Here is a 115,343-nt window from a genome sequence, read left to right on the forward strand (position 1 = left end):
CTCTATTCTCGCCATGTTTGTAAAAATGCCAGTGTCATATTTTTCAAGCGTTCTAGAGAGAGATGATGCGGGAAAGGCCTGTGGTGAGCCGTTAATTGGTTGGCAAATTAATAGGGAAGCCTGTTGCGCGAAGCGCTTTGTTGTGGTCTTTGATGAAGCTCAAAAGTAGCCGTCGGGGCGGGATGGATTGATCCCGGGCGCCCGCACGGCAAAAAGCTGTTTGTATCAGGCTGCCGGGATCGTATATCCAGCGGCAATGTGGTTAAGGCAAAGGATGAGGCTTGGAAGCCTCACCAGTAACGGGAGCATCGGACGAACGATGGGAAGCGCGTTTTTTCGTTTGCGGTCGCTCGCGACCCTGATTCGTGGGGTCAGCGCTTTGGCGCGCAGGGCGTCTATGCTCGTGTTGGCGTTGGCCGCATATGCGCTTTTGGGCTCTCTGGGCGCACAGGCTGCGCCAGGCCAGCCTGTGCCATGGCAGATGGATCTGCAAACCCCGGTGACTGAAGTTGCGCACAGCATGCATGATTTCCACACCATGCTGTTGTGGATTATTGGCGTGATTGTCGCTTTCGTGGCCGTGCTGCTGCTGATCGTGATCGTGCGTTTTAATGAGAAGACAAATCCAAAGCCTTCGCGCTTCTCGCATAACTCGATTCTCGAGGTTGCATGGACGGTGGTGCCCGTTCTGATTCTTGTTGTAATCTCAGTGCCTTCCTTCAAACTGCTGCGCACGCAGCTGGTGATCCCGCCTAGCGATATCACCGTGAAGGTTACAGCGCACCAGTGGTACTGGACCTATGATTATCCAGCAGATCAGGGTGGCTTTGGCTTTGATTCCAATATGATACCGGAAGATGAGCTTAAAGAAGGTCAGCCACGGCTGCTCGCTGTTGATAATGAGATGGTGCTGCCGGTTAACAAAACCATTCGCGTGCAGGTAACGGCTGCTGACGTAATTCATGCTTTTGCAATGCCGTCATTCGGGCTTAAGATTGATGCAATCCCTGGCCGTTTGAACGAAACATGGTTCAAGGCTGAGAGAGAAGGCATCTATTATGGCCAGTGTTCGCTGATCTGCGGCCAGAACCATGCGTATATGCCGATTGCCATCCGTATCGTCAGCGAAGAGCGCTACGCCGAATGGCTGGCTGAGGCAAAGACGAAATTTGCTGCAGTTGAAGATGGTCGCTCGATTGCAAGCGCCAATCAATTGGCTGCACGATAAACTTGAACTGTTCAGTACGCCGCGGGCGGGAATTTTAAAGGGGGAGCTTGATCATGGCTTCTACAGTAACGGCGCATGACGCCCACGAACACGCTCATCCGACTGGCTGGCGGCGTTGGGTGCTCTCGACCAACCATAAAGATATTGGCACGCTTTACCTGATCTTTGCGCTTTGCGCAGGGCTTGTCGGTGGTGCGCTGTCTATTCTGATGCGCATCGAGTTGCAGTCACCTGGTCTGCAGATCTTTGCAAATGGCCAGCTCTTTAATGTTATCGTAACCGGCCATGGTCTGATCATGGTGTTCTTTGTTGTCATGCCAGCGCTGATTGGCGGGTTTGGCAATTGGTTCATCCCGATCATGATTGGCGCGCCTGATATGGCGTTTCCACGTCTTAACAACATATCATTCTGGTTGCTTGTGGCGGCATTCTGCTTGCTGCTAATCTCGATGTTCGTGCCTGGCGCACCGGGAAGCCTTGGCTTCGGTGGTGGCTGGACTGCATATCCGCCTTTGTCTGTTTCGGGGCATCCGGGGCCGTCTTTCGACTTCGGTATCCTGGCGCTGCATCTTGCAGGTGCATCGTCGATTCTGGGCGCGATCAACTTTATCACAACCATTCTGAACATGCGTGCACCGGGCATGACTCTGCACAAGATGCCGCTGTTCGCCTGGGGGATGCTTGTTACGGCATTCTTGCTGTTGATCTCGCTGCCAGTATTGGCTGGCGCAATTACAATGCTGCTGACGGACCGCAACTTTGGCACGACCTTCTTTGATCCGTCGGGGGGTGGCGATCCTGTCCTGTATCAGCACCTGTTCTGGTTCTTTGGTCACCCTGAAGTGTACATCATGATTCTGCCGGCTTTCGGCATAGTCTCGCATATCGTCTCGACCTTCGCGCGTAAGCCGATCTTTGGTTATCTCGGTATGGCGTATGCGATGGTTGCGATTGGCGTCGTCGGCTTTATCGTATGGGCTCACCATATGTATACGGTTGGCCTGTCGCTTGACACTCAGCGCTATTTTGTGTTCGCCACAATGGTGATTGCGGTGCCAACTGGTATCAAGATTTTCTCGTGGATCGCGACGATGTGGGGTGGATCTATCCGCTTCACGACGCCGATGTACTGGGCAATCGGCTTCATCTTCCTGTTCACTGTTGGTGGTGTGACAGGTGTGGTTCTGGCGAACGCGGGTATCGATCGTGAGTTGCATAACACCTACTACGTAATCGCTCACTTCCACTACGTACTATCACTTGGCGCCGTGTTCGGTATCTTTGCTGCGTGGTACTATTGGTTCCCGAAAATGTTCGGCTATATCGTGCCTGAATGGATCGGGAAGCTGCATTTCTGGTTGGCCTTTATTGGTGCAAACGTATTGTTCTTCCCGATGCACTTCTTGGGCCTGGCTGGTATGCCGCGTCATTATGTCGACTATCCAGATGCGTTTGCTGGCTGGCATTATGTCGCATCGATTGGCTCATATATCTTTGCGTTCAGTCTTGTGGTGTTTTTCTTTGGCGTGTGGTCTGCCTATCACCGGAAAGAGCGCGCAGCCAATAATCCATGGGGCGAGGGTGCCACAACGCTTGAGTGGACATTGTCATCGCCACCTCCATACCATCAGTTCGAGACGCTGCCGCGTATTTCGGATAGTGGTCACTGATAGGATATCTGGAAGAGCGCTATGACAGTCGTAACGGATGCATGGGCGGAACGTGAGCAGCCGGCGGTAACGCCGTCGGGTGAGCGTCCGCTTGTCTCCACCGGTGAAGTGCGGGATTTTGTCTCGTTACTTAAGCCGCGGGTTATGTCGCTCGTGGTCTTTACGGCCCTGGTCGGCATGATGGTGGCTCCTGGCACGATCAACCCAGTGGTGGGCGCGATTGCGCTGCTCGCCATTGCTGTGGGTGCGGGGGCTTCCGGCTGTTTGAATATGTGGTGGGATGCGGACATTGATGCTGTGATGTTGCGCACCCGCAACCGTCCGATTCCTGCGGGCCGTATCACGTCCGATGAAGCTTTGACATTCGGTATCACTTTGTCCTGCGGGGCAGTGTTTGTGTTGGGCATTGCCACAAACTGGTTTGCGGCAGCTTTTCTTGCTTTTACGATTTTTTTCTATGCGGTCGTTTATTCCGTATGGCTTAAACGCTCTACACCGCAAAATATCGTGATTGGTGGTGCGGCTGGTGCATTTCCACCTATGATTGGCGAGGCCGTGGTAACGGGATCAGTGAGCCTCGATGGCTTTGTACTGTTTCTCATAATCTTTCTTTGGACGCCCCCGCACTTTTGGGCTTTAGCCTTGGTCAAGTCGGAAGACTATGCGCGTGCTGGCGTGCCGATGATGCCGAATGTCGTCGGTCAGGCATCAACGCGGCTTCAGATACTGCTTTACACCTTGGTGTTGGTGCCGGTTGCTACGCTGCCAGTTTGGCTACATACAGGCGGCTTGATTTATGCGCTCATTGCCGGTGTGGGTGGTGCAATAATGCTTTGGCTGGCGTTTCGGCTCTGGCATCGAGGTGGCGATCAGAAGACACTCAGCGCTGTTGGTGTAAAAACAGCGTGGCAGTTATTCGGGTTTTCGATTCTGTATCTGTTTTTGATGTTTGCGGCGCTGTTGGTAGAGCATGCGCTTGGTTTGAGTGTGTATGGGCTTGGTTTGCCTGGGGGGCTGCTGCTGTGAATGGCAAACATATTGTGCATGAACATGGTATTGGGGATGATGTGGTTGACGGTGTAAAATTAACGCCGGAAGAACGTCGTCGGCAACGTGGGCGCAATATAGCGATTGGTGTCGTGCTAGGCGCATTGTTTGTGCTGTTTTATGTTCTCACCATCGCCCGTCTTGGGGCCAACGTCTTTAGCCGACCTTTCTGAGGGCGCAAATTGCCATGAGCGATGACGTGCAATCCAAACATGATGAAGCACACGCAACGCCTGAGGAGAAGGCGCGGCGTGCACGCAATACTGCGCTAATTTGTGTTGGCGTTGTAGCAGGCATGCTTGGATTGGCCTTTGCATCCGTACCGCTCTATCGCTTGTTTTGTCAGGTGACTGGCTTTGCTGGTACGCCGATTGCAGGTGTGAAATCGAGCGGTGAAATATCGGATCGTCGTCTTGTTGTGCGCTTCGATGCCAACGTATCGCCTTCTATCCCATGGCGTATTGTGCCTGAAACGCCCTCTGTCGAAGTGCGGCTGGGGGAAACGCAGACAATCTTCTTCGAACTGACAAATAAGAGCGATAAGCCTGTAACCGGCATTGCCATGTATAATGTGCAGCCGGATCAGGTTGGGCCTTATTTCGTTAAGCTCGATTGTTTTTGTTTTGAAGAACAAACTTTGGGGCCGGGTGAGACGATCATCGCTCCTGTGGTGTTCTTTATTGATGCGGATCTTGATGATGAGCGTGATCTGAAGAATCTTGATTCAGTAACGCTGTCCTACACCATGTTCCAGGTTAAGGATGGGGCGCTTTCATCATCAGCTTCTTTTATTAATCCAGTAGAGCGGAAAAGGCTGTGATGCCGTCAGGCGGCAGCGAACTATTCGGGGACCGGAAAATCATGGCTCAGGCTCACGCGAAACATCACGATTACCACCTTGTCGATCCAAGCCCATGGCCACTCATCGGTTCGGTCAGCGCTTTCGTCATGGCAGTTGGCGGCATCTTGACGATGAAGGATCTGCCACTCGGTGGATTGCATATAGGCCCTTACATATTTGGTGCTGGCATCATTGGCGTGCTCTACACGATGATCGCCTGGTGGACGGACGTAATCTCAGAAGCTCAGCGCGGCGACCATACGCGCGTGGTGCAGATTCATCATCGCTACGGCATGATGTTGTTCATTGTTTCTGAGGTAATGTTCTTTGTAGCGTGGTTCTGGGCGTATTTCGATGCAAGCCTTTTTCCTGGTGAGTTGATCCAGTATCAACGCGCAGAGTTTACTGGCGGCCATTGGCCTCCTCAGGGCATTGAAACGCTTGATCCTTGGCATCTGCCGCTTCTTAATACCCTCATTCTGTTGACCTCGGGAACGACGGTGACATGGGCGCATCATGCATTGCTGCATAACGACCGTGCCGGTCTTAAGCAGGCGCTTTGGGTCACGATTTTGCTTGCCGTTCTATTTACGACTGTACAGGCGTACGAGTATGGCCATGCAACGTTTGATTTCTCAGGCAATATCTATGGTGCCACGTTCTTTATGGCGACGGGTTTCCACGGCGCGCATGTGATTATTGGTACGATCTTCCTCGCAGTCTGTTTGCTGCGTGCTTATCTTGGACATTTCACACCTAAGCAACATCTCGGCTTTGAGTTTGCTGCATGGTATTGGCACTTTGTTGACGTGGTATGGCTGTTTCTCTTTATTGCTATCTATGTATGGGGTTATGGCGGCGGCGGTCATTAAGATGCGCCGACCTGCAATCAAGGGTGGCACATGCCGCCCTTTTTTGTGTTTGAGTGGAAATCTACCATGAGCGAAGCAATGGATAAAACGTATATTTCGCGTTGGCACACGCTTGTTTTACCAGGGATTTTTACGCTCATTGTGTTGATTATTCTGGTTACCTTAGGCGTATGGCAACTTCAGCGTCTTGCATGGAAAGAGGCGTTAATAGCACGTATTGATGCGCGAACGCATGCTAATCCTGTCGCTATCGCGCCCGAAATATTATGGCCCAAATTGCAATGGAATGAAGAAGAATATCGTCCGGTGCAAGTAACGGGAAAATATCTTTATCAGGATCAGGTCTTCGTTCACGCTAATGCTGTAGTGGGGATGGGGAGTGCTCGGATGGGTTACTTTGTACTCACCCCGCTGCAGCAGGAAAATGGTAGCATCATTATCATTAATCGCGGTTTTATCCCGTTAGAGCTTAAGCAAGATACTGATGCCTTTGCAGAATGGCAGCTGAAAGATCAAAGTATGGGGCCGGTAACTGTGACTGGTCTGTTGCGCTCTCCGCAGGAGCGCGGCTGGTTTGTACCAGAAGATGTGCCGGCGGCCGGTGAATGGTTTACCCGCGATCCGATTGCGATAGGTCAGGCAAAGGGATTGACACGTATCGCTCCATTTATGATCGATGCCGCTTCCGGTAGTGTGACCGAGAGGTGGCCAATGGGAGGGCTGACAGTTGTGAGTTTTCCCAATAACCATCTGGACTATGCGTTTACATGGTTTGGTCTTGCCGTGGTGCTGTTGGTGATTTTCATTATGTATGCGCGGAAAAGCCTGCGCGTCTTGCCATGAACCCGGATGTTTGACGTGGTATTGAGAGTGGGCGGTTTATTGGCGCGAAAGCCATTCCGGCGTTTATGTTTCTCACAACCGGTGATTAATTTGAGTGCAGAGTCTAAAGCAGGGCATTGTTAGCGCGCAGGCGTGGGAGTGCTGGATTGAGCGAAGAGGCTGTGGAAAGTTAAATTCTTGCTTGACCTCCTACACAGGAGCGGTAAAAGCACTTCTAAGAAACGATGATGGTCGCGACGCAGGTTGATGGCTAAGTAGATTCATCGTTGGCCGCTTTAGCTCAGTTGGTAGAGCACATCATTCGTAATGATGGGGTCAGGTGTTCGAGTCACCTAAGCGGCACCACTTCTCGCGCTTCCAGATTGTTAGTTTATCGGGCTGTGATGCTCTGAAATGATTCGCTAGTTTTGTGTTATTGATTGTGCTTTTCGGTGATCTGATTGCTCTTGTTATTCGCTCGCTAAGGATATACGCGGCGCGGGCATGACATAAGCGACGCAATACTCGGAAAGAAATATACTCTGTGGCGACGTAACGTTGCTTTTCCGTGCAAAAATTAAGGCAATTTCGTCATTTTTTTGCGCAAGGCTTGCCAAACGCGATAAGCAAACTTACCTTGTGGTCATCGACTTTGGCCAGAAGACTGGGCCGTTGCCTGTGCATTGCAGGGCGGGCGTTCAGAAACCTCCAAGATTCGACCCATCTGGGCAGGGGCAACAAAAGCTCCACCCGTTAGAATACGCTTTGTTATCACGAGGATAAGCATAATGGCTACCGGCACCGTCAAATGGTATAATGAACAAAAGGGCTATGGCTTTATTCAGCCCGACGCCGGCGGCAAGGACGTTTTCGTTCACGTCACGGCTGTGCAGCGCGCAGGCCTGAACGGTTTGAACGATGGCCAGAAGGTCACCTACGAGCTCGAGACGGATCGTCGTACGGGTCGTGAGTCTGCAGTAAACCTGCAGGTTCAGTAATCCTGCCTCCTTCAGGTAGATTTTCTGTCTGATAAAGCTTTTTCAGGCGAGGCATTGTTGCCTCGCCTGAAATGTTTTATACCAACGGCCATGAAGATGTGTTCCTGTTAAATAGGGGCGCTGCCCGTGACGGTTGTCGATTGTTTATCTCTCACGATGCCGGTTGTCGCAGCGTTTGGTCTTATGGCTGGATTGCTTCACGGTTGCCATTGTGCCCCCTAAAAGGGCGTAAGCGGACATTAATTGCGGGCGTGCGTCATCGTCCGCTCGTTTGTTATGGTGCGCCCAGTCAGGCGTGGTCCAGCTTCGGAACACGGCCTCTGTCGGCGTTGGAAAAGGTATCTTTATGGCTAAAGAAGAAGTAATGGAATTCGAAGGTCTTGTGACCGAAATCCTGCCAGATGCGCGTTACCGCGTGCAGCTGGATACAGGGCATACGATTGTGGCTTACACCGCCGGTAAAATGAAAAAGCATCGCATCAAGACGCTTGCTGGCGACCGCGTAACCGTTGAGATGTCGCCATATGATCTCGAAAAGGGACGGCTGATTTTCCGGCATCGCGAACAGGGTGCTGGTCCTCGTCCAGGTGGTCCTGCAGCACGTCCACAATTCCGTCGACGTTAAAGCAAGTGCGATCTTACTGATCGCTATTTGCCTATAGAATGTGATGCGGCATCAAATGCAATCAATATATTTTATTGGTTATGAGGTTTGATGCCATCATACTACCATCTTGTTTTGCACTTTTAGATTGATAGACGTTTCAAAATATTTGAAATGTTTTAGAATTTAGAGTGAAAACTAGTGTATCGACAGTCACGCTAGAGCCGGCAGGTGGCATATGGCCTCTCCCATGGGCTTGTTTAGTTTGCTTGATAATGCAGTCAGGCATTTTTTACCGACACGATTGTCTCCTGGTGCTACGTCTCCGGGGATTTTGGCTTTGGCGGCCGTTCTGATCCATATTGCACGAGCGGATGGTGTGATCGTCAAGCCTGAGCACGATTATTTGATCGCGCTACTTGTCGACCATTTTGGGTTATTGCCAGGCCAGGCGCGTTTGCTTCTCGAAGAAGCGGAGGCCGCTGATCGTGATGCAATTGGCCTTGTTTCATTATTGCGCCCACTACGGCGTGAACTGGATCGTGATGAGCGTAAGCGGCTTATTCGTGCTGCATGGGGCGTAGCACGCGCAGATGGTGTTGTTCACTCATTTGAAGAAGATATGATATGGCGCTCCGCGCGCCTGCTTGATCTAAGTGAGAACGAGATCGCGTCTTTGCGTGAAGAAGAACTATTCGTTCTCGAGAGAAGTTCTGTGCCTGCCAATTAATATATAGCTTTCAGGCTTTTTGCTTGGGAAGTTCCATGCGTTTATTGCATGCGTGCGCGTTTAGCAGCGCTTATTCTGCCCTTGGCATAATGCTGCAATGCAGCATATATTGGAAAATATAATAATGCCTGATGAGCTCTGGATTGGGCTTTTAAGCTGGCTCTCTAATAATTGCTAAATAATGCCAGTTCTTGGCGATGGGATGAAGCGCTCCGGCGGCATAACCGGTTTGAAAGCGCAGCATGATTGATTTTCAGCAAGCCCGTTTATGGCGGGAATTTCATATACGTAAACTCTTCATTACGGATCTGCCCGAGTATCAGGCGCATTTGCTGCGTCTTGGACAGAGATGCCGTTACAGCCGTTTTGGCGCATTTATGAGCGACCCAATTCTGGAAAAATATGCATGTGAGAGCTTCCAGGGGAACGCGCTTGTGCTTGCTTATATGGAAAATGGCATTGTGCGGGGTGCGGCTGAGTTCAAACCTTATGATAGCGAGACAGGCCGCCACGCTGAGATTGCCTTTAGTGTTGAGGAACCTTGGCGTCGCCGTGGAATTGGCAGTGCTTTGTTTGCGAAGTTAATCATTACTGCAGCTAATCGTAATGTTAGTCGCCTGGTTATGCAGTGTCTTCCAGAAAATCAGGCAATGCAGAACTTGGCCTTGCAGTTTAAAGCCAAGCTTCACTTTGATTTTGAGGAACGCATCGGTACGATTGTCAATCTTAATCCTACGGTTTTCAGTCTGGCGCAGGAGACGACAGATGATTGGCGCGCTTTTATGGGCGCGATGACGGGTATCCAGAAACGCATCTGGGGGGCTGTCGTTCAGAATGCATGATCGCACAAAGCTGTTTGCTTGAGCGCTGAATGCCATACATGACACTTTTGTCGATTGGCTCTTGCGATAGCAGTCGGATCAGGACACGATAACAATATGTTATTGATGAGACGTCGCTGGAGGGGCTCATGAGCGTGTTGCTAGCCATTTCCCAAATGTCTCCCGATGTCTGGCAAGAGCGCCTGCGTACGCTTCTTCCGGGGGTTGAGGTCGTGACGCTGGGCGAGCCGTTTGATCGGCGCAGTGTCCATTATGCTATTGCGTGGCGGCATCCTCCCCGCAGTTTGACGGGCCTGCCAAATCTTGCGGCAATTTTTTCTCCGGGGGCGGGCGTTGATCATCTTCTGCGCGATTCGGACCTGCCCGAAGTGCCAATTTATCGCGTTGTCGATGCCGATCTTGCTGGACGCATGAGCGAGTATGTTGTTTTGCATTGCTTGTTGCATCTGCGGGGATTGATGCGTGAGCTCGGCCATCAGCGCCTGCATCGTTGGATGCCCGATCCCCTCCAGCCCGCTGCACATGATGTAAGAGTAGGGATTCTTGGCTTCGGCGTTTTAGGACAAGATGCGGCACATAAGCTTGCTCATATTGGTTTTGATGTTGCGGGTTGGAGCCGGCGAGAAAAACGTGTTGAGAGCTTTGAGGTTTATGCAGGCAATGCTCAATTATCCGATTTTCTGGCGCGTACAGATATTGTGGTTTCTCTCTTGCCTTTGACCAGTGAAACGCGCGGTATTTTAAATAAGAAATTATTTGCAGGCCTGGCACGTGATGGACGGCTTGGGCGCCCGGTTTTGATTAATGCGGGCAGAGGCGGTTTGCAAAACGAAGCAGATATTCTTGAGGCATTAGGAGATGGCACCTTGGGGGCTGCATCGCTTGACGTTTTTGAAACCGAGCCGCTACCAGCTGAATCGCCACTTTGGAGCCATCCATCTGTAATTGTGACGCCTCATAATGCGGCCATGAGCGATCCAGACGCCATTGCGCTCTGTATTGCAAGCCAGATTCGTGCTGTGGAAGCGGGGGAAATTCCGCCGGGGCTGGTTAATCCCACATTGGGGTATTGATGGTGATTGATTCTTGTGCTGCGGATTGATTCGAGGGTGAATACAGCTGAGGCTGGCCGATTTATGTGGTGGCCTGTGGAATAAATTGCGTTTATATATCAATATGTTATATTAAATTTGCAGATGGTCTTATTCTATTTTTCCACAGCGTGAAAAATGGGACTTGCACTGAAAAGCGTTTCAAGCAATAACCCACACATCGGCGGCGGCATTGACCGTCACAGACATGGATGCGGGCGTAGCTCAGGGGTAGAGCACAACCTTGCCAAGGTTGGGGTCGTGGGTTCGAATCCCATCGCCCGCTCCAGTTTCTCCGATAAAATCAGTAAGTTGCAAGAGCGTCCTTCGGGGCGCTTTTTGCATTTCTGGGCTGCGCTAAGTATGTGCTACGACGCCAGCTTGGTTCGTTCACTGCAGGATCGCGGTGCTGGTGAGCTCTCTGTCTTTGTCACTGACAATCATCCTGGGTTTGCCACGCTCCTCGATGATCCGGTCGAGTTCACGGGCAGCCCGCAGAGATGTATCGGCGACGAGAGCAGTATAGGGTATTGTGGTTAGCGCCGTGCTGCGGAACAGAGGGGCAAGCGCTGGCACATAGTGCGAGAAGGTGTCGACGACAGCAGGTCATGATAGTATCTGATAAGCTCTATCGCCGCCATATAACCCAAGCAGAAATCGCGCTTCCGCGAGAGTGGGGCGCAACGTTGACTCCTTCGCAGCCAAAGGACGATCGAAGTAGGCAGCAGCAAGTCGGCGGTCGGCGTTGTGCGAGCCGATTATCGGCATGCCGTTCCGGCACCTCATGGGTTGCGTTGATATTAGATTCCCCGCGCCTCTCAGGGGCCGCCAAGCACCGGGGTCTGGAAGGGGGCGCCAATGCCTAGATGGGCATGCTTGAGGCCGATGGCGCCCTCCGTGAAGAGCCAGTTTCTTCAGCTTTCTCACCTCGCCTGAAGCGATCAGATCATGGCTGCTGCCTGGCGTCATATTATTGAAGTCCCTGCCCATGAGCGGCAAAGGAAGTTGTTACGATAATTCGATGGTGGAAACAGTATTCAAAACGATCAAGTCGCAATTGATCTGTCAGACTGTGTTCCACACATACAATGATGCGATCGTAGCCACTGTCGAATATATCGATGGCTTCTATAATCCTGTGTGCAGACATTCCGCGCTTGGATATAAATCGCCAATCGCATTCGAAGCGATAACACGAAAATCAAACGCAGAAGCTCTCCAATTTTCCGGCAGCCTTCCCAAGTGTGCTGGCCAGTTGGGAAGTCGTGCTTCTACCTCTACAAAATTAATTGCTGAGAAGCGGGTCGGGATTGAAGCTGTGTAATGGTACATCCGCCACGCCCCATGTTCGGTTCACGACGTGGAAATGGACATCACGGCCACTATTGCGCTTCAATATCTCAATGATTTTGGCATCATTACTGCTCTCTGGTGCATGCACCCACAGAAGAAGTCCGCCATTCATGATCTGCGTTTGAATATGCTCGGCATGTTTGCGGCCAAAGGCTCTTGCCATAATGAGCCCTAGTGATCCACCCGCAATTGTGCTGCCAACTGTTACGCAAAGGGTTGGAATAAGCGCTGCACCGCCTGTTCCGATGATTGCTGCCGCGCCGAGGCCAGCCATGACAGCAGGACCGCCCACCAATGCAGCGAGGCCTTCGGTGCGGGAATCCGGACTCACATAAGCAGCATGCGGAACGTTATCAGCATCTTCCAGCTTGTCCGTTGATATGCCGCTTGGCAACTTGTCGGTGCTGGCCAGCAAGCTCATGTCTTCCTGTCGCAGGCCCAGTTGCATAAGCTCATCAACCGCAGCATTTAGTGATGCTTCATCACTAAAAACAGCTACAGCCTCGCGTTCCTGATAGTTAATTTCGTCGGCCATATTATTTTCTTTTTGCGATGACATTTTCATTGTCCTTGGAGTGTTTCACAAAAATTGTGGGTTTCAGACGATTTGTTTTTGAGGATTAATCACTGTGAAAACGGAAATTGGCCGTAAAAACTAAAGATGACGAGGTTCACTTAACCTTCTGTGCCTCAGCGGCTGCGACCGAGGCTACCCAATCCTCTGGTGAAATGCCGGCAGCGCGCGCCTTGGCGGTGATAGCTTCGATGATAGACGGCGCAAGGGGCACTTCGAGAACGATTTCTGTGGCGCTATCGAGTGAATAAACCAAAGCTGTAATCCTGCCAGCGAAGCGACCAACTTTTGCGGTTTTCTGCTTATCATCAAGCGTGTTATTGGCCGCGACTACCGGACAGTAGTTGCGGATCAGTGAGTTAACAACGACTGAGGAACTTACGCCGCTTTGGCGTAGCGCATAAACAGCCTCATTCAACTTTGTAATGTCATCATAGGCATCGCCCGTAGGCAGCAGCTTGCTAATCTCGCTCGAGTGGGCTCCGTTCTCCAGATGGGGCCATGGACACTCAAAATCCTTTGCCGAAGCATGCGATGCGCTAACCAATGAGAGGGAAGCGATAACGAAAGCGAAAAGGGTTTTATTTGTTAGCCTGCTGTTCACGTACATACTCCATGCGTAATGCGTCGATGTTGGTATTGGCGCACGCTCGTCGAAACAGATAAGGGGAAGCAGCAAAAGGTGCCCCTTCTGCGCCAGTTTGCGGCTTTCTTCTCCAGCTGATAGTGAAACGAAAGCTTTAGATCCCTCATTCTACTTATCCTTTTGCCGTGGAATGATGGAGTATTTCAGCCTACGAAATGGATACGCTTCCGCTGAAGAGTATTGCTAACTAAATAGCTTAGATTGTCAACGCGCTACTCCGCCCAAAAGAGATACTTGAGCGTGCAAGAATGATGTGGCTGTATTTTCGAATGAATTTTTGTTGAGCCTGGCTTCTGATGGCATAGGATGAAAGCTGATGAAAATATAGGATAGGGCGTTATTCTCACCATGTCCTAAAATAAATGACAAAAACCGTGTAGTAGAAGCTTGAGAAAACAAAGCTTTATGCTTCGATACAGAGCGCACATCTAGGCGCGCAATTGCGCTAATCGGCCAGGGGCATGCGCTTGCTCCCGGCCGCATCTGGACGGCGTGCGTCAAGATGGGCCTTGGGCGGTAAATACGGATAAGGTCAGGGCAAAAGAGTAGAGAGACGGTATTGTTGACAGCTAACATGAGTTATTAGCCGATAAGTTTATTTCGTCCAGGGCTGGCCGAATGGCACTTCGAATTTTACCTCCAGCCGCATATGCGAGATGAGCCATTGGCCATCAACGCGGCGATAGCGATCGTGGGTATAACCCATCAGGTGGACTGGTTCGGCCGTTCCTTCTTTGCTTAGAAGCAGCCAATGCAACCAACGTCCGGTGGCCGTGTCACCTTCAACCTCTATGATGGGGTTTGTATAGGCATGGAGCGTGAACCAGAAAGGCTTGCCGGCAAAACTCTCGGCAAGTGCTTTGCGGCCTTTGATGATGCCAAACTTGCCCGCATCCCATTCTACGTCTTCAGTAAAACAGGCCGTTTGTGCGTTGACGATACGCTCTAGTTCGCTGCCGGTCTTCTTACGGTGTTCGCTGGTGTATTTAGCGTCTGCGAACTCGGCATAACGTGCTTTGAGTGAGCGAATTGCCTCAATAGCCTCAAGCTTGGCGATGCGTGCTTCGATATCCGTCATCTTGATATTCTCCTATGCTCTCAACTTGCAAATGTGCCGATGGTGCCTGTTTCCTTGGGCCAGTAGGGTGCTGCCATGTTGTCGTAGGAGAGGTTTCTGGTGTTCGGATTGGTGCCGCCCGGTCCGGCGACGTAAAGCACTTCGCTGGCAATTGGGCCGAACCCGGCATAGAAATGCTGCGTGGATTTCACGACAATGATCTTGCGCGTTGTCGGATCAAGACCAAGCTGGGTCATCATGTCCGGATTGCCAGTCTGGAACCGCTTGCTATTGATGATGATGTCGATACCAGAGCCTTGCACCCACACGGCATCACCAATGCTGACCCGAATGCCATTGAAGGTCTGCGTTGCATCTTCCTTGATGCCCATCACCTTTACGGTCAGATCTACCGGCGCGCCGGATTCCGCGCCGCTCTTGCCGCCAATGCGTAGGCGCAATGTTGCACCCACACCAGCTTCCATGGCGAAACGGACGGCAATCGGGTCCCAATAGTTGGCCGCAACGATGTCCGTTACGCCTCGCTCAAGCAGACGCTGCAGAATGAAGGTGCTGTCATTAGGCGCGCCGCAGCCTGCATTGTCCGATGTGTCTGCCATAACCACCGGACCAGTGGGGAAAGCCAATGCTGCATCGATGCCCGCTTCAATAGAGAGATAATTGGGAAGCAGCTGATGCCGGGCCGTCCACAGAGCCTGGGCAAATTTGGTCGCCGTGTTCTGAGCAAGCTCGGGATTGCCATCAGTGATAACGATAACCTTCGCACCTACTTCCGGTACATCGCCATGGGGAAAACCATGTGCGAGGGAAACGGACAGGATGCCCGGCTTTTTCTCCTCAGCGATCATGCTGTCAACAAACTCCCGCATGGCGCCAGAAGTGGTCGGCAGATAAGCATTGATCGGGCATGCCACGATTGAGGTCTGGGGCTGTGCGGTTCCTTCAGCCGTTTTGATCGCTATGTCGAACAGCTCATAGGCGCGATCGGCGATGTCAGTATGCGGGTATTCCTTGTAGGTAACGACAATGTTGGCTGGTTCGGTCTTTTTACGTGTCAGATGGACATGCAGATCGTACTCGACACCAATGATCACGTCTGGTCCTACAATGTCTCGGATTGCGGCGACCAGCTCACCTTCCGGGTCGAGATAACCTTCAGCAATCATCGCGCCATGGAGGGATAGCAGAACCATGTTGACCGGGAGCGCGGCCTTTAGATCGGTCAGTATTTCATCGCGTAGCTCTTCATAGACCTTGCGTGATGTATTGCCGGCTGGTTCGGCGAAGGCGGACAGACTTTCAGATACCCGAATGCCCCGTGCTTCAGCGAGTTTACGCCACACTCTTAGCGGCTCCACGATGGGATGGCGGCCGTTTGCGGTGCCATCTCCGTGACAGAGCATTGTTTCACGAAAGCCCTGCATGCCTGTTGGCAGGGAGGAAAAGCTATTGGTTTCCGTGCCCATGCAGGCGATGAACAAATGCATTTTAGCAAGTCCTTCTCGACAAATGGAGTGAAGCCTGCCCGACCTAAGAAGCGAGCAGATTTGCGTCCTGTGGGCGCCAAATGAGGGAAACAGGCTGGTTGTGATCATAGGAGGGCATGCCCGCGCGGCGTTGCACCTGCACGCGGATCGCTTCGCCTCCGATGACGCCAACTGTGTATTCCATCATCGGTCCCAGCTGGATTGAGCCAAGCACGCGGCCTTCCACCAAGCCTTCACCTGGCGGTCTGATATCGATGCGTTCCGGGCGGATGGCGAGGGCGTTGGCTGTTGCGTCAAGGGGTACATTTTCCAGTAAGGGTAACGAAATCCCGTTCTGAGCCTGGAAAACTGCTGAGCCGTTACTGCCTTCAACTCTACCATCGAAGAAATTCGCCGAGCCGATGAAGTTTGCGACAAAACGGGTTTTGGGGTGGTCGTAGATGTCACTGGGCGTGCCTACCTGTTCGATCCGGCCTTTCGACATCACAACGATGCGATCTGCCATCGTCATGGCCTCTTCCTGATCGTGTGTCACGAAAAGAGCAGTCACCCCGATGCGGCGTTGCAATTGGCGGATTTCGGAGCGCATTTGCACCCGCAAGAAGGCGTCGAGGTTGGATAGCGGCTCATCGAACAAAAGCAGCGAGGGCTTGATGGCCATGATGCGCGCCAAGGCCACCCGTTGTTGTTGTCCGCCAGAGAGCTGTTTGGGAAAGCGGTCACCATATTCGGCGAGTCCTACGAGGCGCAGGACTTCCTCAATTCGCTCGGGGCGCTGCTGTGCCGGGATGTTATGGCAGGAGAGGCCAAATTCGACGTTTTTGCGCACAGTCATATGCGGAAAGAGCGCGTAGCTCTGGAACACCATGCCCATATTGCGCTTTTCTGGCGCGAGGCGGGTGACATCATTTCCGCCCACAATGATGCGCCCATCTGTAGGCTCAACAAACCCGGCAACCATTCTCAACGTTGTCGTCTTGCCGCAGCCTGAGGGGCCGAGAAGGGCGATGAACTCGCCTTTCTCAACTTCAAGATTGATGTCGGAAACAGCAATTGCGCCGTTATAGTTTTTTGTGAGATTTTGAAGACTGACGTCAGACATGTGCACCTCAATGACGAACAGTGAGGAAGCGCATATAGATGGGCGCTCCGATGAGTGTCGAAAGGACGATCAGGCACGTCGAGATTGCCGATATTGTCGGATCGTTGGAGTACTGGATGTATGAGAAAATCCGGATCGGAAGAGTCTCAAGCCCAGGACCTGCCAGGAAAAGCGTGATCACCAGTTCATCAAAGGACATGACGAAGCCAAACAGCGCACCGGCTATCAGGCCGGGGCGGATGATGGGTAAGGTAATCTGAAAGAAGGTCTTCAGAGGGCCTGCGCCAAGATTCCGGGCGGCCTCCTCAATCGAGATGTCAAAGTCCGCAAGGCTTGCTGACACAAGCCTGATAACAAAGGGTGTGATCAGGACAACATGCGCTGCGACGAGACCTGTAAAGGTATGGGCCAGCCCCATGCGGTGAAAGGCTATGAGCAGCGCAAGACCAAGCACAATCGTGGGAAACAGGATAGGAGACAGCAGCGATGCTGTGACCATCGGCTTTCCGCGGAAGTTGTAACGGGTTAGCGCAAGCGCACTCAGGCAACCGATAATGCTGGCAATCAGCGTTGAGCAGAAACTAAGAGCCAGGCTTAATCGGACCGACGACATCAGCTCTTGCGAGTTGAAGAAGCGGACAAACCATTTGAATGTTAGATCAGACGGAGGGAATTGCGGATAGGGAGCCCCTCCGAAAGCCGTTGCCATCACCACGAAGATCGGCACCAGGAGAAATGCAAGGACGAAAGCATTGATAACACGTAATATCATGCCTTTTTCCTCCGTTCAGCAAAGTGCAACGACGGGATCATCAGAAACAGGATCACGAAGAGCATGATGAAAGCAATCGCCGATCCAAATGGCCAGTCGAGCAGTGTCATGGCTTGCTGATAGATCATCGTAGGCATGATCTTCACTTGCGCACCGCCAACAAGGCTTGGTGTGATGAACGCGCTGATGGTGAGCGAGAAAACCAGCACAGAGCCGGATATGATGCCGGGCAACGATAGCGGCAGCAGTATTCTGAAGAAAACCTTTGCCGGTCTTGCGCCAAGATTTCGTGCAGCTTCAATAACCGATTTATCTATGTTCAGCAGGGCAGCATCCAGCGCCAGCACCATGAATGGCAACATGATCTGCGCCAAAGCGATAACCACGCCGGTCATGTTGTAGAGAAACTTGATCGGCATTTCAGTAATGCCGAACGACATCAGCGTGCGGTTTATAAATCCGTTGTTCGAGAGCAGGATGGTCCATCCGTAAGTGCGAACCACCGCGCTGGTTAATAACGGAAGAATAATCCCGAAATACAGCAGCCCCCGAAGGCCCCCGCGCAGCGACGAGAGCGCATACGCGAGGGGAAATCCGAGTATCAGACATACAAGCGTTACCATAGCTCCCATCTTCAGGGTCGTGAGCAGCACGCCAAGATAGAAGGGGTCGCCAATAAAACGCGTGTAGTTGTCCAAATTCCAGACGTCATAGAGGATGCCGCGACCCGGCTCGTACCCATGGAGGCTCAAGGCGCCTAGAAGCATGACTGGTCCTGCAAGGAAAACCACCAGCCAGAAGAGATTAGGCGTCAGGAGCATCCATGGCGCGAGCCGTTTCTTCAGCGTTGAGGGCGTATTTACTGAAGGTGTCGCGGCCATTGTTGTTTCCGTCACTGAGTGATCTCACGGTTCCAGCGCTCAAGCCATTTTGGGCTGTTCGCGTTGATCTTCTGCCAGTCAGGACGGCGAACCGTCTTCATGACTTCAGGGCCATTAGGAACGATCTTGGCGGTTTCTTCGTCAAGAACGGCCTTCGAGTTAACCGGAGAGATGAAGGTATATTTGGCATTCGCAGCCTGGCCTTCCGGGCTCAGCACGTAGTTGATGTATTTGAACGCTGCGTCTTTATGCTTGGTGCCCTTGGCCACAACAATCACTGCTTCATTCACGATGCCGCCATCTGAGGGAATGGCAAGTCGTAATGATGAGCCAGCTTTTTGTTGGCTGATGACGCGATCAGAAACCCACGGCGCCATAACGACGTCGCCATTGGTGAGCAGCTGTGCAAGTTGCGCGTGTTGGGTGGGGAAGGTAACGATGCTTGGCTTCAGCTTCTTCATCGCTTCAAAGCCCGGTTCCACATTATCGAGAGTGCCACCGTAGATTTCGTTGATGGTTACAAAGAAGATCAAGCCAACAGTTGAATCTAGATTATTGACTGCAATCTTTCCTTTGAATTCAGGCTTCCAGAAATCTTTATAACTGGCTGGTGGTTCTTTAAGTGTGTTGCTGTCGTATGCCACTACTGCAGAAGCAAACATGAACTTTGCGAATGGATCATCTTTAACGCGGAAAGTTGGATAAAGATCAGCAAGGTTCGGGATCTGGCTTACATCCAGCGGTTCTACAAGACCTTCTGCGAGTGCCTGATTGGCCGCAACTTCGTCCATGAGCAGGACGTCGACCTTCACATTATCCTTCTGGGCACGCATGGTCGCCAGATTCTGGAATGTCAGGCCCTGGGTTGTCTGGATTTTGATGTTTGGATTAGCGGCCTGGAAGGGCTCGATAATTGCCTTCTTCCAACCCTCTTCAAAAGTGCCGCCATAGACGGCCATTGTCAGCGTTTCAGCCTCCTGAGCTTGCGCATGGGAAAATGACGAGAACACTGTTGCTGCAGCGAGCGCTATAGCAGCTGTCTTACCTGTAAAATTACGAGAAAACATGGTTCCATCCTCTGTTTGGTGGTTATCATTTATTTTCTTGTTGTTTTTCAAAAGGTAAAGGGGGCATTGCGGTTGACGGACCAGGGAACGTCATGGCGCGTCATGAACTTCGTGGTCTGTCGCATTTTGGACAGCCTCCAGCCTTCATCTGTGCGTCGGTATTCATCTTCAGTAACTGCTGACAGAATGATTGGGGTATTTTCCCGGGTCAGGGTTCCCACCTGCCATAAAACCCAACGACCAGTGGCTTTATTGCCGTCAACTTCGATCAATGGACTGACATAATAATGCGCGCCAAAGCTCCACGGTCCGGTACGCAGATTGTCGTAAATAGCCTGTCGACCTTCCAGCACACCAAATGCGCCACCATCCCAAATGGCATCATCTGTGAAAACGCCGCTTTGCAGCCAGGCCAGTCTATCGATTTCTTCCTGAGGTTTGCGTTGATGGTCCGCGGTATATTTCTCATCCGCATACTTACCGTAGTAAGCCTTGAGGTACTTGATCGACTCGATGTCGATAAGTGACTGCTGATCGGGCAATTTAAGCATTATATGATCACATCCTCCTGTTATTGGGAAAACGTTTACCCTATGATATGAGCAAGAGTTATTGCGTCTGTCAATCCCAATCAGGTAGGAGAACGCATGTTAAAAAATAAATCTGACAAGGCAGCTGCGCACAGGATGACAACGCATGATACCGCGCTTCAAACATCGAAGGTAACGCGGGCCGCGATCTCGATTCAGACTATCGCTGAGCAGGCTGGGGTCTCGATTGCGACTGTCTCAAGAGTTCTGAACGGCAACACGAGCAAGGTCTCGGAAGCGACGGCAAAGCGCGTGATGTCTGTAGTGGATACGTTTGGATATCGACCTTCCCGGGTGGGGAGCGCTCTGCGCAGCGGTCGCAGCCGTCTGGTGGCGTTGATGGTTCCTGATCCGGCCAATGCCTATCATGTGGCTATTGCGAGCTCGGTGGAGCGGCAATTGCGTGCGCGCAATAAAATTCTTCTGTTTTGCAACACCCAGGAGAATGCTTCGGTGCAAGATGAGTTGCTACGCGAAATGCGCGCCCAACTCGTCTCAGGCATCATCATGCTGGGTGCGGTGGAAAGTGATGAGCTATCAGCGCAGTTGGCTGCGGAAGAGCCGATTATCTTTGTCAATCGTCGCATCGAAGGGCTGCCTCCAGGAAGGTTTGTCGGCATTGACAACTTTAAAGCCGGACAGGTCGTTGCCGAAAATTTCAACGCTTTGGGCTATAAGAAGGCCTGGCTCATGCATGGCCCCTTAACGTCTACCGCCACTGCTGCGCGCGTGGATGGGTTCATCTCGGCATTTGGTTCTGGTGAGGACACGCGCATCCATAATTTGGCAATGAGCCGTATGGAGATAGCCTATTCAGTTGCATGCGAACATTTGACCGCTGAGGATAGGCCGGATGCAATATTCTGCACAACTGACGAAATCGCATACGGTGTCTACAAAAGATGCCGCGAACTCAATCTATCAGTTCCCGGAGATATCCGTTTGTTTGGGTTCGACGGGAACCCCCTCAACGGATATCTCGCGCCGTGGCTCAGCACCATACGGGTGCCTTATGAAGACTATGGTAGTGCGGTTGTATCCATGCTCGACTCCTACTGGACAAAATCTTGCTACCCAGAGGAAGATGCAATCATTCCATTTGAGACGATTGTTACCTGATCCATTAAAGCAGATCGGCCTTTGCCAGATCCCGCAGGAGATGGCTTGTGCCGTAGGTCCATGGCGGGCATTCAGTTGATAATTGAACGCGATTGCGCAGGGTGCCGAGCAAGGGCGTTGAAATCTCAACCACGTCGCCAAGCTTGTGCGTGAAGCCTTGCCCAATGCCATCCCTATCCTTGGTGGGCGCGAACATAGTGCCGAGCATCAGGATGATGCCATCAGGATATTGATGATGTGTGCCAATGGTCGCAGCAACGAGAGACTCAGGCGAGCGGGAGATTTGCGCCATGTTCGATGCGCCATCAAGAGTGAAACCGTCTTCGCCTTCGATACGTAGTGTGAGCTCTGCACTCTTCACATCATCAAGCGTGAATGACTGATCGAAGAGGCGTATAAAGGGCCCAACAGCAGCTGAGGCGTTGTTGTCTTTCGCCTTGCCTAGAAGCAGCGCCGAGCGTCCTTCAACGTCGCGCAGGTTGACGTCGTTTGCCAGGGTCGCACCAAGTATCTGGCCTTTGCTGGAAACCAGCAAGGCAATCTCTGGCTCGGGGTTATTCCAGCGCGAGATAGGATGGAGGCCCACATCAGCCCCGTGGCCAACGCTCGACATGGGCTGTGATTTAGTAAAGATCTCCGCATCAGGGCCAATGCCAACCTCGAGATACTGGCTCCAGATGCCCTTGCTGATAAGGGTTTGTTTAAGCGCCATTGCCTGCTCAGAGCCAGGCACGATCTTGCTGAGGTCTGTGCCAATCAGCGCGATGACTTCCTCACGGAGGGCATCTGCACGCGATTTATCGCCAAGCGCCTGTTCTTCAATCACGCGCTCAAGGAGTGACGCGACAAATGTCACCCCGGACGCCTTGATCGCCTGCAGGTCAATCGGGGACAGCAGGGTAACGGCGTCTGGCGAATTGCCCGGATTTGCAAGCGCTGTTTCCAGGTCACCAACACGTATCCCCTTTGCCGCGCGGATATATCCTGCTGGATCTGCGGATTCCGCGATGTCGCGTACGGTTGCCATGGATTTGGCGGTGATGTCATATAGTCCGCCATCCCGAACCGTAATGATGCGAGGATAGGAATATCCAGGTATGTGCGCACGGCCAATAAGTGTTGCATTGCCTGGAATGGTATCAGTCATGATTTACCTGCTATTCCATGTGAGACGTTGTTATGAGATCTCGCGTCTCCGGCCAAGCTGTTTCATGGCAAGGATGCCGCCAATTGGCTGCGGATCAGCTACGGCGAATACCGCGTCAATTTTCGGGAAGCGCGTCAGCTGATTCTGCATCATTGCCTATCCACCATCGCGAGAGCTCTTGCCATTCTGATCGTCGAAAAGAATTTTGATGACAGGCATTTGCTGAACACCATTTTGCAGCTCTGGACGCGATCAGTGATAGCTGAGTTTGGAGGCCGGTTTCGTATGATCACGTTACCCTTGCCACCGAGCTTGTCAACGATGTACTGGCACGCAATTTCACCGGCTTTGTCTTGCCCCGCAACTGCAAGAGGGGAGGCGCGGGCCGCTTTGAGGCGGCATGGAATGACCTCAAGCGCCAGGACGCTCAGCAACCAGTCCGGATTGCTCCTGAGAAAGGAACATGCGATTCCAGGTGGGACTAACCAGGATCTCATTCATGCAGATCCGGCTTGGAAGCTGACATATCATCAGAATAATGTCCGCCAGATCCTGTGGCTGCAGCATGCGGTCTTTTTCCTCCTGAGGGACGGGGACAGGGCGTTTTTCAAGCACAGGTGTTGCAACCTCGCCTGGGCATACAGCGCATGAGCGGATATTGTTTCCAAACTCTTCCATATTGATGGAATGGCTCATTGCCAGCACCGCTTGTTTGGCAGCGCTATAGCCTGCGCCGGCGAGCTTGTGATTATACCGCCCCAGCCATGAAGCTGTATGGATCATCAAGCCGCCCCCCTGACTGCGGAAAATCGGCAAGACGCTTGTAACGCAATAAAATGTAGCGGACAGGTTGGTCGAGATTAGTTCATCAACGCCTTCCGGGGTCAGGGCTGCAGTGCTGCGATCCCTGATGTTAACGCCGGCATTGTTGACGAGCACATCAAGACGGCCAAGCTTTGAAACGATCGATTGGGCAATCTTCTGAACATTTGTGGCGCTGGTCAAATCACCTGGTTCCACGATTGCCGTTCCACCCGCTGCGGCAATTCTATCTGCTACGGACTCCAGCATCTCACGACGGCGGCCTGTGAGAACAACGGTTGCGCCAGCTGCGGCGAGTGTAAGGGCGGCAGCTTCACCAATACCGCTGCCCGCGCCTGTGATCCAGATGACCTGTTTTGCCAAAGTGCCCATATGAGTGCGTTTCCATTTTTCCAGACGATCTTGATTTCACCTTTATGAGTTTCATATAAGAAACTTTGTGTCAATGCGGAAACGTGGGTAAAATTATTTTACTCGGAATGTGGAAGCGCGTAACAGTGCTAAAAGGTCTTTCAAATTTTGCAATTAGCAGCAAAGCTGTTTTTTCGGATTAATTATGATGGCGTCAGCAAATCCCTCTCATTCAATTGGTGAAGCTCTGCGTGAGCGGCGCAGTTATCATGGCTGGACCTTGGCTGACGTAGCGGCAAAAACCGGGATATCAAAATCGACACTTTCAAAGATTGAGAACAATCTTATCTCGCCATCTTACCAGTCTATTTTGCAGCTTTGCGCTGGTCTGGATATCGAGATTGGCGATCTTGTTTCCAGTTCGCCAAACAAGGGCGAGGGCATGCGCCGGCTAACAGGGCGTCGCAGCATTTCTTATGGCGCATCAGGCCTTACGATGAGCGATGAGAACTATACCTATACCTATTTGTGCACTGACATTGCTCACAAACGGATCATTCCGATGGTGATCGAGGTTCGGGCGCACTCTCTCACAGATGTTGGCGGACTCTGGAGCCATGTTGGCGAAGAGTATCTCTACGTTTTAGAGGGCAGCATCGAACTGCGAAGCGAGTTTTATGAGCCTACAATCCTGAAGGCGGGAGATTCAGCTTACTTCGATAGCACCATGGGGCATGCGTATCTTGCTGCAGGTGACAAGCCTTCAAAATTGCTCGTGATGTGCTCAAGCGCTACGCCAAACCTCGCGCAGACGCTTCGTGAGGTGCTTTCCAAGCGCTTGGAGAAAGGTCACCTGGATAGTGATGCGTAGATGACGCCGTTTCATTTAGGAAAATAAATTTCTTATTTTGAAATAATTGACAGCTTGCGTGTCGCACTATTCTGTCTCGACAGTGCCTATTTTGCACTAGTGCCGTCGTGAACAACGCAAATACGCTCCTCTCCCTTATCAAAGGCGCGGAAATTGTAGATCTGTCAGTTTTGACTGGTGAGAACCGGCCGTCATTCTCGCTCGAAGTCAGCGTTTTGGGCAGTTCATGATGAACCATTATACGCAGGTAATCCGCACGCGAAATGCTTTATTCTTTAGCTTTTTAATCCTCGTAAGGTCCCCCGTTTTGCGCCTTGATTGTTTGCCTGCTGGTAAGTCCGACTGCAAAAGCGCCGGTAATGACCGCAATTATCGGGCTGAGTATGTTGAAGAAGGCATATGGAGCATAGTTGAAGGTGGCAACGCCAAGGGTGGCGGCCATGTATGCGCCGCAGCTGTTCCAGGGGATCAAGGCTGAACTTGGTGTGGCTGCCGCCCCCAGAGAGCGCGATAGCACTTTTGGCGGTATATGCCGTGTCTGGAAAGCTTGCTTGAACATCCGCCCCGGCAAAACGATAGAGAGATACTGATCTGCTGTCGCTATGTTCGTTGCGATGATTGAGGCGACGAGTGAGGCGATGAGACGCCCAGTGGATTTGGCCGCCTTGACGATCGGGCTGATAAGGCGATCCAGCATGCCAGCTTTCTCGGTAACGCCACCAAACGCAAAAGCCGTGATCACAAGCCAGATCGTATTCAGCATGCTGCTCATGCCGCCGCGTGTTGCCAGCTGATCCAGCATGGCCTGCCCGGTTGTCGAAACATAACCGTTGGCGAGCGCAAGCCAGACACCCTTGATAAGGCCAAGCCATTCCGGGCCGCTCTGTAGTTTTGCAAATGCAAGTACGCGCTCTGGCGCAAAAAACGCGGCGAGCACCCCACCTGCCAATGCGCCGATGAAGATCGTCGTGAAGGGTGGGAACTTCATTATCGCAAGTATCACAACAATTATAAGTGGCAGGAACAGCAGCGGCGTGATGTGGAAGGCGTTGGCAATAACCGCCAGCTTTCCGCTGGCATCGAAGGTTCCCGAGCTGCCTAAAAACCAGAAAATAACCAACGTAATTGCGAGCGTCAGAAGCGACATGGGCAGAACACCACGCACGTGCTCATAGAGGTTCGTATCTGAAACGCCCGCAGCCAGATTGGCAGAATCCGATAAGGGCGAGGTGGTGTCGCCGAAATAGGCGCCGGATATGATCGCACCTGCTGCAATAGCCGGGTTCAATTCCATATTGATGGCAATTCCCATCAGGCCAATGCCGATAGTGCCAACCACCGTCCAGGAACTGCCGATGCCGAATGATACCACAGCACAAATAGCGGCGGCAGTGACATAGAAGTAATCCGGATTGAGAAGCTGTAGGCCATAGTAAACCATGGCCACGAGCGTGCCGCTCATCGCCCAGGTGCCGATCAACGCGCCAACAGCAAACAGAATAAAGATTGCTCCAATGCCGGAGCTGACACTGGCGACAGCGGCATCACCAAGCTCTTGCAGGGTGAAGCCACGCCGTTGTGCGACAAGAACCGCAACCATGGTGGCGATAACGAGTGCCACCTGGTTTGGGCCACTCATTCCCGCATCGCCGAACAGATAGTACGATAGCGCGACGAGCAAAATGAGACAGGCAATCGGGATAATCGCTTCAAGATAGGAAAGGTCGGCACGTTGCTCATGATCTTCCATGGCGATCTCTTTTCACCTGTCTCACTCAATGATGGCGTTTGCCAGCCAGGTAGCAAACCACGCTCGATCAGTAGTCAACAGCATCCCGGGTGATCGGGCATGTCATGCAGTGACCGCCACCGCGTCCACGACCGAGCTCCGCACCAACGATGCTGATGACCTCAATGCCCTCCTTGCGCAGCAGCGTGTTGGTATAGGTGTTGCGGTCGTAAGCGAAGACGACGCCCGGCGAAGCGCAGACGAGGTTTGCGCCGCTGTCCCACTGTGTGCGTTCACGCATGTAGTCGTTGCCGCCCGTATGGACGACGCGCATTTTCTTGAGGCCAAGTGAATCGCGGACAGTGTCAACAAATGTGCCCTCATCCTTGTGCAGTTCAAGCTCGCCTTCCTTGTTGCCTGGCCGGTAGGAGAAAGCCTGAATTTTATCCACGATATCGGGATACAGCAGCACACAATCGCGGTCTGCGAAGGTAAACACCGTATCGAGATGCATGGCCGCACGCAGTTTTGGCATCGCTGCGACGATGACACGTTCAGCCGCCCCCTTCGCGAACAGCCTCTGCGCCAACTGCGCGATGGCCTGCCGTGAGGTGCGCTCGCTCATGCCGATAAGCACGTTGCCCTTGCCGATTGGCATGACATCGCCGCCTTCAAGGGTTGCCATGCCCCAGTCTTCTGTGGGGTCGCCCCACCAGACATTGACCTTGCCGGCGAAGTCAGGATGAAACTTGTAAATCGCAGTGGTGAGAATTGTCTCTTCATGACGCGCTGGCCAGTAGAGCGGATTAAGTGTTACGCCGCCGTAGATCCAGCAGGTCGTATCACGCGTATACAAAGTGTTGGGCAGTGGGGGTAGCAGGTATTCCGTGACGCCCGCGGCCTCGCGGACCAGCTTGAGTGTCTCACTGCTGTTTGCTTCAGGAAACTCGAAGGTCGATAGGCCGCCAATCAGTGTTTCTGCCAGTTCGCGATTGGTAAGACCATCGAGATAGCTGCGGATTTCGTTGACAAGCTCTGGCCCGACCTGGTTCGGAACAACCTGCTGGTCAAGAATCCACTTCTTGCCTTCAGGGATCGCCACGGTTTCGGTAAGCAGGTTGTGCATCTCAACCACTTCAATACCGCGATCGCGCATCTTGGTGACGAAGTCGAAATGATCGCGCTTGGCATTCTCAACCCAGAGTACATCATCAAATAAAAGATCGTCGCAATTGCTTGGCGTCAACCGTTGGTGGGCGCGTCCTGGTGCGCAGACCATGACCTTACGGAGCTGACCAACTTCAGAATGGACCCCGAATGGAGCGCTGGAAGAAGGAGTGGACATGCTTCACCTCTAGACTTGATTGTGATTGTTCGGAGGCATCCACGCTTAGGGCTCAATGCCGCAGCTGAATGGATTAGTCACGAAAAGCTGAGTGGCATACTGATTGATATCCAAGCATCCCGCTCTCTTAGATGAGCGCAGATGAGTATGCTGCCTGCTGGGCGGTACACTCATCTGCCGCTTTCTCACACGACGAAGTAACCGGTCACGAAGCCGTAAATGCCTGCAACGCAACCGATCATTGCCACGATGAAGACGATAAGCTCCATCGGTGTAAATACTTTCTCATTCTGCTCGCGGCGTGCCCAGAAGTACAGGATCGTGCCGGGCCCATAGAGAATAGCTGATAGCAATACAAATTTCAGGCCTCCAGCGAAGAGCAGGAAGATCGTATAAACCAATGCAATACCCGCAATTGCCAGATCGCGCGTTCGTTCTTGGGGTCTGATATTGTAGGTCTCACCACGGCGTGTCAGCATCAGGCCGAAAGCTGCGACCAGCAGATATGGAATAAGCGCCATGGAGCTGGTCAGGTTAAGCATCAGCGCGAAGGCATCTCGCGACCAGTAAGTGCTGATCACAAAGAGCTGGACGATGATGTTGGTCATCCAGAGTGCTGCGGATGGTACCTTGTTCTGGTTTTCCGTTGCAAACACCTTTGGCATGTCACGCGTTTTCGCTGCCGTGAACAGCACCTCAGCGCAGATAAGCGACCAGGCAAGATACGCGCCCAGCACCGAAATCAGCAAGCCGATGCTGACGAAAACCGCGCCCCAAGGGCCGACGATAGCCTCAAGAACTGTAGCCATTGAAGGCTGGCGCATGGCAGCAATCTCAGCCTGCGGCAGGACTGCATAAGGCAACATCGTAACCAGCACCATCAGAATCAGAACGCCAGCAAAGCCTACCAGCGTCGCGAAGCCAACATCAGTACGTGTTTTAGCAAAGCGCGAATAAACGCTGGCCCCTTCAATACCGAGGAATACAAAGACGGTTACGAACATCGTCGCCCGAACCTGCTCGAACAGGCTCATCTCCGGCATGCCCTCGCCACCCCAGAAGTTGGCGCTGAACTGTTCCCAATTGAACGCAAATAGCGCCAGCAGGATAAACACCAGGATAGGCACGATCTTGCATATCGTGACAACGGTATTAATAAACGCTGCCTGCTGTACACCGCGCAGGATCATGAAGTGAAATAGCCAGATGCCAACTGATGCCACCAGAATTGCGGGGATCGTATTACCATCGCCAAAAATCGGGAAAAATGCCCCCAACGTTGACTTGATCAACACCCAGTATGAGACGTTACCGATGCAGCTACCAATCCAGTAGCCGAGTGCGGATAAAAAACCCGCATAAGGACCAAAACCAGCCTTTGCGTATGCATACACACCGGCGTCAAGATCAGGTTTGCGTTCTGCAAGTATCTGGAACACGCGTGCAAGCATATACATGCCACTGCCAGCGATAGCCCAGGCAATGATCGCACCGAATGGTCCGGTAGCGTTACCAAACGTGCGCGGTAAAGAAAATATCCCTGCGCCTACCATTGAGCCCACCACCATGGCAGTCAATGTCCAGCGAGAGAATTTTTGTGTGTTGGTTGAAGTTGCCATCCTGCCCATCCAGAGTTTTTATTTATTGTGATCCATCATATTCAAATGTTTATGTTATAAAAAGCATTATATGTTAAAGTCATAAATAATAATTAGGCTGAGGATTCAAATTAAGTAATACGAGAATAAGATAGCGATTGTTACGGCGTTGAGGAACGATTGAGCTGATTTGTCATATCGTGTAGCGATGCGGCGCCAGTTTTTGAGTTTGGCAAAGCATGCCTCCACCCTCCATCTTTTTTTATAAAGCTCTGTATCAATTGTATTTTTGACTTTTGCATTTTTTCGGTCTGGCACACAATATGTGATGTTTGCGGCTTCAACGCAGGCGCGGATGTCTTTGGAAACATAGCCTGTATCCGCCAGTATCTGGCGTAAATTTGGATGATTGCAGGCGTTGATCAGCAGCGGGGCGAGGCAAACATCGTGAATGTTGCCACCCGTGATCAACCATGCGACGGGTTTGCCGCGCCCGTTACAGGCCAGGTGGATTTTACTCGTCCAACCGCCGCAAGATCGACCTGTGGCAGGACATCCTTTTTTTGGGCGCCAAGAGCCGAACGCTGTACCCGTATCGTGGTCGAATCTATCATAAGTGTCTCATCTTGCGCGTCTTTTTCGGATAAAGCCTGAAAAATACGCGTCCAGACGCCCTGAGCGTTCCAGCGTTGATAGCGCGTGTAAAGTGTTTTGTGTGGTCCGTAAATCGCCGGAGCCTGCCGCCACATCACACCCGACTGAAGAACATAAACAATCCCCGATACGACCCGCCGATCATTTACACGCCGCCGTCCCCGCTTCACCTTCGGCAACAAATCCTGCAATTTGGACCAGGCAATGTCATTGATATAAAAAGGATATCCACCCATCAGAAACCTCAAAATTAAAGCGATGATGGGAGTGAATCAAAACACTTATAAATATTCGTTAATTTGAAGGCTTAACCTAAATCAAATATTATATTTGTATAATTAATTTGTTTAATTTATTTATTCTATGTATGCCTGCATTTGTTGATATATCTAATGTTAATTTCAATAACATACTCTTGGTTCTTGGTTTCTTGTTCTTTTTATACTTTAATTGATGTTGTATATTTTTAAGATAAATTTTAAATCCTGGAATCATGTTGAGCTTATACGCTGTTTTCCCGTGTCTTCAGCATTCAAGAATACTCCCTTCATTAAGTTTGAGAAGATGCGAGATATAGAGAGCAAGCGCTAATATTGTGTTTAATCCAGCTTATTTCGTCTGGAATAAATATATGGAGCATTGTTTACGTGTATACATGCTTGATGCGTTTGGTGCCTCTGTATTACTCTGGTAGAGTTAAATTTATCAATTAGAGGGAGGTTACAATGTCGTTGGCAGGGAAGGATGTAAACTTCCAATGTTATGAAAATAATGTTGATTTAAATCCAGAAACACAGAAATTTTTGCTGGCCGATAATAAATCGGATGAGGGTTCTGTTTTCTCTATTCGCGCCAATTCACCTATTCTGGTTGCAGCTGCGCACGTGATTGATACCGCATTAGAAGCATCCCCTGATGTTCAAGGGCGTACTGTAGCCGTTGTCGATAAAAAGCAGGCTTTGGCTGCATTATATGTGCAGGTAATTAAGAGTAATCTGAAGGCAGGCAGTCTCGTAAATCTGTCGCCAAGAAGCCCTTATGAGATGAGAAGGTTAGCGGCGCAATTTAATAAGCACGCTAATGAATTCAGTCGGGATCCTCATGTTTTATCTGCGCTGTTGTTGCGGCTTGCAAATATACAAGAGCGCGTGCTGATTGGCAGCGATGTATCCGAGTTGAGTTCTCGATTTGGCTTTGTAAGCGCCATGCTTGATTTGATGATCTTCAAAGACATGTTTGCTTGTGACATGTGGGATGCATTGAAGGCGCAGACGCCAGAGCTAAGTCAGGATGCTTTTGATGATTTAATCATTTGCCTGATGGAGATTGAGCGGTTTGAAAAGACGGTCAAGAACGGAAAAAATGAATTGCACCTCAAGCTTATCGAAGAAGAATTGCATAAGCTTGAAAGCGGCGCTGCCTCGCATGTCAATAATTTTTCTGCAGAAAAGAGTGCTGAATCTGTTATATTAAATGATATGGCAAGTAAGTTGGAATTTTTGGAAATAATAATAAAGGTTCCCCATGATATAAATGAGATAAATGGTAAAAATAGCTTGTTTTTGCTTCTTGGTGTTGTGAATTTTATTATAAGTTGTAAAGAGAAAGATGTTCAGGCGAGCGATATGTTTATTAATATCGATACTTTGGTCGCCTATAAGCATAGTTTGATTATAAATATGATTAGGGCTGCTGGTATCGGAATAGAGACTATGAGCTAAAGTGCTGCATCAGATCATTGAGCGGATGCAGCATTTTAGGTGAGTTTGAGGTGCTAGCTTAATAGATAGAGTATCATGGGCGTGTGATATGTCGCGTCATTACCCGGCACGGCTATCTTCAGCCCGCACGTAGCATGGCATCAAGGGCGATGCCTGCGAATAGCAATAAGCCGGCTTCGCGGTTTGATTTGAATAATGCCAGTGCCAGCTTGGCATCAGAAGGTGCTATGCTTTTGACTTGCCAGGCAAGATGCGCTGTAAATAATACAAGCCCGACATAAGCTGCAATGCCCGCTTGTGCTACGACTAACGCGCCAAGTGCGAATGTTATCGCTAGTGCATAGCATGCACCAACACCCTCGCGCACGTGTGCGCCAAACAAACGTGCTGAAGATTTAATTCCGACAACTGAATCATCTTCGATGTCTTGCAGCGCATAAATCGTATCGTAGCCGACGGTCCAGGCTATGGCGGCTGCGTAGATGAAGTAAGCTGGTGCATCAAGTCGCCCAAAAACCGCAGACCATCCCATCAGCCCACCCCAAGCAAACGCAAGGCCAAGCACCAGTTGCGGCATGGAGGTAATACGCTTCATAAATGGATAAGCGGCAACGATGATGAGCGAGCTGAAGCCCAGAATGATCGTGGTTTGATTGAACTGCATCAGCACGCTAAGGCCGAGTATGCATAGCGCCATAAAGAAAATAATGGCTTGCTTGACAGTAATCTGGCCTGCGGGAAGTGGACGATGGCGCGAGCGGGCTACCTGAGCATCGAGCTTGCGGTCGATGATGTCATTATAAGTTGTTCCGGCCCCCCGCATTGCTACGGCGCCAATAAGGAAGAGCATCAGTTGCGTAAAATCCGGGTAAACACCTGCTGCACCTGCAGCGAGCGCAGAGGCCCACCAGCACGGCAATAATAACAGCCAACTGCCTATCGGGCGCTCCACGCGCGCAAGCCGCAAGTATGGTCGCCATGGTTTGGGGGCATGTACGTCCACCCAATTACCTGGTGTGGCATCCGGCAAGGAATGATCGAGACCCTCAGGGCTGTTCATGTTAAAGGCTCACACAAGGCAATTTGCGTTCAATCAGATCTTCAACTTCCAGATCTTCAATTTCTACGCGAGCGGCAAATTTATATGAATGAGAAGGCATTGCATCTGACGTGTATATCAAGATGCAAACCTCTTTATTGGCTGCGTTGCCAGTAGCAAAGTAATTGCTTCTGTTGCTATGCGGGTATTTAAAGCGCGCCTTGTGGAATTTTCATTTGTCCGGTCACCGGATCACCAGCGCTGCCGCCGAGCATTTGTGCTTCGTTTGCCTGCTTTTGAGCTTCGCGGGCTCGCTTTTCCATAGCAGCCTGCTGCGTTGCGGCTTTACATGCCTGTCCGCGGATTTCAACAGCTTTGGCATTATCAGCTTTGAAGCCAGCCACGAACTGATCTGGAATCTGGCACCAGTCTTTGTTCGTCTCAAGCCATTTTATCGTTGTGGTGCCGTTTGTGACCAGCGTTCCAAACAAGGAGCATGCACTTTTGGGATCAGGGCGCTTGCCGAGCTTGTTGATGCGTGAGACCAGCGACTTACGCTCTTCCAGATAGGAGCTGATCTTGTCGCAAACACCGCTCTGTGCTTGGGCGGCGGTGACGAAGCCGCCAAATAGAGAAGCTGAAGAGAGCACCACGGCCACAACTGCACCGATCCGTGCGCAGCGGATTGCGGATTGCTTCATTATCTAACCTCTCACATCATCGCAGAAATGAACTAATAGACCAAATCAACAGGTATTGCTATCCCGCATGGCCCTTTTGAACACCGGTTTCCCTTATAGAGGGAATTGCCTATAACATAGGTTACGCGTGGCATATGACAATACACTCTTGCGCGAGCGCCTATGGTTTCTTACACCCAATGGACGCGAGGGGCTATGGTCTGCATATCCCATTGTCTGTTTTTCTATGGCCGTGCTGCTGTCTGGTTGAGGAATATTGTGAGCGAATATGATTTTTCAGCGCCACGGTTGTTTGTGGCTGTTCCAGTCCGCGCTAATGAAGCGATTGCGCTTGATAAGGCTCAAGGTAACTATCTTGGCAATGTATTGCGACTTGGCGATGGCGACGCTGTGCTTATCTTCAATGGTAATGATGGCGAATGGCTGGCACGTGTGGGACGGCATGGTCGCAAAGTTGGCCATCTGATTCCGGAACGGCAGGTGCGCTCGCAGCCCGAAACCCCCGATGTTATTTATTTTTTCGCGCCGCTCAAACATGCGCGGATCGATTACATGGTGCAGAAAGCTGTTGAAATGGGGGTGGGTACGCTCGCGCCGGTTTTAACGCGTCGCACGCAGGTATCGCGCGTTAATCTGGAGCGCATGGAGGCCAATGCCATCGAGGCAGCCGAACAGTGTGGGATTCTGGCGGTGCCATCGGTGCGAGAGCCCGTCCGTTTGGCTGATGCTGTTGCTCAGCTAGAGCCAGGACGTTTGCTGGTGTTCTGTGATGAGGGCGCGCCGATGGCAGATTGTATCGCAGCGCTTGCTAGCATACCAAAAGATAGAATGGCGCAGGGCATTGCTGTCTTGATTGGCCCCGAAGGTGGGTTTGACGAAACAGAACGTACGCTTCTTTTGGCGCACCCCAATACGTTACAGCTCTCACTAGGGCCACGTATTTTACGGGCTGATACCGCTGCTGTCGCCGCCCTTGCGGTGGTGCAGGCAGTATTAGGGGATTGGCGGGCCGCCTAACTCAGGCGAAGCGCCCAGCGCGCTCGATCACTTCAATTTTGTATCCATCCGGATCTTGAATGAAGAAGAAGCGCGCCAACAGCTTGCCATTGTGCATGAGTGAGCGGATGGGGCCAGGCGCGAGGTCCGCTGCTTCCTGCCGCGCGCGCTCATTTTCCAGATGAGCAACCGTAACTGCCAGGTGGCCATAGCCATCGCCGAGTGCATAAGGCTCAGTGCGATCGTGATTGACTGTGAGCTCCAGCTCGAATGCCGTAGCTTCATTACGCAGATAAATCAGAGTGAAATCATCAAAGGCAAGACGCTCGACTGGTAAAAGGCCAAAAGCCTTTTCATAGAACGTAAGTGAGCGTTCCTCATCAAGCACGCGAATCATTGCATGTGCCAGCTTGGCCGAAGACGTTTTTGAGATTGTCATAAGCGCTCTCCACGCATGCTATCCCTGACATTGGCCTGGCCTTGATGGCATTTGTTGGCACGGAGGGCGTTAGAGCAAGATGTATCATATAATTTTTTAGAGCGAACTGCATCATTTGAGATAATGCAATCCGCTCTAAAATTATTGGATTTTGATCGCACTTCGATCAGAAACCGCTATTCGTCGCGATGGACGCGTTCATGCCGTTCGTGACGCTCCTGCGCTTCAATCGACAGTGTCGCGATGGGGCGGGCTTCGAGGCGTTTGAGCGTGATAGGCTCGCCCGTTTCCTCGCAATAGCCATATGTACCATCCTCAACCCGATCCAAAGCCGCGTCGATCTTTGAGATCAGCTTGCGTTGGCGGTCGCGAGCACGCAACTCGATAGAGCGATCTGTTTCCGAAGAAGCACGATCAGCAATGTCGGGATGGTTTTCATTCTCGTTTTGCAATGCAGCAAGTGTATCCCGGCTCTCGCGCAGGATATCTTCTTTCCACGTAATCAGCTTGCGTCGAAAATACTCGCGCTGCCGTTCATTCATAAAAGGCTCGTCTTCAGTGGGACGATAACCTTCATCAATCAGTGTATCAGACATGCGTAGCTAATGCTCTTCACATTCGATAGCACCAGGACCATTCCATGGCTGCGTCTATATAGCGATGTTATAGCCATCCGACAACGTTGTTTATTGTTGCTTTTTTTGCGTTTTTTATGAACGGTTTGACGAGTTGATCGGCATATTTGGCATGAACTTCATTTTGTTGCATTGCCGTTACCCACGCAAAGTGGCTGTGCGTATGCGAAATAAGTCAAATTGGCCTCTTATGCCTGCGAGGGGGTAATTCAACCGCAAGCAGGTGGATCCCGTGACAGATTTTTGTTGGTAATTTCTGCAATATAGGATTCCCAACGTGTTTTTTGATCCTGCCCCAGCTCGTGGAGGTAATTCCAGGTGTAGATGCCGCTGGCATGCAGGTCGTCGAAAATGAGTTTTACGGCATAGCGACCAACAGGTTCTATGGCAAGAATCGCGACGTTGCGCTTGCCGGAAACTGTTATGGCCTGTCCCGGTCCGTGGCCCCGTACTTCCGCCGAGGGGCTGGATACCCGCAAATATTCAGCCGGTAGCTGAAACACAATGTCCGGGAAGGTGACTGTCAGCATCGTCTTGTCGCGAGATAGGCGTAGCTCTTCCGGCCAGTGATTTGCCATTTTCGTTATCCTGTTGTCATCCCATGAGCGCTTCTGTAGCAGGCTTGGGTTATCTTTCGATCACAATGCGGGGCGGTTGGCGCTGAGGGGCTGCCAAGCTTTCAGCGACTTGTTTTGCAATCGCCAGATAGGCTTGCGCATGGGGGCCTTCAGGCGCAGTCGCTACGATTGGCTTGCCTGCATCAGATGTCTCGCGGATTGTCATATCGAGTGCGATTTCACCCAGGAATGGCACGCCGCGGCGGTGGGCCTCCGTGCAAGCCCCGCCGTGACCGAAGATGTCCGAGCGCGTGCTGCAATGCGGGCAGATGAAATACGACATGTTTTCAATCACACCCAGCACCGGTACTGCCACCTGCTCGAACATAGTCACGCCGCGGCGTGCATCGATCAGTGCGAGGTCCTGAGGCGTCGAGACGATGACGGCACCCGATAGTGGCACGGACTGCGCCATGGTGAGCTGGGCGTCACCTGTGCCGGGCGGCATATCGACGACGAGAATGTCGAGTTCCCCCCACGCAACCTCACGCAGTATCTGCTGCAGGGCTGACATCACCATTGGCCCGCGCCAGATCATCGCGGCTTCCTGATCAACCAGAAATCCGATTGACATCAGCTTGAGACCATAAGCCGTAAGCGGCTTGAGTGTGCGCCCTTCGGATTCCGGCTTTTTATCCGAGAGACCGAATAATTTCGGCAAGGAGGGGCCATAGATATCCGCATCCATCAGCCCGACCTTATGGCCGAGCTGTGAAAGCGCCAGTGCGAGATTTGCAGCGGTCGTTGATTTGCCAACGCCGCCCTTACCGCTCGCGACGGCGATGATGTGCTTCACACCTGGCACGCCCGCCTTTGTTGTTGCGGCGCGGGCGCGTGGCCCGGGTTGGCGATTATCGGTTGATGCAGTTGCCCCTGCCGGCTTTTCGTCAGTCAGCGAAACGATAACGCCTTCAACGCCGGGGATGCCACGCACAATGTTTTCTGCCGCAAGCCGCAGAGGCTCTAGCTGCGCGGCGCGCGCTGCCTCAACGTGGATGGCAAAATAAACCTTACCTTTATGGACAACAATCTCCGAAAGGCTACCGGAACGAGGCAGTGGCGTGCGTCCATCGGGGCCTGGAATCGATGCAAGGGCTGCGCGAATAATATCGGTTGTCAGTTCTTGCGTGCCCATGGTCATTGTATCCAGTTGGTTATTGACTTGCAGTCGTAGCTGTTCTGATCCTCTCTGGCGGGCCTTCAGGCAAACCAGCGATGACACGAGCGTGATAATCCGGCTATGGTTCAGGCGCAAGATTGCGGCTACTCCAGTGTCCTTGGAAGCACGGACGTATGCCGGATACAAGTGATTGATGATAATACGTCTATCATAACCATACCTCCAGAATGATGGGAACAGGAACAATGTCGCAGGAAACACTCACTCATGGCGTGGCAGCGGCTTATCCGGCAAAGGTTGCCTTTCTGGGCCTTGGTGTGATGGGGGCGCCGATGGCGCGCCATCTTCAGGCAGCGGGACATGATGTCGTTGTTTATAACCGCACGCTTGCCAAGGCCGAGGCATGGGTAGCAGTCAATGGTGGTCGTGCGGCGCACACGCCTTTCGAAGCAGCACAAGGGCGCGATATCGTCTTTTCCTGTGTTGGCAATGATGATGATTTGCGCGCGATTACGATCGGCGAGCAGGGTGCATTTGCGGGGATAGCGGCGGGAGCACTGTTTGTGGATCATACAACGGCTTCTGCTGAGGTTGTGCGTGAACTTGCAATTATTGCTGCCCAACGTGGATTCGGCTTTATCGATGCGCCGGTTTCAGGCGGTCAGGCTGGTGCTGAGAATGGCGTGCTCACTGTCATGTGCGGTGGAGAGGCTGCCGATTTTGCGCGCGCTGAGCCGGTAATTGCAGCATTCGCCCGGGCCGTGCGGCTGCTTGGTCCCGTGGGCAGCGGGCAATTGGCCAAAATGATGAACCAGATTTGTATCGCCGGGGTGGTGCAGGGGTTGGCGGAAGCAGTGCATTTCGGCAAGCGCGCCGGACTTGATATCGATGCAGTCATCGACACAATCTCCAAGGGTGCTGCGCAGTCCTGGCAGATGGAAAACCGCGCCTCTACAATGGCACAGGGGGCGTTCGATTTTGGCTTTGCAGTAGACTGGATGCGCAAGGATCTGGGCATATGTCTTGCAGAAGCCCGCCGCAACGGATCACATCTGCCACTGACAGCGCTGGTAGATCAATTTTATTCAGAGGTACAGGGTATGGGCGGTAATCGTTGGGATACGTCAAGCCTCATCGCCCGTTTAGAGCGCTAATGTTGGTGATATGAGAGGCTGAGACCTATGAGCCCAAATGATCAGCGCCACGCTGTGGTACGTGTGCGCCATACCTTGCGCATTCGCCTTGTCACAGTAAGGGCCGTGCAATTGCTAACCCCCAATATGGTGCGCGTTACGCTTGTTGGTGAAGAGCTTGCGGGTTTCCACAGCGGTGCGCACGACGATCACGTCAAGGTGTTCTTCCCCCGTGTAGGGGAGGCTTTGCCGATTCTACCAACGCTCAGCGCTGAGGGGCGGGTGCTCGTGGATGAAAACGCTCGCCCGATTGCACGCGATTATACGCCGCGTCGTTACGATGCTGCAGCAGGTGAGCTGGACATCGATTTCGCGCTTCATGAAACAGGGCCTGCCAGTGATTGGGCGCGTAAGGCAAAGCCTGGCGATGCAATCGGTATCGCGGGGCCGCGCGGCTCGTTTATGGTGCCTGATGATTTCGATTGGTATCTGTTCATAGGCGATGAAACAGCCCTACCTGCCATCGCTAGGCGATTGGAAGAACTGCGGCCTGATGCGCGGGTGCATGTCATTGCGGAAATCGCTGATGCGGCAGAAGAGCAATATCTTCCCCGGCGTTCTGGAACAGCGCTGCAGTGGTTGCACCGAGGTGCGCTGACAGCTGGTGACAATCCGCTGCTTATGGATGCAGTTATTGCGTTGCAGTTACCCGAAGGCGATGGTTACGTTTGGATTGCTGGCGAATCTCTGACAGCCAAGCGGTTACGCGAGCAGTTCATTGGCTTCCATAAACATCCAAAAGCGTGGTTGAAAGCCTCGGGCTATTGGAAGCGCGGTGTTGCCAATGCCCATGAAGAGCATGACGACTAACGGCATTACCAGAATGGCTGCCATCATCAGTATCGCATGTACGACCGTTGGAGATAGTCGGGCGCGTGTTGTGGATACGGCTGGCGCCCAAGCCCATCCCCGATCCTGGAGCAGATGTTTTTATAATGTAGGGCTGCAGAATGCGCCGACCCCGTTTCCTTCTAAAAGGTTGAGGAATAAGCGACTTTAAAAATAACAAAAATTTATGTAATTAATTTTAATTAACGAAATTTCATTGACTTTTTATTTTATTATTCTACTTTGCTTATAGAGTAATAATTTCTGTAGCAGCAATCGCCTGCTGACCTCCACATGCGTGGGGCCAAATTGAGGATGGCACTATGAAACTTGGCGCTTTTATTCTGCTGGCGGCAGTGCTTGCCAGTGGCGCGGCTCATGCTGATCGTCTTGATGACATCAAAAAGGCTGGCGTATTGCGTGTTGCTGCATTCGACAGCAATCCTCCGTTTGGCTATGTGGATGAGAAATCCCGACAGATCGTGGGGCTTGATGTCGATTATGCCAAGGCTTTGGCGGATAAGCTTGGCGTAAAACTTGAAGTGCGCCCCACCAACCCCGCCAATCGCATTCCGCTACTGTCATCTGGCAATGTTGATCTGGTGCTCGCGAATTTTACCATTACGGATGAGCGCAAGAAGCAGGTAGATTTCAGCGTGCCATATTTTTCTTCAGGCCAGCAGTTTTTAGCGAAGAAGGGTGTTTTGAGTTCACCGGATCAGCTGAACAGCTTGCGCATAGGTGCAGATAAGGGCACCACCAACGAGATCGTGCTGCGTCGTGATTTTCCGGGTGCTACCATCATTTCATATGACGATACACCATTTGCCTTCACAGCGCTGCGCAATGGCAACGTACAGGCGATAACCCAGGATGGACCAAAGCTTATTGGGCTGCTTGCTAACGTGCCCGATAAGGAAAACTATGAAATTCCTGCTTTCACTATTTCGAACGACTATATTGGTGTCGGTATTCCAAAGGGTGAGACGAAGCTTGTCGAGTTCGTCAATACCGCGCTGACGGAGCTTGAGGCATCGGGTAAGGCCCAGGAAATTTATGATGTCTGGTTCGGCCCCAATAGCAAGACGCCACTGCCGCGTCTGTTCAAAATCGGTGACGAAGAGAAGAAGTAGGTTGCTTAATAGCGAATCGATGTGGGCTATGCGGATTATATAAGCGCTTGATGAGACGATATGATCCTCATGACAATGCGAATGGTATCCACGGCTAATGGCATCCGCGCGATTTCTCTTGTGCGGATGTTTTTTCTAACGGGGACATTTACCAACATTTGCTCACACGGTTGTTCTTGTGGCTACTGCCCATTAAGCAGGCGGGATGATGGCTTGGCTGAATGCCAGTTTGGAATGCATGATATGTCCATCGTGGGAATTGAGTAACTGACGATGAGCCTATCGCTGCTGGGTCTTGCGCCAAAATATGTTGATTGGCTGCTATGGGGATTTGCGGTCACGCTGCTGCTATCGGCGGCCACATGTGTTGCTGCAACCTTTGGGGGACTTCTGATTTGTGCTGCGCGCATCAGTCCCTTACGCATACTCAATTGGCCGGCCCGCATTTATCTTAGCATCTTCCGCAATACGCCGCTGCTGGTGCAGATATTTTTCTGGTATTTTGCCGGATCATCAATTCTGCCGACACCATTACTCGACTGGTTCAATAACCCGCATACGGTAATAATCGCCTTTGCCGGGACTACCTGGTTGTCATTTAAGCTGCCAGCGTTTGAGTTCTGGGCGGGCTTTCTGGCGCTTACTTTCTATACCTCCGCTTTCATTGCCGAGGAGTTTCGTGCGGGACTTCGCGCTGTGCCTGTTGGCCAGCGGGAGGGAGGGCTATCAGTCGGCTTATCTCCAGCCCAGGTATTTCTCCTGATCGTGATTCCACAAGCAGCACGCCATGCCCTCGCACCCTTGCTTGGGCAATATATGAATGCAATCAAGAACTCTTCTTTGACCATGGCGATAGGCGTTGCCGAGTTATCTTATGCATCGCGGCAGGTGGAAACGGAGACATTTCAGACATTTGAAGCCTTCGGCATTGCGACTGTGCTGTACATTTTTGCTATCGCCGTGATCGAGGGTGTGGGCGAACTTATACAGCGTCGGCGCGAAAAGAAGTATGGCCGGGGGGCGCTGTCATGAACTTTGAGGTGGTGTGGAACAACCTGCCTTACCTGCTGTGGGGTGCGTGGCCTGATGGTCCCGTTGGCGGGGCGGCACTGACAATCTGGCTGAGCTTACTGTCAGGCATTGGATCTGCGGTGTTGGGGCTTATGCTGGGAGTTTGGCTGTTCCTGGCACGCGGTGTAGTGCGGGCAGGGCTTGTGTTTTTCCTGGGATTTTTCCGTGCTATCCCGGTGTTGATGCTGATCTTCTGGACGTATTTTCTGCTGCCTGTCGTGCTGGGCTTCTCAGTGCCGGAACTGACAACGGTAGTTTGCGCTCTAACGTTCATTGGTGGTGCTTATCTCGCGCATAGTGTTGCGGCGGGGCTGCGCAGTGTGGGCGAGGGGCAATGGGATGCAGGCATTGCACTGGGACTTGGGCGCTGGCGTGTATTACGCCTGATCATTTTGCCGCAATCGCTGCGGCGGATGGCGCCTTCGTTCGTGAATCAGTGGGTGGCACTGATCAAGGATACATCGCTTGCGTATGTTATCGGCGTGCCTGAACTGTCTTTTGTCGCAACGCAAGTTAACAACCGGGCGATGGTTTACCCGGCTGAGATTTTTCTCTTCGTGGCGTTTGTATACTTCATCATCTGCGGTGCGCTGGATCTGGCTGCCAGAGCAATTACCGGAAAAGAAGAGGCTGACACTCCACATCCGCGAGAAGCATAAAGCGCATTAGCGATTAGTGCGTGTTATGCGTTCAATCTCCGCGCGTACGAGTTTCTCGACCAGTGGCGGTAGATTATCATCAAGCCACGACTTGAGAAGTGGGCGCAGCATATCCTGCACTAAATCATCAAGCGTACGCGGGTTGCGGCTCAGCACCAGCGAGGATAGCGATTCGAAAGCCGATGCGGCAGTGGCGTCTGCTTCTGACGAGAGCAGGCGATCATCAACTCGATGCACCGAAGGTGCTGGCTCTTGAGGTGATGCTGCATTCGGAGAAGCGGCTGGCTTCATTACAGCAGGTTCCTGCGCCACATTTTCAGGTAATTCGGTCTGAAGTGGAACCGTTTTGGTAGCTTGTTTATTGGCGTGCGTTCCCGCCCGATCAATCTTATCCTTTGCTAATGGTAGCGCATCAGGAATGGTCTTGGCGGCCTCAAACGCGCTCACTTCGAATGTGATGGCACCCATGTTGTCATCAAGCGTTGAAGTAAGGGAATCGGCATGTGACAGTGGAGACTGATGCGCTTGATCGTCAGCAATAATGCGACGAATCGAGGCTAGAATCTCTTCCATTGACGGCTCAACGCTCGCCCGATCATTGCTGGTTTTTGCTGCTTCCCGCAATGAGGTATGGGGCCTTTGGCTTGCTGCGCTCATCGACCAACCTGTCCGTTCTGTCGCCAATATTGAAAGCGACGCATCAAAACAGCGTCGCGGAAAAACATGCATCGTCCTAATCAGTCAAATAAATCGATTGCAAAGGTGATGCCACTAGAATGCATTGAGCTTCATACTATGGGTGCCAACCATTAGGATTTGAGAGCAAAACAGCCTCAGGCAGCCATAGCATCAATATCAAAGCGCCCTAGAATACCGCGCGTTGATTCAGATGCACAGAGGTTAACAAAAGATTACCGTTGATACTTGTCGATACACGCTTCTTTTTTCATGCGCCCTTCAGTGCATAAACGAAAAGCCACGGCATAACCGTGGCTTTTCACATTTCGCATGTGTTCAACTTATCCAGCAAAGCGTGGCACAACTCCCGCTTGGTTAGATGATTCTAACTCACCGGAAAGCGCGGTTGATCAACGCCCATCAGGTGTTGTTGTGCCAATCCACTTGTTGCGAACCTTCTGGAAATGAAGCTTCGCATCGTAGCTGGCTACCTTCAGCCCGAGTGTTTCAGCTGACAAACGGCCGATTGCGTTCAGCACTTCATATGAGGCAACGATCCGGTCGCGCTGAGCGCTAACAAGAAGTACGCGTGAGCCGAGCAAAGTTTGTTGTGCGTTTAACACGTCAAGCGTGGTGCGTTGGCCGACCTTGGCTTCTTCGCGTGTGCCGGCAAGGGCGATTTCATTCGCGCTAACAGCAGCTTGCGCCGCCGTAATGCGCTGCTTGGCAGCTTCAAGGTTGGCCCATGCCGATACGATTGCCTGCTGGACCTGATCGCGGGTGACATCAACCTGCAGGCGCTGTTGACCGGCCTGTTCCTTTGCCTGGCGTGTCTGTGAGTAAACGAGGCCACCCTCATAAAGCGGGATGCGCAGCTGGCCAACAACGGCACCTGAAGTCACAACACTATTGCGCGTACCGGAGACGTCGAAGTTTCGTGAAACGCCAGCGCTGACACCAAGTTGCGGATAAAGAGCGCTTTCAACCACCTTTACCTGAAACTCTGCAACATCCACCCCGTGCATGGCCGCAACGATAGCAGGGTGCTCGGCAAGCCCGATGCGAATCGCTTGTTCCAGCGTTTTCGGCAGGAAGCGTTCAGCCGGAACGCCTGGCCCAAGCTTGTTTGGTGTGTCGCCGATAACCTGGCGGTAAGTTGCAATTGAGGTGCGCAAATTGGCCTGCGCCACGCTTTCCTGCGCGCGACTGCTGGCAAGCTGTGCCTCAGCCTGTGCAACGTCTGTACGCGTGACCTCGCCAACGGTGAAGCGATCACGGGTTTGACGCAGCTGTTCGATAAGCACTTCCACATCGTTACGCTGCAGGTTGAGCACGGCAGTATCACGTAACACATTCATGTACGCAGCCGCACCGTTTAGCAGGATACCCTGTTCAGAATTGCGGAGTTGCTCGCGCCCTGTGCGAACTTGCGCTTCCGCAGCCCGAACCGAGTTGCGTGTGCGATTGCCATCGAAAATATTCTGGTCAAGCTGGATGCCAAATGAGCTTGGATACAACGTATCCGTGCCACCAACGCCCCCTGGAATGCGTCGATCCGTGCGTTCAACAGATGCGCTGCCAGAACCATTAACAGTTGGCCGATATCCAGAAAGAGCTTGCGGTACGTTTTCGTCAGTAGCACGCAGGCTTGCGCGCTGGGCATTCAGCGTAGGGTTGGTGGCATAGGCCTTGGCCAGCGCATCGACCATTGTTTCCGCTGATGCTGGCGCGGAAAGAGCCGTACCGATCAGAAAAAAACCGCCGACAAAAGCCGCCCGGGTGGTTCTGCCGTTGCTTTTCACGTTCACCTTCCCGAATTCCCATAAGTAGCCATATAGAACCGCTTTATCTAAACATTCTTAACAAACTACCACCTGCAAACTGCAGTGTGCATTGTATGTTGCGTATTCAAAGCTGTAACCTGGCATCTGGGTGCCGACACGGTGTTTGGGCGCGGGTGCATCATAAATACGACACTCCAGTCACAACCGTTGTCACACTCATTTACTCTGTACGTACAGGCTCTAAGAGCGATTTTTCATCGCCAGCTTACCGTTAATGATGACGATCTTAATGCACAAGTGTGAAACACAGCTTGAGCGATACAACGGTGCGATGGCACACGTTATGCGTTCAAGCCGCTCCTTCGCCTCTTAAAATACGAACTTGGCCGGCGCCCTGAATTCTTCAAGCAGGGGAGCGGGCGCATCAAAAAGTGTGCGCGAGCCTGTCGCTAAGCCGCTGCGCTGAATCAATACAGCTTTTGGTGCCCCTGAATCGAAATCGATACCAACGAGTTTACCGTTATCAGCAAGCTGGGCAATGAGTGCCGTTGGCGCTGTTTCGAATGCACCGTTAATGATGATCGCATCATAAGGGGCATCAGCTTTATAACCTGCCGCTAATGGTCCAGCGACGACATTAATGCGCCCCTGCCCGAATTCTGCGGCGAGCTCCCGCGCCCGCTCCGCAATGGCTTCATCTGATTCCAGGGCTGTGACGTTCGCACCAAGCTGTGCCAGAACAGCAGATCCATAACCGGTAGCTGCACCGACATCGAGCACGCGTGCGCCTTCAACAAGTTCAAGCGCTTGCACGAGGCGCGCAAAAATCAGGGGGGCGAGCAGAAAACGACCATGCTCAATATTATGCGAGACAACCAGGTGCTGATCGCTAAAAGCGAGCACTTTCCGATCTTCCGGTACAAAATGCTCGCGAGGAATATCCTCCAGAACACTAAGAAGCGCTCTGTCTGTCACATCAAAGGTTCGCACCTGACAATCGACCATCGTGCGGCGGGCACGGGCAAAATCGAACATGGCGACGACCTTATGTTTGAATGCTACTGTCATGGGCGGCTGCGGCAGCCGATGCGGCAATGCTATAAGCGTTTATGTCACTTTAGCATATTGCTGGAGGCCTCGCCCGGAATCGAACCGGGATACAAGGATTTGCAGTCCTCTGCGTAACCATTCCGCCACGAGGCCTCACTGCCTGCTTCATACAAAGGCCCACGCTGATTGGCAACTGTCCTGATCCATCTTGTGCATCTTTCCCGCAAAATTTCACACAAAAACTGTGCAGTTCCTTGATGGATATGAAATTCAAAGAGAGAGCAGGGGGTGGTTATCCACATTTTGGGGATGACTGCGAAAAAATGCAAAAAGATCTTGCATCCGGAAATGGCATCTTGTATCCCCCTGTTTATCGATAATCCTCGATAGCTCAGTTGGTAGAGCAAGCGACTGTTAATCGCTGGGTCGCAGGTTCGAGTCCTGCTCGGGGAGCCAGTTTCGGAAACAGCTTGTAGACCAGAAGGTCTGCAGGCTGTTTCTTTTTGTGCGCGCACGCCACGAGGCGTGCTGTGATTTGACAAACTGCCCTATTGCGGCAAGCATAGGCTGATGTTGACCATGGCTAACATGCGGCGCTTGCTGCCAGGTAGAAGTTCGGGTTGTGCGAGGGCTGGGGCTCTTTGCACATTGCGGTCTTGCGCCGGTCATATTGGTCTGCACCGCTGCCGCAGGATGGCGGCCGCGCGCAATAGAGGGTGACGGCGACGCGTCGTCACCGGTCCCTACTTTGGTGACCTAAATCATAAGCTTTCTGCATCGCAGGCTTTTGGCAGCCCTTACAGGCTTTAAATTCTTATCCATTGAGCCATGTTGGCATTGCGTCCATGGCGATAGCGTCCATCAAGTGCCCTGCTGGAATCAGCTGGGGTGCGCACAATTGACAAGGTGACATCATGACGAAATCAGGTCGCACCCCATTGCCCAAAATCATTGTCAGCGTTGAAGAGCAGGAACGCCTGTCTGCGCTTGCAATGTCCATTGCTGATCGTAATCCCGCCGTTTCCGAGGAGCTTCTGTCTGAAATGGAGCGCGCACGCGTGGTCAAGTCCGAGAAGCTGCCAGTGGGTGTTGTGCGCATGAACTCGGAAGTTGAGTTCGAATCGGAAGATGGTCAACGTCGTCGGGTGACTCTGGTTTATCCGGCTGAGGCTGATATTTCCGCAGGCCGTATTTCGATTCTCACCCCCATTGGGACTGCGTTGATTGGTCTTTCCGAGGGCCAGTCCATCGCATGGACTGCGCGTGATGGTCGAATCCATCAGCTCACAATCCTTTCTGTTGGGGCTAAAACAACAAATGATGTGGAGGCTGAATCGATTGTGGATCTCGCAAGTGCGCGTGTTTTGCGGGGAGGGGATACAAGCGGCTTAAATACACCTGGTCACGATGATCCAGGGCCATCAGCCGCCTAAAAGATCATATTATTCGTTAAGCAATGAGCGGTTGTAACGTGAATCATCAATCGCGTTACGACACATCTTTATTACTGTCCGCTATCGGCACGCCCGAGGTCGAAAAATTTACGGAAAATGCCCGGGGCGATAGCCGATAACGGATTAATACTTAAAGAGGGCGAAGCAAATGGCCCCTGTGCCCGGAAATTAATCGCAAACAACCCCTCATATTGCCCACCACCCAGCAATGGACCGAGGATGGGCACCTGACTGAAGATATTGTTCAGCGCATAAGCGGGAACATAGGTTCCTGAAACATCAATGGTTTCGTTTTGGGTATCCAGATTACCCTCAAGTGTTACCCCGACTCCCGGGCCCCAAAGAACACCTTCCTGAATGTTGATGCGTCCCGGTGAGCGTGTAAATTTCACCCGCATCTTGGTGAAGGGCACGTTGCCTGGGTCTACAGAAAACTTTTTGGGGCTTTCGGTCAGAATGCGCGACATTGTCGGTTCGTTGCGAATGGCAAAATCGCGGATCATTATTAGCCCTGCGCCACCGTCTGTCAGAGCCACGTGCATATTCATGATGCCGCCAGCCATGTAAGAATAGATATCGGCAAAACGCAGGGCTGCGCCCGCATCATTGCTTTGAAGAACCACAACGTTGCGGTTGTTTTGCGCCACCTCTGCCTGCAACGCCGCGCCGCTGAAGCTGCCGGAAAGGCGCATCGAATCAAGCGTGTTCTTGCGTAATGCGAGCGTGAGCGCTGCCTTTGAAAGCGATTCGCCATTGAAACCTGCAAGAATGTTTACCGCTACTGCGACATCAAGATTGAGCGCAGATGCGCCATCGCCACTCACACTACCTGTGCTGCCATCACGGACGAGGCGCAGGAATGGTCGTGCATCAAGCAGATTGCCTTTTACTGAAATATGATAGATGCCTTTGTTATTATTGATATCAAGCGCAAAATCGTCATTGGGCGATAGCTTTACACCTGTCAAAGAAGCGCTTCTAAAATCACCTTGCGGATCAAATTGTGCGCTACCTCTCGCGGAAGCTCCTGCATCGAGCACGATGTTGGAGAGGGCATAACCGTTATCGTCAATTGCCGAAAAGGTGATGCGTCCTGGCTTTCCCGCAGCTTTGACCCATCCCGGTACAAGCTGATCAATGCGCGCACGCGCCAGATCAACCTCGACTTTCAAGGGGGTGTTTTTACCCGCAATATCTTTGCCCAATGTTGTACTGATCTGCGCAGTGATCGGGCCTGTAAGGTGCTTGCCAAGGTTGATGCCGCGTTTGGCGCGCGCTGCATCGTCGAGGGTAAGGATAATATCTGCCTTTGCCGGGCCTTCGCTCTTGCGCAGAGGTTGAAGCAGATTGATTTCCGCTGGAAGGCCGCCAAGCTGGCCGTTGCCTGCAAGGGTGAAGTTTTTGGCATCCAGCTTTATTGCCAAATCGCCATCTGTCAGGCGGTCCTTGCCGGTCTCAAGATCAATCGCCAGATTGCGCAGCTGTCCCGAAGCGCGCGTAACAACCTGATCTGCGCGCAAGTTCTTGATAAGCGGTAGCGCGAGCGAGACATTCAGGTCTGCTTCACCCTGTATCGTCTCCGGCGCGATATCGAAGTTGAATATATGCCGCAAAGCATCTCTTTGCAGCAAGCGTGCCAGCGTCGAAGCGCTACCTTGCAAGCGAAAATCAATTGTCGAATCAATAGGCGCTGTGAGCCGCGAAATCGACATGCGGCCTTCACTTAATGTCAGTTCTTCGCCGGGTATGATTTCCGCAATAGCGGTAGAGGCGGTGAGGGCGCCGCTGTTGCCTGTAATGACGCCTGCAATCGATGCATCAGTGAGCGGCGGAAAGCCCGGCGCTGCTTGCAACGTGACATCAATGGCAGAAAACTGTGTTCGTACCGAATCTGCAGGTAATGGCTCGCGCCTGCGTGAGGCCGCTAACTGCTCACTGGTCAAATCAACTGCGATATTGAGCGATTCGATGACCCCTTCCGATAAATTCTCAATCAGATAATGGCGTGGCTCGGGTGTAACGAATGCGGGCCAAAATCGTAGAATCGCCCTTGCGTTTGAGCGTGCTGTTTGAATACCGAGCCTTACACTGCCCTTTCTATTGGGGCCCCCAAGTTCACCGTTGAGCGCGAGGCCAAAGCCAGCCCCGGAAGCTGCCACGCGTTCAACTTTCACTCCACCGCCTGTCATGCCGATAAATGCCAGCGACAGTTTATCAATGGTCAGTGGCGTTTCAGCAGGGGATAGTGGCGGCAGAACGGCGCTGCTGCTATCAAGCTGCAAATGCCAGTTGTGTGTTGGGTCACTGAACCGCACACGGCCATTCAGGGCAAACTTTGCATCACTAACATGTAGCACAAACGACGGTATGATAAGGTCACCGCTGACGTTGTCGCGTTCTGCTTCCAGTCGCAAGGTGGTGACATCAAGCGGGGGCTGATCGCGGTCCTGGTAGAGCAATGTGCCATGCGACCCCTCAACCGCGCCTTTAAGCGATGTGAGTGTTTCCTCTGGCGAAATTGTCAGATGAATCTGGGAGGAAAAGGCAATATCACCTGTAATTGGAGGGTCTTGCGCGCCACTAAGCATCAGCAAATCAGCGAGAGGGGCTTGTGCCAATGTGAGTGTGATGTCTCGCTGTAAGCCGCGTGTACCCTTGATGCTGCCATTGATCGTCCAGCGATTAGCCGCACCCTTGAGGCCGACTGTCATGGCGCGCTCGTCAGGGCCTGTTTTGATGAGGTCTGCGGCGACATCAGTGAATACTGCCCGCACGCTGCCATGCGTATCAACAAATGTAAGGCGGGCTTCAGATAGCGATACGCTATCAAGTGTGCGCGTGAGGCCAGCCGGGTCCGAGAGCAGATTGGCCACGCCGATGACAGCTTCATCAAACTGCACAGGCGGAGCAGATGTATCATCTGAGGGTAGTATTGGGGCGGTTGCATCATCACCGGCGCGGATGCTGCCGTCTGGCATCATGGTAAGCCGTGCATCAATGCCGGAAAAGGCAATCGATGTTACATGGATATCGCCATAAAGCAGTTGCCACGGATTTAATGCGATCTCGCCCGCGCGCGCTTGCAGAAACAAGGTGCCGTCTGGCTGAAGAATCTCGATGTTATCGGCAAGAAGGGCCGGGCCAAAATCGGAAATGGCGACGCCAGTGTTAGCAATGCGTGCTGTCCAGCCGGGGGAGAGCCTATCGGTCAGGGCTTTTGCAATGGGCTCTGCCAGCATCTGCGCTGAAACAGGCCCAAAAGACATCCGCAGAGCGATTCCCCCCGCGCAAACCGCAATGATCAGGAGCAACCACAAGCTGGCGCGCAACAGGCTATCGGTTACACGACGCGCAATACCATGCCTTCGCCCAGGCCGCTTAAGGGCGAAGGCGTGGCGTTTGTTATCGAGCTGTCGCTGTGTGACCATGCCCCTGACCGTTGCCATTTGCCGGTTGCGAAGCACGGGGCTTCTCGTGTGCAAGTCTGCATGAGCTACGGATAAGCGCAACAGGCATAAGGAAAATCAAGTGTAAAAAGTAAGGGATGACGATCTGCTTCTCAATTTCCGAAGTGCTTGAACACTGCCATGGCGAGAAGATTGAGGCCCCCTGAAACCCGCTTTTGTATATAGTTAGATGCGCTTGCAATACCAATGGGATGGTGAACATTTCGATTGAGGTATGGGCTGGAGCGCAAGCTGCTCTCATTTTTTTGATTTTCAGTCAGTTGCACGCGATTTGACGATCAAATCAAAAGCAAACTGCTATAAGGTGATTCATCTCATTCAATTATCATCATGATGCAGTTTGACGTTGGAGACCGCTATGAGCCTTGAACCCGGCGATATCGCCCCTGATTTCACGCTTCCTGGCAGCACTGGTGAAACGCTTTCGTTATCCAGTCTGCGTGGACGTTCTGTCGTGCTGTACTTCTATCCCAAGGACGACACCAGCGGCTGCACAAAAGAGGCAATCGCATTTAATGGAATGCGCGATGCCTTTGCGGCAGCAAACACGGCCATTATCGGCGTTTCTGCTGATAGCATGAAAAGCCATGAAGCATTTCGCGATAAATACGATCTGGCTATTCCGCTCGCTTCCGACGAAAAGAAAGAAGCTATTGAAGCCTATGGCGTCTGGGTGGAAAAAAGCATGTATGGGCGCAAATATTTTGGCATTGATCGTGCAACTTTCCTGATCAACCCTGAAGGAAAGATCGCCCAGGTCTGGCGCAAGGTGAAAGTACCCGGCCATGCCGAAGCTGTGTTGAAAGAAGCGCAAGCCCTCTAGGGATGCGCTGATCTTCGCGTCATGATGATCTGCGACTGGTGTTTGCGCCGATGGAGAGAAGTCTATTACGCAGCTGTTCTCGCAAGGCAACAATTTCTGCTCACCATGACGCGAATCTCAAAATCCTGGGCCTCTTTTGAGGCAGCTGTGGTTGGCCTGGATTCCTTATGAATCACTTTGGTGCAATGAGGTCTGAATTTCGCCGCAGGATACATTATATATCTGGATGCCCTGAAAGCGGTGTCTGTGCCTTGACATAGGCGGCTGCCTCCGTTTCATGTCCAGCTAGCTAATTGCGTGCCGTTGGTGCGCCTGTCCGATCATGCCAGAAGTTGAGTATGCAAGTTGAGTGCGATGGAAAAAACCTTCGAGCCCGCAGCTGTTGAAGCGCGTATTGCCCAGGTTTGGGAAGATGCAGGCGCGTTCCGCGCCGGTCGGCCCGAGCGCAAGGATGCCGAGCCTTATTCCATTGTGATTCCACCGCCAAACGTTACTGGCTCGCTGCATATGGGCCACGCCCTTAACAATACGTTGCAGGACATCCTATGCCGGTTTGAGCGCATGCGCGGTAAGGATGTGCTTTGGCAGCCCGGCATGGATCACGCTGGTATCGCCACCCAGATGGTGGTTGAGCGCCAGCTCGCTGAGCGTAAGGAACCCGGACGCCGGGAGATGGGCCGCGAGGCTTTCATTGAACGTGTCTGGGAGTGGAAGGCCGAATCAGGCGGCACGATTGGTCGGCAGCTGCGCCGTCTTGGGGCGTCATGCGATTGGTCGCGCGAGCGTTTCACGATGGACGAAGGTTTGTCGCGCGCTGTGCGCAAGGTGTTTGTACAGTTTCATCGCGATGGCCTGATTTATAAGGACAAGCGCCTCGTCAATTGGGACCCGCGCTTCCAGACGGCAATTTCCGATATCGAAGTGCAGCAGATCGAGACCAAGGGCAACCTGTGGCACCTGCGCTATCCGGTGGCTGATGAGCCAGGCCGGTTTATCATCGTGGCTACGACCCGTCCTGAAACCATGCTGGGCGACGTGGCTGTGGCTGTTCATCCCGATGATGAGCGCTACACCGACCTCATAGGCAAGGATGTGCTGCTGCCGTTGGTCGGGCGCCGGATTCCTGTTGTAGCAGATACCTATTCCGATCCTGAAAAGGGTACGGGTGCGGTCAAGATTACGCCGGCGCATGATTTCAATGACTTTGAAGTTGGCAAGCGGCATGGCCTGCGTGTCATCAACGTGCTTGGCGCGGAAGCTGAAGTGCGCATTGTCGGCAATGAAGACTTCCTGCGCGACACCATTGCCGGTGCGGATCTTGATGCTGTGCTGGCCCTTGAAGGTGACGATCGCGCAGTTGCGCGCAAGAAGATCGTGGCGATGCTGGAAGAGCGCGAATTGCTCGACATGATCGAGCCACATACACACATGGTGCCGCATGGCGATCGCTCCGGTGTTGTGATTGAGCCGTGGTTGACGGATCAGTGGTACGTCAACGTGAAGCCATTGGCTGATCGCGCGCTGAAGGCTGTGCGTGACGAGCGCACCGTTTTCATCCCAAAAAACTGGGAAAAGACCTTCTTTGATTGGCTTGAAAACATTGAGCCGTGGTGCATCTCGCGTCAGCTCTGGTGGGGACATCAGATTCCCGCATGGTATGGGCCAGATGGCCATGCCTTCGTTGAGGAAGATGAAGTTGCGGCGCATGCTGCTGCTGCCCTCCATTATGGCACCAGCGATGTGACGCTGACCCGCGATGAGGATGTGCTTGATACGTGGTTCTCATCTGGCCTGTGGCCATTCTCAACGATGGGCTGGCCGGATGAAACGCCTGAGCTGAAGCGCTTCTACCCTACCAGCACGCTGGTGACGGGGTTTGACATCATCTTCTTCTGGGTTGCCCGTATGATGATGATGGGCCTGCATATTCTGGATGAAGTGCCGTTCCGCAATGTCTACATCCACGCGCTGGTTCGCGACGAGCGCGGGGCGAAGATGTCGAAGTCAAAGGGCAATGTTATCGATCCACTCGATCTGGTTGATCGATATGGCGCTGATGCATTGCGCTTTACGCTTGCGGCAATGGCGGCACAGGGGCGCGATATCAAGCTCGCAACGCAGCGTGTTGAAGGCTATCGCAATTTCGCAACCAAACTGTGGAATGCATCGCGCTTTGCGGAAATGAATGGCTGCGTGCGTGTTGCCGGTTTCAACCCAGCTGATGCCAAGGAGATGCTTAACCGTTGGGCTTTGGCTGAAGTTCGTCAGGCAACGCGGGATATTACGGTGGCGCTTGAAGGCTTCCGCTTTAATGAGGCGGCAGGTGCGGCTTATCGATTCGTCTGGAACGTGTTCTGCGACTGGTACCTGGAGCTGGCCAAGCCTGTGTTGCAAGGCGATGACAGCCCGGCGAAGGAAGAAACCCGCGCAACGATTGCCTGGTTGATTGACGAGGTCACTAAACTCTTGCATCCGTTTATGCCGTTTCTCACTGAGGAACTATGGGCCATCAAGGGTGAGCAAGGCCCTGCACGTGAAAGCCTGTTAACGCTCTCCCCATGGCCTGAGGCTTCAGGCAAGGGTGATGCGGAGGCGGAGGCCGAAATCGGTTGGGTGATCGCGCTTGTGTCTGAGGTACGTTCTGTCCGTGCCGAAATGAACGTGCCAGCGGGAGCGCAGATTCCGTTGGCGCTGGTCGGTATTTCAGCTCAAACCCGTGCGTTGGCACAGCGTTGGCGTGATACTATCGCCAGATTGGCGCGCCTGTCCGACATCACCTTCACTGACATGGCGCCAGCTGGCGCGGTGCAGATTATTGTGCAAGGCGAAGTCGTAGCCTTACCATTGGCGGGAATCATTGATCTTGATGCTGAACGCGCGCGTCTGCGCAAGGATGCCGACAAGCTGACCGCAGATATCGGCCGTATTGATGCCAAATTAGGCAATGCGGACTTTATTTCGCGTGCTCCAGAAGAAATTATTGAGGATCAGCGAGAGCGTAAGGCTGAATATCAGGCGCGACAGGCACAAATTGTTGCGGCTCTCGAACGCCTCGCGGCCATTGGTTGATGCGTAGAAAGTAAGGCGTGGAAACGCTTCAGGTTGCGTTGATGCTATACAAAGCCAGCGCAACCTGTGGTCGCAGTAATCATAGTTCGCGTTGTATTTTGAAAAAAAATTGATTGCCGTGATAACGCCATAAAGAACAGGCTTCATACTTCTCGGTAGAGTAGTGGCCAGTTCGTGATTGTTGCCAGTAAATTGCTATACAGCTTTGGTTTATATCGGGCGCGCATAACACAGGTAGCTAACGGACATGTTGAGTGGGCGGGATCAATGATGAAATCGGTGCTGTTAGAACGGGCGTTGATGTAATGTTATACGCTCGCATTGGTTCCTTTGTGTTGTTTTGCTTGGCTGCTGCGGTAGCCATGAGCGCGTCGTTTTCGGCGCAAGCACAAGATGGATCTCAGGCGCTGCTGATTCCTGTTAAAGCCAAAGATGCTGTGGCTAATCCCATTGATGCTGCTAATCCGCTTGATCCTGATGGCGGTTTCAAGTCTGTCGGCGATGCTTTCCGTCGCGGCATTCAACACTACAACGCCGGCGATAAGGTGGGCGCTGTGCGCGCGCTGCAATTTGCAGCAACCCAAGGCCATACGGTTTCATTGTGGAAGCTCGGGCGCATGTTCGCAGAAGGCGACGGCGTTGATCATGATGATCTGAAGGCTTTTGAATATTTTTCCCAGATTGCCGATCGTTACGCAGATGAAAGCCCCGGCACCCGTCAGGCGCCGTTTGTGTCGAGTGCTTTTGTGGCTCTTGGCGGGTATTTTCTTGACGGTATTCCAAATACATACGTGAAGCCAGATATCAGCCGTGCGGTGGACATGTTCCAATACGCTGCGTCCTATTATGGCGATCCGGATGGTCAGTATAGCCTTGCTCGTCTTTACCTTGAAGGCAATGGTGTGCCCAAGGATGCCCGTCAGGCTGCGCGCTGGTTGAAGCTTGCCGCTGGCAAGGGGCATCATCAGGCGCAGGCTATATTGGGCAATCTTCTCGTATCGGGCGATGGTGTTCCGCGTCAGGCGGGGTTAGGTCTCATGTGGCTTACGCTAGCCCGCGATGCGACCGCAACCGAAAGCGACGCAGCGAACAAGGATGCGTGGATTAATGAACTCCACGATAAAAATTTTGCGATAGCAAGCGAGACAGAACGCCAGCAGGCGCTTTCATATCTCGAACAATATTTGCGTCAGAAACAGTAATTTAGGATCAGAACCCGTATTTGATCGCAACGGCTCTTCGGCAAGAAATGAATTCAGCGCTGAAGATAAGCAGCGTAATGAGCCATCTTCCTGCGGACGCCAACCGACCGGCGATGTGTCGAGCCAACTGACTGGACTACACCCCGCTCTTCTTGCATTTCCCTGCATATCTGGTCATTTCTGGCGCCTGCCCAACCAAATGAACAGCTGCTAGCCTTGGCTCATTATTTTGTAGCCACCATGACAGGCATCCCTTCTTACTCAGGAATTGGACTTAAGGTTCTGGAGAAAGACGTTTTTGGCGGCGTCCTATGCTGCGCAACGTTATCAATCTTACTTTTTATCCAGCGCACTTGTCGTTCACGCGGTGATTGAGGGGATCGCGGGGTTTTAGGCTGGGGGAGTCGATTCCTGATGACAAAATGGCCGTCAAGGGAGTGTGTAGCTGTAATTGAGGTGCTTTTTGGCAAAGCAAGGGACGTATTCAGATCCATATTGTCAGGATTTTGAGGCGAAGAAATGTCATTACTATCAATTATATCAGTAATGGTGAATCGTCCTACAGTATAACTTTCCCTAACGGACATACGGGTTGCCTCTGCAGTAGTTTTATAAGGTAAGTTCTGAATAATAGAGCAAAATGTATTCAAGTTGGTTTGGTGTTTTGCTCTAATTATTTGTTTGTAGCATTGGAAAATAGCGGTATCTACTTTAGGTCTGATGCAATAGGTAGCACTATTGGCAAGCGGCAGAATGACGGGCCGCTCTCGTCTCTACTGTGTTCGCAGTTAATTCTATAGATCGAGATCAATCAATACTGGCACGTGATCTGACGGCTTTTCAAGCGCGCGCAAGTGTTTGTGAATGCTCGCATCTTTTAAGTGATCTGCTGCTTGTGGCGAGAGCAGCAGATGATCAATACGGATGCCGTTATTGCGCTGCCACGCGCCCGCCTGATAATCCCAGAACGTGTAAAGTCCTTCGCTATCATCACACGCGCGCAGTGCTTCTGTCAGCCCGATGTTGAGAAGGCCCTGAAATTTGGCGCGCGTTTGCGGCAGAAATAACGCGTCCTCTACCCATTGCTCTGGCTTTGCAGCATCGCGCGCATGTGGGATGACGTTGTAATCACCTGCCAGAACGAAGGGTTCTTCCAGTGCGAGAAGAGACTGCGCGTGGGCGGTGAGGCGATCCATCCACTTGAGTTTATAGGCGTATTTCTCGGTATTCACCGGATTGCCATTGGGCAGATAAATCGATGCTACCCGTACCGCACCCGATGCAACCGACACCACCGCTTCGATATAACGGGATTGCTCATCCGCCTCATCACCAGGCAAGCCACACGTGACATCTTCAAGCGGAAGACGTGAGAGAATTGCGACGCCGTTGAAGGTTTTCTGGCCGTGTACGGCGATGTTGTAGCCCATATCCTCGATTTCGGATGCCGGGAATGCATCATCCATGCATTTTATTTCCTGCAGGCACAGGATATCTGGCTTCGCTTCCTCCAGAAACGCCGTCAAATGCCCGATCCGAAGGCGGACGGAGTTGATATTCCAGGTGGCGATGCGCAGCATGAGGTTTCCTTGAGATGGTAACAGTGATTGTATAATTGCATCAAACCAAAAAGTGGATACCCCTTCCTGGATAAATTTGATGCATAAACAAAGAGATAGAGCGTTGCGGCTGTGCCCGATTAATCGAGCGACGCTCTAGCCTGCGCGTAGCAGGCGGATGGCTTCGTCGCGCTCAAATAAATAAAGCAGTACACGCAGCGCACGTCCGCGCTCTGTTGCGAGGCTCGGATCGCGTTCAAGAATGAGGCGTGCGTCATCGCGGGCGATGCGCAGCAGATCGGCATCATCCTCAATGCGTGCGAGGTGGAAGGCGGGGGTGCCGGATTGACGGGTGCCGAGAATTTCGCCTTCGCCGCGCAGTTTCAGGTCTTCTTCTGCAATGCGGAAGCCATCCTCCGTCTCGCGCATGATGGCAATGCGGGCTTTCGAGACCTCACCAAGAGGATTCTTGTAGACCAGAAGGCATGTTGAGGCATCCGAACCGCGCCCAATGCGCCCTCGTAGCTGGTGGAGCTGTGCAAGACCAAATCGCTCCGCGTGTTCGATCACCATGATGGTCGCTTCAGGCACATCCACACCCACCTCGATAACGGTGGTGGCAACCAGAATGCGCGTCTCGCCGCGTTGGAAGGCGCTCATCGCGGCATCCTTATCGCGCCCGCTCATCTTGCCATGCAACAGGCCAACAATGGGGCCGAATAAGCGCTGTAGATCCTCAAACCGTTCTTGCGCGGCTGCGACATCAAGCATTTCGGATTCTTCCACCAGCGCACAAACCCAATAGGCTCGCGCCCCACGCTGCAAGGCGCGATGCAGCCCTTCAGCGACATCCCCTAGGCGGTCAAGCGGCAGGGCGCGCGTATCGATAGGTTGGCGGCCCGCGGGCTTTTCCAGTAGCAGTGAAACATCCATATCGCCAAAGCATGTCAGCATGAGCGTGCGCGGAATGGGGGTTGCCGTCATCACCAGCATATCCACACCATCGCCCTTGCGGCTGAGAGCAAAGCGCTGGTGCACGCCGAAACGATGCTGCTCATCGATAACTGCCAGCCCCAAATCATGGAAAGTGACGCTGTCTTGAAACAATGCATGCGTGCCAATAACAATCTGTGCTTCGCCAGATTCAATCGCGGCAAGGGTGGCGGTGCGACCGGCGCCTTTATCGCGCCCGGTTAACAGCGCAACAGAGAGGCCCGCGGCCTTGGCCAATGGCTCAAGACGTGCAAAATGTTGTCGGGCGAGGATATCAGTGGGAGCCATGAGAGCGGCTTGCCGCCCAGCTTCCACCACGCTTGCCATGGCCAGTAGACCAACCACGGTTTTGCCCGATCCGACATCGCCTTGCAGAAGGCGCAGCATGCGTTGCGGTTCGCCAAGGTCGGCGCGAATGTCATCGAGTGCTTTTTGCTGTCCTTGGGTTAAAGCGAAGGGCAGCGCCTCAGTGATTGCCGCTACAAGATGTCCATCACCGGTATTGATGCGCCCTGAAGCCTTGCGGTGCGTTGCGCGCATAAGGGCGAGCGCCAATTGAGAGGCCAGCAGTTCATCATAAGCAAGGCGTTTGCGCGCTACGCTTTCAGGGGCAAAGACTGCGGAGGATTCGGGGCGATGCAACATCGACAGTGCTGTTGCGAAATTGGGTGAGCCCTGTTTTGCGAGCCATGCATTATCCTGCCATTCAGGCAGTTGTGGCAGGTTCTGCTCAAGCGCGACCTGCGCGATGCGGGCAATGGTGCGAGAGGTAAGGCCCTCTGTCTGCCCGTAAATTGGTTCGATCAGAGGCTGGTTTTCCGCCTCTTCAACCGTCATCACACGGTCAGGATGCACCATTTGGCGAAAGCTTTCCCAGAATTCGATCTGGCCCGATACAACACGTGTTTCGCCCAGCGGCAGCATTTTGTCGATGCGCGCCTGCGTCATTGAGAAGAAGACGAGCGTAACATCGCCAGTGCCATCCTCGACCACCACACGGAAGGGGGCGCGCGAACGACCATAGGGCGGCGGGCGATGCTCAACCACACGTACAGTCAATGTCACGATATCGCCGGCACGGGTATCGCGGATCAGAGGGCGGCGGCTGCGGTCGATCACCGAGTTTGGTAGATGAAAAAGCAGATCAACTACACGCGCCGGTCTTTCAGCCAAACCGAGCAGCCTATCGAACAATTTGCCCAAGCGTGGTCCCACACCCGGCAAGGCCGTGACGGCAGCAAATAGTGGATCGAGCAGATTGGGGCGCATGGGGAAACTTGCAGACAGATGCGGTTGAAGGATTGCTTGAGCAAAAACGATGTAGGCGTTATATAGCTGATAGAAACGCCGATGGCGATTATATGTCTTTATAGGGACAAATCATGAACGATTATTCATCTGCCGCTGACGTTGTCAACAACTCTGATGCCAAGGCTGATCTTTCGGACGGTCTAGACCTTGATACACGTCGCCGGCGGCTGAAATTTCGCGTGTGGCATCGCGGCATGCGCGAGATGGATCTGATTTTCGGCCCCTTCGCTGATTCGGAAATGGACAAGCTCAGTGAGGACGAAGTGGCCGAGTTCGAGCGAATGTCTGAGTTGCAGGATGTGGATCTGTTCTCGTGGTTCAGCGCTGGTGAGGCGCCAGCCCCGCATGACACGCCGCTGTTTCGCCGGATCAAGGCGTTCCACACCCATACGTCGCCCGTCAACGTTTGAACTGGTCAACCGATGTCCTCATTGAAGCGCGCTGTCGATGCCCTCGTTCGGGGTGATAATGCTACGATTGCCGGAGTGCCCGATGGTTACGATGCGCTTGTCGTGGCTGAACTGGCGCGTGGTTTGCGGGACAAGGAATGGCCTGCGGTTCTTATCTATGTTGCGCGTGATGATCGGCGCATGGCGGCCATTGAGGCCGGGCTGACGTTTGCTGCGCCCGAGATCGAGGCGTTGTCTTTCCCTGCGTGGGATTGTCAGCCTTATGATCGTGTGTCGCCGACATCTGCGATTACCGCGCGACGGATGATGACATTGGCGCGACTCGCGCGCACGCGCTCTTCCGAGCAGAAGCCACGTGTTGTGCTCACCACGATCAATGCGCTGCTGCAGCGTGTGCCGCCGCTGCGGCAGGTGGCAAGTGAGACATTTTCGGCAGCTCCCGGCAATGCCATCGACATGAACAGGCTGGTCGAGTGGCTGGAGGTTAACGGCTTTGCCCGTACGCCGACTGTGCGCGATACAGGCGAGTATGCCGTGCGCGGTGGTATTGTTGATTTGTATGCGCCGGGCCTGGCTGAGCCTATTCGGTTGGACTTTTTCGGTGATACACTGGAATCGATCCGTGCCTTCGATCCGGAGACGCAGCGTACGACGCATCAGTTGCGCTCGCTCGATCTGGTGCCGATGAGCGAGGCCAAAATTACGGCGGAGACTATTCGACGTTTCCGTCAAGGATATGTGAAGGCATTTGGCGCAGCAAGGCGTGATGATACGCTTTATGAAGCAGTGTCAGAGGGGCGTCGTCATCCCGGTCTTGAGCATTGGTTGCCACTGCTGCATGACGGGCTTGATACGCTGTTCGATTATCTGCCCGGTGTGCCGCTGGTGCTTGATGCACTGGCAACAGAGGCGACGGCTGAGCGCTTTGCGCAGATCAATGATTATTACGAAGCGCGCAAGGCCGCGCGGGAGGATGTCGGGCCGTCCGCAAGTCCGCCTTACAATCCGCTGCCACCTGAGGCGCTTTATTTAACCGAGCGTGAGTGGGCGGAGCGTCAGGCAACGCATGCGCTTGTGCGGTTATCGCCGTTTAATCAGCCAGATGATGCCGCGCGCATGATTGTCGATGCTGGCGCAAAGCAGGGCCGTAACTTTGCGCCCGAGCGTGTTGATGATAGCGCAAATGTGTTTCAGGCCGCTGTCGATCATGTGCGCGACTGCGTGCTGGCGAAAAAGCGGGTCATCATGGCTGCGTGGTCTGATGGTTCGCGGGAGCGGTTGTCACACGTATTGGCTGATCATGGTCTGAAACCCGTCACCAATGTTGGCCGCCTTGATGTCGCGCTGGCGCTTCCCCGTAATGAGGTGGGGCTGGCGATCTGGGGGCTTGAGGCTGGTTTTGAGACGAGTGATCTCGTTGTCATCAGCGAGCAGGATATTCTGGGCGACCGTCTCGTGCGTCAGAAGCGCAAGTCGCGCCGCGCACAGGACTTTATCGCCGAAATCGGCAGCCTTTCCGCCGGTGATGTTGTGGTGCATGTCGATCATGGTATCGGGCGGTTTGTTGATCTGAAGACCATCACCGCTGCCGGTGCGCCACTCGATTGCCTCGAGATTCATTATGCGGGTGGCGATAAGCTGTTCCTGCCGGTGGTCAATATCGAGCTGCTGTCGCGTTACGGCTCTGAGGATACCGAGGTTACGCTTGATAAGTTGGGCGGGGGTGCATGGCAGGCGCGCAAGGCCAAGCTCAAGCAGCGCATCCGTTTGATGGCAAGCCAGCTGATCAAGGTTGCTGCCGAACGTGCAATGCGTGAAGCTCCGCGTGTGGAGCTGCCTGCCGGACTCTACGACGAGTTCGCGGCACGTTTCCCATATGATGAAACCGAGGATCAGCAGAATACGATTGATGCTGTGCTGGATGATCTGGCGACGGGGCGTCCGATGGATCGTCTTGTGTGCGGTGATGTTGGGTTTGGCAAAACTGAAGTTGCCTTACGCGCCGCATTCGCTGTGGCATTAGCGGGGCATCAGGTGGCGGTTGTAGTGCCGACAACGCTGTTGGCGCGGCAGCATTTCAATGGCTTTGTCGATCGCTTCCACGGCCTGCCGGTGCGCATCGCGCAATTGTCGCGTTTTGTATCCGCCGCCGAGATGAAAAAGGTCAAGGCAGGGTTGGCTGATGGCACTGTCGATATCGTGGTGGGCACGCATGCCTTGCTGGCCAAGACAATCAAGTTCAAGGAGCTTGGGCTTATCATTGTCGATGAGGAGCAGCATTTTGGCGTTTCCCATAAGGAGCGCCTGAAGGAGCTGCGTGCAGAAGTGCATGTGCTGACGCTCTCTGCCACGCCGATCCCGCGTACGCTGCAACTTGCGCTCACGGGTGTGCGTGAGCTATCGATCATCGCAACGCCGCCGGTTGATCGTCTGGCGGTTCGCACGTTTGTGATGCCGTTTGATGGCCTTTCTATCCGTGAGGCGCTGCTGCGTGAGCGCTATCGTGGCGGGCAATCTTTCTATGTCTGCCCGCGCATTGATGATCTGGCCGAGGTAAAGGCCTTCCTGGATGCCGAGGTGCCCGAAGCCAAGGTGGCGGTTGCGCACGGCCAAATGCCTGCCGGCCAGCTCGAAGACATCATGACGGCATTCTATGAAGGTAAGTTTGACATCCTTTTATCGACGACCATTGTTGAATCCGGCCTTGATATTCCGCGCGCCAATACGCTGATTGTGCATCGGGCGGATATGTTTGGTCTGGCCCAGCTTTATCAGCTTCGCGGCCGTGTCGGGCGCTCGAAAACACGCGCCTATGCGTTGTTTACGATCCCCGCCAAGCGGCAGATTACGGCAACGGCCGAGAAGCGCCTGCAGGTGTTGCAATCGCTTGATACCCTGGGCGCGGGCTTCCAGCTTGCGAGCCACGATCTTGATATTCGCGGTGCGGGTAATCTTTTGGGCGATGAGCAGTCTGGTCACATTCGTGAGGTGGGTTATGAACTCTATCAGCAAATGCTGGAAGAGGCTGTGGCCCAGCTCAAGTCCGGTGCAACGGATGATGATGAGGCGGATGATCAATGGTCACCGACAATCACAATTGGCACGCCAGTTATGATTCCGGAGGACTATGTTGCGGATCTCCAGCTGCGCCTCGATATCTACCGCAGGCTCTCCAAGATTGATGAAGATCGCGATATTGAAGCCTTTGGGGCCGAGCTGGTTGACCGCTTCGGTACCTTGCCGGAAGAGGTTGAGCAGCTGCTGAAGATCGTTTCGATCAAGGCATTGTGTCGCCGTGCGAACGTTGAAAAGGTAGAGGCGGGACCAAAGGGCGTGATCGTGGCATTCCGCAACAGCTCATTTGCGAACCCGGCAGGGTTGGTGTCTTACGTGGCCGAGCAGGGTTCGTTGGCCAAGGTGCGGCCGGATATGCGCATTGTATTCATCGATTCATTCGATACGGCCGAGCAGCGCCTCAAGGGCACGACGACGATCCTGAAGAACCTGGTCAAGATCGCCGAACGTCCCGTCAAAGCGGCCTGAGAAGGCTCGCAAGACCCACAAGAATACCGATCAGCACAATCTGATGCGTCAGGTAGATGATCAGGCTGTGCTGGCCGGTAAATACAAGAACCCGACCGATGACGCTATGTGGCTGCCAACGTGGCGTATCTTTGGCGTGAGCGGGGTTTAGGCGCCATAGCGCGATGCCCATCAATACAAAGCCAAACCACGGAAAAATCGGCACATAATCATTGCTGAGCGGTGGGATAATGCCCAGCCCAAGCCATAAGGCCCACGGTGCCTCGAAAACAGGTGCGGCGATAGCCCATGGCATGGCGAATGCGATCACTGCGGCAACCAGCACAAGCCATACGGGTGCACGCAAAAACGGTAGCGCTAAAACGCTTGAGAGCGCGATGCAGTGCAGGATGCCGAAAAATATATAGCTATCGGGAAACGCGAAATACGATCCCACCGTTACCACAAGTGCAGCCGCGACAATCATGCCTAGCCGCTTGATAAAGGAATGCCACCGCATACCATTGCCATGCGCCAGCACAAGTCCAATGCCCACCAGAGTCAGAAAGGATGCGGCAATTGCCTTGGCGTAGAGGCGCAACATAGGATCTGTTGCGGCATTGATGTGCCAAAAGCCAGTGAAATAAAGATCCCACATGAAATGATAGGAAATCATCGCAGCAATGGCGATGCCGCGCGCGACATCAAGTGCGGGTATGCGGGAGGCCCGGGTGGAAGAAGGCATGGATGTGTGGGAACCGATCATAGAAAAGTGGCTTTCATAAACGGGCAGGGTGTGTGATTTCGATTCCGTTAAGCTGGAAAACGTTTTAGACTCACACGCAAATGATGTGAACGACAAGAGGCGCGTTATAGCGCCATGGGGAGTAAAACTCATGCAGCAGGTGCATCTCGACCGGATCAGGGCGTGTGGCGTTATTCCAGTGGTTACAATTAGCGATGTAAAAGCAGCGGTTCCGTTGGCTGAGACATTGCTGGAAGGTGGCATCGATGTCGTAGAGCTTACGCTGCGCACTGATGAAGGGCTTTCAGCGATTCGCGCTGTCGCGCGCTCTGTGCCAGGCATTCTGGTGGCTGCGGGTACAGTGGTGCATCCCGACCAGGTAAAGGCGGTGCGTGATGCTGGCGCCTCATTGGCGTTCAGCCCCGGCTTTAGTGAAACCCTGCATGAAGCGATGGTGCGTGAGTCACTCGACTGGTTGCCCGGTACAGCCACGGCATCAGATGTGATGCGTGCCGTTGCGAGTGGCCATCGCGCGGTCAAGTTCTTTCCGGCTGAGCTCGCTGGTGGCGTGCCCGCGTTGAATGCCTTGCATGGCCCATTTCCTGATGTGTCATTCTGCCCGACAGGCGGGGTAGGACCGCACAACCTTGCGGCCTATCTGGCGGTGCCACATGTGATCGCTGTTGGCGGCTCCTGGTTGGTGTCTCCTAAGGCGCTTCAAACGCATGACTGGCTTGCAATTCGCGAAGAGGCCCGCGAAACGCGCGCAGCTGTTGATGCCGCACGGGGTGTTCGCTGAGAGCAAACGGGCGTTGAGTGAAATGCTTAATAGCTTGGTCTGCGAAAATGCATGAAGTACCGAAATTGTTTGCTTTTGGTACATAAAGCCTGTGTGTGAATCACTTTAGTAGTGGATTAACGCCTGTTTTCGCAGATCGATAATGTTATCGTTAAGAAAGTTTAGGTTCGCATTTATCAGGTGCTGCACACCATGACGGATGAGACGCGTTCAGGCACGTATATAGCTGTCGATCTCGCAGAGATGGACGATGCTCCTCATGACCTCATTGAGGTAAGGGGGCGCATTAAATGGTTCGACGTATCGCGTGGTTTTGGCTTCGTAGTGCCTGATAATGGTATGCCAGATGTGCTTCTGCACGTAACCTGTCTCAAGCGCGATGGTTATGAAACCGCTGTAGAAGGCGCCAGCATTGTTTGCGATGTGATCCGTCGTACTCGGGGCCTTCAGGTGTTTCGTGTGCACTCCATTGATGTGAGCACAGCCCCTCATCCTTCTGAGCTGCCAGTGCGCACCCATGTTTCAGTGGTGCCGACGGGTGGTTTTGAGATGGTCGTGGTGAAGTGGTTCAATCGCCAGCGTGGTTTTGGCTTTGTGACTTGTGGTGAAGGTACGCCTGACATCTTCATTCATATGGAGACCATGCGCCGTTATGGCCTCATGGAGCTTACACCTGGTCAAGCGCTTCTAGTTCGTTACGGCGATGGCCCTAAAGGCCGCATGGTCGCAGAAGCGCGCCTTCCGGATATAGGTCACGCTCCCGTTTCCCATTAAGATTTATTGTGGCGCTCTTTGCTGTTCACATGCCTCTGCGCGCAGGGCATGTGTTCAAGTGCTATATATTTCGTAAGCCATTGCCTCCGGTAAAAGGTAAAGATTAGAGAGCAATGCTGACACTTTCAGAGCGTCTGACGCTCTATTTAATTCGATGAAATCACATACATATTAAAACCTTTATATTACCTCTTCGCACGAAAGTGAGTTGACGTTGCAATGAGTTAAGCGTTATCTGCGAGAAAGCGTCAGCTGCAAATAAGTGACAGAAAGATCAATTCTCCATGCGCGCATGCAGCGAAATTCGCAGTAGGTGGAAGCGTGGTGTTTCATATCTGCGTTCTGCTGATTCGCTTTTTGTAGAGGAATGCATTGCAGCAAGGTTTAGCAACTTTGCGGTTTATCATTCAATTTGATGGATTGAGGCCAATATGCAGGTGACTAGGCAATACGCAGACAAATTTCTAGCGTTGATGTTCGCATTCGGAATGTCTCTGCTATTTGCATTGCCGGCCAATGCGATCATGGCAACTGAAACCCTGACAATTATGACAGGAACAGGCCAGCATCATTTCGAGGTTGAGATTGCGCGCACCGATGAGGAGCAGGCGCGAGGCTTAATGGGGCGGCGCTATATGCCTGTAGATCGTGGCATGATCTTCGACTACCCAGTCGTGCAGCCCGTATCGATGTGGATGGATAATACTTTTATTCCGCTCGACATGTTGTTCGTTGGCGCAGATGGCCGAGTCGTGCGCATTGCCGAAAAAACCGAGCCAATGTCGCGGCGTTATATCCCCTCTGGCGCGCCAGTACGTGCTGTAATTGAGCTTAACGCCGGTACAGTAGCGCGCATTGGCGCTAAGATTGGCGATAAGATCGATATTCCTTTTATAAAAGCCCAGTAAATAATCAGGTGGGGATTTCCCCCCACCTTTTAATTTCTATGGAATGGTTTAAGCGCTGAAGCTGCCGCCCCGTTGATTGCGGAAACGCGCATAAACATCAGAACCGCCAGCGCGTTCTTGTTCCAGAAATTCATGAAATGCGCGCACTTCATCTGCGAGCTTTCGCCGTTCAGCATCAATGCGTTCCAGTTCTGCGCGTACATGGGCATCAAACTCTGCGTTACCCGTTGGCGCAAGGTCATCCGCAGCAACATTCGGCGCGCGATTACTGCCAAAAACATTGGCGAGGCCATCACGGACGTTGTTCACCCCTGTACAGATCACATCGTCAAGATTGCGGGGAGAGGCTGAGCGATCATTCCAATATTTCCACGCAAGCACTACAAGGCCCAGAGGCCAGAAAATAATGAAACCAATCACAAGTGCTGCCAACTCAATCGGGCGCCACTGCATAAAGGGTGAGTTATTATCCCGTTGTGTCATGTTTGTCTCCAGTGTCGATATGAGGAGACATGGTCAATGATGCTATTGATGCAAGGGGAACCGATTGAAGATTGCGTAAAGCAGAAGCGAAAACAGCAAACGATGCCGTGATCACGCATGATCAACGCGAACCCACCCTTCAGGCATCAGCCGCTCTTGTGGCAGGAAGCGGCCCTTATAACCCATGCGGCGCGAACCATCGACCCAATAGCCCAGATATACAAACGGCAAACCAAGCATTTGCGCACGATCTATGTGATCAAGAATCAGGAAGGTGCCGAGACTGCGGTGGGGTAGGTCAGGGTTATAAAAGGAATAAACCATTGAAAGGCCGTCGCTCAGTACATCAGTCAGCACTGCAGCCATGAGCTCACCGCTGTGCGTGCGGTATTCAATAAGGCGGGTGGTAACGTGGGTATCCTCAACCATCACTGAATAATCGAGCATACTCATATCCACCATGCCGCCATCAGCATGGCGCGCATCGAGATAGCTACGAAATAACCCATATTGCTCAGATGTTGCCTGCGGCAGCAACATGGTGCCATCAAGATCTGCGTTGTGATTGATGATCCGTCGAAAACCGCGTGATGCACGAAAATCACGGGCTACAACCCGGACGGAAACACAAGCGCGACAATTTTCACATGCAGGCCGATAGGCAATGGTTTGAGAGCGACGAAACCCACCTTGTGAGAGAACGTCATTAATCTCTTCCGCGCGCCGGCCAACGAGATGTGTAAACACCTTCCGCTCCTGAAACCCTGGAAGATAGGGGCAAGGAGTAGGAGAGGTTAAGAAAAACTGCGGTGTGTTGCGTGGTTGCGTTGTCACAGCGAATGATCACCATCATCAATTCCTGAATAGGTAAAATTCAGGAAAAATCAAGTGTTTGCAAGATGATAGTATATTTCTAGCTTGCCGTCAAAGAATTGTATTTACAGGCGGTGTCTTGCCGATCCACTAGCATAACACGTCAAGTAAGCAACTCAAGCGCGGGCAATGGTGAGCCCTGTCAGTAGATCATGAAGCATACGTCGGTCTGAACGCACAAGACCTGTCAAAATATCCAGTACGAAGAGGATGAAGGTGCTCACAGCAATGTAAAAGAAGATCGCGTGAACGGCAGCAATAAGCCAGTCTACCCGCGTGCCTTCTGGTCCAACGACGCGAAGACCTAGCCAGCGCATGCCAACCGTCGCCTGGGCATCCCCACCAACCGTGATTGCGCTGTAGAGCACACCTGTACCGGCTAACAGCGGAAAGAGCATCCAGGCAAGGCCAAATGTCACAACGCCCAAGAATGCTATGATGGAGCCAAGAACAGCAGTAAGAACGAAAATAATAACAACATCAATGAGATATGCAAACAAACGTCCCGCCAATACGCCGCGGGTGTCAACTGTAATAGGGCGTGTTACTGGGACTTCGCTCATGGATACCTCTTGCTTGCGCGCACACTCCGCTGTCTCACTTTTGAAAGCAAAGCATCAACGAAGCGACAATGACCGTTGTTCCCGAATAAAGAAAAATGCAAACACTGGAAATGCAATCTCCCTTTAACATATGATAGGGCATTGAAATGAGAGGGATTGTTCAATCCGCAACTGATTTCAATGTCGCTATATTGCACGCAAAGGGCATCTTGCGCAATGTCAGGGCAGCGAGCGTTGCGATTGCCGGCATGCAATGATGTCAGGTCGCTTCAGGATTATAGAAATACAAAACGCTTAGCTATTTAGTCCATCTGCCGGTTAAGCGTGCTGCCTAGCAGGCGCCTGCATTCGCGTAATTCTTCAAGCACCGATTGCAAATTCTCACGTGTGCCTGTTGTGAGCCGATATTGCGGCTGGATTATATGATCGGTAGCATCGGACTGAGCCGTGCCTGATTGTTCAACGAGGCGGTGCGCGCGACCAGATGCTGAACCCGCCGAAAGTGGGCCAGGCGCATAATGGCTTATCCCGGAAGCAACATGTACATCTGTCAACGCTGACGATATCTCGGCGGTTGCATTCGCTGTTGGATCGTGCTGCTGGATATCTGCTGCCGCATCGTGATGAATGGCAAAACCGTCGCGCGGGTGGAGGGGAGCGCTGGCCGGTGTTAGGGCAGCATAAGCGGCGGCGACGGTGGCTACCCGCGCATCAACCGATGAACCCAGTGGCGGACTGGGTGGGGGCTGATAACCTTGTGACGACGGGCGATGCGATGGCTTGTTGACGTTTCGATTGTCCTTGAAATCGCGGGGAAGCAGTGCATCTGGAATGCTCGAAGCTTCCACCCCGGTGTCATCCAGTTTAAGCTCAAGCAAGCGGTTATCAAGCGCCTGCTTACTATCGATGTCATATGAAGGGGCCGCAATATATTGCGGACGGATGTTATCAAGCGCGCTGGCTACTGCATGAACGCTTGCGCTGCTGGTATCCGCAGGCGCAAGAACCAGCCCCTGAACGTGGGCAACGCCTTGTTCTTTCAAGATGCGTTGAACGCCGCGAATTGTGTAGCCCGCGCCGTATAATAAATGCCGAATGCCTGCCAATAGCGAGACATCATCCGGGCGATAAAAACGTCTGCCCCCGCCGCGTTTTATGGGCTTAATCTGCGTAAATCGCGTTTCCCAGAAACGTAGAACGTGCTGAGGAATATTCAGTTCTTCCGCAACTTCGCTAATGGTGCGAAAGGCGTCTGGTCCCTTGCTCACCTGTCACTCCTTTCCGCAACATGCCGAACCGGAAGCCAAGCGCTTCAATGCTCGCTCCGCACTACAGTAATGTGCTGCTTGGATGTTGCGTGAATCCGTCATGACACGCGAAACTGTTACCAAACTGTTGTCGTTCGTTCTTGATCAGTCTTCCGTGCCTGGCTCTTCGCCATTAATGCGAGCGCGTAACACGTTTGAGGGGCGGAAAATCATCACGCGACGTGGCTCGATTGGCACCTCAACACCGGTTTTCGGGTTACGGCCAATACGTTGCCCTTTATCACGTATGAGGAAGGAGCCGAATGACGACAGCTTCACTGTTTCGCCACGGGCGAGGGTATCAGAAACTTCGGTGAGCACAGATTCAACCAGTGCTGCCGATTCCGTGCGTGAAAGGCCGATCTTCTGATAGACGACCTCGCATAAGTCTGCTCGTGTTACTGTCCGTCCTGCCATCGTTTCTTTCCGCGCGTTAACCGCACGCTCCCAGAGCTACAGGCCATTTGCCTGCATCTGCCTATAATTATTGCCATGTTCGCCGAGCCCGCCAGCGGGGAAGCGTTCATTGCGTTAATCATAACAGTTCACACCAACTTGGCATCGAACGCCCAAATTTGCGTTTTTGCCGTTTGATGTTGCCATCAACTGTTATGCTTAACGCTATTCACATCGCTTGCGCGGGTCAATGGCGTAAATTCAATGATTTGCATGACGTGAATCATGCGATGAGTCCAAATGACATAAATTCACGGCGGCTTTAAGACCAAGCCTATCCCTACCAACGGATAATAGCGCTGCCCCAGGTGAAGCCACCACCCAAAGATTCAATCAGCACCAGGTCGCCTTTTTTAATGCGCCCGTCACTAACGGCCTCGCACAAAGCAAGCGGGATTGAGGCCGCGGAGGTGTTGCCGTGTCGCTCAACAGTTACAACGACCTTTTCAGGGGCAAAACCAAGCTTTTGGGCGCTGGCATCAATAATCCGGCGGTTTGCCTGATGAGGCACCAACCAGTCAATGTCAGCAGCCGTTAGGCCGAGGGCGCTGAGGGCATCTTCGATGACGTCTGTAATCATACCAACAGCAAAACGGAACACTTCACGGCCTTCCATTCGCAAATGGCCAACAGTGCGTGTGGAACCTGGGCCGCCATCTACGAAAAGCTTGGAGCGATGCTGACCATCCGAGCGCAGATGTGAGGTCAGAACGCCGCGATCTTTGAGCGATTGCGTTCCTGTCTGCGCCTCCAGTATAACCGCGCCGGCACCATCTCCAAACAGCACGCAGGTGCCACGGTCTTCCCAATCGAGAAGCCTTGAAAATGTTTCTGCGCCGATCACCAGTGCACGCTTGTGCGACCCTGAAGTGAGGAACTTGTCAGCTGTCGTGAGTGCAAACACAAAGCCTGAGCATACTGCCTGCAGATCAAATGCAACACCTTGCTTGATGCCCAATGCATGCTGAATTTGCGTTGCCGTTGCAGGAAAGGTGTAATCGGGGGTGGAAGTAGCGCAGATAACAAGATCAATGTCGTCTGCTGTCAGCCCCGCATTGTCGAGCGCTGCTTGCGCAGCCTTTGCGCCGAGTTGCGATGTTGTTTCGCCCTCCGCCGCAATGTGGCGTTCACGTATGCCGGTGCGTTGCGCAATCCATTCATCTGACGTGTCGACCATGCGAGACAACTCGTCATTCGTTAGAATGCGTTCCGGTAGATAGGCCCCACAGCCGCGCACGACTGATCTCAGGTTGGCGAGATGCAACGATGGACTCCCGACTTTGGAGGCGCGGCGTTTCGCCTGCCCGGTTATAGAGCGGTTTTGAGTTTCATTGAAGCACTCAAAATGCTCTCGTTTCTTCAATCTCTATAATGCCTCAGCCGTAAGTGGCTCTGGCTGGGTCAGTGTATCACGTATCCGATCGATCAGACCAAAACGAGACATGTCATAAGCAAGTTCAACTGCCGCAGCAAACCCATAGGCATCTGTGCCGCCATGGCTCTTGATAACAATGCCATTAAGGCCCAGAAAAATTCCACCATTTGAGCGGCGTGGATCAAGCTTTTCACGAAGTGCTTTGAACGCACCACGTGCAAAGAGATATCCTATCCGCGCCATGAATGAGCGCTCAATCGCGGCGCGCAGATAAGTTGCAACCTGTCGTGCAGTACCTTCAGCGGCCTTCAGTGCAATATTGCCCGCAAAGCCTTCTGTCACAACAACATCAACCGTGCCTTTGCCCAGATCATCGCCTTCAACAAAACCGTGATAGGTGTATTGCTGCGAAGTGCTTTCACGCAGCATGCGCCCAGCTTCCTTCACGGCTTCATTGCCCTTGATTTCTTCTACGCCGACATTCAACAGCCCAACAGTCGGGCGCTCGATGTCGAATACGGCGCGTGCCAATGCGGTCCCCATCAGCGCAAGATTGACGAGCTGATGCGCATCGGCACCAATCGTTGCGCCGATATCCAGCACAATGCTCTCGCCCCTTAGCGTTGGCCAGATGCCTGCAATTGCCGGGCGGTCAATCGGCGCCATGGTTTTCAGGCAGAACATCGCCATTGCCATCAGCGCGCCGGTATTGCCCGCTGAAACAGCAACGTGAGCATCGCCGGTTTTCACAGCATCAATGGCCTGCCACATGGAGGATTTATAACGGCCCGCGCGCAGCGCCTGGCTGGGCTTGTCGTCCATCCTCACAAATACATCGCTATGGCGGATCTCTGATGCAGCCTTAAGAGCAGGATGCTTGGCGAGCAAAGGTGCTATCACCTTCTCGTCACCATGCAGCAAAAATCGTATGTCCGGGCGGCGCTCCAGCGCGATTGCCGCGCCGGGCACAACAACCGAAGCACCGAAATCGCCGCCCATGGCGTCAAGCGCAATCGTTATCGGTGCAGCCATGGTAAACGTATAAAACTCCAATACGACTGTCTGCAATTATTGCAGCGGTCTGAACACACTCCTGAAGTGTACAGATACGTGTGCCGAGGCGCTCGTACCTGTCAATTGCAGGAGGTTATTCCTTATTGCCCTGCGTCGTTTGCTTCAAGCCCGTTAACACTGCAAAAGGCGATTCTGGCGCTTCAAAACCCTCATCATACGAAAATTTTACACCCGGTTTACGAGGGTAAGGGTCCAGACCAAGCGCCAGGAACTCCGCCGTGAGGGCTCCGAGGTCGATTTTACCATCTATCAGCTCGTCGGGGGCATCCAGTTCTGATTCGAGATCTACTGACTCGCCGAATTCAGCCCGAATGCTCTCTATATCTGCGAAGACAACCTCGACTTCCTCAAAGATGGAATCATCGAACTGCTCCAGTGATACAGTGCAAGTCTGCTCAATCGCTGCCCGGACCTCGCCACGGATTTTTACGCGGGAATCATTGCCGGAGAGGTGAAAGACGCCTGTCAGCTGATGAATCGCTGGTATATCAAGAAATTTAGCCAACGCTTCGCGTTCCTGGGAGGTCGTCTCCACCTTCACATCGTTGCCTTCAGGCTTTAAGTCAGCCACGTCGAAGATGTGCTGCAGGGGAAAATTTTCGGTGCCCGTCATCATGGACCTCCTTTAGATATAATCGCATGAGCGAAGTGAGATGCCCGCAAGCGGCAGGCCTTAGGTGATCAATTAATGCATAATCATACAAAACGGTATCGATTTATCGACAGAACCATGCAGTAATTTAGAGCGTCGTGGTGCTCCCCACACTTTCCTGGCCAGTATATGGCGTTGTTATGGGCGAATCCGGGAGCAACGCTGCTTCAGACAGAATATCATCCAGAGAGCAGTTGGCTACCTTTGCATCAACTTGGCGTACATGTTGTGTGAAGGCTGCCAGATTTTGTGCGTCTCTGCCGACATTACGAGCTAACACTTCTTGCAGTGCACTGTCGTCTGCAGCATTGAGAGCGTTATCAAAAAGCTGCGCGCGACCATAGAAAGTCTTGGCAAAAATCTTCATTTTCTTGGGCACTGAAATATCGCCAATGCCGATTTCACGCAGGCTGCGGTCGACTTCGCGGAACAGGATATCAACAAGATCCTGCGAAACGCTATCAGCCGGAGAAGGTAATGTGCGTAATCGACGCATCAACAGGATTGCGTGGAGTGTGAGCGAATCAAAACGGCCTTCAAGCGTGTCTGGCACAGCGAAGTCGGTATAGAGGAAAGGCGCCCGCGAGGCGGCGAGGATGCGTGCATAAAGCGCTTCAACAGCATCCGTATTGCGTTTGCGGCCTATTAATCCGAATAACATCTTTCCCCACTAAATTGTGTGTCGCCTTGCAAATCCACAAGACGCGGGTTACGGCATATGCGAGGTTTTATGCAAGCGCACACTTTGCGCATTAGCTTAGGAGACCATCGGGTGAGCATTTCTTCGGCCAAAAGCTTTACATCGAGACGCGCTGCATCAGCAATACGCGTGTCTGCGGCAGTTTTGCTTACAGGCATGCTTGGCCTTGGGCTTGCATCCTGCGGCAGCAGCGAGACGATCTCGCGCGGCTACGTGATCAAGGAGGATGCGTTAAGCCGCATTACGCCCGGTACGAGCGTTGAGCAGGTTTTAACCATTCTGGGCACGCCTTCCACTGTCTCGACAGTCGGTAACAAGACTTTCTACTACATTAGCCAAAAGCTGCAGCGCACCGTGCAGTTTATCGAGCCACGCATCGTCGATCAGCGCGTGGTGGCGGTGTATTTCAACCAGTCCTTCAAGGTGGAGCGCGTAGCTCACTACGGCCTGCAGGATGGTGTGGTGTTTGACTTCATTAGCCGCACAACACCTACAAGCGGTGCTGAGCAGAGCTTCCTGACCCAGCTGTTCCGTGGTGGCGGTACAACGTTTGCGCCAGGTATGGGCGGCCTTTGAGCCGATATCTTTGACAGTTGAGCATTTATAAAAAGCGCTGTGCGACTGGATTCATCGCATAGCGCTTTTTCTTTATCTTATCGCCTCAAACAGAAAGAGCATCTGCGCTTCTGGAATGATGTGGTGCGAAAATAAAAGATGAAAGCATTTGGAGAGACTCTGCTACGTCAAGCCACCTGACGGGAATAGCCCCGCTCTTTGTGTCTTTCCTTGCATATCATGGTCCAAGCCTAAGGCCGGTTAGCGATTGCAACTCCGGCAGCTGATAATGCCATACCCACAAGCTGAATTGGTGCAAGTGTTTCGCCAAACAGGAAAAAGGCCATCAGCGCTGATACAGGCGGCACCAGATAGAGCAATGTCGCAACCCCTGCCACGGCCCCCTGCTTGATCAGATAGAGCAGCAGCGTAATTGCGCCGACCGATAACCCCAGCACTGCCCAGATGAGGCCGATCCACATCTCAATCGTGCCATCGAGGTGCATGTTCTCCGTCAGCAGTGCTAAGGGCAGCAGCACTGCGACGCCGCCAATGAACTGAACTGCCGCATTAGTGCGCAAATCAGATTTTGAAGCCGTACGCTTTTGCCAGATGGTACCAAACGTCATTGCCACCATGCCACCCAATGCAACAAGCGTTGCCGCCAGGGGCAGGGAGGATGTTGTTTGTCCAAGATTGGGGAACAACACTAGCAGCGCACCGGAAAAGCCTAGCACGATGCCAAGCCAGCGCTGGCCGGATACCCGTTCCCCCAGGAGCGGTACGGATAGGATGCCGGTTAGCAGCGGCTGCAAGCCCATGACAAGCGCAATGATGCCCGCAGGCAAACCATGCTTTGCCGACCAGAAAGTTGCGCCGAGATAGCAGCCTTGCATCAACACGCCGGCGATGAGCGCATCGAACCAATGGCGTGGCGTTGCAGGCCATTTCGCGCCGACTGCAAATGCAATGGCCGTAAAGACAACCACCGCAAGGGCACAGCGAAGCGCGAGAAACGTCATAGGATCGGCATGTGGCGCGACTAATCGCGCCACTACGAAGCCCGTTGCCCAGATAACGACGAAAAGCGCCGGAATGGTACGCGCTAAGGCTGGGTTCATAGACGGTCTTTCCACCATGAAACTTGCAGCGCGACCTGATCAGGGGCCGTGCCGCCAAAACTTTTGCGTGAACGCACGGAGTTCTGAACGCCTAGAACTGCATAGATGTCAGATGTAATGCCAGCTTCAACTGCCTGGAAAACATCAAGTGGCAATTCTTCCAGCCCCACGCCGCGCTGCTCAGCCTCAGCAACAAGCCTACCTGTTACATGATGAGCGTCACGGAACGGCATGTTGAGGCTTCGCACCAGCCAATCTGCCAGATCGGTTGCGGTTGAGAAGCCCGCGCCCGCCGCACCTGCCATGCGCTCGGCGACTGGCTGCAAGTCCTCCACCATGCCTGTGGTGGCAGCAAGTACCAGTTCGAGGGTGTCAGCGGCGTCAAACAGTTGCTCTTTGTCTTCCTGCATGTCCTTGGAGTAGGTCAGTGGCAGGCCCTTCATGACAGTGAGCAACGCGACGAGAGCGCCGTAAACGCGGCCTGTCTTGCCGCGCACGAGTTCGGCTGCGTCAGGATTCTTCTTCTGCGGCATGATGCTGGAGCCTGTCGTCCAGCGGTCGGAAAGACGCACGAAGCCGAACTGTGCGGTCATCCAGAGCACGATTTCCTCAGCAAATCGTGACAGATGCAGGGCGCAAATCGAGGCTGATGACAGATATTCCAGAATGAAATCCCGGTCTGACACAGAATCAAGCGAGTTGCGCGTTGGCCCTTCAAATCCGAGCGCCTTGGCCGTTGCGTGTCTATCAATCGGGAAGGAGGTGCCGGCAAGGGCTGCTGCGCCAAGGGGGCATTCGTTGAGACGATTGCGCGAATCCCGGAAGCGGCTGCGATCACGCCCCAACATCTCGACATAGGCCAGGAGATGATGGCCGAAAGTCACGGGCTGTGCGCTTTGCAAATGTGTGAAGCCAGGCATCACCGTGTCGGTGTTTTTTTCTGCCTGTGCAATGAGCGCAGTCATCAGGCCGGTGATCTGGGCAATTGCGCGGTCATGCGCTTCACGCACCCAAAGGCGAACATCGGTAGCAACCTGATCATTACGGCTGCGGGCAGTGTGGAGACGTCCTGCCATGGGGCCGGCAATGTCCTTCAGACGTGCTTCGACATTCATATGAATGTCTTCCAGCGCCGTCTTGAACTCGAATGTGCCAGTGTTGATCTCTGCCTGCACCTTGGCAAGGCCCGCGTGGATTGCGTCGCGGTCATCCTGACCAATAATGCCTTGCGCCGCCAGCATATCGCTGTGCGCCAGGGAGCCACGAATATCCTGATCCGCCAGGCGCTTGTCGAAGCTGATGGATGCGTTGATGGCTTCCATGAGAGCGGCGGGCGATGTAGCAAAGCGGCCGCCCCACATTGCGTTGGAAGCCTGCTCGTTTTTTTTCTGATCTTTCGACATTACACCACCACTTCACGCACGTTTTGCTCACCCACATCAAAAACCCGTTTATAGCGTTCAATCTCTTCAGGTGGCCCGAGGGCCTTGGCGGGGTTATCTGACAACTTCACCGTTGGGGTATCGTTCGCCGAGACCACTTTGCAGACGATTGAGAACGGATCGAGCAATGCGTCATGCGCGAAGCCGCGAAAATCGTTGGTCAGCATCGTTCCCCAACCGAATGCAAACCGCACCCGACCCGTGAAATGCGCATGAATTTTCTTGATAGCCGGTACATCAAGGCCATCCGAGAACACAATCAGCTTGTCACGTGGGTCGGCCCCGCGTGATTTCCACCATGCGATTGCTTCTTCACCGCCGACAATGGGGTCTTTTGAATCCACGCGGATGCCGGTCCATTTCGATAGCCATGGTGGTGCATTCTTCAGGAAGCCGGTTGTGCCATAGGTATCGGGCAAGATGACCAGGAGATTGCCGTCATAATCTTCCTGCCAATCGCTTAGCACGTGATAGGGAGCTTGCATCAGCTCCTTATCATCGGGCGCGAGAGCCGCATAAACCATTGGTAATTCATGCGCATTGGTGCCTACAGCCTCCATCTCGCGGCGCAGCGAGATCAGGCAGTTTGAGGTGCCTGAAAAGGCGTTTCCAAGCCCTTCCTGCATGGCCTGCACGCACCAATCCTGCCACAGAAAGCTATGCCTTCTGCGGGTGCCGAAATCAGCGATCTGCAGGTTAGGAAGCATTTTCAGCTCTTCAACCTTTTCCCACAAACGCGCCATCGAGCGGGCATAGAGCACTTGCAGCTCAAAGCGGCCCATATGTTTGAGGGCCGCGCGTGAGCGTAGTTCTGTCAGAATTGCAAGAGCGGGAATTTCCCAGAAAGTGGTTTCCAGCCATGGCCCCTCGAAGGTCAGTTCGTACTGGCCGTCTTTCTCTTCAAGGGTATAGTCTGGCAGCCGGAATTTTTCGAGCCAGGCGATAAATTCCGGCTCGAACATTTGCCGGCGGCCATAGAACATATTGCCGCGCAGCCACGTGGATTCACCACGCGTGAGCGACAATGTGCGCACATGATCGAGCTGCTCGCGGAGTTCCTCCACGTCAATTAGATCCGCTAACCGTACATGTTTTGAGCGGTTGATGATGGAAAAGGTGACCTTCGCATCGCGCTGGCGACGAAAGATCATCTGCGCCATCAATAGCTTGTAGAAATCCGTATCGAGCAGAGAGCGCACGATCGGATCGATCTTCCAGCTATGATTATAGACCCTGGTGGCGATGTCGATCATGCGCTTTCACCTTATGATAGTTGCTCGCCGATCATTGCACGCAAGCTGCGCAGATCCTTGACGAAAGCACGGATGCCTTCCGACAGCTTCTCAGTTGCCATTGCATCTTCATTCATTGCGAAGCGGAAAGCCGCTTCATTAAGATGCAGACGGTCGGGCGCATCAGCGATAGCATCTGGCGACAGCGCGCGCGGCAAGGTGCCTTCAGCTGCGGCCAATTCATCAATGAGGGCTGGCGAGATCGTCAGCCGGTCGCAGCCTGCAAGTGCTTCGATTTCCGCACTATTGCGGAACGATGCGCCCATGACGACGGTCTTGATGCCGTGACGCTTGTAATAAGCATAGATTGCGCGCACGGAGACAACACCAGGATCTGTTTCGCCGGTGTAAGGGCCGCCGCCGTTCTTGGCGTGCCAGTCAAGAATGCGGCCGACAAACGGGGAGATCAGAAACACGCCTGCATCAGCACAAGCTGCGGCCTGGGCGAGCGAGAACAGCAGTGTGAGGTTGGTGTCGATGCCTTCACGCTGTAGAATTTCTGCTGCGCGAATACCTTCCCATGTTGCTGCGATTTTGATCAGGATGCGATCACGCCCAATGCCGCGTTCTGCATAATCGCTGATGAAGGCGCGTGCCTTGGCAACGGTTGCCTCGGTATCGAACGACAGATCCGCATCAACTTCTGTTGATACGCGGCCGGGAACGGCTTTTGCAAGCTCGGTGCCAAAGCTGACGGCAAGGCGGTCAGACACACGTGAAATCACCTCATCACGAGCGCCGTCAAGCTTGCGCCCCCATGAAAGGGCCTCATCAACGATTGCCGCATAGGCGCCGGATTGCACGGCTTTAAGCAGAAGGGTTGGGTTTGTGGTGCAGTCCTGCGGTTTAAGACGACGCACGGTCTCGATATCACCCGTATCGGCAACGACAACGGTGACAGCTTTCAGTTGATCGAGTTTCGAGGTCATCATTATCCCCTTAAGAATCCACAATGGGCCACTTGGGGCCATTCGTTAACATCAATTTCTTGAAAGCACCCGCTTCGCTGGCACATCCTTAATCAGATTACGGATGTATCATCAGTGAAAGATGCTATGCGTATTTGCGTCATACCAGCGTTGTCGCAGATGTCTAGCTTTGACCTCAATGTTCATCAGTTCGCATTTTTCCACCCCGTGCAATAATGAACTTTCTCTCATTGTGCTTATCATCAAATTCGAGCATTTAGAGCATGCCCGCAGAAAGTGTCGGCTATAAATGTCCAGACATGCAGCTTGTTCGATGAATTGGGAGAGATGCAGTGCGTGCTGACTGTCCTGCATTTTCCAGAATGAGGATACTGGTTTGAATATTGTCTTTATCATTAATGACCCATATGCAAATAATATTGAAACGCTTTATGCAGAGCTTAGCGCTGAGCCTGAAAATATCATTACAGTTGTGGTGTGTGATCGTGTCGGTCATAGCTTTTCTCCTGCAGTTCCTGCTTTGGAAATTGCAGCAGTCTTAGCTGATAAGGGTATTCCTCACATTATTTACTGTGCTGATTTTGATATAGAAGCGCTTAAGCCGGATTATATTTTTACTTCTAATCCTTATGATATTTATATCGATGATAAACTCAGCTCTGATAAACTCTCTGCTATTGGTCGTCTCATTCATGTTTCCTATGGTGCAGCGCTGATCCACTGGAGTGGCGATTATCGAGTGCTGGCTGAGAATCCATACCTTGAGCGTGCTTCCATGGTTTTTACGGAATCTGCGCAGCTTTATCGCGACCGCATTAACTTCATTCCAGTGGGCTACCTAAAGCTTGATAGTTACGCCTATTATGGGCGTCAGTTTACCAGATTTGATCGCAAGGCTATAGCATGGAAGCCTCGCTGGACGGGTGCTGATCGGGTGAATTTTATTTCATACGCACAGTCTCTATTCGATGTCGTTAAGAAAAATAATCTTATTTTGAACTTAATTGCCCATCCGCTTCTTTTTGTTTCATTGAGTCAAGAAGAGGGCATGGAAGAGGGGATCAATCTACTTAATCTCATGAAAAATGATGAGTGCGTGCGCTTTGTTTTAGGGGCTGACTTTCTGGATGATGTTCTCGGATCGGATATTTTGGTGAGTGATATTTCATCAACAATGGCTGAGTTTATGTTTACAGAAAAGCCGGTAATTTTCACTGGAGGTATGGCAGATCTGAATAAAGTTGGGGAAGCGGTAATGAGTGCGTGCTATAAAATAAGTGATGGTGATGCACTAAAAAAGAAGATTGAAAGCTTACTGGAAGGTAAGGATCCGCTTATGTCCAATCGCCGTGGGGTGTATAATTGGTTGTTTGATGGTCATGAAAAAGTTTCTGTCGCTACCAGAATTAAAAATATTCTCAAGGATGGGCTTGGCGATTAATTTATCGTTATTCTCTTGAAAATACCTCATCTTTTCGAGTGTTGCATTACTTCTACAGCTTTCTCAATTGGCCCACGCTAGGGTAGGGCAAGAGGTGCGCATTGGGCGCGCCTGTTTTGGAAGCGTATTCGTGCATGGTGACGCGCCCTCACTCCCCCCCGCTTGATCCTGCTGCTGATGCTGCTGCGTTGCTGCGCCGTATGGGATTTGGGATTCTCGTTGTGTTGCTGCCGCTGGCTGCCTTCTTCTCACGCCGGGCGACAGTGGTTTTGGCGCCAGTGGGAGTGTCGCTGTTGGCGCTCTCAAGTGTTATTGAAGCACCGCCGCGTGGCGTGTTCCGATTTCTGGGTGAGCTGTTCAAAAGCCCTGCTGGTGTTGCAGGTATTCTGTTGCTGTTATGGTCAGCGCTATCGGTGATGTGGTCGCCGGATCGTGGTGAAGCAGGCGATAAACTCTTTGATATGATACAAGCAGGGGCTGTTGCTCTTATCGGTGTGACAGCGCTGCCCGAACGGGTGCGGGCATCCAACCTTTATTTGACAGGCATTGGTGTGGCTGCTTCGGCATTGCTGGCGCTGGCTTTAATGGCAACGCGCTCACGGGATATGCTGTTAAATGAGACGGCGGTTTTCGAACGTGGCATGACTGGACTGGCAGTCATATTCTGGCCGGCCGTTGCATGGCTGGAGTCCCGCAGGCGTCGAGGGTTGTCGGTTGCATTGGGGCTGGTCACGGCATTAACATTGGGTGTTTCGCAGCTATGGCTACCGTTGGGTGGTTTTGCTGTCGGAGTTGTGATCTATGCGCTGACTTTTTGGCGGCCAGTACTTGGCAACCGTATTGTCGCATGGGGCATCGCTGGAGGGCTTATCGCAGCGCCTGCACTTGTGATGGTGTTGTCGCCATTGATGCAACTGCTGTTTGCAGAAGGTAATCCCTTGCGCGATGGAGCGATGGCCTGGCAATCATTGATTCTGACAGTGCCGGGCAGCTTTGTTATCGGGCATGGTCTTGATACGGTGTTGCCTGCGCGTCTTTCCGGTGCTGTGCCGGTGCAGGTGCCAAATGGTTTTCCGTTCGAGATATGGTTCGAGTTGGGAGCCATCGGCGCGGGCCTTGCAGCGGTGGTATTGTATTTTATCGTGCGCGGGTTGGGCGACAGAGCATCAGGTCCTGCAGGATCAGCATTGCTTGTGCCTGGAATGACGGCTGCTGTTGCGTGTGCTTGTATGCTGTCTTGCCTTGGTGCCGGTGTGGCATTCCCATGGTGGATAATCACTTTGGCGGTGGTTGTTATTACTTTTTCTGCGATCACACGCGGCCAGTTCCGCACGCACCGCCCGAAGGCGCGCTGGCCTTTGCCTGTTGCAGCAGAAAAGCTGGGCCTTCATACGGGCGCGAAGATGGCGGAAAATCCTACTCATAAGGATATGGCCACAAATCTTACCCGTGCGGTGGCTTCAGCCCGCGCATTAACAGGCGCGGGATTTCCCGCTAAGGGAGGGTAAGCGCGGGGCGTGCTGACAGGATCAGAGCTGCGCTCTATTGCATCAGACCAAACGGTGGATGCCACTTTTGGGATAAATCTGACGCATAAACAAATGATTAGAGAAAAATGCCGACTCAACTTGAGTGCAAACTTCTCTAATCGTCATTGATGCGGGCAACCAGCAGCTTATCTACGCGGCGACCGTCCATATCGATAACTTCAAAATGCCAGTTCTGCCAATCCACTGTATCGCCGACACTGGGAATATGACCCAGTTCATGCAGCACGAAGCCTGCGATGGTGTGAAAATCCCCACCTTGTGGCAGATCGCGCAAGCCCAGGCGGTCGAATGCATCATGCGCGGGCATCATCCCATCTATCAGGAGTGAGCCGTCTGCACGCTCTACGACTGATGGTTCGTCATCGTCTGTGCCCGGTAATTCACCAGCCATGGCTTCGAGAAGGTCTGTCTGTGTAACGATCCCCTCCACGCCGCCATATTCATCGACGATAACGGCCAGGCGCACTGGCTGCTGTTTGAAGTGGTCGAGCACCCGCAGAAATGGCGTGGCTTCATGCACCACCAGCGGTTCCCGTGCGAGATGAGCGACATCGATGGGCAGGTTGTCAAGGGCGCTATCGAGCAGGTCTTCTTTCAGCACGATGCCCAGAACTTCATCGAGTTCACCACGGCTGACGAGCATTTGAGCATGTCGGCTTTCACGGATGGTTTTCAGAATCTCAGCCGGAGGGTCGTCAGCATCCACCCATTCGACATCAAGCCGCGGCGTCATAAAATCGCCAATGCGTCTATTGCTGAGGTTGATAACACGTTCCACCACCTCAAGCTGCGCCTGATGCAGCACGCCCGCTCGCTGGCTGGCGGCCATGAGCAGTTTCAACTCTTCCGGCGAGTAGGTGGAGCCGGCATCTTCGCTGGCATGAAGGCCTGCAAGTTTCAGTACCTGATTGCCCAAGCCATTCAGCACGAAAATAGCTGGGCGGAAGATGAACTGGAAAATGCCAAGGGGACGGACGATGACCAGTGCTGTTGCTTCGCTGCGTTGCAGGGCAAGGCTTTTAGGCGCAAGCTCTCCTAATACGATGTGCAGCGCCGTGATGATGGTGAAAGCTATGGCGACTGCAATTGTATGAGAGCCGATAGTAGCAAGATTCCCCGGAAGACCCGCAATGAGCGGTTCGATGAGATGCGCAAGCGCCGGCTCTCCTATCCAGCCTAGCGCCAGTGATGAAATGGTAATGCCAAGCTGTGTTGCGGCCAGATTGCCGTCGAGGTAATCAATCGCCTTTTGCAGCGCGGTGGCATTCCGATGCTTGTCCGCGACGAGTTCAGCTACGCGGCTGCGTCGAACGGCCACGAGAGAGAATTCGGCTGCGACAAAAAATCCGTTAGCAAGCACCAAAAATACAACTGCTGCCAATCTGATGACATCAGTCCAGCCAACTTCAACGCCCGCCATGATCTCCTCGAACCCGTTTCAAGCGCATGGGCAACGCGCGCAGATAATGCTGCAAACGCTATAATGCATCTTATTGGGATGCTGCCTGTACCGCTAACCAGCGGCTACCATCGCATGCTCCAAGGGGGATATGCAATATCCGCTTATGGTTTGAGGTGGATAGGCTTGAGAGAGTTTCTAACTATCACCGAGCGGATGCAGATCGCGCACCATGGCTTTCATGCGCTCATCGAGAATGTGGGTGTAGATCTGTGTTGTAGCGATATCAGCATGGCCAAGCAGCTCCTGCACCACGCGTAGATCGGCACCATTGTGAAGCAGATGGCTGGCAAACGCATGGCGCAATACATGCGGGCTGACGCGTTCAGGAGATAGACCAGCTTGTATCGCCAAATCCTTGAGATCGCGCGCAAATGCTTGCCGTGTGAGGTGGCCAGAAGCGCTGTCAGCGGGGAATAACCACTGTGAATGGCTTTCACGGTTGTTGGCCGCAGCTTCACGAAGCATAAGGAAGGTCCTGGCGGCTTCGCGCGCGGCGTCGGTCAATGGCACGAGACGTTCCTTATCGCCTTTTCCGCGCACGATCAGAAAACGTTCACGCGTGCGGGCCGCTGTGATCGGTAAGGCGATCAATTCGGATACGCGCAAGCCTGTGGCGTAGAGAACTTCCATAAGGCACGCCATTCGTGCGCGCATGAGGCGTTTGGCCAAAGGCAAGGTTTCATCATTAATGCCTGCATGGGCTTCCGTCAGTAGACGATCCACCTCTGCAATCGATAACACCTTGGGCAGTGATTGTCCGCGCCGTGGTCCTTCGATGGCCGCAGCGGGATCTGTACGGCAGTGGCCTTCGCTATACAGAAAACGGTGGAGCTGGCGCACGGCCGATAGTTTGCGGGCGGCCGACGTTGCTTTCAGGCCGCGTTCATCAAGCTCAACCATAAATGCACGGATGGAATCGGATGTTGCAGAGTCAGGCGTCTTGTTCTGGCTAAGCAAAAAAGCAGTGTAATCCGTTAGATCGCGGCGATATGCATCGAGTGTATTGCGCGAAGCACCACGCTCTGCTGCCAGCATATTGAGGTAGAGATCGACAGCGACAAGGGCAGAACCGGGCTTCGGCATGGCTTGTCGTTAGCGCGGCAGGCGGTCGGCGGGGATTGCGACTGTGATCTCACGCATTTCGGGCGTGAGGTAAGTCGCCAGTGCATAAAGGCCTGCATAGCCCAGACCCGTGAGAATGCCGACAATGATAAGAAGACGAAAAAGCGTAGGCATTGTTACTCCGCAGGCCGGTGATACAAAGGTCGGCCACGATAAGAATATCATCCGACGTTGCGTACGTGCAGACATTTTCCCGTGATAGTAAACAAGCCATGATCGACAATTAGCCGCATCTGGCGCATGGTTGTAACATGCTAATGAAATACGTGAAGGCGTGAGAAAGGATCTGCGGTGAAGTTGGGCAATGGCCATGATGCAATAATGCGCGGATGTTAGGGACAGGGATGCGCAAGGGCCAGGGTGCAACACACAGAATAACGCGGATACATGTAAAATATGAAGACAGATGACGGAGATACAGGCTCTGAGGTTGTTTCACGCGATACCGCGCATCGTGATATGCAGCGGGATGCGGCGATGTGCGCGCGGATTGCAACAAAGCTTGGTCATCGTACGGTCACGTTGATTGGCATGATGGGTGCGGGCAAAAGCACAATCGGTCGGCGCCTGGCGCAACGTCTCAATCTGCCATTTGTCGATGCTGACCTGGAGATCGAAGCAGCAGCGGGCATGTGCATCGCAGATATCTTCTCAATCCATGGCGAAGCGCATTTTCGTGAAGGCGAGCGGCGGGTCATTGATCGGCTGCTCAATGAGGGACCACAGGTGCTCGCAACTGGCGGTGGGGCTTATATGAATCCGCAGACCCGCGCACGCATTGGCGAATCGGGGCCCTCTATCTGGCTGATGGCTGATGCTGACACGTTGATGCGTCGCGTGCGTAAACGTCCCACGCGGCCTCTGTTGCAGACGGACAACCCTGAAGCAACCTTGCAACGCCTGATGGATGAGCGCTATCCCGTCTATGCACTGGCTGATCTTACCGTGCATTCGCGGGAAGTGCCGCATGAGACAATTGTCGATGAACTTGTGGCCATTCTCGACGCTAATCTGTAAAGAATGAAGCCTCAGCAAAATGGCCGTTTCAGCAGGACGGTTTTTGCGCCAGTTTTGACGTTTGCGCTTCTGGAGACTTTGATGACCAGCAATGCTCAGGATCTCGCTTCCTCTGCAGGGGGAGCGGCCCCTATTACAGTGCCGGTTGCTCTGGGGGAGCGCTCGTACGACATCGTGATCGGCCGTGATATCGTCGCGCCTGGTGCCACGCGTGTAGCGCAGCTTGCGCCCGGTGGGGCTGTGGCCATTGTCACCGATGACACTGTTAATGCTCTGCACGGTGCGCGGATTACCGATGCACTTGAATCCCAGGGCCTGCGCGTTGCCCAAATTACAGTGCCACCGGGAGAGAGCAGCAAATCTTATGCGCAATTTGCAGCCGTGTGTGATGGGCTGATAGCGGCCAGGATAGAGCGCGGCGATCTGGTGCTGGCATTGGGCGGCGGAGTTGTTGGAGATCTGGCCGGTTTTGCTGCGGCATCAGTGCGCAGAGGGGTGCGCTTTGTGCAATGGCCAACAACGTTGTTGGCGCAGGTCGATTCATCGGTTGGTGGAAAGACGGGTATTAATTCGTCTTATGGCAAAAATCTGGTGGGGGCATTTCATCAGCCCTCGCTGGTTGTGGCCGATATGGCGGTGCTCGATACTTTAAGCGCAAGAGAGTTTCGTGCCGGTTATGCCGAAGTCGTCAAATATGGCTTGATAGATGATCCGGCTTTTTTCGAATGGTGCGAGCTGAACGGCACGGCGGTATTTACGGCGGGCGAAGCATGCGCAAAAGCGGTGGCGACGAGTTGTGCTGCCAAAGCGGCGGTTGTCGCGCGTGATGAGCATGAGAATGGCGATAGGGCTTTGCTTAATCTGGGCCATACCTTTGGCCATGCGCTTGAGCGTGCCTGTGGTTATGATGGCGCACGGTTGGTGCACGGTGAGGGGGTTGCGATCGGTATGGCGATGGCATTCCGCTTTTCAGTCAAGCTCGGGCTTGCATCTGGGCAGGATGCTGAGCGCGTGGAGCGTCATCTAAAAGCAGTAGGTTTGCCAACGCGGTTGCAGGAAGTGCCAGGCGATATCGGCGATCCTGATAGCCTCCTGGATGCGATGGCGCAGGATAAAAAGGTGCGGCGTGGCGCGCTTACTTTTATCCTTGCACGTGGAATTGGGCAGAGCTTTATCGCTCACGACGTGGCGCGGGCTGACGTGCATGCGTTTCTGATGGATGAATTTGCTGCGGACGGGGTTGCTAAGTGAGTGTGTTGGGTAAGAACGTAAGTGCCCGGGCTATGATGCTGCGGGTATGCAGCATGCTGATGCTGTTGGCGCTGGTTGCGTGTGGCGATCCTGTCGTGGTTGGGCAGGATACGGCAGGTAAGGCGCCTTCGGTTTCTAAATCTTCCATGGCTGCAAAGCCTTCCTCTCCTAAAGTATCCTCTACCCAGGACAATGCCAACGGTGCGCGTCCCGCGCCCTCTACTGCACTTAATGTAGTGCGGGCTGAGCTTGAGACGCTCGAAAAAGCGCTTGAATCGAATGATCTGAATGAAGAGCAACTGCTTGGCATGCGGGAGCGTGTGGGCGATGCGTCAAGTCAAATTCGGGCTGTGATTAGCGATCTGGCGCCTCGTGCGGCTGCTATTAGTGCACAGCTGGCGCAATTGGGTCCCCGCCCGGCAGAAGGTGCTCCGCCTGAAAGTGAAACAACTGCCAGAGAGCGCGATGAGCGTAGCCGAAATCTGGCAGAACTGCAGGCTGGCATTGGCCTCGCGGAAGCGATGTTGGTGCAGGCCGGGCAGATTTCGACCTCTATCAATGATAAACGCAGACTTGTCCTTGCCAATGAATTGTTTGCAAATGGCCCTAGCCTTTTCAGCCCGGGCTTATGGAAAGAGGCGCTCAGCCATGTGCCGGAGGGGCTGGAATCTGGCCGCAAAATTTTTGGCGGCTGGCTTGTCGCCGCATCTCAGCGTGCCCGTGATGGTATGGCATTAGCGACCTCCCTGGCGATTGCCGTCTGGGCGGGTTTGCACTTTTTTCAGCGCCGTTTCCTGCCGCGGTTAAACCGCCGTTCGTCTAATGAAGCCAATCCTGAGCGACTGCGCAGGGTTACGAAAGCAATGGGGGTGATGCTCTGCGCAACGGTGCCGATCATCGCTTCCATGATGACGCTGTTCGCTGGCCTCGATGCGGAGGGGCTTGCTGACGGACGGATGGAATCCGTCATTGTCTGGCTGCTGGTGAGTGCAGGATTTGTATTTTTCATGCGGGCTCTTGCCCGTGCGATTTTTGCACCCGGATTGCCGCAATGGCGATTGTTCTCACTTGATGATGATACGGCAACCTGGCTTTACCACACCAGCGTTGTGCTAACGGTGGTGATGCTGGCGGGGCAGTTATTGCAGGTTGTCGTGGCGGCAGCTGATGTGCATCTGTCACTGGTATCCCTGGTGGATGGTCTTGCTGCCTTTTCCGTAGCGGCTGTGATGTTCTGGACTTTGCAGGGTCTGCGGCGGCGTGCAAAACCGATTGAGGATGATTTCGGCCCCTATGTTCCCTCTGAACCGCAATTGTGGAGCCTGGCGCGTGTGGTGGGGTGGTTGGCCACTTTTGCCATTCTGGCCGCCTTGCTGACAGGTTTTATTGCATTTGCGTCCTTTATTGTGGACCAGGTAATCTGGGTTGCCACAATCGTTGGCCTATTCTTCCTTATCACGACGCTGATTGAGGAAGTTGCAGTTGAAACACCTAAGCGCAATTCGCGGGTATCATTGGTGTTGCAGACGAGCGTGGGGCTGCGTCGCCGCACCTTGGAGCAGATCGGTATTTTGTTTGCTGGTCTGACTAAACTGGTGTTTTTTGCCATCGGAATCATGTTGATACTCGCCCCTTGGGGGCTTGAATCGAATGATGTGGTCACCTCTCTCAAACTACTGCGGGCGGGGTTTTCGATTGGTGATTTACGTATGTCACCGGTCGATATATTGGGCGCTATCTTCACCTTTGGGATCACGCTTTTCATCAGCCGTGTGATTCAGCGTTGGCTTTCAACACGGTTCCTGCCTGCGACGAGTGTTGATCCGGGTATTCGAAATTCTATCGCTACAGGTGTTGGCTATATCGGCTTTTTCCTTGCCGTTGGTTTGGCATGCACGCAGATTGGGTTAAGTCTTGATCGTGTTGCGATTGTCGCTGGTGCGCTGTCTGTCGGTATCGGTTTTGGTTTGCAGTCCATCGTGAACAACTTTGTATCCGGTCTCATCCTGTTATGGGAGCGACCGATCAAGGTGGGCGATTGGGTCGTTGTTGGGCCAGATGAAGGATATGTGAAGCGCATCAATGTGCGTGCTACTGAAATCGAGACCTTTGATCGCGCTGCTGTGATTGTGCCTAATTCAAGTCTCGTATCAGGCACAGTGAAGAACTGGCTGCATCACGATAAACTAGGGCGCGTGATTATCGCAATTGGCGTCAATTATGCAGCTGATCCTGAAGTGGTACGGGACTTGATGTTGGCTTGCGCCAAAGAGCACGCACAGGTTCTTGATACACCGCCTCCGAGTGTGTTGCTGCGCGGGTTCGAGCCAACAATGTTGCGGTTTGAGATGCGTTGCTTCATTGCAAATATCGAGAACCGGCTTTCTGTTACCAGCGATCTAAATTTTGCAGTTCTAAAAGCATTGCGCCAACAAGACTTCGTGCCAGTACGCCCTATGGTTTGGGAAGAGTGGAAATTCGGTGCCAGTGATGGTGCAGACGCTGAAGGTGGCTTCAACCATCATCACGGGCAAGACGATACGGGATCGGCAAAATCATGATCGTGGCAGGAATGACAATGACAAAAGCTGCGGCACTGGCTTGTTTGTTGCTTGGCCTCACTTCTTGTGCTGAGCCACAGCGTAGCACGGGTGTTGCCCCGTTTTATCGTATGGTTGATCATGCTGGGGCCAAGGTTGATGCGGCTGCAGCAGAGGAGATCATCACAGCTTATCGCCGCAAGAACGGGCTGGGTGCCGTAAAGGTTGATGCGCTGCTGAGTGCTCAGGCGCAGGCGAGTGCGCAAGCAGCTGCACGGGCGGATAGGCCAGTCTCTGCAGATGCATTGAAGGCGCAACTGATGACACAGGGTGTGCGGCAGCCAGGAGTTAATTTATCCGCAGGCTATCGGACACTGGCAGAGGCCTTTTCCGGCTGGCGCGATTCACCTCAGCATAATCGAGTGCTGCTGCAAAAATCCGCAACACGGATTGGCATTGCCACGGCCTATGCGCCGGGTTCCAAATATAAGGTGTATTGGGCGCTGATTGTTGCGGAGTAGCGAGACTCCGCAACAATCAAAGTGGTTTTCAGGCGTTATCCTGCACCTGATAATCCTTGATGTCGGTGAAGCGGATTTCCGGCCAGCGTTCCAGCTCGTAATTGAGCGAGAATGCAGTAGAGGCCATAAAAACCGGCGCGCCATCAAGGTCTACCGCGAGCGATGAATTATTGGCATTCATGAACTTGTCGAGCTCAATGCGACTGTCGCTGTCAATCCAGCGGCAAACGGAAAAGCGCGTCGTTTCATAATCGATCGGCAGGCCATACTCGCCCTGTAAGCGCGTTTTCAGCACGTCAAGCTGGAGTGCGCCAACGACGCCGACAATAGGAGCCGAACCATCCTGCGGGATGAAGAGCTGTACCACGCCTTCTTCAGCCATTTGCTGCAAAGCTTCGCGCAGCTTTTTGGCCTTCATCGCATCCGTGAGCTTGATACGGCGCATGATCTCAGGCGCAAACGAGGGTACTCCGCGGAAGACGATTTCCTCGCCCTCAGTCAGCGTGTCGCCAATGCGCAGGGTGCCATGGTTGGGAATGCCAACCACATCGCCAGCATAGGCTTCATCTGCAATTGCGCGATCTTGCGCAAAGAAGAATTGCGGCGCTGAAAGGCTCATGGGCTTGCCGGTGCGCACGAGCTTTGCCTTCATGCCCCGCGAGAGCTTACCTGAGCAGATGCGCATGAAGGCAATACGATCGCGGTGGTTCGGATCCATGTTCGCCTGAATTTTGAACACAAAGCCGGTCATTTTAGGCTCGTTTGCCTGTACAGTACGGGTATGCGCTTGCTGCTCACGCGGTGGAGGCGCAATTTCACCCATCGCATCAATCAGATCGCGCACACCGAAATTGCGCAATGCACTGCCGAAAAACACCGGTGTCAGATGACCTTCGCGGAAAGATTCAAGGTCAAAAGGCCGGCATCCCTCGCGTGCCAGCTCCAGCTCTTCCCGCCATGCATCACGATCATACTCAGGGACAAGCGCCAACAGAGCAGGATCATCAGGACCGCTGACAGGGAGGGGAGGGCCATCCTTATCGATTTGGCGTACGGTATTCTTGGCCAGGTCATAAGTGCCGGCGAAGCTTTTCCCCCGGCTGATCGGCCAGTTGATCGGTGCGGTGTCGAGAGCAAGCGTTTTTTCGATTTCGTCCAGCAGGTCGAATGGATCACGCGTTTCACGATCAAGCTTGTTGATAAAGGTGACGATTGGGATATCGCGCAATCGGCACACTTCAAACAATTTACGTGTACGCGCCTCGATACCTTTCGCAGCATCGATCACCATGATCGCCGAATCGACAGCGGTGAGTGTGCGGTAGGTGTCTTCAGAGAAGTCCTCGTGTCCTGGCGTGTCGAGCAGGTTGAAGACATGGCCGCCATATTCGAATGTCATCACCGATGTGACGACTGAAATACCGCGATCACGCTCAATGCCCATCCAGTCGGAACGGGTTTGAACACGGTTCTTCTTGGCTTTGACCTCACCGGCAAGCTGAATCGCACCACCGAAAAGAAGGATCTTTTCAGTGAGTGTGGTTTTACCGGCGTCCGGATGGGAGATAATAGCGAAGGTCCTGCGAAGGGCCTCCGGAGAAGATTTGTCGGTCATGGTCTACTGGATCAGTGGCGTAAACGCAGCTTGTCGCGCGAAATGGCGCGCGATGCAAGAGGGTACACGTGATCGCGTTAATTTGAGGGCATTAACCGCCCTTGCGCAGCTTCTCCAGCAGGGTGGTTGTGGGATAGCCATCTGCAGGGAGACCCAGTGTGCGCTGCGCCTCACGCGTGCCGGCGCGCGTATCTGCGCCAATGACGCCATCAGCCTTTCCAACAGAAAATCCGCGTGCATTCAGAAGATGTTGCAGTTCGCTAATCTGCTTGGGAGACATATGGTTGATGGCTCCGCCGCGCCGCACAGCGGGAGCGCCCTCTAGCCTGTTAGCGAAATAACCAATGGTGGTGACGTAAATGAAGGACTGATTCCACTTCAAAAGCACATTGAAATTAGGATACGCGAGAAATGCTGGTCCACTGCGCCCCATCGGGAGCAGAAGCGAGGAGGGCAGGGCATCTGCGGGAAGTGGCGAGCCATCTGCCATTGTCACACCAAGGCTTGCCCAGTGGGAGCGCGGTTGGCGGCGGTCAAGCCCCGTTTGCTCCCAAGGGAGTTCTGCGGGAACGCGGATTTCGTCTAGCCAGGGCTGTCCGGCTTTCCATCCCAGCTTTGATAAGTAATTACCTGCAGAGGCAAGAGCGTCGGCAGTGTTACGGATAAGATCGCGCCTTCCGTTTCCATCATAATCTACAGCGTAGCGCAGGTAATCAGATGGCATAAACTGTACCTGACCAATTTCACCCGCCCATGCGCCCACCATTTGGGCTGGGGTAAGATCGCCGCGCTCTATGAGGCGCAGGGCGTCAAGTAATTGTGCCCGGAAGAGTTCAGGCCGGCGGCAGTCATAGGCCAGTGTTGCCAATGAACGCATTGCCGGGAATTTGCCATTATTGGCACCAAAATCAGTCTCAAGGCCCCAGAATGCTGCAATTATGGAAGCGGGCACGCCGTATTGCGCTTCGATCCTCTGGAAGGTGCCTCGGTGTATACCGATTTGCTTCCGCCCTTGTTGCAGGCGCCCAGCAGAGACCATACGGTCAGAAAATTGCAGAAAGCTTTGCCCAAATACTCCTTGTCCACGATCCCGTGAGACAACATTCGCATCGTAGGTGAGGCCATCAAGACCTGCAGATACAGCAGCGGGTGAGATACCTGCTGATAACGCTTCCTGCCGCACGCCTTCAAGCCAGGTGCCAAAACCGCCCTCGCGTTGGCAGGCCGCGTTGGCCATGCTTATTGAGGCAAAAGATACAACGCCAGCGATTGCGATTTTAGCAAATGTTGCCTTGAGTATGAAATGACGCATGTTTTCTTCCCCACTCTTACTCATTTTTGTGGCGAGTGTGGCAGATGGCATATCTGCGTCAAGGGGCGTCAATCCTGCTTCCGTGCCTTGTTTCCAAAAAGCCTGGGTCCTAATAGATGTAAAACAAGGCCCAAGGTAGCAATGCCAATACCTGCTGCAGAGACACCTCTCCAGCCATTGTATTGCCATGCCAAGGTGCCGATTAAGGAGCCGGCTGTGCCACCAATGAAATACGCCGTCATAAAAATCGTATTGATGCGGTTGCGGGCATTGGGCTGCAGGCCGAAAATACGCGTCTGACTCGTGATTTGCACGCCTTGTAAGGCGATATCGAGAATAATCACCCCGATAACCAGCCCAATAATCAGGTGACCACCGACGCCCATCACCGCGAATGAAATCAGCATCAGTAATGTTGATGCACCAATCATTTGGCGTGATGGTACCCTGTCTGCCAAACGCCCCGCAATGGTTGCGGCAAAAGCTCCTACCATGCCGATAAGGCCAAAGAGGCCCGCGACTGAAGGCCCGTAACCAAGTTCAGGGCTTGCTAGATGGGGTGTTAGTGTCGTCCAGAAGATGTTGAAGGTTGCAAATGCCAGAGCTGCTACAACCGTTGCTTCACGTAGCACCGGCTCAGCCCGCCAGAGCGGTAATAATGAGCGCATCAACGCCCCATAGCCAAGCGATGAGGTGGGTGCAACCTTAGGAAAGGTCAGCCTTATGAGCGCTGCGATTGCAATCATAATGAGCGCAGCTATAACAAACATTGTGCGCCAGTTTGCATACTCTGCGACAAAACCAGCAAGTGTTCGCGCCCCCAGAATGCCGGTGAGCAATCCGGACATGATAATACCGATAACACTCCCGCGTTTTTCTGGCGGTGCTAATTGGGCAGCCATCGGAATGATGTACTGTGCCGAAATCGAAAACATGCCAACAAAGAAGCTTGCGCCCAACAGCATACCAAATGATGGTGCAGCACCCGCTCCCAGCAATGCGATGATGAGCAGAGCTACAACTAATAAAATCAATCGGCGACGTTCAAAAATATCACCCAGAGGTGCAAGCAGCAGCAGGCCAACTGTATACCCCGCTTGCGTTGCTGTGGTGATAAAGCCAGCAGAGGTTTCTGGCACGCTCATGTCGCGCGCCATATTCACCATCATAGGCTGGTTGTAATAAGTGTTGGCAACAGCAAAAGCGCAGGCGACTGCCATAGCAAAAACAGTACCAGAGCCAATAGAGCGAACAGCCGGAGACAGGCCCTCGGCAGAACTGGGGGGCGCGGATGTCATTATGCAGGACTCATGGAAATAAAAAACAGTATCAAACTGGCACGGCAGCTGCCTCTGGCAGATGCTCCCAATTTGGGTCGCAAAGAAACCTGAAGTGATGTACGGCCAAGCAGGATTTCACGCCACTTCAGGTGGTTGAGTTTGAACGAGCCTGGACCGATCTGATGCTTCCATCCTCCCGCAGCAATGCTTTAGCATGTTTAAGCGGGAAGATGTCAGTGCGGTGCATCACACGTCGAGATTTGCAACGTTGAGCGCGTTATCCTGAATGAACTCGCGGCGTGGCTCTACCACGTCGCCCATCAGCTTGACGAAAATGTCATCTGCTGCGGCTACTTCACGCACGCGCACTTGCAACAAGGAGCGATTGTCACGGTCGAGCGTGGTTTCCCAAAGCTGTTCCGGGTTCATCTCGCCAAGACCTTTATAACGCTGCATCTGCAAGCCCTTGCGGCCAGATGTGGTCATGCTTTCGAACAGTGATACGGGCCCTGTAACCTGAATCGCCTCACCCTTGCGGATGAGCGTTGCAGGTTTACCAAACGCGTCTTGTAAATGCACAGCCATTTCATCAAGACGACGCGCATCCGTTGATTCCAGAAGTGCGCTATCGAGCGTGGCCACTTGCTTTACGCCGCGCACCATACGCGTCAGCACAAAGCCACCATCAGCCACCCTGCCTGCCCAGCCGCGCTCGGTCTCATCCGAAATCGCGTCAAGCCGACGAGCGATATAATCAGCTGTTTCTTGTGCTTTTTCAGCGTCATCCGCAATTTGTGGACGCAGCGCACCGGCAATAGCTGCCTGCTCAACAACCATACGGTTATAACGTGTGTGCAGGTGATCAAGCACTTGACGTACAACGCGCGCTTCTTCCACCAAGGTGCGCAGATCTGCGCCGGCACGTTCTTCGCCGCTTGCGATTTTGAGAACAGCGCCATCAGTACCAGTTTCGATCAGGTAATCTTCCAGCGCGCGTTCGTCCTTCAAATACTGTTGCGACTTGCCGCGTGAGACCTTGTAAAGTGGAGGCTGGGCAATAAAAATATGACCACGCTCAATCAACTCCGGCATTTGACGGAAGAAGAACGTCAGCAGCAGCGTACGGATATGACTACCGTCAACGTCAGCATCGGTCATGATGATGATCTTGTGATAACGGAGCTTTTCCGGCTTGAAGTCTTCGCGGCCGATGCCGGTGCCAAGTGCCGTGATCAGTGTGCCAATTTCCTGGCTCGACAGCATCTTGTCAAACCGCGCGCGTTCGACATTAAGAATTTTACCGCGCAGCGGCAACACGGCCTGATATTCACGGTTGCGCCCCTGCTTGGCCGATCCACCTGCGGAGTCACCCTCAACAAGGAATAATTCGGATTTCGCTGGATCGCGCTCCTGACAATCCGCCAGTTTGCCCGGAAGCGAAGCAATGTCGAGCGCACCCTTGCGACGTGTCAACTCGCGGGCACGTTTTGCGGCTTCACGTGCGGCAGCAGCTTCCACTACCTTGCCGATAACAATTTTGGCTTCAGTCGGATTCTCTTCAAACCATGCCGCCAACGTCTCATTCAAAATGCCTTCAATAACGGGCCGCACTTCGGATGAAACCAGCTTGTCCTTGGTTTGGGAGGAAAATTTTGGATCCGGCACTTTGACCGAGACGACCGCTGTCAATCCTTCGCGGCTGTCATCGCCGGTGAGAGAGACCTTTTCCTTTTTAATAATGCCAGATGATTCCGCATAACTTGCAACCTGGCGTGTGAGCGCCGCACGGAAGCCTGCCAGATGCGTGCCGCCATCGCGCTGCGGAATGTTGTTGGTGAAAGGCAGCACATTCTCATGGTAGCTGTTGTTCCACCATAGTGCGACTTGCACATCAATACCATCCCGCTCGCCATGTACGACAATTGGCTTGCTGAGAAGCGGATGCTTGGCGCGGTCGATATATTGCACAAAGGCTTCGATGCCGCCTTCATAATAAAGCTCTTCGACCTTGTGTTCAGCATGACGATTGTCAGTGAACGTGATGCGTACGCCTGAATTCAGGAACGCGAGTTCACGCAGGCGATGCTCAAGCGTTGCATAATCGAACTCAATCATCGTGAAAGTTTCAGGGCTAGGCAGGAAGGTCACTTCCGTGCCGCGTTTGTCACCCGCATCGCCTACTTCAATCAGTGGAGCGATGGCATCACCATGACGAAACTCAAGAAAATGCTCACGACCACCGCGCCAGATACGCAACTTCAGCCACGTAGACAAGGCGTTAACAACTGACACGCCCACGCCGTGCAAACCGCCCGAGACCTTGTAGGAATTCTGGTCAAACTTACCGCCGGCATGCAGCTGGGTCATGATAACCTCGGCTGCTGAAACGCCTTCTTCTGTATGAATAGCAGTTGGAATGCCGCGCCCGTTATCGGCGACCGTGCACGAGCCATCAGCGTTCAATGTTACCGTCACCCTGGTAGCGTGCCCGGCCAATGCCTCATCAATGGCGTTATCAACGACTTCGTACACCATATGATGCAAGCCCGAGCCGTCATCGGTATCCCCGATATACATGCCCGGACGCTTGCGCACTGCGTCCAGACCCTTCAGCACCTTGATGGAATCGGCACCGTATTCGTCAGACTGAAGCTCGCGGGCGGGTTCGGACATTACGCTTCCTTGACATGTATATGCCCCGGAAGGGCAAAAAAACCTGTGGCGATTCAGAACCGAATCGTCAGCTCAATGTAATGACTGGCAGCACAAAAAGCACGCCCTGGGTGTCGATTAATCGGTGCAATTACACGGTTTATAGCAGGAAATTTACCCGTAGTGGCAACTAACTAATCTGTCCCAGAAAATGCCCCAGTCGCATAAGCCCTTCAGGCCATGGGCCATGGCCACTTTCGGCGTTGATGTGTCCGGTTTCACCAGCATCAACAACCGTGGAGCCCCAATCAAGCGCAATGGCTTGTGCGCGCTCAAAGCTGCAATGCGGATCATTGCGGCTGGCAATCAGAAGTGAAGGAAAGGGCAGGGGAGCTTTTGGCACCGGTGCAAACAACGCGATGGCTGGCAGTTGATCAACCGTTAATTCCGGATCAGGAACAGCCACCAGAAAACCGCCAACCACCTTATTTGGCACCAGTAATGGAGCTGCGCGAGCCACCGTGAGCACGCCAAGACTGTGCGCAACGAGCACGACAGGGCGTTTAGCTTCAGCAACGCGTTCTTGCACTGCTGCCACCCACGCGTCGGGATCAGGATTGGACCAGTCCGCCTGCACAACACGCGATGCTGTTGCGAGCCGCTTCTCCCATCGGGATTGCCAATGTTCCTCTTCCGAGTTGTGAAGACCCGGAATAATCAAGAAATCGCATTCAGAAATGCGCATCAGACTTCCCCGAATACCCGTTGGAAGATAGTATCGACATGCTTAAGATGGTAGCCGAGGTCGAAGTTTTCTTCAATTTCTGCCTCGGAAAGTGAAGCGCGGACGTCTTTATCGTTCTTCAGCAGTGTGAGAAAATCGCCTTCGCCCCGCCAAACAGGCATCGCGTTGCGCTGTACCAGGCGGTATGCTTCTTCGCGTGATACGCCCTTTTGCGTCAACGCCAGCAGCACTCGCTGGGAATGCACAAGGCCACCAAGCTTATCCAGATTAGCTTGCATGTTTTCTGGATAAACAACGAGCTTGTCGATTACATTCGCGAGCCGTGCCAGTGCAAAGTCCAGCGTAATCGTGGCGTCGGGGCCGATCATGCGCTCCACTGATGAATGCGAAATGTCACGCTCGTGCCAAAGTGCTACGTTTTCCATCGCAGGTTGAGCATAGGCGCGCACCATACGGGCAAGGCCGGTCAGATTTTCCGTCAAGACCGGATTGCGCTTATGTGGCATCGCTGATGAGCCTTTTTGGCCCTCAGAGAAGAACTCTTCAGCCTCATAGACTTCACTACGCTGAAGGTGGCGCACCTCAACCGAAAGACGCTCAATGGAAGAAGCGATAACGGCGAGTGTTGCGAAATACATCGCATGCCGATCACGTGGGATAACCTGCGTCGATGCTGGTTCAACCGTTAAACCAAGCTTATCGGCGACATAGGTTTCAATGCTGGGGTCAATGTTCGCAAAAGTGCCGACCGCACCGGAAATCGCACAAGTTGCAATCTCCTTACGGGCAGCGACGAGGCGCTCACGGCAGCGTTCAAATTCGGCATAAGCCTGGGCCATCTTGAGGCCAAAAGTAAGCGGCTCAGCATGGATGCCATGTGAACGGCCAATGGTCGGTGTGAGCTTATATTCAAATGCACGACGCTTAAGAGCTGCGAGAAGCGCGTCAAGGTCAGCGAGCAGGATGTCGCTGGCGCGTGCAAGCTGTACATTGAAGCAGGTGTCGAGCACGTCTGACGAAGTCATTCCCTGATGCACAAAGCGGGCTTCCGGCCCCACAATTTCGGAGAGATGCGTCAAGAAAGCGATAACATCATGCTTGACCTCGCGTTCGATTGTATCAATACGTGCGACGTCAAAATTAGCTTTCGAGCCCTTTTCCCATACGATTTCGGCAGATTCCTTAGGAACAACGCCGAGATTCGCGAGCGCCGTTGTTGCATGGGCCTCGATTTCAAACCAGATGCGAAACTTCGTTTCTGGTGACCAGATGGCAACCATCTCAGGGCGGCTGTAGCGCGGGATCATGAGGGGCTCCTTGAGTTTCTTAATGCGCCGTCAGGCCCATTCGCCAATTACGGCTTCGCCTGCCTTACGGATGGCAGAAATGTTATCAGCATAAACGCTCTCGCCGCCTTTAAACACTGCCGATCCCGCAACAAGCGCCCGCGCGCCCGCTTTCACAATTGCCGGAGCAGTTTCTGCGGTGACTCCGCCATCAACCTCAATGACAATCGGGCGGTTACCAATCAATGCGCGCGCCTGGGCCACTTTAGCGACTGCCGAGGGAATAAATGACTGCCCGCCAAATCCAGGATTGACACTCATAATCAAAATCAAATCAACATCGTCCAGCACATGTTCAAGCGCGCTTACAGGTGTTGCCGGATTAAGGGCCACGCCTGCCTTCTTGCCAAGGCCGCGGATGGCTTGCAGCGTGCGATGCAAATGGGGGCCGGCTTCAACATGCGCGGTGATGATATCAGCGCCCGCCTGCGCGAATGCTGGCAGGTAAGGATCGACAGGGGCGATCATCAGATGCACGTCGAGGATTTTCTTGGTCAAAGGGCGGATTGCGCGCACAACCTCGGGGCCGAAGCTGATGTTGGGCACAAAATGGCCATCCATAACATCAATATGGATCCAATCCGCGCCAGCCCTGTCTATGGCCTCAACCTCGTCGCCGAAACGAGCAAAGTTGGATGCGAGAATGGAAGGGGCAATCGACAAGGAAGACATGCTGCGCACCAGACACAATGATTAACGAAAGGCGTCAGGCACGTAGCATGTTAGATCGATATTCGCAACAGACTAAATTATTTTATGTATTCATGCTTTATTCGTGTCAAATATAAATCCGTTTTAAGTTTATTTAGGATAAAATTTTATTTTTATGCCGTTTTCTATAATATATATTGCAAATTTCTGTTTCTTTAAAGGGTGTATGTTTTAATATCTGAATGGTATCATCATTTTTTCTGCCTTACATGTTCCAAGGCAGATAAGCTTAGATGCTCTAAGCCATATATTTGCGTATCTGAACGCTAAATTTCTGAGCAAGAGGATAAGAGGGGTATCCTCTTGCTAGAGCAATAGAATTACCAGCTTGTGGTACTATCAGGCTGATTTAATAAAGAAGCAGCAAATAGGTTTGCGAGTTCACTGCCTCATCGCTGCTACTTCCATAGCGGGGGGTATTTATCACCCTGGCTGTATACGCTGCCAGAGCTGCCCTAATGTTGTGTTCTCTACTTTTATCTGGAGAATTTCTGCGCGCAGTGCCATAGCAGCTTGCATATCAGCTTCAGCAGCACCTTGCTCTGCCTTCGCCTTTTGGTAATCTGCTTTGGCCTTTTGATAAATTAGTGCTCTTTTCTCCACTGACTGCACAGCTTTCAGCGACGGTGTATTTGAATTCTTTCTATATTTTCTAATTACTTTTTTGCTGTTTTTCAGTGCTTTCCAGCTCTTTTCCTGGTTTGTTTCTGCCGTTTGCAGTTGAGTTTTAATCTCTGTGACTGTGTGCGTCATAGGTGCAATGCTGTCTAGCGCGTTGCTTATCTCCTGCGAGACAGCGCTGATAGCAGCTACAAGGATAAGATCTTCAGCTGTTCCATAGCCACGTTCTGCTAGTTCTCTCAAATTGATATAGTCAGTATTTCGCAATGCTTCTTGCAAGCGAGTACCGCGGAACTCCCCCTTCTGCGAGGAGCGATTTGAGAAATTAAAAGAGACTTCTTTCCCGCTATCAGCGTCTTTGAACGTAGCTTTAAAAGTTGGCGTTTCTCCCTCTATAGCCGTGTTATCTGTAATGGATATCAAATTATTTTTTTGGCATATGGGATCGTCAAGCATTTTTGTGAGTTCAGCTTGCTTATTTTTTTCCGCCATGCACTGTATATTGCCGTTGCGGAAATTCTCAATGGAGAGCTGCTCCGTTATACTTCGCATCTGTTTTTGTACGAGAATGCTGATTTCGCTTTTAACTGCCAGAATGCGAGCGTCTTGGCTATTGGCAGCGCTAGATGATATTAACTGGTCATCAATTTTGAAATCGTAGTAAGTGCTGGTATCTGTTGTGTCGTTTGAAGAGCTTTCGCTTCTTGTCAGCCTCGCAACAGGGAAGCCCATGCAGTCAAGTGGTGGGGTTTTAGATAAGACAACTCTCGCAATATCTTCAAATTTTTTCCATGGATTCTTATCCGAAAATGAATTTGCAATTTCTTGCAATTCAGCTTCCGCATCTACAGATGGATTGCGTTTTATCAAAATATCTGACGTTTTCGCGGCGATTAAGACGCTCTCTATTTTTTCTTTGGCGGCTGGATTATTAATATCAGCAGAATTTAGCGCGAACTTCCCCATTTTCAGGGTAACTTGCCCCTCTTTTGTCGTGTCCAGTTTTAAATGATGCCGCTCTTCTGGTCGAAGCTGCATACGGAGTAGTTGGAAGCTCTCTGACGGGGATTTTTTATATATAGCATTAAATACATGCTCAGCTGCTTCACCTGCGTTTGAGCGCAGCATCTTGGGCAGGATGAAATCAAGTATCCTATTCCAGATCCCGACTGATACCCGGGCTTCTTCCGGTGATTTGGCTTGGCGTACACGCTCTAGAGCGCTTGAATTTAAGTGCTCCAGGCCCTTGAAAGCCGAGGTTGAGAGTTGGACAATAATGCGGTCCGATAAAAATGGGGAGACCTCTCCAGCTGCTTTCACCACGGGGGCGCCAGATTGTGAGGGCGCTGGCAGTTGTGGATCATTAATATTTGAAGTGTTTTGAGGCGGTGTACTCTCAGCTGATTTGATTTTGTTAGAGCTATCAAAATGAACCATAACAAACTCCCGCAAGTATATAATCCAAAATTAATAAGATGGCTAAATCATCAATTTATATAAGCTCATTTAATTTCATAACCCCTCTTGTAGGGATGCTTGCGATGCTATCCTTATCGCATTTTGACGGCCCTTTGTGTGATGTTTGGCACAAAAAAGACAAAAAAAAGATCGTTTTGTGACGCGAAGCTGTGCCTGGGAAAGTGCTGGCAAGACTCTACCTTGGGTAACTAATGCGTTGGCAACTTGCGTCTTGCGCTTTGGTTGAGGTGGCATTTTGAGTTTGAATGAGTTAGAGCAAGAGTCGCCTCATTATGGGGACTAAGCAGAAATCGTTTCTGGGCGGTTTTCCTTAAAGGACGTATTCCTTGGCTGACGAACACGATAAGCCCGGCGCCGGTATGCCGGGAAGCGACATTAAACCTGTTTCAATCATCGATGAGATGAAGCGCAGCTACCTCGATTACGCCATGAGCGTGATCGTTAGCCGTGCGCTTCCGGATTTGCGCGATGGCCTCAAGCCCGTGCATCGACGGATTCTTTTCTCGATGTCGGAAAACGGCTACACGCCTGACAAGAAATACGTCAAATCAGCCCGCATAGTGGGTGACGTTATGGGTCAATATCACCCCCATGGCGACTCCTCGATCTATGACGCACTCGTACGCATGGCGCAGGGATTTTCCATGCGCCTGCCACTTGTCGATGGCCAGGGTAACTTCGGTTCCGTCGATGGTGATCCTGCTGCTGCGATGCGATATACTGAATCGCGCATGGCTAAGGCTGCCATGGCAATTCTGGAGGATATCGATAAGGACACCGTCGATTTCCGCCCCAACTATGATGAATCAAAATTTGAGCCGGTGGTGTTGCCGGCACGCTTTCCTAATCTGCTGGTGAATGGTGCAGGCGGTATCGCGGTTGGTATGGCCACAAACATCCCTCCCCATAATCTGGGCGAGGTTGTAGATGCGTGTGTTGCCTATATTGCGGATCCCGAGATCACGACTGAGTCGTTGATCGAGATAGTGCCTGGCCCGGATTTCCCTACCGGTGCCACCATTCTGGGGCGTTCAGGCATCCGGTCAGCCTATACGACGGGGCGCGGCTCCATTGTGCAGCGGGCCAAAAGCCGCATTGAAGAAATTCGTAAAGATCGTGAAGCCATTATCTTCACCGAGATTCCCTATCAGGTGAATAAGGCAACGCTTTGCGAGCGCATCGGCGAGCTGGTGCGCGAGAAAAAGATCGAAGGTATTGCAGAACTACGCGATGAATCAGACCGCGATGGAATGCGCATCGTCATTGAGCTGAAGCGTGATGCTGTCGGTGAGGTGGTTCTGAATCAGCTTTACCGCTTCACTGCGCTACAATCCAGCTTCGGTGCCAATATGGTGGCGCTCAATGGTGGTCGGCCAGAGCAGTTGACGCTGCGGGATATGATCAGCGCCTTTGTCGATTTCCGTGAAGAAGTCGTGGCCCGGCGTACGCGGTTCTTGCTCAACAAGGCGCGGGATCGTGCGCATGTGTTGGTAGGGCTTGCTATCGCTGTGGCGAACATTGATGAGGTCATTCGTCTGATCCGCACATCGCCAGATCCCAATACGGCGCGCGAATTGCTAATGACGCGCGATTGGCCGGCGCGAGATGTCGAGTCGCTGATTGTGTTGATCGCGGATCCACGCCATTTTGTTCAAGAAGATGGCACTTACCGGCTATCTGAAACGCAAGCACGCGCTATTCTCGAATTGCGGTTGCAGCGTTTGACAGCACTTGGTCGCGATGAAATCGCTGATGAGTTGAATAAGCTGGCAGCTGAAATTGAGGATTATCTCGATATTCTGCAGTCGCGCGTACGCATTATGGGCATTGTGCGCGATGAGTTGCTGGCTGTGCGAGAGGCGTTTGCAACGCCTCGTCGTACCGAGATCGTCGATTGGGATTCCGATGTCGATGACGAGGACCTGATCCAGCGTGAGGATATGGTCGTTACAGTTTCGCACGCGGGGTATATTAAGCGCGTGCCGCTTTCAACCTATCGTGCACAGCGCCGTGGCGGTAAAGGGCGCTCTGCCATGCAGACGCGCGATGCGGATTTTGTGACACGCTTGTTCGTGGCTAATACGCATACGCCTGTGCTGTTCTTCTCGTCGCGCGGGCAGGTTTATAAGGAAAAAGTGTGGCGGCTTCCGCTTTCTGCGCCTAATGCGCGCGGTAAGGCGCTCGTGAATATTCTGCCCTTGGCAGAAGGTGAACGTATTACCACAATTATGCCGCTTCCGGAGGATGAGGCGAGCTGGGCAACTCTCGATGTCATGTTTGCTACGGCTTCAGGGAATGTTCGTCGTAACAAGCTTTCTGACTTCGTGCAGGTGAATCGAGCCGGTAAAATTGCCATGAAGCTCGATGAAGGCGATCATATCGTGGATGTGCAGATTAGCACTGAAATGGATGACGTGCTGTTGACGACCGCATCAGGGCAGGCGATTCGCTTTGCAACACCGGAAGTGCGTGTGTTCAAGGGGCGCGATTCCACGGGCGTCCGTGGTATTACGCTTGCAAAAGATGACACAGTGATTTCGTTGTCGATCCTGCGCCATATGGATGCTACCGCGGAAGAGCGTGTCACCTATCTTAAACTTGCCAATGCAGCGCGCCGCGCCGTTAACGGTGAGGGCCTTGAAACTGAAGAGCCAGTTGAAGCGGAAGACGGAGCGCAGGAAATCGCGCTGGGGCAGGAGCGCTATGCAACGCTTAGTGCTGCTGAGCAATTCGTGCTGACGCTCTCTGAAAACGGTTATGGCAAACGCACGTCCTCTTATGAATATCGCGTTACAGGGCGTGGCGGTAAGGGCATCGTCGCCATGGCAGTGAATGAACGGAATGGGCAACTTGTTGCATCGTTCCCCGTTGAGGGGTCAGATCAGATCATGCTGGTGACCGATGGCGGGCAGCTTATCCGTGTGCCTGTGGAAGGCATTCGGATGACGGGCCGTTCAGCACAGGGTGTGATTGTGTTCAATACCTCGGCTGACGAACATGTTGTATCAGTCGAACGCATCACTGATGAAGGCGATGACAGCGAAGGCGACGGAGCTGATATCAGTGACGAGGCTGGCGAAGGCTGAGGGAAACCTGATGACGCGGGTGGCGATTTATGCAGGGTCGTTCGATCCAGTAACCAATGGCCACCTTGATGTGGTGCGGGGCGCTGTATTGCTGGCCGATAAGCTGGTTGTCGCCATCGGCATTCATCCAGGCAAGACGCCGCTGTTCTCCGCGCAAGAACGTGCTGCGATGCTTAATGAAGAATGCGCTCCACTGGCGCATATTGCTGGGGTCGATTTCGAAGTTGTGACGTTTGATGATCTCGTGGTGTCAGCAGCTCATAGAGCTGGAGCTTCAATCCTGATAAGAGGGCTTCGGGATGGCTCGGATCTTGATTATGAAATGCAGATGGCTGGTATGAATGGTGTTCTGGCGCCTGATGTGCAGACAGTTTTTCTGCCAGCTTCACCCTCGACGCGACCAATCACTGCAACACTGGTACGCCAAATTGCCAAGATGGGCGGCGATATTTCACACTTCGTCCCTGACCGTGTCGTTGAAAGGCTCCGTAAGCGTTTGGCTGGAGCGTGACAATAGCGGTAGGCAGCTGTGGAAATTTAGAGTCAGACCGATTATTTGTAAAAAAGGGGAGAGCGTGTCATGCACGCTCTCCCCTTTTTCTTGATCGTTGGTATTGCCGCCAAACTTAGAGTTGCGCTCAATCAACCAGGAGGAGGCTTTCTACCCTGTCGGCATGCATATGATAATGCATTTATATTCGCGGGTGCGAAAACCACCATCTTTGACGTGTTACGAAAACTCGGCGAGCTCTGGAGGCAACTGTGATTTCAGTACGACGACCTTGGTGCCGAGCGGGATGCGGGCATGTAGGTCGACAATGTCCTGATTCAGGAGACGGATGCATCCGCTCGATAATGACTGGCCAATTGATGACGGGTCATTGGTGCCATGGATACGATAAAGTGTATCGCGATCACCCTGATAGAGATATAGCGCGCGGGCACCCAGTGGGTTATCCAGGCTAGGCCTCATACCGTTGCGGTACTTTTCCAGCTCAGGCTGACGTTTAATCATCTCCGATGGAGGTGTCCAAACGGGCCATTCTGCCTTGCGGCGAATGTTTGCACGACCATTCCAGTCAAACCCATCGCGACCAACACCGACACCATAGCGAATGGCGCGGCCCTCTGGGCGCACGAGGAACAGGAAGTGATTGCCCGGATCGATCACAATAGTGCCCGGCTGTTCCGGCGTGGGGTATGCAACCTCACGGCGGAAGAACTGAGGGTCGATCATTTCAAGATCAACTGCCGGCACAGGAAAGCGCTCATATGGCATTGCTGCATACATGCGCACAAAGTGCGGATCGATTTGTGGAATTACCGGTTCAAGTACCGGTGGCGGTTGGGTCGCGCATGCCGCAACCGCAAAGGGGGCGCCAAGTACGAACGCTCGTCTGCTGATCGTTACCATAATGTCCTCAAGACTGACAAAGTCCACCCTCGCCCTCGCCCGAAGAGAAGGCAATTTCAAGACGTATCAGGGCCTAAATGCCCTTGTTGACCGCAGTTGATAGCAAATACGTTAACGTGTGGTATTTTGAGCACGATTTTGGGACGTTTTTGTTCAATTGCCTGTGAACAGCGCGAAAATGGGTATTTCAGGATAGGAAAATAGTCCTTGACATCGTAACGGTGTTCAGCTAGGTTTCATACATGCTCCAAAAGTGTGCCTGAAAGTCGCTGACGTCTCCGGACCGGCGGCTTTTTTGTTATGCATTCTGTGGGGCGTATCGGACATTGGATTGATGCTCAATGTACCATCATGGCATTTCAGTGTGTGAAGCTGGATCGCAACCGTGTTGCTCATCATCCGGCTCTTTCTGGTTTTACCCGACACGTTGAATGAGGAGGGGTCATGCCTCTATCTGACCGTGCTGCTATTAGAGGCAGCGCTGATGAAGTCGTGTGGGCGGAGGCGCAGCGTCTTTATGAACAGACGCGCACACCCGCGCAGGATATCGCCACTATGCTCGGACGGGATAATACCCGCGCACTCTATCGCATCGCGGAACGACGCGGCTGGAAGCGACAAATCCGCGAGCGCGGCAGGCCAGGCACACATGAAGTGAGTGCGAAAACATCTGACCGACGCGATCTGGTTTCGGGTGTTAAGGGGCGCCGCCAGCTTATCCAGAAGCTGGAAAAGACAGTAGGACGCGAAATAGCAGCCATCGATGCGCGGCTACGGAAATTTGCTTCAGCCGATGCGGATGGTGTGCATGGCATAGATCATGAACGCCATGCAAGGGCGCTTGCTACTCTTGCGAGGACTTTGCGAGAGCTTGCAGCAATTGAACGCGCAGAATTGCAGGCGCTCGATGCGCAACTGTCAGAGGATGACGATGACGATTTCCCGCGCGATGCCGATACGCTCCGAAACACGCTTGCGCAACGCCTTGAGCAATTGTCTCAAGAGCGGGAATCTCGTGCGTTTTCTGACGACCTGTGAGCCAGCAGACCTGCACTATCTATCGCATGCATGGGCTGAGGTTTGGGCGCGTGACGATCAATTGCCGCCTGAAATTGCGCAAGGCGGCGATGATTGGACAGTGTGGCTCGTGATTGGAGGTCGCGGAGCCGGTAAAACGCGTACGGGAGCTGAATGGGTGAGGGGAATGGCACTGGGATTGCCGCCCTTCAGTAATGTGCCGATCAGGCGGATCGCACTCGTTGGCGAGACAATTGCTGATGTGCGGGAGGTGATGGTTGAGGGGGTTTCAGGGGTGCTGGCTGTGCACCCGCGTAGTGAGCGGCCAACGTGGATTCCTACGCGCCGCAGATTGGAATGGCCAAACGGTTCTGTAGCGCAGGTATTCTCGGCTGAGGACCCGGAAGCATTGCGTGGCCCGCAATTCGGCGCGGCGTGGTGCGATGAATTATGCAAATGGCGTCATGCCGAGGAGACATGGGATATGTTGCAATTTGGTCTGCGTCTGGGGGAGCAGCCGCGTGAACTCGTCACCACGACACCGCGCCCTATTCCTTTGCTGAAGAAGCTCATGGCGGACCCACGTGCGGCCATCACCCGGGCATCGACTCGCGCCAATGCCTGGAATCTCGCGCCTGCTTTTCTTGATGCGGTCGTGGGGCGTTATGCCGGCACGCGTCTGGGGAGACAGGAGCTGGAGGGTGAGCTGATCGAGGAGCGTGCAGATGCGCTCTGGACACGCGCTACGATTGAGGCCGCGCGTGTTGAGGATGTGCCGCCTCTCTCGCGGATCGTGGTAGCGGTTGATCCACCTGCGACTTCCGGTAAGCGGGCAGATGCATGTGGTCTGGTTGTGGCCGGATGTGATGATGCTGGTACATTTTATGTGCTTGAAGATGCCACAATGGAAAGGGCACGGCCCGCAGAATGGGCGGCGCGCGCTATAGCCCTTTATCATCATCATGCAGCTGATGCGCTCGTGGTTGAAGTCAATCAGGGGGGCGAGATGGCAACCGCTGTACTGAACGAAGTGGATGCAAGTGTACCGGTTACCGCTGTGCGGGCCACGCGTGGGAAGTATTTGCGGGCAGAGCCTATTGCTGCGCTCTATGAGCAGAGCCGGGTGCGGCATGCAGGTGTTTTTCCGGCACTTGAGGATGAGATGAGTGATTTTGCTCCGGGCGGCCTATCCAATGGGCGCTCACCCGATCGGCTGGATGCACTCGTTTGGGCGATCACAGCCCTTGCGCCTGTAGTCAAGGTGTCTGAACCGCGCGTAAGGCGGCTTTGACGATATCTTTATTCAAGCAGGTGCTTGCCTTAATCAAGGAGTGAATGATGAGCGATATCGGCGCTGGCAATGGGGTTTCAGATAACTTCACCGTAAGTGTGGAAGCCACACGTGAGGCCATGCTTGATCTTGAGAACGTCGCGAAACGTTTTGGAAATACCGTCACCGGAGTGTTCTCGCGGGCGGTTGTTAATGGCAAGCAGTTTGATGATGTGATCCGATCACTTGGCGCGCGCCTTACCCAAATGGCGCTGCAATCTGCGCTGAAACCACTCGAATCCGTAATCAGCTCTGGCCTCAGTGGATTGCTTGATAAGGGTATTGGTTCGCTGGGATCAGCACTTTCCGGTAATCTCTTTGCCGCCAATGCTGCAGGCAATGTGATTGCCGGGGGGGCAGTACGGCCCTTCGCGAATGGTGGTGTTGTTGCTTCACCCACGTATTTCCCGCTTGGGCGGGGAGCGGGGCTAATGGGTGAAAAAGGTGCTGAGGCCATCATGCCACTTGCGCGCGGTCCTGATGGGAAGCTCGGTGTGCAAGCCGGTGGCGGTGGGAGTAGCAGCGTCAACGTGATCATCAATGCGCAGGATGTAGAGAGCTTTCGACGCTCCGAAGCTCAGGTCGCAGCCTCCCTGGCCCGGGCTGTATCACGCGGCCGTCGCGCCCTATAGGATGCATTGATCTTCGCATCAGTGGGCCTGCAAATGGCACAACTCTCTGCGCTTCCGGTGCTCATGGATATTGGTCCATGGCGCTCCGGTTTTCGAGTGGTCACTCCTAGGTGAAGCTCAAAGTATCTTAGATTGCACCTCTTCGCGCATTATTACGCGCGCGCTTTATCCAACCAGTCAGGACATTGCCATGCCTTCATTCATCAACCGCCTGCTGGGCGGGGGAGAGCGCTTGCGCGCGGCTCCCGTGGGAATATCTGCAAACAATCATGCAGCCGCCAATGTGGTGGCACCGCAGGAACGGAAAGCATCAAGAACTGCTGCGTTGTTTGCGATGTCCGGGCTGGGGCGACCCGTTTGGACGCCGCGCGATTATCAGGCGCTCGCTCGTGAAGGGTTTCAGCGCAATGCAGTGGTGCATCGCTGCGTACGGCTAATTGCGGAATCTGCTGCATCCATCCCGCTGCTGCTCAAGGATGGGCGACAGGAATATGATGAGCATCCATTGCTTGCATTGCTGGCGCGCCCTAATCCGCGCGAGGCTGGGGCAACGTTTCTTGAAGCAATTTATGGGCATCTACTCGTTGCCGGTAATGCCTATGTGGAAGCGGTCGCGCTGGATGGAATGCCGCGTGAGCTTTATGCGCTGCGACCAGATCGCATGCAGGTGGTGCCGGGGCCCGATGGGTGGCCTGCTGCTTATGATTATCGGGCCGGAAGTAAAAGCGTGCGCTTCCCGCAGGATGGTGAAGTGCCACCGATCTTGCATCTGCGGCTGTTTCATCCTGCTGATGATCACTATGGCCTGTCGCCCATGGAAGCAGCAGCTGTCGCGCTTGATATCCATAATGCTTCTGCCAGCTGGAATAAGGCGCTGCTCGATAATGCCGCGCGGCCTTCCGGGGCGCTGATCTATGCAGGGCCCGATGGCGCAAACATGACCGATGCGCAGTTCGAGCGGTTGAAGGCTGAGCTTGAGGCGCAGTTTCAGGGGGTTGCGAATGCGGGCCGGCCTTTGTTGCTCGAAGGTGGGCTGGAATGGCGGCAGTTGTCACTCACACCGGCTGAGATGGACTTTACCGAAGCGCGTGCAGCTGCCGTGCGGGAGATTGCGCTCGCATTCGGTGTGCCGCCGCTGATGCTCGGCCTGCCTGGTGACTCTACTTATGCGAACTATGCTGAGGCTAACCGGGCGTTCTGGCGCCAGACGGTTATTCCCCTGGTGCGGCGTACTGCGCAGGCCTTGTCACACTGGCTTTCACCGGCATTTGGGGCAGGGCTGAATCTGGATCCCGATCTCGATTGTGTTGAGGCGCTTTCTGGTGAGCGTGAGGCGTTGTGGCGGCGGATTACTGCAGCAGATTTTCTCTCAGATGACGAAAAGCGCGAAGCCGTTGGCTATGGCGAGCGTAGCGGAGCAGGGCATGGTGCGCCGGGCAGTCATATGCCTTTACGCGGCGCGTGAGGTGGAGAATGCATCATGCCTGCTGTCTCGGCGTTGGCCCCTGTGGCCGAAAGCTTCATTGCGCGTGGTGATCTTGCTCACCTCGCGCTTTTCATGTGGGCGGCGGGAGCATCGCTCCTGCTGGTGCTGACGCTACGCGACCTGGCGAGCGCAAACCAACGCTTCGATGCATTCGTGCGCGAACTCGCCCGCTTCAACCGTCGGCACAAGGAGGACATGTCATGACAGGAGAAGCCGCATGGCCAAATCAGTAAGCCGCGCCGTGCCGCGTAAGCCCGCGCCAAAACGCGCTGAACCACCTGGCAAGATGCGGACGGCTGAGGAGGCGATTTCCGGCTTCATCCGCACACTCGAACGTCTCGATTCTGTCTCGACGCAGGCAACGCCAACATCCACGCAGAATAAGGCGCAGCCGCATCCATCGGAGGGGCAATGATGCACCCGGATCTGCATAAACGTCTCGACCAAAAGCCGGAACTCAAAGCCTTGTCGGGGGTGATCGGCCCCATCGATGAGGATGGGGTGTTCGAAGGATATGCAAGCCTGTTCGGAGTCCCCGACCTTAGCGGCGATATCATCGAAGCTGGTGCCTTTAGCGATAGCCTGGCCAAGCGCGGTGCTTCCGGCGTGCGGCTTTTGTGGCAGCACGATCCGGGCGATCCACTCGGCGTGTGGCTGTCGTTCTCTGAAGATGCATGGGGCTTGAAGGTGCGTGGACGCCTCAGCCTTGAAGCGCAGCGTGCACGTGATGTGCATGCGCTGCTGAAAACCGGAGCCGTCGATGGCTTATCCATCGGGTTTCGCACCGAACGCGCACGCCGGGAAGCATCCGGCATGCGCAGAATCTTCCGGCTTGATCTGTGGGAAGTGTCGATCGTGACATTTCCTATGGCACCGGGAGCGCGGGTTACATCAACGTCGCCCGCGACCAAAAGTGACGTTGCGCACGACACCCTGACGCCGTTGGCCGAGGCCATCCGACGGGTAGCCGCAGAACTTCATTCCTGACTGGAGAGATCTTCATGACCGTTGAATACCAAGCTTCTTCGCCAAATGCCGGAGCTGTCGGTGCGCCCGAGACAAAGGTTGCGCACTCGGAAGTTTCTTCCGCATTCTCAGACTTCTCGCGCGCTTTTTCGGCGTTCCGTGAAGCAAACGATGCGCGTATCGACGCACTCGAAACCCGTATGGCGGGCGATCCCATCATCGAGGAGAAAGTGGCGCGGATTGACCGCGCAATCGATGAAGCCAAAAGCCGCCTCGATCGGTTGATGCTTGATGGACGTCGCCCATTGCTTGCAGGCGTTGAGGGGGGCGCCAGTGATCCGACGGTCAATGAGCACAAGGGCGCGTTTAATGCCTATGTGCGCGGTGGTGAGACATCCGGGTTGAAGGCGCTGGAACTCAAAGCGCTTGAGACGCGGGCAATGTCGGCAGGTTCTGGGCCGGATGGTGGGTATCTTACGCCGGATTCAGTAGAACGTGAGGTGATTGCGCGTCTTGGTGTTATCTCGCCAATGCGCTCGCTTGCGTCTGTTCGCCTGATTTCCGGTGCTTCTTATAAGGGCGCTATTGCACGCACTGCGGTAGGCTCTGGCTGGGTAGCTGAGACGGCTGCCCGCCCCCAGACAGATTCGCCGGTATTGGAAGAGCTCGATTTTCCTGCGCTTGAGCTTTATGCATTGCCAGCTGCAACGCAGACGCTTCTCGATGATGCTGTCGTCAATATTGAGGAATGGCTCGTTTCCGAAATCGAGACGGCCTTTGCTGAACAGGAAAGCAAGGCTTTCATTGAAGGTACTGGCACCGGTCAGCCAAAGGGTATCATCAAGTATCCAACGATTGCTAACGCAAGTTGGGAGTGGGGCAAGCTTGGTACGACCGTGACAGGTGCCGCAGGTGCTTTCCCTGCCAGCAATCCGGCAGATATCCTGCTTGACCTGATCTATAGCCTCAAGGCTGGTTATCGTCAGAACGGCACCTTCATTATGAACCGCAAGGTGCAAAGCGCCGTGCGCAAGTTGAAGGATAGCAATGGTCACTACCTGTGGCAGGCACCTGCAACGGCTGATCAGGCTGCATCGCTGTTCTCGTTCCCGATTGTGGAAGCAGAGCATATGCCTGATATCGCAGCTGACAGCCTCTCAATCGCGTTCGGTGACTTCCGTCGCGGTTATCTGATTGTCGACCGCGCAGGCGTGCGGGTGTTGCGTGATCCTTACTCAGCAAAGCCTTACGTGCTGTTCTACACCACCAAGCGTGTGGGGGGCGGTATTCAGGACTTTGATGCGATCAAGATGCTGAAGTTCGGTACAGTCGCCGCTTCAGCCTGATCAGGTTAGCGCCATAAAGCCGTGCGGCCCCAACGCTTGAGCGTGCCGTCGATAAACCCGCGTTGCGGGGCGACGAGCATGCCTTGCGTAAGAAGGCCGCATTGGCTGGTGCCGCGGCCCTTTGCCCAGGTGGAAATAGCGATGACGGCTCCATCACTTCTGATGATGGGGCCGCCTGAATCGCCCTGACATACGCCCGCGCCTGGACGTTTGCCAACACCAATCGGATCAGCCGCCCAGAGCAGTAGCTTGCCCGGGCCATAAGGCTCAACCACGACAAGATCAGCGGCGCGGAAGGTGCCGGTTGTTCTGGCTTCGCCTTCTTTCGATACGCCCCAGCCTAAAGCCGTGACGGGCGTGCCTTCTCGCGGAAGGCGGGCAGCGCTCAGGGGGGCGGGCGAGAAGCGCGTAGGGAGCGGGTCTTGCAGGCGGATGAGGCCAAGATCGATAGAGCGTTGACGCGCTTCAACTGCGTCAGCGTTGTAGCCGCCGTGTGTGGCGATTTCAGCCGGTTCGAGCAGGATCGGCTCACCTGATGAATCACGAAAATGAACGCGCACGTTGCGCCCACCCGCCACGCAATGGCCCGCGGTGAGCACGATATCCTGCGCAACGATAACACCTGAACACACACCGCCGCCCTCAGACAGCACCATCACAGTGTGCGATTTCAGCGGACCGTTGTCCTCCGCGCCGTTGACGATGGCGGCTGCGGGGGAGGCAAACGCCAACACGAGCGACACCACCATGGCAGGGGCCAGGCGGAAACTCCTCAGATTACGAAGGATCATCATGACCCCGATTCTCCTGACCGGACCGTTGGTGGAGCCGGTAACGCTTGCCGATATTAAAGGATATCTGCGCCTCGACGGTAATGATGAGGACAGACTCATCAACTCCCTTATGGCAGCCGCCCGCATGTTGGTCGAGGCTAAAAGTGGACGCTGCCTTATCGCCCAGACATGGCGGTTGGTATTTAATCGTTGGCCTGCCGGTGGCGCAATCCGGGTGCCGTTGTCGCCCGTGATACGCATTGTCGAAGCGCGCGTTTATGATCTTGATGGCGAGGCGATCACCGTGCCGCCAAGCCATTTTCATCTTGATACTCTGGCTGATCCTGCGCGCATCATTATGGCGGGGCCAATGCCTTTGCCAGGCCGGGCATATGGGGGAATCGAAATCGATCTGCGGGTAGGCTTTGGCGAAACCGCAGCCGAAGTGCCGATGCCGCTGCGCCAGGCCGTGCGCGCTATCGTCGCGCGGTGGTTCGAGAACCGGGGCGACGATCCAGAGTATGTGCCGGCTATCCCCCGTGAAGTTCTGGCGCTGATCGATCCTTTCAAACGCATGAGGCTTTGACATGGCGACAACCGTAATGATTGGCGCGCGGCGGCGGCGTTTTGCGCTGGAGGCACCAGTTGAGCTTGGTGATGGTGCAGGCGGGGTGACGCGGCAGTTTAAATGCATCGCACAGATATGGGGAGCGATCGAGGCGCTTGGCATGTCGTCCAGTGCATCACGGGATATTGCGGATCGAAGGGAGCTCGCATCGCGCTATCGCATCGTATTGCGTTGGCGGGATGACATCAATGGTACGCGGCGGTTGCGGCTTGATGATCGCGTGTTTGCGGTGCTTTCCGCGCGTGATCCGGATGGGCGACGACGCGATCTGGTCGTGGTGGCCGAGGAGGTGACGCCATGAGCGACAAGGAGCCGGTATTGGCTTTGCGCGAGGCCCTCATAACGCAGTTGACGGGCGATCCGGCGCTGGTGGCGCTGATGGGCGGAACGCGCATTTATGATGAAACGCCGCGCGGGTTGAGTGGCGTTTATGCGGCTTTTTCCGAAACACGTTTGCGCGATTGGTCAACCGGTTCAGACCGTGGGCATGAGCAGGATCTGGCGATCACCATCTGGTCAACCGAGGGAGGTGTGCGGCCAGCGCTTC

General features: G+C 53.3%; 104 protein-coding genes, 4 tRNA genes and 4 pseudogenes (1 of these 112 only partly in view). 54 read left to right on the plus strand and 58 right to left on the minus strand.

Annotated features, from left to right (window positions below):
• The first annotated feature begins 397 nt into the window (after positions 1-397).
• The 14 genes from coxB (at position 398) to VRZ32_RS00290 (ending at position 11,034) form a co-directional block, all read left to right on the plus strand.
• Positions 398-1,228, plus strand: coding sequence for a cytochrome c oxidase subunit II (gene coxB / locus VRZ32_RS00225; protein WP_414524989.1), 831 nt, complete (start codon positions 398-400; stop codon positions 1,226-1,228).
• A 53-nt stretch (positions 1,229-1,281) separates the two neighbouring features.
• Complete coding sequence (ctaD, locus tag VRZ32_RS00230) at positions 1,282-2,898, plus strand: cytochrome c oxidase subunit I (protein ID WP_414523441.1); 1,617 nt, start codon at positions 1,282-1,284, stop codon at positions 2,896-2,898.
• A 21-nt stretch (positions 2,899-2,919) separates the two neighbouring features.
• Positions 2,920-3,924, plus strand: a complete 1,005-nt coding sequence (locus tag VRZ32_RS00235; RefSeq protein ID WP_414523442.1) for a heme o synthase — start codon at positions 2,920-2,922, stop codon at positions 3,922-3,924.
• Positions 3,921-4,118: a hypothetical protein gene (locus VRZ32_RS00240; RefSeq protein WP_414523443.1), complete on the plus strand. Its 198-nt coding sequence runs from the start codon at positions 3,921-3,923 to the stop codon at positions 4,116-4,118. Before VRZ32_RS00235 ends, VRZ32_RS00240 begins: the two co-directional genes overlap by 4 nt.
• A gap of 14 nt (positions 4,119-4,132) precedes the next feature.
• On the plus strand, positions 4,133-4,765 hold the full coding sequence (locus tag VRZ32_RS00245) for a cytochrome c oxidase assembly protein (protein WP_414523444.1): 633 nt from the start codon (positions 4,133-4,135) through the stop codon (positions 4,763-4,765).
• 41 nt (positions 4,766-4,806) lie between these two features.
• Complete coding sequence (locus tag VRZ32_RS00250) at positions 4,807-5,658, plus strand: cytochrome c oxidase subunit 3 (RefSeq protein WP_414523445.1); 852 nt, start codon at positions 4,807-4,809, stop codon at positions 5,656-5,658.
• Between the two features lie 66 nt (positions 5,659-5,724).
• Complete coding sequence (locus VRZ32_RS00255; RefSeq protein WP_414523446.1) at positions 5,725-6,501, plus strand: SURF1 family protein; 777 nt, start codon at positions 5,725-5,727, stop codon at positions 6,499-6,501.
• A gap of 269 nt (positions 6,502-6,770) precedes the next feature.
• Positions 6,771-6,846, plus strand: a tRNA-Thr gene (locus VRZ32_RS00260).
• 422 nt (positions 6,847-7,268) lie between these two features.
• Positions 7,269-7,478: a cold-shock protein gene (locus VRZ32_RS00265; protein WP_414523447.1), complete on the plus strand. Its 210-nt coding sequence runs from the start codon at positions 7,269-7,271 to the stop codon at positions 7,476-7,478.
• Between the two features lie 346 nt (positions 7,479-7,824).
• Positions 7,825-8,103 (plus strand): translation initiation factor IF-1, encoded by a 279-nt coding sequence (infA, locus tag VRZ32_RS00270; protein WP_414523448.1) that lies wholly within the window; start codon positions 7,825-7,827, stop codon positions 8,101-8,103.
• A gap of 217 nt (positions 8,104-8,320) precedes the next feature.
• Entirely contained in the window at positions 8,321-8,812 is a 492-nt protein-coding gene (locus tag VRZ32_RS00275; RefSeq protein ID WP_414523449.1) for a TerB family tellurite resistance protein, read from the plus strand.
• A 242-nt stretch (positions 8,813-9,054) separates the two neighbouring features.
• A complete protein-coding gene (locus tag VRZ32_RS00280) occupies positions 9,055-9,654 on the plus strand; it encodes an N-acetyltransferase family protein (protein ID WP_414523450.1) in 600 nt (199 codons plus the stop codon).
• Between the two features lie 128 nt (positions 9,655-9,782).
• Entirely contained in the window at positions 9,783-10,727 is a 945-nt protein-coding gene (locus tag VRZ32_RS00285; protein WP_414523451.1) for a 2-hydroxyacid dehydrogenase, read from the plus strand.
• A gap of 232 nt (positions 10,728-10,959) precedes the next feature.
• Positions 10,960-11,034: transfer RNA gene (locus tag VRZ32_RS00290), tRNA-Gly, on the plus strand.
• 104 nt (positions 11,035-11,138) lie between these two features.
• Here VRZ32_RS00290 and VRZ32_RS00295 read toward each other — a convergent pair.
• A pseudogene (locus VRZ32_RS00295) lies at positions 11,139-11,264 on the minus strand (IS3 family transposase); the annotation flags it as partial.
• 87 nt (positions 11,265-11,351) lie between these two features.
• Positions 11,352-11,513 carry a hypothetical protein gene (locus tag VRZ32_RS00300; RefSeq protein ID WP_414523452.1) on the minus strand — a complete coding sequence of 54 codons (162 nt, stop codon included), beginning with the start codon at positions 11,511-11,513 and terminating at the stop codon, positions 11,352-11,354.
• Between the two features lie 220 nt (positions 11,514-11,733).
• Between VRZ32_RS00300 and VRZ32_RS00305 the strand changes: the two are divergent.
• Positions 11,734-11,931: pseudogene (locus VRZ32_RS00305) on the plus strand (integrase core domain-containing protein); the annotation flags it as partial.
• 99 nt (positions 11,932-12,030) lie between these two features.
• Here VRZ32_RS00305 and VRZ32_RS00310 read toward each other — a convergent pair.
• The 9 genes from VRZ32_RS00310 to VRZ32_RS00350 form a co-directional block, all read right to left on the minus strand.
• Positions 12,031-12,633: a hypothetical protein gene (locus VRZ32_RS00310; RefSeq protein ID WP_414523453.1), complete on the minus strand. Its 603-nt coding sequence runs from the start codon at positions 12,631-12,633 to the stop codon at positions 12,031-12,033.
• 136 nt (positions 12,634-12,769) lie between these two features.
• Positions 12,770-13,276 (minus strand): hypothetical protein, encoded by a 507-nt coding sequence (locus VRZ32_RS00315; RefSeq protein WP_414523454.1) that lies wholly within the window; start codon positions 13,274-13,276, stop codon positions 12,770-12,772.
• 637 nt (positions 13,277-13,913) lie between these two features.
• Complete coding sequence (locus VRZ32_RS00320) at positions 13,914-14,396, minus strand: nuclear transport factor 2 family protein (protein ID WP_414523455.1); 483 nt, start codon at positions 14,394-14,396, stop codon at positions 13,914-13,916.
• Positions 14,397-14,416: 20 nt separating this feature from the next.
• The gene (locus tag VRZ32_RS00325; RefSeq protein ID WP_414523456.1) at positions 14,417-15,883 is read right to left on the minus strand and encodes a M81 family metallopeptidase; all 1,467 of its coding nucleotides are present in this window, start codon (positions 15,881-15,883) and stop codon (positions 14,417-14,419) included.
• Positions 15,884-15,926: 43 nt separating this feature from the next.
• Positions 15,927-16,985 (minus strand): ABC transporter ATP-binding protein, encoded by a 1,059-nt coding sequence (locus VRZ32_RS00330; RefSeq protein WP_414523457.1) that lies wholly within the window; start codon positions 16,983-16,985, stop codon positions 15,927-15,929.
• 7 nt (positions 16,986-16,992) lie between these two features.
• Positions 16,993-17,757 carry an ABC transporter permease gene (locus VRZ32_RS00335; RefSeq protein ID WP_414523458.1) on the minus strand — a complete coding sequence of 255 codons (765 nt, stop codon included), beginning with the start codon at positions 17,755-17,757 and terminating at the stop codon, positions 16,993-16,995.
• Positions 17,754-18,653, minus strand: a complete 900-nt coding sequence (locus VRZ32_RS00340) for an ABC transporter permease (protein ID WP_414523459.1) — start codon at positions 18,651-18,653, stop codon at positions 17,754-17,756. The genes VRZ32_RS00335 and VRZ32_RS00340 overlap by 4 nt, the downstream gene beginning before the upstream one ends.
• Complete coding sequence (locus VRZ32_RS00345; RefSeq protein WP_414523460.1) at positions 18,650-19,705, minus strand: ABC transporter substrate-binding protein; 1,056 nt, start codon at positions 19,703-19,705, stop codon at positions 18,650-18,652. Before VRZ32_RS00345 ends, VRZ32_RS00340 begins: the two co-directional genes overlap by 4 nt.
• Before the next feature lie 47 nt (positions 19,706-19,752).
• The gene (locus tag VRZ32_RS00350) at positions 19,753-20,256 is read right to left on the minus strand and encodes a nuclear transport factor 2 family protein (protein WP_414523461.1); all 504 of its coding nucleotides are present in this window, start codon (positions 20,254-20,256) and stop codon (positions 19,753-19,755) included.
• A gap of 96 nt (positions 20,257-20,352) precedes the next feature.
• Between VRZ32_RS00350 and VRZ32_RS00355 the strand changes: the two genes are divergently transcribed.
• Positions 20,353-21,414: a LacI family DNA-binding transcriptional regulator gene (locus VRZ32_RS00355; protein ID WP_414523462.1), complete on the plus strand. Its 1,062-nt coding sequence runs from the start codon at positions 20,353-20,355 to the stop codon at positions 21,412-21,414.
• 4 nt (positions 21,415-21,418) lie between these two features.
• On the opposite strand, the gene VRZ32_RS00360 is transcribed toward VRZ32_RS00355, so the two are convergent.
• The 3 genes from VRZ32_RS00360 to VRZ32_RS00370 all read right to left on the minus strand — a co-directional run bounded on the left by VRZ32_RS00360 (position 21,419) and on the right by VRZ32_RS00370 (position 23,755).
• On the minus strand, positions 21,419-22,561 hold the full coding sequence (locus VRZ32_RS00360; protein ID WP_414523463.1) for a fumarylacetoacetate hydrolase family protein: 1,143 nt from the start codon (positions 22,559-22,561) through the stop codon (positions 21,419-21,421).
• Positions 22,562-22,591: 30 nt separating this feature from the next.
• Complete coding sequence (locus tag VRZ32_RS00365; RefSeq protein WP_414523464.1) at positions 22,592-22,714, minus strand: hypothetical protein; 123 nt, start codon at positions 22,712-22,714, stop codon at positions 22,592-22,594.
• 258 nt (positions 22,715-22,972) lie between these two features.
• Positions 22,973-23,755 carry an SDR family oxidoreductase gene (locus VRZ32_RS00370; RefSeq protein WP_414523465.1) on the minus strand — a complete coding sequence of 261 codons (783 nt, stop codon included), beginning with the start codon at positions 23,753-23,755 and terminating at the stop codon, positions 22,973-22,975.
• Positions 23,756-23,942: 187 nt separating this feature from the next.
• On the opposite strand from VRZ32_RS00370, the gene VRZ32_RS00375 reads away from it, so the two are divergent.
• The gene (locus tag VRZ32_RS00375) at positions 23,943-24,605 is read left to right on the plus strand and encodes a helix-turn-helix domain-containing protein (RefSeq protein WP_414523466.1); all 663 of its coding nucleotides are present in this window, start codon (positions 23,943-23,945) and stop codon (positions 24,603-24,605) included.
• Between the two features lie 283 nt (positions 24,606-24,888).
• Here the strand turns inward: VRZ32_RS00375 and VRZ32_RS00380 are convergent, their stop codons facing one another.
• From VRZ32_RS00380 to VRZ32_RS00395, 4 genes and pseudogenes are all read right to left on the minus strand, one after another.
• Positions 24,889-26,355: a Na+/H+ antiporter NhaC family protein gene (locus tag VRZ32_RS00380; protein WP_414523467.1), complete on the minus strand. Its 1,467-nt coding sequence runs from the start codon at positions 26,353-26,355 to the stop codon at positions 24,889-24,891.
• 67 nt (positions 26,356-26,422) lie between these two features.
• Positions 26,423-27,679, minus strand: coding sequence for an arginine deiminase (arcA, locus tag VRZ32_RS00385; protein ID WP_414523468.1), 1,257 nt, complete (start codon positions 27,677-27,679; stop codon positions 26,423-26,425).
• Positions 27,680-27,864: 185 nt separating this feature from the next.
• Positions 27,865-29,298, minus strand: coding sequence for a basic amino acid/polyamine antiporter (locus VRZ32_RS00390; protein ID WP_414523469.1), 1,434 nt, complete (start codon positions 29,296-29,298; stop codon positions 27,865-27,867).
• Positions 29,299-29,403: 105 nt separating this feature from the next.
• Positions 29,404-30,131, minus strand: a pseudogene (locus VRZ32_RS00395) (IS5 family transposase); the annotation flags it as partial.
• A gap of 525 nt (positions 30,132-30,656) precedes the next feature.
• Between VRZ32_RS00395 and VRZ32_RS00400 the strand changes: the two are divergent.
• Positions 30,657-31,652: a hypothetical protein gene (locus tag VRZ32_RS00400; protein ID WP_414523470.1), complete on the plus strand. Its 996-nt coding sequence runs from the start codon at positions 30,657-30,659 to the stop codon at positions 31,650-31,652.
• A gap of 118 nt (positions 31,653-31,770) precedes the next feature.
• Here VRZ32_RS00400 and ubiA read toward each other — a convergent pair whose 3' ends face one another.
• Positions 31,771-32,712 carry a 4-hydroxybenzoate octaprenyltransferase gene (gene ubiA / locus VRZ32_RS00405; protein ID WP_414523471.1) on the minus strand — a complete coding sequence of 314 codons (942 nt, stop codon included), beginning with the start codon at positions 32,710-32,712 and terminating at the stop codon, positions 31,771-31,773.
• Between the two features lie 188 nt (positions 32,713-32,900).
• Positions 32,901-33,392 carry a hypothetical protein gene (locus VRZ32_RS00410; RefSeq protein ID WP_414523472.1) on the minus strand — a complete coding sequence of 164 codons (492 nt, stop codon included), beginning with the start codon at positions 33,390-33,392 and terminating at the stop codon, positions 32,901-32,903.
• Positions 33,393-33,650: 258 nt separating this feature from the next.
• Here VRZ32_RS00410 and VRZ32_RS00415 point away from each other — a divergent pair, with 258 nt between their 5' ends.
• Positions 33,651-34,409 carry a 16S rRNA (uracil(1498)-N(3))-methyltransferase gene (locus tag VRZ32_RS00415; RefSeq protein WP_414523473.1) on the plus strand — a complete coding sequence of 253 codons (759 nt, stop codon included), beginning with the start codon at positions 33,651-33,653 and terminating at the stop codon, positions 34,407-34,409.
• Between the two features lies 1 nt (position 34,410).
• On the opposite strand, the gene VRZ32_RS00420 is transcribed toward VRZ32_RS00415, so the two are convergent.
• The 4 genes from VRZ32_RS00420 to VRZ32_RS00435 form a co-directional block, all read right to left on the minus strand.
• Positions 34,411-34,827, minus strand: coding sequence for a VOC family protein (locus tag VRZ32_RS00420; RefSeq protein WP_414523474.1), 417 nt, complete (start codon positions 34,825-34,827; stop codon positions 34,411-34,413).
• A 176-nt stretch (positions 34,828-35,003) separates the two neighbouring features.
• Complete coding sequence (gene dksA / locus VRZ32_RS00425) at positions 35,004-35,423, minus strand: RNA polymerase-binding protein DksA (RefSeq protein WP_414523475.1); 420 nt, start codon at positions 35,421-35,423, stop codon at positions 35,004-35,006.
• Between the two features lie 248 nt (positions 35,424-35,671).
• The gene (locus VRZ32_RS00430; RefSeq protein ID WP_414523476.1) at positions 35,672-36,040 is read right to left on the minus strand and encodes a gamma-butyrobetaine hydroxylase-like domain-containing protein; all 369 of its coding nucleotides are present in this window, start codon (positions 36,038-36,040) and stop codon (positions 35,672-35,674) included.
• Between the two features lie 49 nt (positions 36,041-36,089).
• On the minus strand, positions 36,090-37,214 hold the full coding sequence (locus VRZ32_RS00435; protein WP_414524990.1) for a P-loop NTPase: 1,125 nt from the start codon (positions 37,212-37,214) through the stop codon (positions 36,090-36,092).
• A 230-nt stretch (positions 37,215-37,444) separates the two neighbouring features.
• Here VRZ32_RS00435 and VRZ32_RS00440 point away from each other — a divergent pair, with 230 nt between their 5' ends.
• From VRZ32_RS00440 to VRZ32_RS00460, 5 genes are all read left to right on the plus strand, one after another.
• Complete coding sequence (locus tag VRZ32_RS00440) at positions 37,445-38,353, plus strand: NAD(P)-dependent oxidoreductase (protein ID WP_414523477.1); 909 nt, start codon at positions 37,445-37,447, stop codon at positions 38,351-38,353.
• 27 nt (positions 38,354-38,380) lie between these two features.
• Positions 38,381-39,202 (plus strand): siderophore-interacting protein, encoded by an 822-nt coding sequence (locus VRZ32_RS00445; RefSeq protein ID WP_414523478.1) that lies wholly within the window; start codon positions 38,381-38,383, stop codon positions 39,200-39,202.
• A 341-nt stretch (positions 39,203-39,543) separates the two neighbouring features.
• A complete protein-coding gene (locus VRZ32_RS00450) occupies positions 39,544-40,353 on the plus strand; it encodes an ABC transporter substrate-binding protein (RefSeq protein ID WP_414523479.1) in 810 nt (269 codons plus the stop codon).
• A 273-nt stretch (positions 40,354-40,626) separates the two neighbouring features.
• Positions 40,627-41,385, plus strand: coding sequence for an amino acid ABC transporter permease (locus VRZ32_RS00455; RefSeq protein ID WP_414523480.1), 759 nt, complete (start codon positions 40,627-40,629; stop codon positions 41,383-41,385).
• Positions 41,382-42,083, plus strand: a complete 702-nt coding sequence (locus VRZ32_RS00460) for an amino acid ABC transporter permease (RefSeq protein WP_414523481.1) — start codon at positions 41,382-41,384, stop codon at positions 42,081-42,083. Before VRZ32_RS00455 ends, VRZ32_RS00460 begins: the two co-directional genes overlap by 4 nt.
• A 6-nt stretch (positions 42,084-42,089) precedes the next feature.
• On the opposite strand, the gene VRZ32_RS00465 is transcribed toward VRZ32_RS00460, so the two are convergent.
• From VRZ32_RS00465 to VRZ32_RS00480, 4 genes are all read right to left on the minus strand, one after another.
• The gene (locus VRZ32_RS00465) at positions 42,090-42,740 is read right to left on the minus strand and encodes a PopZ family protein (protein WP_414523482.1); all 651 of its coding nucleotides are present in this window, start codon (positions 42,738-42,740) and stop codon (positions 42,090-42,092) included.
• 431 nt (positions 42,741-43,171) lie between these two features.
• Entirely contained in the window at positions 43,172-44,563 is a 1,392-nt protein-coding gene (locus VRZ32_RS00470; RefSeq protein ID WP_414523483.1) for a TolC family outer membrane protein, read from the minus strand.
• 351 nt (positions 44,564-44,914) lie between these two features.
• Positions 44,915-45,613, minus strand: coding sequence for a protein-L-isoaspartate O-methyltransferase family protein (locus VRZ32_RS00475; protein WP_414523484.1), 699 nt, complete (start codon positions 45,611-45,613; stop codon positions 44,915-44,917).
• Positions 45,614-45,674: 61 nt separating this feature from the next.
• Positions 45,675-45,748 (minus strand) — tRNA-Cys (locus tag VRZ32_RS00480).
• A 227-nt stretch (positions 45,749-45,975) separates the two neighbouring features.
• Between VRZ32_RS00480 and VRZ32_RS00485 the strand changes: the two genes are divergently transcribed.
• Positions 45,976-46,051 (plus strand) — tRNA-Asn (locus VRZ32_RS00485).
• Positions 46,052-46,509: 458 nt separating this feature from the next.
• Positions 46,510-47,028, plus strand: coding sequence for a nucleoside diphosphate kinase regulator (gene rnk / locus VRZ32_RS00490; protein ID WP_414523485.1), 519 nt, complete (start codon positions 46,510-46,512; stop codon positions 47,026-47,028).
• 71 nt (positions 47,029-47,099) lie between these two features.
• On the opposite strand, the gene VRZ32_RS00495 is transcribed toward rnk, so the two are convergent.
• Positions 47,100-50,495 (minus strand): DUF3971 domain-containing protein, encoded by a 3,396-nt coding sequence (locus VRZ32_RS00495; RefSeq protein WP_414523486.1) that lies wholly within the window; start codon positions 50,493-50,495, stop codon positions 47,100-47,102.
• 379 nt (positions 50,496-50,874) lie between these two features.
• Between VRZ32_RS00495 and VRZ32_RS00500 the strand changes: the two genes are divergently transcribed.
• From VRZ32_RS00500 to VRZ32_RS00510, 3 genes are all read left to right on the plus strand, one after another.
• Positions 50,875-51,339, plus strand: coding sequence for a peroxiredoxin (locus VRZ32_RS00500; RefSeq protein WP_414523487.1), 465 nt, complete (start codon positions 50,875-50,877; stop codon positions 51,337-51,339).
• Between the two features lie 354 nt (positions 51,340-51,693).
• Positions 51,694-54,408 carry a valine--tRNA ligase gene (locus tag VRZ32_RS00505; protein ID WP_414523488.1) on the plus strand — a complete coding sequence of 905 codons (2,715 nt, stop codon included), beginning with the start codon at positions 51,694-51,696 and terminating at the stop codon, positions 54,406-54,408.
• 362 nt (positions 54,409-54,770) lie between these two features.
• Positions 54,771-55,610, plus strand: coding sequence for a tetratricopeptide repeat protein (locus tag VRZ32_RS00510; protein WP_414523489.1), 840 nt, complete (start codon positions 54,771-54,773; stop codon positions 55,608-55,610).
• A gap of 794 nt (positions 55,611-56,404) precedes the next feature.
• On the opposite strand, the gene xth is transcribed toward VRZ32_RS00510, so the two are convergent.
• Positions 56,405-57,187, minus strand: a complete 783-nt coding sequence (gene xth / locus VRZ32_RS00515; RefSeq protein ID WP_414524991.1) for an exodeoxyribonuclease III — start codon at positions 57,185-57,187, stop codon at positions 56,405-56,407.
• 138 nt (positions 57,188-57,325) lie between these two features.
• Positions 57,326-59,431 carry an ATP-dependent DNA helicase RecG gene (recG, locus tag VRZ32_RS00520; RefSeq protein ID WP_414523490.1) on the minus strand — a complete coding sequence of 702 codons (2,106 nt, stop codon included), beginning with the start codon at positions 59,429-59,431 and terminating at the stop codon, positions 57,326-57,328.
• 113 nt (positions 59,432-59,544) lie between these two features.
• Between recG and VRZ32_RS00525 the strand changes: the two genes are divergently transcribed.
• Positions 59,545-59,883, plus strand: coding sequence for a succinate dehydrogenase assembly factor 2 (locus tag VRZ32_RS00525; RefSeq protein WP_414523491.1), 339 nt, complete (start codon positions 59,545-59,547; stop codon positions 59,881-59,883).
• A gap of 12 nt (positions 59,884-59,895) precedes the next feature.
• On the plus strand, positions 59,896-63,426 hold the full coding sequence (gene mfd / locus VRZ32_RS00530) for a transcription-repair coupling factor (RefSeq protein ID WP_414523492.1): 3,531 nt from the start codon (positions 59,896-59,898) through the stop codon (positions 63,424-63,426).
• On the opposite strand, the gene VRZ32_RS00535 is transcribed toward mfd, so the two are convergent.
• Positions 63,413-64,171 (minus strand): heparan-alpha-glucosaminide N-acetyltransferase, encoded by a 759-nt coding sequence (locus tag VRZ32_RS00535; RefSeq protein ID WP_414523493.1) that lies wholly within the window; start codon positions 64,169-64,171, stop codon positions 63,413-63,415. The two genes, mfd and VRZ32_RS00535, sit on opposite strands and share 14 nt — an antisense overlap.
• Positions 64,172-64,301: 130 nt before the next feature.
• Between VRZ32_RS00535 and eda the strand changes: the two genes are divergently transcribed.
• The 3 genes from eda to VRZ32_RS00550 all read left to right on the plus strand — a co-directional run bounded on the left by eda (position 64,302) and on the right by VRZ32_RS00550 (position 66,631).
• Positions 64,302-64,949, plus strand: a complete 648-nt coding sequence (gene eda / locus VRZ32_RS00540; RefSeq protein WP_414523494.1) for a bifunctional 4-hydroxy-2-oxoglutarate aldolase/2-dehydro-3-deoxy-phosphogluconate aldolase — start codon at positions 64,302-64,304, stop codon at positions 64,947-64,949.
• Positions 64,950-65,192: 243 nt separating this feature from the next.
• Positions 65,193-65,723 (plus strand): cold-shock protein, encoded by a 531-nt coding sequence (locus VRZ32_RS00545; protein ID WP_414524992.1) that lies wholly within the window; start codon positions 65,193-65,195, stop codon positions 65,721-65,723.
• Positions 65,724-66,154: 431 nt separating this feature from the next.
• A complete protein-coding gene (locus VRZ32_RS00550) occupies positions 66,155-66,631 on the plus strand; it encodes a DUF192 domain-containing protein (RefSeq protein WP_414523495.1) in 477 nt (158 codons plus the stop codon).
• Positions 66,632-66,679: 48 nt separating this feature from the next.
• Here VRZ32_RS00550 and VRZ32_RS00555 read toward each other — a convergent pair whose 3' ends face one another.
• The 9 genes and pseudogenes from VRZ32_RS00555 to VRZ32_RS00595 all read right to left on the minus strand — a co-directional run bounded on the left by VRZ32_RS00555 (position 66,680) and on the right by VRZ32_RS00595 (position 74,075).
• Positions 66,680-67,114 carry a DUF2852 domain-containing protein gene (locus VRZ32_RS00555; protein ID WP_414523496.1) on the minus strand — a complete coding sequence of 145 codons (435 nt, stop codon included), beginning with the start codon at positions 67,112-67,114 and terminating at the stop codon, positions 66,680-66,682.
• A 111-nt stretch (positions 67,115-67,225) separates the two neighbouring features.
• A complete protein-coding gene (locus VRZ32_RS00560) occupies positions 67,226-67,948 on the minus strand; it encodes an arginyltransferase (RefSeq protein ID WP_414523497.1) in 723 nt (240 codons plus the stop codon).
• A 155-nt stretch (positions 67,949-68,103) separates the two neighbouring features.
• A complete protein-coding gene (locus VRZ32_RS00565; protein WP_414523498.1) occupies positions 68,104-68,550 on the minus strand; it encodes an RDD family protein in 447 nt (148 codons plus the stop codon).
• A 997-nt stretch (positions 68,551-69,547) separates the two neighbouring features.
• Positions 69,548-69,818, minus strand: a pseudogene (locus VRZ32_RS00570) (MerR family transcriptional regulator); the annotation flags it as partial.
• Between the two features lie 144 nt (positions 69,819-69,962).
• The gene (locus VRZ32_RS00575; protein ID WP_414523499.1) at positions 69,963-70,274 is read right to left on the minus strand and encodes an integration host factor subunit alpha; all 312 of its coding nucleotides are present in this window, start codon (positions 70,272-70,274) and stop codon (positions 69,963-69,965) included.
• 319 nt (positions 70,275-70,593) lie between these two features.
• Positions 70,594-71,577 carry a beta-ketoacyl-ACP synthase III gene (locus VRZ32_RS00580; protein ID WP_414523500.1) on the minus strand — a complete coding sequence of 328 codons (984 nt, stop codon included), beginning with the start codon at positions 71,575-71,577 and terminating at the stop codon, positions 70,594-70,596.
• Between the two features lie 102 nt (positions 71,578-71,679).
• The gene (gene plsX, locus VRZ32_RS00585) at positions 71,680-72,720 is read right to left on the minus strand and encodes a phosphate acyltransferase PlsX (RefSeq protein ID WP_414523501.1); all 1,041 of its coding nucleotides are present in this window, start codon (positions 72,718-72,720) and stop codon (positions 71,680-71,682) included.
• Positions 72,721-72,835: 115 nt separating this feature from the next.
• On the minus strand, positions 72,836-73,378 hold the full coding sequence (locus VRZ32_RS00590) for a DUF177 domain-containing protein (RefSeq protein WP_414523502.1): 543 nt from the start codon (positions 73,376-73,378) through the stop codon (positions 72,836-72,838).
• A gap of 124 nt (positions 73,379-73,502) precedes the next feature.
• Positions 73,503-74,075, minus strand: a complete 573-nt coding sequence (locus VRZ32_RS00595) for a ubiquinol-cytochrome C chaperone family protein (protein WP_414523503.1) — start codon at positions 74,073-74,075, stop codon at positions 73,503-73,505.
• Positions 74,076-74,270: 195 nt separating this feature from the next.
• Here VRZ32_RS00595 and VRZ32_RS00600 point away from each other — a divergent pair, with 195 nt between their 5' ends.
• Positions 74,271-74,690 carry an outer membrane protein assembly factor BamE gene (locus VRZ32_RS00600; protein ID WP_414524993.1) on the plus strand — a complete coding sequence of 140 codons (420 nt, stop codon included), beginning with the start codon at positions 74,271-74,273 and terminating at the stop codon, positions 74,688-74,690.
• A gap of 230 nt (positions 74,691-74,920) precedes the next feature.
• Here the strand turns inward: VRZ32_RS00600 and VRZ32_RS00605 are convergent, their stop codons facing one another.
• From VRZ32_RS00605 to tal, 4 genes are read right to left on the minus strand one after another with little or no spacing between them, the layout of a single operon-like run.
• Positions 74,921-75,790, minus strand: coding sequence for a DMT family transporter (locus VRZ32_RS00605; RefSeq protein ID WP_414523504.1), 870 nt, complete (start codon positions 75,788-75,790; stop codon positions 74,921-74,923).
• A complete protein-coding gene (gene argH / locus VRZ32_RS00610; protein WP_414523505.1) occupies positions 75,787-77,193 on the minus strand; it encodes an argininosuccinate lyase in 1,407 nt (468 codons plus the stop codon). Before argH ends, VRZ32_RS00605 begins: the two co-directional genes overlap by 4 nt.
• Entirely contained in the window at positions 77,193-78,485 is a 1,293-nt protein-coding gene (gene pncB, locus VRZ32_RS00615; protein ID WP_414523506.1) for a nicotinate phosphoribosyltransferase, read from the minus strand. The genes argH and pncB overlap by 1 nt, the downstream gene beginning before the upstream one ends.
• A gap of 11 nt (positions 78,486-78,496) precedes the next feature.
• Entirely contained in the window at positions 78,497-79,453 is a 957-nt protein-coding gene (tal, locus tag VRZ32_RS00620) for a transaldolase (RefSeq protein ID WP_414523507.1), read from the minus strand.
• A 376-nt stretch (positions 79,454-79,829) separates the two neighbouring features.
• Here tal and VRZ32_RS00625 point away from each other — a divergent pair, with 376 nt between their 5' ends.
• Positions 79,830-80,894, plus strand: coding sequence for a CDP-glycerol glycerophosphotransferase family protein (locus tag VRZ32_RS00625; RefSeq protein WP_414523508.1), 1,065 nt, complete (start codon positions 79,830-79,832; stop codon positions 80,892-80,894).
• Positions 80,895-81,028: 134 nt separating this feature from the next.
• The gene (locus VRZ32_RS00630; RefSeq protein ID WP_414523509.1) at positions 81,029-82,402 is read left to right on the plus strand and encodes a peptide ABC transporter permease; all 1,374 of its coding nucleotides are present in this window, start codon (positions 81,029-81,031) and stop codon (positions 82,400-82,402) included.
• 136 nt (positions 82,403-82,538) lie between these two features.
• Here VRZ32_RS00630 and VRZ32_RS00635 read toward each other — a convergent pair whose 3' ends face one another.
• The 3 genes from VRZ32_RS00635 to VRZ32_RS00645 form a co-directional block, all read right to left on the minus strand.
• Positions 82,539-83,864, minus strand: a complete 1,326-nt coding sequence (locus VRZ32_RS00635; protein WP_414523510.1) for a hemolysin family protein — start codon at positions 83,862-83,864, stop codon at positions 82,539-82,541.
• A gap of 177 nt (positions 83,865-84,041) precedes the next feature.
• Positions 84,042-84,989: a site-specific tyrosine recombinase XerD gene (xerD, locus tag VRZ32_RS00640; RefSeq protein WP_414523511.1), complete on the minus strand. Its 948-nt coding sequence runs from the start codon at positions 84,987-84,989 to the stop codon at positions 84,042-84,044.
• 9 nt (positions 84,990-84,998) lie between these two features.
• On the minus strand, positions 84,999-85,142 hold the full coding sequence (locus VRZ32_RS00645) for a histidine kinase (RefSeq protein WP_414523512.1): 144 nt from the start codon (positions 85,140-85,142) through the stop codon (positions 84,999-85,001).
• Positions 85,143-85,424: 282 nt separating this feature from the next.
• Here VRZ32_RS00645 and VRZ32_RS00650 point away from each other — a divergent pair, with 282 nt between their 5' ends.
• The 4 genes from VRZ32_RS00650 (at position 85,425) to VRZ32_RS00665 (ending at position 90,357) form a co-directional block, all read left to right on the plus strand.
• Positions 85,425-86,045, plus strand: a complete 621-nt coding sequence (locus tag VRZ32_RS00650; protein ID WP_414523513.1) for a shikimate kinase — start codon at positions 85,425-85,427, stop codon at positions 86,043-86,045.
• A gap of 81 nt (positions 86,046-86,126) precedes the next feature.
• Positions 86,127-87,296: a 3-dehydroquinate synthase gene (gene aroB / locus VRZ32_RS00655; protein WP_414523514.1), complete on the plus strand. Its 1,170-nt coding sequence runs from the start codon at positions 86,127-86,129 to the stop codon at positions 87,294-87,296.
• Positions 87,293-89,857, plus strand: a complete 2,565-nt coding sequence (locus VRZ32_RS00660; RefSeq protein ID WP_414523515.1) for a DUF3772 domain-containing protein — start codon at positions 87,293-87,295, stop codon at positions 89,855-89,857. The genes aroB and VRZ32_RS00660 overlap by 4 nt, the downstream gene beginning before the upstream one ends.
• Before the next feature lie 17 nt (positions 89,858-89,874).
• A complete protein-coding gene (locus VRZ32_RS00665; protein WP_414523516.1) occupies positions 89,875-90,357 on the plus strand; it encodes a CAP domain-containing protein in 483 nt (160 codons plus the stop codon).
• Between the two features lie 28 nt (positions 90,358-90,385).
• On the opposite strand, the gene VRZ32_RS00670 is transcribed toward VRZ32_RS00665, so the two are convergent.
• The 8 genes from VRZ32_RS00670 to VRZ32_RS00705 all read right to left on the minus strand — a co-directional run bounded on the left by VRZ32_RS00670 (position 90,386) and on the right by VRZ32_RS00705 (position 102,076).
• Complete coding sequence (locus tag VRZ32_RS00670; RefSeq protein WP_414523517.1) at positions 90,386-91,972, minus strand: peptide chain release factor 3; 1,587 nt, start codon at positions 91,970-91,972, stop codon at positions 90,386-90,388.
• Positions 91,973-92,063: 91 nt separating this feature from the next.
• Positions 92,064-93,284 carry a lytic murein transglycosylase gene (locus VRZ32_RS00675; protein WP_414523518.1) on the minus strand — a complete coding sequence of 407 codons (1,221 nt, stop codon included), beginning with the start codon at positions 93,282-93,284 and terminating at the stop codon, positions 92,064-92,066.
• A 68-nt stretch (positions 93,285-93,352) separates the two neighbouring features.
• On the minus strand, positions 93,353-94,582 hold the full coding sequence (locus VRZ32_RS00680; RefSeq protein WP_414523519.1) for an MFS transporter: 1,230 nt from the start codon (positions 94,580-94,582) through the stop codon (positions 93,353-93,355).
• Between the two features lie 228 nt (positions 94,583-94,810).
• Complete coding sequence (gyrB, locus tag VRZ32_RS00685; RefSeq protein WP_414523520.1) at positions 94,811-97,237, minus strand: DNA topoisomerase (ATP-hydrolyzing) subunit B; 2,427 nt, start codon at positions 97,235-97,237, stop codon at positions 94,811-94,813.
• A gap of 169 nt (positions 97,238-97,406) precedes the next feature.
• Positions 97,407-97,961 carry an RBBP9/YdeN family alpha/beta hydrolase gene (locus VRZ32_RS00690; RefSeq protein WP_414523521.1) on the minus strand — a complete coding sequence of 185 codons (555 nt, stop codon included), beginning with the start codon at positions 97,959-97,961 and terminating at the stop codon, positions 97,407-97,409.
• Entirely contained in the window at positions 97,961-99,268 is a 1,308-nt protein-coding gene (gene purB / locus VRZ32_RS00695) for an adenylosuccinate lyase (RefSeq protein WP_414523522.1), read from the minus strand. Before purB ends, VRZ32_RS00690 begins: the two co-directional genes overlap by 1 nt.
• Positions 99,269-99,298: 30 nt before the next feature.
• Entirely contained in the window at positions 99,299-99,979 is a 681-nt protein-coding gene (gene rpe, locus VRZ32_RS00700) for a ribulose-phosphate 3-epimerase (protein WP_414523523.1), read from the minus strand.
• A gap of 462 nt (positions 99,980-100,441) precedes the next feature.
• Positions 100,442-102,076: a hypothetical protein gene (locus VRZ32_RS00705; RefSeq protein ID WP_414523524.1), complete on the minus strand. Its 1,635-nt coding sequence runs from the start codon at positions 102,074-102,076 to the stop codon at positions 100,442-100,444.
• Between the two features lie 401 nt (positions 102,077-102,477).
• Here VRZ32_RS00705 and gyrA point away from each other — a divergent pair, with 401 nt between their 5' ends.
• On the plus strand, positions 102,478-105,204 hold the full coding sequence (gyrA, locus tag VRZ32_RS00710; protein ID WP_414524994.1) for a DNA gyrase subunit A: 2,727 nt from the start codon (positions 102,478-102,480) through the stop codon (positions 105,202-105,204).
• A gap of 10 nt (positions 105,205-105,214) precedes the next feature.
• Positions 105,215-105,715, plus strand: a complete 501-nt coding sequence (gene coaD / locus VRZ32_RS00715; protein WP_414524995.1) for a pantetheine-phosphate adenylyltransferase — start codon at positions 105,215-105,217, stop codon at positions 105,713-105,715.
• A 219-nt stretch (positions 105,716-105,934) separates the two neighbouring features.
• On the opposite strand, the gene VRZ32_RS00720 is transcribed toward coaD, so the two are convergent.
• Positions 105,935-106,618, minus strand: coding sequence for a L,D-transpeptidase (locus VRZ32_RS00720; RefSeq protein ID WP_414523525.1), 684 nt, complete (start codon positions 106,616-106,618; stop codon positions 105,935-105,937).
• Positions 106,619-107,062: 444 nt separating this feature from the next.
• Between VRZ32_RS00720 and VRZ32_RS00725 the strand changes: the two genes are divergently transcribed.
• The 8 genes from VRZ32_RS00725 to VRZ32_RS00760 all read left to right on the plus strand — a co-directional run bounded on the left by VRZ32_RS00725 (position 107,063) and on the right by VRZ32_RS00760 (position 113,395).
• Positions 107,063-107,656 carry a hypothetical protein gene (locus tag VRZ32_RS00725; RefSeq protein WP_414523526.1) on the plus strand — a complete coding sequence of 198 codons (594 nt, stop codon included), beginning with the start codon at positions 107,063-107,065 and terminating at the stop codon, positions 107,654-107,656.
• On the plus strand, positions 107,550-108,926 hold the full coding sequence (locus VRZ32_RS00730; RefSeq protein WP_414523527.1) for a DNA-packaging protein: 1,377 nt from the start codon (positions 107,550-107,552) through the stop codon (positions 108,924-108,926). Before VRZ32_RS00725 ends, VRZ32_RS00730 begins: the two co-directional genes overlap by 107 nt.
• A 47-nt stretch (positions 108,927-108,973) precedes the next feature.
• On the plus strand, positions 108,974-109,597 hold the full coding sequence (locus VRZ32_RS00735) for a phage tail tape measure protein (RefSeq protein WP_414523528.1): 624 nt from the start codon (positions 108,974-108,976) through the stop codon (positions 109,595-109,597).
• 190 nt (positions 109,598-109,787) lie between these two features.
• Positions 109,788-111,062, plus strand: coding sequence for a phage portal protein (locus VRZ32_RS00740; protein WP_414523529.1), 1,275 nt, complete (start codon positions 109,788-109,790; stop codon positions 111,060-111,062).
• 15 nt (positions 111,063-111,077) lie between these two features.
• Positions 111,078-111,287: a hypothetical protein gene (locus VRZ32_RS00745; RefSeq protein WP_414523530.1), complete on the plus strand. Its 210-nt coding sequence runs from the start codon at positions 111,078-111,080 to the stop codon at positions 111,285-111,287.
• Between the two features lie 13 nt (positions 111,288-111,300).
• Positions 111,301-111,498 (plus strand): hypothetical protein, encoded by a 198-nt coding sequence (locus VRZ32_RS00750; RefSeq protein WP_414523531.1) that lies wholly within the window; start codon positions 111,301-111,303, stop codon positions 111,496-111,498.
• Positions 111,495-112,070, plus strand: coding sequence for an HK97 family phage prohead protease (locus VRZ32_RS00755; RefSeq protein WP_414523532.1), 576 nt, complete (start codon positions 111,495-111,497; stop codon positions 112,068-112,070). The genes VRZ32_RS00750 and VRZ32_RS00755 overlap by 4 nt, the downstream gene beginning before the upstream one ends.
• 14 nt (positions 112,071-112,084) lie before the next feature.
• Positions 112,085-113,395 (plus strand): phage major capsid protein, encoded by a 1,311-nt coding sequence (locus VRZ32_RS00760; protein WP_414523533.1) that lies wholly within the window; start codon positions 112,085-112,087, stop codon positions 113,393-113,395.
• A gap of 5 nt (positions 113,396-113,400) precedes the next feature.
• Here the strand turns inward: VRZ32_RS00760 and VRZ32_RS00765 are convergent, their stop codons facing one another.
• On the minus strand, positions 113,401-114,189 hold the full coding sequence (locus VRZ32_RS00765; protein WP_414523534.1) for a S1 family peptidase: 789 nt from the start codon (positions 114,187-114,189) through the stop codon (positions 113,401-113,403).
• On the opposite strand from VRZ32_RS00765, the gene VRZ32_RS00770 reads away from it, so the two are divergent.
• The 3 genes in view from VRZ32_RS00770 to VRZ32_RS00780 are tightly spaced (at most 1 nt apart) and all read left to right on the plus strand, a layout consistent with a single transcriptional unit that may run on beyond the window.
• The gene (locus VRZ32_RS00770) at positions 114,188-114,754 is read left to right on the plus strand and encodes a head-tail connector protein (protein ID WP_414523535.1); all 567 of its coding nucleotides are present in this window, start codon (positions 114,188-114,190) and stop codon (positions 114,752-114,754) included. The two genes, VRZ32_RS00765 and VRZ32_RS00770, sit on opposite strands and share 2 nt — an antisense overlap.
• A 1-nt stretch (position 114,755) precedes the next feature.
• On the plus strand, positions 114,756-115,097 hold the full coding sequence (locus tag VRZ32_RS00775) for a phage head closure protein (RefSeq protein WP_414523536.1): 342 nt from the start codon (positions 114,756-114,758) through the stop codon (positions 115,095-115,097).
• On the plus strand, positions 115,094-115,343 hold the 5' portion of the coding sequence (locus VRZ32_RS00780; RefSeq protein WP_414523537.1) for a DUF3168 domain-containing protein. 176 nt of this gene lie beyond the right edge of the window; 250 of the gene's 426 nt are visible here — the first part of the coding sequence; its start codon is at positions 115,094-115,096; its stop codon lies beyond the right edge, outside the window. The genes VRZ32_RS00775 and VRZ32_RS00780 overlap by 4 nt, the downstream gene beginning before the upstream one ends.

This window comes from Pseudochelatococcus sp. G4_1912, assembly GCF_047501465.1.
In the GTDB taxonomy this organism is placed as follows: domain Bacteria; phylum Pseudomonadota; class Alphaproteobacteria; order Rhizobiales; family Beijerinckiaceae; genus Pseudochelatococcus.

Excerpts from the sequence above, each read along its gene's own strand:
- coxB (WP_414524989.1), top strand. The coding sequence starts at position 398 with ATGCTCGTGTTGGCGTTGGCCGCATATGCGCTTTTGGGCTCTCTGGGC.
- ctaD (WP_414523441.1), top strand. The coding sequence starts at position 1,282 with ATGGCTTCTACAGTAACGGCGCATGACGCCCACGAACACGCTCATCCG.
- VRZ32_RS00235 (WP_414523442.1), top strand. The coding sequence starts at position 2,920 with ATGACAGTCGTAACGGATGCATGGGCGGAACGTGAGCAGCCGGCGGTA.
- VRZ32_RS00245 (WP_414523444.1), top strand. The coding sequence starts at position 4,133 with ATGAGCGATGACGTGCAATCCAAACATGATGAAGCACACGCAACGCCT.
- VRZ32_RS00250 (WP_414523445.1), top strand. The coding sequence starts at position 4,807 with ATGGCTCAGGCTCACGCGAAACATCACGATTACCACCTTGTCGATCCA.
- VRZ32_RS00255 (WP_414523446.1), top strand. The coding sequence starts at position 5,725 with ATGAGCGAAGCAATGGATAAAACGTATATTTCGCGTTGGCACACGCTT.
- VRZ32_RS00265 (WP_414523447.1), top strand. The coding sequence starts at position 7,269 with ATGGCTACCGGCACCGTCAAATGGTATAATGAACAAAAGGGCTATGGC.
- infA (WP_414523448.1), top strand. The coding sequence starts at position 7,825 with ATGGCTAAAGAAGAAGTAATGGAATTCGAAGGTCTTGTGACCGAAATC.
- VRZ32_RS00275 (WP_414523449.1), top strand. The coding sequence starts at position 8,321 with ATGGCCTCTCCCATGGGCTTGTTTAGTTTGCTTGATAATGCAGTCAGG.
- VRZ32_RS00280 (WP_414523450.1), top strand. The coding sequence starts at position 9,055 with ATGATTGATTTTCAGCAAGCCCGTTTATGGCGGGAATTTCATATACGT.
- VRZ32_RS00285 (WP_414523451.1), top strand. The coding sequence starts at position 9,783 with ATGAGCGTGTTGCTAGCCATTTCCCAAATGTCTCCCGATGTCTGGCAA.
- VRZ32_RS00300 (WP_414523452.1), bottom strand. The coding sequence starts at position 11,513 with ATGCCGATAATCGGCTCGCACAACGCCGACCGCCGACTTGCTGCTGCC.
- VRZ32_RS00310 (WP_414523453.1), bottom strand. The coding sequence starts at position 12,633 with ATGGCCGACGAAATTAACTATCAGGAACGCGAGGCTGTAGCTGTTTTT.
- VRZ32_RS00320 (WP_414523455.1), bottom strand. The coding sequence starts at position 14,396 with ATGACGGATATCGAAGCACGCATCGCCAAGCTTGAGGCTATTGAGGCA.
- VRZ32_RS00325 (WP_414523456.1), bottom strand. The coding sequence starts at position 15,883 with ATGCATTTGTTCATCGCCTGCATGGGCACGGAAACCAATAGCTTTTCC.
- VRZ32_RS00330 (WP_414523457.1), bottom strand. The coding sequence starts at position 16,985 with ATGTCTGACGTCAGTCTTCAAAATCTCACAAAAAACTATAACGGCGCA.
- VRZ32_RS00335 (WP_414523458.1), bottom strand. The coding sequence starts at position 17,757 with ATGATATTACGTGTTATCAATGCTTTCGTCCTTGCATTTCTCCTGGTG.
- VRZ32_RS00345 (WP_414523460.1), bottom strand. The coding sequence starts at position 19,705 with ATGTTTTCTCGTAATTTTACAGGTAAGACAGCTGCTATAGCGCTCGCT.
- VRZ32_RS00350 (WP_414523461.1), bottom strand. The coding sequence starts at position 20,256 with ATGCTTAAATTGCCCGATCAGCAGTCACTTATCGACATCGAGTCGATC.
- VRZ32_RS00355 (WP_414523462.1), top strand. The coding sequence starts at position 20,353 with ATGTTAAAAAATAAATCTGACAAGGCAGCTGCGCACAGGATGACAACG.
- VRZ32_RS00360 (WP_414523463.1), bottom strand. The coding sequence starts at position 22,561 with ATGACTGATACCATTCCAGGCAATGCAACACTTATTGGCCGTGCGCAC.
- VRZ32_RS00365 (WP_414523464.1), bottom strand. The coding sequence starts at position 22,714 with ATGATGCAGAATCAGCTGACGCGCTTCCCGAAAATTGACGCGGTATTC.
- VRZ32_RS00370 (WP_414523465.1), bottom strand. The coding sequence starts at position 23,755 with ATGGGCACTTTGGCAAAACAGGTCATCTGGATCACAGGCGCGGGCAGC.
- VRZ32_RS00375 (WP_414523466.1), top strand. The coding sequence starts at position 23,943 with ATGGCGTCAGCAAATCCCTCTCATTCAATTGGTGAAGCTCTGCGTGAG.
- VRZ32_RS00380 (WP_414523467.1), bottom strand. The coding sequence starts at position 26,355 with ATGGAAGATCATGAGCAACGTGCCGACCTTTCCTATCTTGAAGCGATT.
- arcA (WP_414523468.1), bottom strand. The coding sequence starts at position 27,679 with ATGTCCACTCCTTCTTCCAGCGCTCCATTCGGGGTCCATTCTGAAGTT.
- VRZ32_RS00390 (WP_414523469.1), bottom strand. The coding sequence starts at position 29,298 with ATGGCAACTTCAACCAACACACAAAAATTCTCTCGCTGGACATTGACT.
- VRZ32_RS00400 (WP_414523470.1), top strand. The coding sequence starts at position 30,657 with ATGTCGTTGGCAGGGAAGGATGTAAACTTCCAATGTTATGAAAATAAT.
- ubiA (WP_414523471.1), bottom strand. The coding sequence starts at position 32,712 with ATGAACAGCCCTGAGGGTCTCGATCATTCCTTGCCGGATGCCACACCA.
- VRZ32_RS00410 (WP_414523472.1), bottom strand. The coding sequence starts at position 33,392 with ATGAAGCAATCCGCAATCCGCTGCGCACGGATCGGTGCAGTTGTGGCC.
- VRZ32_RS00420 (WP_414523474.1), bottom strand. The coding sequence starts at position 34,827 with ATGACAATCTCAAAAACGTCTTCGGCCAAGCTGGCACATGCAATGATT.
- dksA (WP_414523475.1), bottom strand. The coding sequence starts at position 35,423 with ATGTCTGATACACTGATTGATGAAGGTTATCGTCCCACTGAAGACGAG.
- VRZ32_RS00430 (WP_414523476.1), bottom strand. The coding sequence starts at position 36,040 with ATGGCAAATCACTGGCCGGAAGAGCTACGCCTATCTCGCGACAAGACG.
- VRZ32_RS00435 (WP_414524990.1), bottom strand. The coding sequence starts at position 37,214 with ATGGGCACGCAAGAACTGACAACCGATATTATTCGCGCAGCCCTTGCA.
- VRZ32_RS00440 (WP_414523477.1), top strand. The coding sequence starts at position 37,445 with ATGTCGCAGGAAACACTCACTCATGGCGTGGCAGCGGCTTATCCGGCA.
- VRZ32_RS00445 (WP_414523478.1), top strand. The coding sequence starts at position 38,381 with ATGAGCCCAAATGATCAGCGCCACGCTGTGGTACGTGTGCGCCATACC.
- VRZ32_RS00450 (WP_414523479.1), top strand. The coding sequence starts at position 39,544 with ATGAAACTTGGCGCTTTTATTCTGCTGGCGGCAGTGCTTGCCAGTGGC.
- VRZ32_RS00455 (WP_414523480.1), top strand. The coding sequence starts at position 40,627 with ATGAGCCTATCGCTGCTGGGTCTTGCGCCAAAATATGTTGATTGGCTG.
- VRZ32_RS00460 (WP_414523481.1), top strand. The coding sequence starts at position 41,382 with ATGAACTTTGAGGTGGTGTGGAACAACCTGCCTTACCTGCTGTGGGGT.
- VRZ32_RS00465 (WP_414523482.1), bottom strand. The coding sequence starts at position 42,740 with ATGAGCGCAGCAAGCCAAAGGCCCCATACCTCATTGCGGGAAGCAGCA.
- VRZ32_RS00475 (WP_414523484.1), bottom strand. The coding sequence starts at position 45,613 with ATGACAGTAGCATTCAAACATAAGGTCGTCGCCATGTTCGATTTTGCC.
- rnk (WP_414523485.1), top strand. The coding sequence starts at position 46,510 with ATGACGAAATCAGGTCGCACCCCATTGCCCAAAATCATTGTCAGCGTT.
- VRZ32_RS00495 (WP_414523486.1), bottom strand. The coding sequence starts at position 50,495 with ATGGCAACGGTCAGGGGCATGGTCACACAGCGACAGCTCGATAACAAA.
- VRZ32_RS00500 (WP_414523487.1), top strand. The coding sequence starts at position 50,875 with ATGAGCCTTGAACCCGGCGATATCGCCCCTGATTTCACGCTTCCTGGC.
- VRZ32_RS00505 (WP_414523488.1), top strand. The coding sequence starts at position 51,694 with ATGGAAAAAACCTTCGAGCCCGCAGCTGTTGAAGCGCGTATTGCCCAG.
- VRZ32_RS00510 (WP_414523489.1), top strand. The coding sequence starts at position 54,771 with ATGAGCGCGTCGTTTTCGGCGCAAGCACAAGATGGATCTCAGGCGCTG.
- recG (WP_414523490.1), bottom strand. The coding sequence starts at position 59,431 with ATGCGCCCCAATCTGCTCGATCCACTATTTGCTGCCGTCACGGCCTTG.
- VRZ32_RS00525 (WP_414523491.1), top strand. The coding sequence starts at position 59,545 with ATGAACGATTATTCATCTGCCGCTGACGTTGTCAACAACTCTGATGCC.
- mfd (WP_414523492.1), top strand. The coding sequence starts at position 59,896 with ATGTCCTCATTGAAGCGCGCTGTCGATGCCCTCGTTCGGGGTGATAAT.
- VRZ32_RS00535 (WP_414523493.1), bottom strand. The coding sequence starts at position 64,171 with ATGATCGGTTCCCACACATCCATGCCTTCTTCCACCCGGGCCTCCCGC.
- eda (WP_414523494.1), top strand. The coding sequence starts at position 64,302 with ATGCAGCAGGTGCATCTCGACCGGATCAGGGCGTGTGGCGTTATTCCA.
- VRZ32_RS00545 (WP_414524992.1), top strand. The coding sequence starts at position 65,193 with ATGGACGATGCTCCTCATGACCTCATTGAGGTAAGGGGGCGCATTAAA.
- VRZ32_RS00550 (WP_414523495.1), top strand. The coding sequence starts at position 66,155 with ATGCAGGTGACTAGGCAATACGCAGACAAATTTCTAGCGTTGATGTTC.
- VRZ32_RS00555 (WP_414523496.1), bottom strand. The coding sequence starts at position 67,114 with ATGACACAACGGGATAATAACTCACCCTTTATGCAGTGGCGCCCGATT.
- VRZ32_RS00565 (WP_414523498.1), bottom strand. The coding sequence starts at position 68,550 with ATGAGCGAAGTCCCAGTAACACGCCCTATTACAGTTGACACCCGCGGC.
- VRZ32_RS00575 (WP_414523499.1), bottom strand. The coding sequence starts at position 70,274 with ATGGCAGGACGGACAGTAACACGAGCAGACTTATGCGAGGTCGTCTAT.
- plsX (WP_414523501.1), bottom strand. The coding sequence starts at position 72,720 with ATGGCTGCACCGATAACGATTGCGCTTGACGCCATGGGCGGCGATTTC.
- VRZ32_RS00590 (WP_414523502.1), bottom strand. The coding sequence starts at position 73,378 with ATGATGACGGGCACCGAAAATTTTCCCCTGCAGCACATCTTCGACGTG.
- VRZ32_RS00595 (WP_414523503.1), bottom strand. The coding sequence starts at position 74,075 with ATGTTATTCGGATTAATAGGCCGCAAACGCAATACGGATGCTGTTGAA.
- VRZ32_RS00600 (WP_414524993.1), top strand. The coding sequence starts at position 74,271 with ATGCTTGGCCTTGGGCTTGCATCCTGCGGCAGCAGCGAGACGATCTCG.
- VRZ32_RS00605 (WP_414523504.1), bottom strand. The coding sequence starts at position 75,790 with ATGAACCCAGCCTTAGCGCGTACCATTCCGGCGCTTTTCGTCGTTATC.
- argH (WP_414523505.1), bottom strand. The coding sequence starts at position 77,193 with ATGTCGAAAGATCAGAAAAAAAACGAGCAGGCTTCCAACGCAATGTGG.
- pncB (WP_414523506.1), bottom strand. The coding sequence starts at position 78,485 with ATGATCGACATCGCCACCAGGGTCTATAATCATAGCTGGAAGATCGAT.
- tal (WP_414523507.1), bottom strand. The coding sequence starts at position 79,453 with ATGACCTCGAAACTCGATCAACTGAAAGCTGTCACCGTTGTCGTTGCC.
- VRZ32_RS00630 (WP_414523509.1), top strand. The coding sequence starts at position 81,029 with ATGGTGACGCGCCCTCACTCCCCCCCGCTTGATCCTGCTGCTGATGCT.
- VRZ32_RS00635 (WP_414523510.1), bottom strand. The coding sequence starts at position 83,864 with ATGGCGGGCGTTGAAGTTGGCTGGACTGATGTCATCAGATTGGCAGCA.
- xerD (WP_414523511.1), bottom strand. The coding sequence starts at position 84,989 with ATGCCGAAGCCCGGTTCTGCCCTTGTCGCTGTCGATCTCTACCTCAAT.
- VRZ32_RS00645 (WP_414523512.1), bottom strand. The coding sequence starts at position 85,142 with ATGCCTACGCTTTTTCGTCTTCTTATCATTGTCGGCATTCTCACGGGT.
- VRZ32_RS00650 (WP_414523513.1), top strand. The coding sequence starts at position 85,425 with ATGAAGACAGATGACGGAGATACAGGCTCTGAGGTTGTTTCACGCGAT.
- aroB (WP_414523514.1), top strand. The coding sequence starts at position 86,127 with ATGACCAGCAATGCTCAGGATCTCGCTTCCTCTGCAGGGGGAGCGGCC.
- VRZ32_RS00665 (WP_414523516.1), top strand. The coding sequence starts at position 89,875 with ATGACAAAAGCTGCGGCACTGGCTTGTTTGTTGCTTGGCCTCACTTCT.
- VRZ32_RS00670 (WP_414523517.1), bottom strand. The coding sequence starts at position 91,972 with ATGACCGACAAATCTTCTCCGGAGGCCCTTCGCAGGACCTTCGCTATT.
- VRZ32_RS00675 (WP_414523518.1), bottom strand. The coding sequence starts at position 93,284 with ATGCGTCATTTCATACTCAAGGCAACATTTGCTAAAATCGCAATCGCT.
- VRZ32_RS00680 (WP_414523519.1), bottom strand. The coding sequence starts at position 94,582 with ATGACATCCGCGCCCCCCAGTTCTGCCGAGGGCCTGTCTCCGGCTGTT.
- gyrB (WP_414523520.1), bottom strand. The coding sequence starts at position 97,237 with ATGTCCGAACCCGCCCGCGAGCTTCAGTCTGACGAATACGGTGCCGAT.
- VRZ32_RS00690 (WP_414523521.1), bottom strand. The coding sequence starts at position 97,961 with ATGCGCATTTCTGAATGCGATTTCTTGATTATTCCGGGTCTTCACAAC.
- purB (WP_414523522.1), bottom strand. The coding sequence starts at position 99,268 with ATGATCCCGCGCTACAGCCGCCCTGAGATGGTTGCCATCTGGTCACCA.
- rpe (WP_414523523.1), bottom strand. The coding sequence starts at position 99,979 with ATGTCTTCCTTGTCGATTGCCCCTTCCATTCTCGCATCCAACTTTGCT.
- VRZ32_RS00705 (WP_414523524.1), bottom strand. The coding sequence starts at position 102,076 with ATGGTTCATTTTGATAGCTCTAACAAAATCAAATCAGCTGAGAGTACA.
- gyrA (WP_414524994.1), top strand. The coding sequence starts at position 102,478 with ATGCCGGGAAGCGACATTAAACCTGTTTCAATCATCGATGAGATGAAG.
- coaD (WP_414524995.1), top strand. The coding sequence starts at position 105,215 with ATGACGCGGGTGGCGATTTATGCAGGGTCGTTCGATCCAGTAACCAAT.
- VRZ32_RS00720 (WP_414523525.1), bottom strand. The coding sequence starts at position 106,618 with ATGGTAACGATCAGCAGACGAGCGTTCGTACTTGGCGCCCCCTTTGCG.
- VRZ32_RS00725 (WP_414523526.1), top strand. The coding sequence starts at position 107,063 with ATGCCTCTATCTGACCGTGCTGCTATTAGAGGCAGCGCTGATGAAGTC.
- VRZ32_RS00730 (WP_414523527.1), top strand. The coding sequence starts at position 107,550 with ATGACGATTTCCCGCGCGATGCCGATACGCTCCGAAACACGCTTGCGC.
- VRZ32_RS00735 (WP_414523528.1), top strand. The coding sequence starts at position 108,974 with ATGAGCGATATCGGCGCTGGCAATGGGGTTTCAGATAACTTCACCGTA.
- VRZ32_RS00740 (WP_414523529.1), top strand. The coding sequence starts at position 109,788 with ATGCCTTCATTCATCAACCGCCTGCTGGGCGGGGGAGAGCGCTTGCGC.
- VRZ32_RS00745 (WP_414523530.1), top strand. The coding sequence starts at position 111,078 with ATGCCTGCTGTCTCGGCGTTGGCCCCTGTGGCCGAAAGCTTCATTGCG.
- VRZ32_RS00750 (WP_414523531.1), top strand. The coding sequence starts at position 111,301 with ATGGCCAAATCAGTAAGCCGCGCCGTGCCGCGTAAGCCCGCGCCAAAA.
- VRZ32_RS00755 (WP_414523532.1), top strand. The coding sequence starts at position 111,495 with ATGATGCACCCGGATCTGCATAAACGTCTCGACCAAAAGCCGGAACTC.
- VRZ32_RS00760 (WP_414523533.1), top strand. The coding sequence starts at position 112,085 with ATGACCGTTGAATACCAAGCTTCTTCGCCAAATGCCGGAGCTGTCGGT.
- VRZ32_RS00770 (WP_414523535.1), top strand. The coding sequence starts at position 114,188 with ATGACCCCGATTCTCCTGACCGGACCGTTGGTGGAGCCGGTAACGCTT.
- VRZ32_RS00765 (WP_414523534.1), bottom strand. The coding sequence starts at position 114,189 with ATGATGATCCTTCGTAATCTGAGGAGTTTCCGCCTGGCCCCTGCCATG.
- VRZ32_RS00775 (WP_414523536.1), top strand. The coding sequence starts at position 114,756 with ATGGCGACAACCGTAATGATTGGCGCGCGGCGGCGGCGTTTTGCGCTG.